Raw genomic sequence first — 115,343 nt, forward strand, 5'->3', positions numbered from 1 at the left:
CTGACTCCACAAGCACCCACACGAATTGCTTGATTCAGTTGTTAAAGAGCGGTTGGTTAGCTTTCGCTGAACCGAGGCGCGCATTCTACAGCAGCCTCTGTTGCTGTCAAGCGGTTATTTTAAGATGCTTTCAAAGTTTCCTCTGTAACATCAACCACTTGCGCTTTCGATCTCTCGTTAGCGGGAGGTGAATTCTACAGCGTTGCACGCTGCTGTCAACACCTCATTTCCTGCTTCGATGACTTGAAGCTGACACCACCGAAAACCAATCCAACTCATTGAAACTCAAGGAGTTTTTCGTTTCGACTGCGCCGGAAGTGGGCGAATTATAGGCCGTTACAGATCTGAGTCAAGGGTTAATTTTCACTCTTGATACCGATATCGGTTTCTTCTTATATAGACGCGGAATTCGACTCATTACCACGGGTATTCGCAGCATCAGCAGGCACACACCTATAAAGGCATAAATCGACCATTCCTTGAGGTCCGCCCGCACAATCCACAGCATATGCAGCAACCCCAATCCTACAACCACATACACCAGACGATGGAGTTTCTTCCAGCGCGCACCCAGCCGCCGCTGACTGTATCGATTTGAAGTCACTGCCAAGGCCAGCAAACACAGAAAACCCAGAGCACCCACAATAATGTAGGGCCGCTTGCGCAACTCCACACCCAGCTGCGACCAGTCAAACCCAAGCACGAAAGTCAGGTATGAACACACATGCAGCACCACATAGGCAAAACACCACAAGCCTATCTGGCGACGCACTGCAATCCATCCAGGCCACCCCGTAAGCTTTTGCATCGGCGTCATACTCAGTGTTACCAGCAGCAGAATAAGCGCCCCCAACCCCAGCCTATCAACCAGCACCTTTCCCGGATCCGGGCCCAAGGCAAAGATCCAGGCTTCATAAAGCCAGTACAAAGGCCACACAGCCGCTGCTGCAAAGACCCCAATACGCCAAGAAAGGAACTTCATCAGTAGTTCTTCCGTAAATCGAGACCCGCATATAAAGAAGCCACTTCATCCGCGTACCCGTTAAACATCTGGGTATCACGCACATTAGGACTGAACAGGCCGCTCGGCAGACGCCGCTCACGGGCCTGCGTCCATCGCGGATGATCGACCTGCGGATTCACATTTGCGTAGAAGCCGTACTCATCCGCAGCGATGCTCTGCCAAGTGGTTTTCGGCTGTTCCTCCACCAGGCTGATTCTCACAATGGATTTCACACTTTTAAACCCGTACTTCCAAGGCACGACCAAACGTAGCGGCGCTCCATTCTGATTCGGCAATTCGCGCCCATACATGCCCACTGCCAAAATCGCCAGCGGGTTCATCGCTTCATCCAGACGCAACCCCTCAACATAGGGCCAGTCAATCAAGGCGAAACCCGAGCGCTGCCCCGGCATGACCTTCGGGTCCTGCAAGGTTTCAAAGCGTATGTATTTGGCTTTCGACGTCGGCTCCACCTGCTTGAGCAATGCCGATATGGGAAAGCCCATCCATGGAATAACCATTGACCAGGCCTCTACGCAACGCAAACGATAGATCCGCTCCTCCAACTGATAAGGCTTCATGAAGTCTTCAAGGGCATAGCGACCCGGCTTGCCCACTTCCCCATCCACTACCACCGTCCAAGGCTCGGTTTTCAAGGCACCAGCATTCTGCGCCGGATCCCCCTTGTCGGTCCCGAACTCATAGAAGTTGTTGTAGTGCGTTGCGTCCTTGAAAGGCGTGATCGCCTCACCGCTAACCGTGACAGCCTGCCATTTGGTCTGCGGGAGCTTATCGGCAAACCAGGCCGGCGCCCTGCCCGGCTCGACATCCGCGTAACGCACCGCATCTTCGGCGCTGGCCCAACGCGGTAGCGCGCCCACAGCCAATCCGGCAAGCGAGCTGCCAAGTAATGCACGACGGGAAAAATAGAAGGATTCAGGCGTAACGTCCGACTCTTTGCAGTCGGACGCCTTAGGAAGCTTGATAAGCATGACAACTCCGCAGTATTGGAGGACTGATGCACCAATAGACTACGGAGTATGGGAGAAATTACATCACTCGGCGTTTTTGTTACGGCGCAAACGCAACAAGTACTGGATAGGTCCCGATGCCGCATACGCCAGGAATGCCAACAACAGGATGCGCGGCGGGTCGCTGAACACAACAGCAAACACCAACACTACCGCCAGGATGGCTACGAAAGGAACGCGCCCTTTCAAATCCAGCTCTTTAAAGCTGTTGTACTTGATATTACTGACCATCAGCATACCGGCTGCAGCCACCAGCAACGCAACCAGGAACGACATTTTCGAACCCTGGATTCCGTAATCACTGAACGCCCAAACGATACCCGCCACTACGCCAGCAGCAGCCGGACTGGCCAGACCTATGAAGTAACGCTTATCCGCTTTACCTACCTGGGTGTTAAAACGCGCCAGACGCAATGCGGCCCCGGCGACATAGATGAAAGCCACCATCCAGCCCACCTTGCCCATATCACCCAGGGCCCAGCCAAAGGCCAGCAATGCAGGCGCAACGCCAAAGGCAACCATGTCCGACAAGGAATCGTACTCGGCGCCAAAAGCACTTTCAGTATTGGTCATACGGGCTACGCGGCCATCGAGACCGTCCAGCACCATTGCGACAAAGATCGCGATAGCAGCAAACGCAAAATACTTGCTTGCTCCTGCAGCATCACCCGCACTCATCGCGCTTTGCGCACTCATGGAGCTGATGATCGAATAAAAACCGGCGAACAGGTTCGCGGTGGTGAACAGGTTCGGCAGCAGATAGATACCACGATGCCGGACTTTACGGCCTTCGGCGTCATGCCCTTCTTCGACATGCTCATCGATAGGCAGCAGGCTATCGGCGTCTGAAGCCGCTTTTGGCTCTTCGGGACGTTCGCTCATGGACATTACCTTGCAACGATATGGAAAGTTTCGGTGGAAGCTTGGGGCCAGCACACACCCGCAAACGATCCTGCTTTATACCAGAAGCTGTCGCGTAAACGAAAAAACGCGGCCTAGGCCGCGTTTTCTCTACAGGCTAAAACTTAGTTCTTTGTTTGATCGACGATTTTATTCGCGCCGATCCAAGGCATCATCGAGCGCAATTGCCCGCCGATGACTTCGATACCGTGAGCGGCGTTGTTACGACGCTTGGCGGTCATCGATGGGTAGCCAGTAGCACCTTCGGTGATGAACATCTTCGCGTATTCACCATCCTGAATGCGCTTCAGAGCATTACGCATTGCCTGACGGGACTCTGCGTTGATCACTTCAGGACCGGTTACATACTCACCGTACTCGGCGTTGTTGGAGATCGAGTAGTTCATGTTGGCGATACCGCCTTCGTACATGAGGTCAACGATCAACTTCAACTCGTGCAAGCACTCGAAGTAAGCCATTTCTGGCGCATAACCTGCTTCAACCAGGGTCTCGAAACCGGCTTTAACCAGCTCGACAGTACCGCCACACAGAACAGCCTGCTCGCCGAACAGGTCGGTTTCGGTTTCGTCCTTGAACGTGGTTTCGATGATGCCGGTACGACCGCCACCAACGCCAGCAGCGTATGACAAGGCTACGTTTTTGGCGTTGCCCGACGCGTCCTGATAGATCGCGATCAGGTCAGGGATGCCACCGCCTTTTACGAACTCGGAGCGCACGGTGTGACCCGGTGCTTTTGGCGCGATCATGATCACGTCAAGGTCAGCGCGCGGTACAACCTGGTTGTAGTGGATAGCGAAGCCGTGGGAGAAAGCCAGTGTGGCTCCCTTCTTGATGTTCGGCTCGATTTCGTCTTTGTATAGCGCCGACTGGAATTCGTCCGGGGTCAGAATCATGACCAGATCTGCAGCGGCAACAGCGCTGGCAACGTCAGTCACTTTCAGGCCGTGAGCCTCAGCCTTGGCGACAGTGGCCGAACCTTTGCGCAGACCAACAGTAACGTCAACGCCGGAGTCTTTCAGGTTGCAGGCTTGGGCGTGACCCTGGGAGCCGTAACCGATAATGGCTACTTTTTTGCCCTGGATGATCGAAAGGTCGCAGTCTTTGTCGTAATAAACTTTCATGATTTTCCCTTATATCCAGGCCATTCAGGCCAATTAGCATTTGTTAGTTTTAGATGCTGAGTACTTTGTCGCCACGGGCAATCCCGGTGACGCCACTGCGAACTGTTTCAAGGATCGAGGCGGTACCAATCGACTGAATGAAACTGTCGAGCTTCTCACTGGTTCCTGTCAACTGCACGGTGTACACACTGGCGCTGACATCAACGATCTGCCCACGAAATATGTCCGTGGTGCGTTTGATTTCTGCGCGCTGTGCACCCGTTGCCTTGACCTTGACCAACATCAGTTCACGCTCGATATGAGCACTTTCCGACAGGTCAACCAGCTTGACCACTTCGATCAGCTTGTTCAGGTTTTTAGTGATCTGCTCGATCACTTCATCATGGCCCACCGTGGTCAGCGTCAGACGCGACAAAGTCGGGTCTTCGGTTGGCGCTACAGTCAGGCTTTCGATGTTGTAGTTACGTTGCGAGAAAAGCCCAACAACGCGAGACAAGGCGCCCGGTTCGTTTTCAAGAAGCAAGGAAATAATGTGCCGCATGATTAAGTACGCTCCGTCTTGCTCAGCCACATGTCGCGCATGGAGCCATCTTTGATCTGCATCGGATAAACGTGCTCACTGGTATCAACCTGAATATCCAGGAACACCAGGCGATCCTTCATGGCAAAAGCTTCTTCCATCTTTGGCTTCAGGTCTTTCAGATCAGTGATCCGGATACCTACATGCCCATAAGCCTCAGCCAGCTTGACGAAATCAGGCAGCGACTCCATGTACGAATGCGAATGACGACTGCCGTAGTTCATGTCCTGCCACTGACGCACCATTCCCAGCACGCCGTTGTTGAGGCTGATGATTTTTACTGGCAAGCCATACTGCAAACACGTCGACAGTTCCTGAATGTTCATCTGAATACTGCCCTCGCCTGTTACACAGGCAACGTCAGCCTCAGGGAAACTCAGTTTTACGCCCATCGCCGCCGGGAAGCCGAACCCCATCGTGCCCAGGCCGCCAGAGTTGATCCAGCGATTAGGCTTGTTGAAGCGGTAATACTGGGCCGCAAACATTTGGTGCTGACCCACATCGGATGTTACGTACGCATCACCCTTGGTCACTTCGCAAAGCATCTCGATAACAGCCTGAGGCTTGATCTTGCTGCCGTCACCCTTGTCATAAGGGAACAGGCCGCGATCGCCACGCCATTCGTCGATCTGCTTCCACCAACTGGCAACTGCCTCAGGATTTGGCTTCTCGCCAATGTCCTTGAGGATTGCGACCATCTCGGTGAGTACACTCTCCACCGGACCCACGATCGGTACATCGGCCTTGATGGTTTTGGAAATGGACGCCGGGTCGATATCGATATGGATGATCTTGGCGTTCGGGCAGAACTTGGACGGACCGTTGATTACGCGGTCATCAAAACGTGCGCCTACAGCCAGAATCACATCAGCATTGTGCATGGTCATGTTGGCAGTGAAGCTGCCATGCATGCCGAGCATCCCGACGAACTGACGGTCAGTGCCAGGGTAGGCACCCAAGCCCATAAGCGTATTGGTTACAGGCACGTTGAGCATTTTTGCCAGCTCGGTCAGCGGTGCCGAACCGCCGCCCAAAATAACGCCGCCGCCTGCATAAAGCACAGGGCGCTTGGCTGCCAGAAGCATCTCTGCCGCCTTGCGAATCTGGCCTGAGTGGCCACGCAAGGCCGGGCTGTAAGAACGCAGCTTGGCTTTTTTCGGGAAAACGTATTCGAACTTCTCGGCCGGGTTGGTCATGTCTTTCGGGATATCGACCACAACCGGACCAGGACGGCCGGATTGAGCGAGGTAGAACGCCTTTTTCATGACCTCAGGGATTTCCGAAGCATGCTTGATCATAAAGCTGTGCTTCACGATGGGCCGGGAGATACCGATCATGTCGGTTTCCTGGAAAGCATCAGTCCCGACCATGGTGCTAGGCACCTGACCAGAAATGATCACCATCGGAATGGAGTCCATGTAGGCAGTGGCAATCCCGGTAATGGCGTTGGTAGCTCCCGGTCCGGAAGTGACCAGAACTACACCGGCCTTCCCCGTTGCACGGGCATAGCCGTCAGCCATGTGGGTAGCCGCTTGTTCGTGGCGAACCAGGATGTGGGTAACTTCCGGTTCTTTGAACAAAGCGTCGTAGACATGCAGCAGAGCACCACCAGGGTACCCGTAGATATATTTGACACCTTCGTCGCGCAAAAAGCGCACGAGCATCTCACCGCCAGATAAAAGCTCCACGTTGTTCACCTCTAAAACGCCAGAATACCGTTCACAAAAATACGAACGGGTCTTAATAGGTTTACTTTTCAGCAGAGCATGAGCGACGGTGGTCGCCGACTACGTCAGCACTGACTGAGCAAGTATTGGGAGCTCCCCAAGTGTTGCGGGGGTTTCCCACCCAGCGCGAGGTAACGCGTTGCGGGTGTAGCAGGTCGGCGCGGGTGTGCGCCTCATGATCTGCTGAGAGGGTCTGCTTCTGGCAGTCCCTCTACAGCGGGACTTCGATTCTTGTCATTAGGCCTGCCCAAGTCAAGCCATCTATGAGATTTATTTTCATAAATTGACAGGAACGCACAAAAAAACGCGCGAAATGACAGAAACTGACAAGAAAATGGATGGCTGACAGTAAAAACTGGCAGCCATGACCTCAGGCGGAGGGGCTAATCAGCAGATCAAAACCTTCGAAGTGCTTGAGCAGTGGCTTCCAGTTTCCGCGACGCTGAGCAAAAACCTGATCAGCCATATGCCGAATACCCGAAACATTTGGCAGTGGCAGGCCCTGCTCAACAATGACTTTCATCTTCGGCAGGAAGATCCACTGCACCCACAGTTCAAAATCGAGCCGGTCGACGCTGAACGGCTCCTGGCTGGACAAGTCGTGCTCCGTAGGAACCTTGTCGCTCCACAACCCCTGCATGCGCATTTCCTGCTCGATGAGCAACAAGAACCCGGCGACTTCAGGAGTACGGGAATCCATGACCATCAGAGGCTGACCTTGGCTTTTTGACGGGCCAGTGCAGCGCCTGCAGCATCGCCCTGTTTCTCACGCGCCTGGGCAATCAAGCCCCACAGGCTGGCTTGCAGGTCCGGACGACCATTGGCGAATGTCAAACCGCGACGGGCAAACTGCTCCGCCTGAGCGGCGTCACCTTGTGCCATCCGCACTTGCGCCAAGCGATAGAGTACTTGCGGCTCACGAGGCGCCACGCGCTGAGCACGCTCAAGACTCGACGAAGCGCCATTCAAGTCACCGCTCGACTGTTGCTGCTGAGCCGTGGTGAGCAACGCCAGCACTGGACCATCCAGCTGCTCGTCGGCAGCCAGAACGCCGCTACTGCTCGATGGAATACCGCTTGGCGTAATCGGTGCCGGGGCGCTGTACGTATTACCCGGTGTATAGCTGCCCGTGCTGATCGGCGCTGCCGCCGGGCCAGGCGTAATCGGTCCGGGCGTGAACGGCTGAGTGCTGATCGGCGTAGATACGCTTGCAGCGCCACCCGGGATCATCACGACAACGCCCGAGTCCTCGGTAATCGTGCGCGCCTGAGCGGCACGCGGCGCGGTGGCCTGTGGATAATTTCCAGCCGTACGCTGGGCCGAAACTCGTTCGTTATTCGACACCGCCACACCAGAATCGACCACAGGGATCGAACCCTGAGGCACGCTGGCACAACCATTGAGCAAAGCCAGGGCTGAAACAGCCGCAATCCACAACTTATTCACGTAAAACCCTCTTTGCTTAATTCAACCAGCCCTTGACCCAATCCATCACGGCCTCACCTGAAGCAGGCGCCTGCCCGCCACAACTGGTCCCCGCTGGCGGCTCACTGCCGCGAATATACGGCATCTGTACCGCGCCAGGGCAGCTGGCGTCAGATCCTTGACCCGTATGCGGATCAATCCAGGCCTGAACAATGTTATCGGGCTGAGGCATATCGAGCGGCAGCGGGTCAGCTTTCTTCATAAAGCTGGTCCACACCTGCAGAGCACCGGTTGCGCCGGTAAACGGCGTTTTGCCGTTGTCGTCGCGACCCAGCCAGACCACTGCCAGCAAGTCCTGGCTAAAACCTGCGAACCAGCTGTCACGCGAATCGTTACTGGTACCGGTCTTGCCTGCCAACGCAAGATTCCTGGGCAGTACGTTATAAACCGAACGCCCCGTACCTTCGCGCATTACATGCTGCATCGCATTCTGGATCAGGAAGATAGAGCCCGGATCGAAGCGTTGCTGGATCTGGAACGGATAGCGCTTGAGTGGCTCGCCTTCTGCTGTCAGTACACTGCGAATCCCGCGCATCGGCGTATTAAAGCCGCCGTTGGCCAAGGTCTGATACATGGTCGCCACTTCCATCGGGCTCAATGCACCGGCACCCAGCAACATGGACGGGAACGCCGGGAACTGACGCTCAACCCCCAGTCGCGCCAAGGTCTTGAGCACATTAGGCACGCCGACTTCCTGCCCCAGTCTTACAGTACCCAGGTTGTAGGAGTTCATCATCGACTGGTAGAGGAAAACTGTGCCATGAGAACGCCGATCATAGTTCTGAGGCTTCCAGACCTGACCGTCCGCGCCTTTGATCGACAACGGATCATCTGACAGCCAACTGGTCAGCGTGTACTGACTCGGCCGCTCAAGCGCCGTGAGATACACCGCAGGCTTGATCAACGAACCGATAGGCCGTACCGCATCCAGGGCACGGTTAAAACCTGCAAAGCGCGGTGCACGGCTGCCGATCAGGGCCTGAACCTCACCGGTTTCGGGATTCGTGACCACCATTGCGGCTTCCACTTCATCCGAACCCTTACGCCCGGTCAGACGCTTGAAGGTCTCACCCATTGCGGCTTCAGACTTCATCTGCAGGATCGGGTCGAAGCTGGTAAAAATCCTCAACCCCTCTTCGGTCAAGTCTTCGTCTCGATAATCTTCACGTAACTGACGCTTTACCAGATCCAGAAAACCCGGGAACGAGCTGTCTGCCAGGCTGCCACGTGTGGTCACGCCCAGTGGCATTTTCTTGGCAGCAGCCACTTGCTCAGGCGTTGCAACACCTTGCTGCTCCAGCAAGTCGAGTACCAGATTACGGCGAACAAGCGCTCGCTCAGGGTAGCGTCGCGGATTGTAGGCAGATGGCCCTTTGACCATGCCTACCAACAGCGCCACTTGATGCAACTTGAGCTCGGCCAGCGGCTGGCTGAAGAAGAACTGACTGGCCAGGCCAAAGCCGTGAACAGCCCGTTGACCGTCTTGACCTACAAACACTTCGTTGAGATACGCCTCAAGGATTTCGCGCTTGTCGTAATGCATCTCAAGCAACAAGGCCATCATCGCTTCAGTCAACTTGCGGCTCAGACTGCGCTCGTTGGTCAGGTAGAAGTTCTTGACCAACTGCTGGGTCAATGTGCTGCCGCCCTGACGCATTTGCCCGGCCGAGGTATTGACCCACATGGCACGTGCGATCGACTTCGGCGACACGCCAAAGTGATGATAAAAATCGCGATCCTCTACCGTTACCAGCGTCTCAAGCAGAAACGGCGGCACTTGATCGATATTGATCAGGATCCGGTCTTCGAGGTTTTTCGGATAGAGGCCACCGATCAGCAACGGCTCAAGGCGCACTACAGGCAGCTTGGAACCATTGGTCGATGACAGCTCTGCTACATAGTCACCAGAAAAACGTACACGTACCGGCTGTGCCTGTTCAGCACCTTCATAAAACTGGAAGCCACGGGTATTGAGGTCGACCGTGTTGCCATTGACTGCTGCGGCACCAGGGCCATTGGCCACGCTTTCACGGCGGTAGCCCAGCGCATCGAGCTCCGTGAGGAAGTCATTCTTGCTCAGCTTCTGGCCGACGAACAGCTCCAGCGGTCGGGCATACACCTTGGCCGGGATGGTCCAGCGCTTGCCGGAGAACTTCTCCTGCACGATGGCATCCAGATAGACGGCAAAACCTGCCAGCACCACCAGACCGACCAGACTGAGCTTGATTGCCCAGCCCAGCCAGGGCCGAAGGCCGCCAGAAGGACGTTTGGAACGAGAACGAGGAGATCGGGTACGAGTCATGGCGCGAGATTATACGCACTTTATTCATGTTCATCATGCGCAGCCCGGCGGTTTGCACTCCCGCTATCAGCCGCCATAATGGCGCATCGAATTTTCCAGACCTTGAAGGATCAACCGTGAGCCAGAACCTGATTGCCGCCCTGCAAAACCCGGACCTCTACCCCCATGAAGTCGATGGGTTTCAGGTTATCGAGACGCACATCTCCTGGGTCATCCTTACGGGGCCGTACGCCTACAAACTTAAGAAGCCCGTCAACTTTGGCTTTCTGGACTTCACCGAGCTCAGCGGTCGCGAGCACTTCTGCAATGAAGAGCTGCGCCTGAACCAGCGCCTGACCGAAGGGCTGTACCTCGACGTATTGCCGATCACCGGTACTGCCGAAGCGCCAGCACTGGGCGGCGAAGGCCCGGCCATCGAATATGTGCTGAAAATGCGTCAGTTCCCGCAAAGCCAGCTGCTGAGCACCTTGCAAGCCAACGGCGAACTCAATGCCGCCCATGTCGACGAAATGGCCCAGCAGATCGCCCAGTTCCACACTCAGGCGCCCCACGTTCCTGCTGAACACTACCAAGGTACTCCAGAAGCCGTGATGGATCCTGTCCGTCAGAACTTCGATCAGATTCGCCCATTTCTTTCGGACAAAGCTGACCTGCTGCAACTGGACGCGCTCCAGGCCTGGGCAGAAGCAAGCTTTACCCGCCTCAAGCCGTTGTTCGAGCAGCGCAAGGCACAGGGATTCATCCGCGAATGCCACGGTGACATTCACTTGGGCAACGCCACCATCATTGATGGCAAGGTAGTGATTTTCGACTGCATTGAATTCAACGAGCCTTTCCGCTTTACCGATGTGTATGCCGACACCGCTTTTCTGGCGATGGACCTTGAAGACCGTGGCCTGAAGTCGCTGGCTCGACGGTTTGTCAGCCAGTACCTGGAACTGACAGGCGATTATCAGGGCCTGGAGCTGCTGAATTTCTACAAAGCCTACCGTGCACTGGTTCGCGCCAAAATCAGCCTGTTCAGCATGCCAGCAGAAGCCAGCCCTGTTCAGCGCGCGGCCACACTGCGTCAGTACCGCAATTACGCCAATCTGGCGGAAAGCTACAGCACTATCCCTTCACGCTTCCTGACGATCACCCACGGTGTTTCGGCTGTAGGCAAAAGCTCAGTCGCCATGCGCCTTGTCGAGGCACTGGGGGCGATTCGTCTGCGCTCAGACGTTATCCGCAAGCAGTTGTTCGGACAGCAGACCACTGAAAACGCGGTAGGCGATGGCATTTACAATGCCGACGCCAGCACTGCTACCTACAACAAGCTGCATGAACTGGCTGGCATCGTGCTGCGTGCGGGTTTCCCCGTGGTGATCGACGCTACCTACCTCAAGCGTGAACAGCGCGATGCCGCCGCTCAAGTAGCAGAAGCCACCGGCGTGCCTTGCCTGATCCTTGACTGCACAGCGCCAGACGCCGTGATCGAAGGCTGGCTGGCCCATCGCAAGTCCATTGGCACCGACCCTTCTGACGCCACTCTGGAAGTAGTCAAGGCACAGCAAGCCAGTCGCGAAGCCCTGGGCGCCGATGAAATCCTGCGCAGCAAATGTGTTGAAACCCACAACAGCAAAAGCCTCGACACCCTGATCGCTGATATTCGCCAGCGCTTGCCAGGCCTGTAAGGATTCGCGCCAGCCGTGAAACCGCAATGGTTTCACGGCTCACTTAAGCACCGGTGAAATTGAGTTGCCTTCAGTGTTCGTACTCACCAGCACTGCCGGCAATACAATTACGACACCCGATCCAGCACACATGCAGTGCAAGGGATCATGCAGGGTTGCACCACCTCAGACGCTCTATCCCCTACGCCTCCGCCATCTTCTGACAAAATCCTTGTTGTTTAGAGCCAATCCTTTGTTCCAAAACCGACTAACGGACTGCGGTTTTCCTACTGAGCGCTACACTTCGTAGAATCAAAATGCCCCATAAACGCTGAGCTCACGCCGTCGCAAGGAGAGCTGATGAATGATGAACTCCAGCATTTGAAAAATCTTGGGAAGACCTCAGCGCAATGGCTTCACGCTGTTGGTATTCACAGCGCCTCGGACTTGAGACGTCTGGGGGCTGTTGATGCATATCGAGCAGTAAAGGCCCGGGGCTTCAGGGCTTCTAAAGTATTGCTGTATGCGATTGAAGGAGCCTTGCTGGATGTTCACTGGAACGATATCCCCGCGCAGCGCAAAGAAGAGCTGAACCAGCAGGTGGATCACCTGGCCACGTTGAAAAAAGCCTGAAGTGACTCATTCCCAACTCGCACGATGAACGGTAAAAATCAGTTGTTGACATGGTAATGAGAATTGTTATGATTACGCCATCTGGTCGCGAGACCAGTCGATCTTCTGAAAGGCCCTTGGTTCGGACTCTCAGAAAATCTCCTCATCAGGCTAATCACGGTTATTTGACCCGGCTCTTGCCGGGTCTTTTTTTGCCTGCCGAAAAGCGCCAGCCAAATGACTGACGCTACCTGCTCAGCGGGCAATCACCATCGGGCAGCCCAGCTCCGGGTGGGGCTGCACTAAAACGTCCAGACCAAAAACGGCTTTTAGCGCGTCCGGCTGCAGCACCTTTTGCGGACAATCCAGGGCACGGGGACGTCCCTCCTCAAGCAACAACAGACGATCGCAGTAACGCGCGGCAAGATTCAGGTCATGGAGGATGATCAGTACCGCCGCTCCGCGGTCCGCGAACGCACGAATGGCCTTGAGCGTCGTGTGCTGATGCAAAGGGTCAAGCATGGAGGTCGGCTCATCGAGCAACAGGGTTTGCCCGCTTTGACCTGGCCATAATTGCGCCAGCACCCTCGCCAGATGCACCCGTTGCCGCTCACCACCCGACAACGCCAGATAGCTGCGCCCCGCCAAGTGCTCAACGTCAGCCGCCTGCAACGCTGCGTGAATGATTTCTGAATCGCGGGTCCGACCTGTCTGATGTGGCAGTCGCCCCATACCCACTACTTCTTCAACACGAAAGGCGAAATCCAGGGTAGAGGTTTGCGGCAAGACCGCAAGACGCTGGGCCCGTTGCGCGCCCTTGAAGTTGCCCAGGACTCGCTGGTCCAGCCAGACCTGCCCCCCACTCGGAGCCAAGTCCCCGCACAACGCGGCCAGCAGTGTGCTTTTACCCGCGCCATTGGGGCCCAGCACGCCCAGCACTTCACCCGGACGTACATCAAGAGTGACATCCGCCAGCACGATTTTCCGGTCACGACGGATCTGCAGATTCTCCGCACGCAGCATCAGTGGCGACCTCGCAACAGTAAGTAAAGGAAGAACGGCGCCCCAAGGAATGCGGTAACAATCCCGATGGGCAGCTCTGCCGGTGCCAGGGCCAGTCGTGCAATCAAGTCGGCAAACAGCAGTAACGCTGCACCTGCCAGCACGGAAGCAGGTAACAGCACGCGGTGATCAGGCCCTGCCAGCAGCCGTACCAGATGCGGCACCACCAGCCCGATAAAACCAATCATGCCTGCCGCCGCCACAGCAGCGCCCACACCCAAGGCCGTGCAAAAGACCAGCTCGCGCTTAAGGCCTTCGACGTCGATCCCAAGATGATTGGCCTCCGACTCTCCCAACAACAGCGCATTGAGCGCACTTGCTCGCCGAGGCAACCACAAGGCAACACCCGCAGTAACAATCAACAAGGGCCACAACCGCGCGTAACTGGCGCCATTAAGACTACCCAGATTCCAGAAAGTCAGGGTGCGCAATGTCGCGTCATCTGCCAGATAGGTAAACAATCCGACCGCCGAACCGGCCAAAGCTGTAAGCGCGATCCCCGCAAGCAACATGACGGCGACATTGGTCTGACCGTTGCGCCGCCCCAGCCGATACACCAGTGCCGTTACACCCAACCCCCCGAGGAATGCGCATAGCGACAGCAAATAGGGTCCAATAAACTCTGGCAGCCCGCCAAACGCAGATCCGCCCACAATCGCAATCGCCGCACCCAAGGCTGCGCCGCTGGACACACCGACCAACCCGGGGTCGGCCAACGGGTTACGGAACAACCCCTGCATGGCTACACCTGACAACGCCAGCACACCGCCAACTGCCAACCCCAGCAATGTCCGAGGCAAACGAATCTGCCCCAGGATCAGTTCGGCCTGCTCCAGACCTTCGCCCTGTATCGGTATGCCCAGCAACCTCAGTGCAGCGCGCAGAGTGTCAAACAACGGCAAGCTCACAGGCCCCAGCGCCAGCGACAACCACGTCGCCAACAGGCACAGGGCACTCAGGCCTATAAACAATGACCGGGGTTTAACCAGGGTCCTCATGGGTTAGCCGGGGCCGCGGGATAAAAGTCTGCTGTCAGTCGCTTCAAGCTGGCTGGCAATCGTGGCCCCAGCCCACCCACCAGCAGTGTTGGGTCCAGCTCGTACACGCGGCCATTTTTAGCCGCACGGATAGACGCCAATACCGGGTTTTCCTTGAACAGTGCCGTGCGAGCCGCCTCACCTGTCAAACTGCGATCCGCAAACACCAAAACTTCAGGATTGAGCCCTGCCAGCGCCTCCACAGAAAACGGCTTGTAGCCGGTGTGGGTGGCCAGGTTATGTCCGCCAGCTTGAGTCAGCAGCCAGTCTGCCGCCGTCTCCTTGCCGGCAATCAGCGGTTTGCCCCCCGCGTGCCCCAATAACAACAGCACCCCAGGCTTCTTGTGATCGGCTTGTGCCGCCTTTACCTGCTGCTGATGACGAACAAGTTGTTGCTGGTAGTCATTGAACAGTTGCCCCGCTTGCGCCTCGTTACCCAGCAATCGCCCCAAATGCTTCAAGGTGGCTTCAAGGCTTGCAAGATCGGCCTTGGCCGAAAACATCTCTACCGGCACACCTGCACCGCGAATCTGTGCCAAAACCGGCGGTGGTCCCATCTCGTCAGTGCCGATCAGGACATCCGGTTTCAGGCTCAGGATCCCTTCTGCCGAAAGCTGGCGCTGATAACCGATGCTGGGCAGCGACTTGAGTGATTCAGGATGTTGGCTGGTGGTATCGACCCCAACCAATTTAGACTCCGCGCCCAGCGCGCTGACCCACTCCGAAAGCGCTCCACCCGCGCTGACCCAGCGTTGTGGCAACTCGCCAGCCAGGCTGGCATGACTGATCATAAGGCCTGCACAGAGCGAAATCAGGCGGGTACTCAGGCGCATACAGGGGCATTCCTTGAAAAAGAGGGCTCAACGGGACAAGGGGATTGTCACGCCGTGAAAACAGCACATCGCAGAGCAAGCCGCCATTTGATAATTGTTTGCATTTGCACGTCAACCTCTTAACCCACGCTGAAACACGTCAACCACACAGCCGTTTGGCTGCTATTAAGGATTGCCATGAAGTTTTTATGCCCCTCACAGGCACTAAGCGAAGGCGCCAGCCGTGGCTTCGAGCTGGATGAGCTGAGCCTGCTCGTCATTCGTCGTGAAGGCCAGGTGTATGCCTACAAAAACCGCTGCCCCCATCGCGGGGTAACACTGGAATGGCAACCGGATCAGTTTCTCGACTCAAGCGCCAGCCTGATCCAGTGCGCGACTCACTCGGCACTGTTTCTGATCGAAAGCGGTGAATGCGTTGCCGGGCCTTGCGCCGGGCAGTTTCTGACAGCCCTTGACTGCCGTGAAGACAGTCAAGGGATCTGGATTACGCCACAAGTGTCAGAGGATGACGTCTAGTCGGCGATCAACCACCACTCCATCAGGCGTCAGGCTTACGCCATACGCCAGTACTTGCACCCCGGCAGCGACCGCCTCGCGCAACGCTGCCGCGTAACCAGGGTCGATCTCCTGAGCCGGACGCACCGCATCGATACCCGTAAGGTTGACGCAATACAGCTGAACGGCACGCACCCCTTCACGCGCCAGGGTGGCAAGCTCGCGTAAATGCTTGGCACCACGCTGCGTAACAGCATCCGGAAATGCAGCGACACGAGAATCGTCAAAACCCAGGGTCACACTCTTGACCTCTACAAAGGCAAAGCCTTGGGGGTATTCCAGGCGGAAATCAATCCGGCTTTTTTCCTGGCCGTAAGGGACTTCACGCTTGAGTGCAGTGAAGCCATCAAGCTCAGTAATCACCCCTGCCAACAACGCCTCCTCGATCAAGTGATTGGCTCGCGCGGTATTCACGCACGCCAACCGCCCTTGCGGGGTTTGGCTGATTTCCCAGGTGCCCGGCAATTTGCGCTTGGGATCATTGGAGCGGCTGAACCAGACCTGACCACCTTCGACCATGCAATTGAGCATGGAGCCCGTATTCGGGCAGTGGATGGTCATCAATTCGCCAGTGGTGGTTTCGATATCCGCCAGGAAACGCTTGTAGCGCTTGATCAGCCGCCCTTCTTCCAGTTCAGGTGAAAAGCGCATCAGCCTTTCCAGCTCTTGAGGCCAAGGGCGATCCGCTCAACGGCCTCCTGCAGACGCGGCAAACTTTGAGTGTAGGCAAATCGTACATGGTGCCCTGACTTGAAGCGCCCAAAATCCAGGCCCGGCGTAAAGGCTATGTGCTGGGTTTCAAGAAAGTGCTGGCAAAATGCAAACGCATCGCCGCCAAACGCGCTGATATCGGCGTACAGGTAAAACGCACCCTCTGGCTCTACCGCAATACCAAAGCCAAGCTCACGCAAGGCCGGCAACAGAAAGTCACGACGCCGCCCGAATTCGGCCCGACGCTCTTCCAGAATGGCCAGTGTCTGCGGCTCAAAACAGGCCAGGGCCGCGTACTGAGCCATGCTTGGCGCGCTGATATAGAGGTTCTGTGCGAGCTTCTCCAGATCAGCCACGGCTTCAGGCGGCGCCACCAGCCAGCCCAAACGCCACCCGGTCATGCCGAAATACTTGGAAAAGCTGTTGAGCACAAACGCGCTGTCATCGACTTCAAGCACGCTCGTCGCATCGCAGCCATAGGTCAGGCCATGGTAAATCTCATCCACTACCAGATGCCCGTTGCGGGCCTTGATCGCCGTAGACAGTGCCGCCAGCTCATCACGGTTCAAGATCGTACCGGTAGGGTTGGCCGGGGATGCCACCAGCGCACCTACACTGTCTTGATTCCAGTAGCGCTCGACCAGATCCGACGTCAGTTGATAGCGCACCTCCGGGCCAACCGGCACCAATTGCGCTGCTCCCTCTACCAGACGTAGGAAATGTCGATTACAGGGGTAGCCAGGATCTGCAAGTAGCCAGTGTTTTCCGGGATCGACCAGCAGGCTGGATGCAAGCAACAAGGCGCCAGAACCACCTGGAGTGACAAGAATCCGTGAAGGATCGATGTTCAATCCATAACGCTGCTGATAGAACCCGGAGATCGCCTCGCGCAGCTCCGGCAGGCCACGGGCTGCGGTGTAGCGGGTTTTTCCGGCAGCCAGGGCGGCCTGCCCCGCGGCAATGATCGGCTCAGCCGTGGTGAAGTCCGGCTCCCCGATTTCCAGGTGAATCACATCGTGCCCCGCAGCCTGAAGCTCGTTGGCACGCGCCAACAAGGCCATCACGTGGAACGGTTCGATTGCGCGGCTGCGCGCACTGTAAGACTGAGCCATGAGCCTGCCTTCCTGGGTAAGCAAAAGCCTGATTCTACCCAAGCAGTGCCACAAGGGAGAGCTAATTACTGTCTTAGGCAAGCGTCCTATAGAACCAAACAACCCAGCCTTTGGTCATAGCTCGACTAAAATTAATATTCAGGCACTAATCTCAAGCACCACAGGCTCTGTACACAACCACTGACAACGGGCTAGACATGCGGGAGTAGCGCAGCCCGATTTGATCTGGTAAGTTCGCCCGCTTGCAGCCGCAGGGCCGGCAGGTGCCGGTGATGTTGCAATCCTGCGCAATGGATTAGAAGAATGAGAGGCGGTCCATTTCATGCCCACACAAGCAAAGCAACAGAATACTCAACTTAGCGGCTTCGAACCCTACGTTGAAAAGAAGGGCGAAGAGTACATGGGCGAGCCCATGCGCAAGCACTTCACCAAGATTCTGCAAAAGTGGAAACAGGACTTGATGCAGGAAGTCGACCGCACCGTTGATCATATGAAAGACGAAGCGGCAAACTTTCCTGACCCATCCGACCGCGCTAGCCAGGAAGAAGAGTTCAGCCTGGAACTGCGCGCCCGTGATCGCGAGCGCAAGCTGATCAAGAAAATCGACAAGACCCTCCAACTGATCGAAGACGAGGAATACGGCTGGTGCGAATCCTGTGGTGTCGAGATCGGTATTCGTCGACTCGAGGCCCGTCCTACTGCCGACATGTGCGTAGACTGCAAGACCTTGGCTGAAATCAAGGAAAAACAAGTCGGCAAGTAATCGCTGGCTTGACTGAATGGGGCGTGCGAACGCCCCATTTTTGTTTTTGGACTTTCTGTGTCCTGCGTGGGAGCGGGCTTGCTCGCGATAGCATTACCGCGCCAATCGCTCTAAACCGGGTAGCCCCATCGCGAGCACGCCCGTTCCCACACAAAACCGGCCCACGTCCATGACCGCTCCCTCCTACATCGGGCGCTTCGCCCCAACGCCCAGTGGCCACCTGCACTTTGGCTCGCTGGTCGCCGCCCTCGCTTCTTATCTCGACGCCCGCTCTGTGGGTGGCCGCTGGCTGTTGCGCATGGAAGACCTCGACCCTCCCCGCGAAATGCCCGGTGCACAAGCCGCCATTCTGGATGCCCTTGAACGCTACGGTTTTGAATGGGACGGCGAACTGGTTCGCCAAAGCGACCGTCACGAGGCATACGCCCAAGTGCTGAACCGACTGTTCAGCATGGGCCTGGCTTACGCCTGCACCTGTTCGCGCAAACAGCTTGAAAGCTATAACGGCATTTACCCGGGGCTGTGCCGCAATGCGGGCCACTCGATGGAAAACGCCGCTATCCGCATACGCGTCCCCGAGCTCGAATACCGTTTTGAGGATCGGGTTCAGGGCTTGTTTGGTCAGCATCTGGGACGGGATGTGGGGGACTTTGTGATTCGGCGCCGGGACGGCCTGTATGCCTACCAACTGGCCGTGGTGCTCGATGACGCCGCCCAGGGTGTGACGGATATCGTGCGTGGCGCCGACCTGCTGGACTCCACACCGCGCCAGCTCTACCTGCAAGAGCTGCTGGGCTTGTCACAACCGCGCTACCTGCATGTGCCGCTGATCGTGCAACCCGATGGCCACAAGCTCGGCAAATCGTACCGCTCGCCGCCCCTGACGCCCGAGCAGGCAACACCATTGCTGCTTCGCGCCTTGCGCGCCCTGGGTCAGACGCCTGACGAATGCTTGAACGACGCCACCCCGCGTGAAGTCCTGGATTGGGGCATCGCTCACTGGAGCCCAGCCAAAATCCCGCGCACACTGACCCTCCCCGAAGCGCAATTACGCTGACAACCCTTGCAGGTTGCCAGCCATCCGTTACCATCGCCGCACGTTTTTGGGCATGCGGCCTGTAAAAGTGAGGGCGGGATGTATATCTATCGATTGGTCCTGTTGCTGGTTGTCGGGATCTACCTGTTTTCTCCCGCCATCATGGATTGGTGGATCGATGCGACAGGTGCCTGGTACAGGCCCTATCTGCTCTGGCTGATTCTGATCGTTGTGACCTTTATTCTTCAGAGCCAAAAAGATGCCGATGAGCTTTAGCCTGACCCAGATGATCCTGATCAGCGCCGCCTACCTGGGGGTACTGTTTGGTGTGGCCTGGATCAGTGAACGCGGCATGATCCCGCGCGCAATCATTCGCCACCCGCTGACCTACACACTGTCGCTGGGCGTCTATGCCAGTGCCTGGGCGTTTTACGGCACCGTGGGCCTGGCCTACGAATACGGCTATGGATTTCTATCCAGCTACCTGGGGGTTTCCGGGGCCTTTTTGCTGGCGCCCGTGCTGCTCTACCCCATCCTGAAAATTACCCGCACTTATCAGCTTTCATCCCTGGCTGACTTGTTCGCTTTCCGTTTTCGCAGCACATGGGCCGGTGCGCTGACCACGATTTTCATGCTCATAGGCGTGTTACCGCTGCTGGCCCTGCAGATCCAGGCCGTGGCCGACTCCATCAGCATCCTCACACGCGAACCCGTGCAACACCGCGTCGCCCTGAGCTTCTGTGCGCTGATTACCCTGTTTACGATCTTCTTCGGCTCGCGGCACATCGCCACCCGTGAAAAACACGAAGGTTTGGTCTTCGCGATCGCCTTTGAGTCGGTGATCAAACTGATCGCCATTGGCGGGGTGGGCCTCTACGCGCTTTATGGTGTGTTCGACGGCCCGCAACAGCTTGAAGTCTGGCTGCTGCAAAACCAGACCGCCCTCGCCGCTCTGCATACGCCATTGCAAGAAGGCCCGTGGCGTACCTTGCTGCTGGTGTTTTTCGCCTCGGCCATCGTGATGCCGCACATGTATCACATGACCTTTACCGAGAACCTCAACCCACGCGGACTGGTCAGCGCCAGCTGGGGCCTGCCGCTGTTCCTGCTGCTGATGAGCCTGGCCGTGCCGCTGATTCTATGGGCTGGCCTCAAGCTGGGCGCCACCACCAATCCCGAGTACTTCACCCTCGGTATCGGCATCGCCGCCAACAGCAAACCCCTTGCATTGCTGGCCTATGTCGGCGGGCTATCTGCCTCTAGCGGGCTGATTATCGTCACCACCCTGGCACTGTCCGGCATGGCCCTGAACCATCTGGTGCTGCCGCTTTATCAGCCACCCGCCGAGGGCAACATCTACCGCTGGCTGAAGTGGACCCGCCGGGCACTGATCGTAGCCATCATCATGGCTGGCTATGGCTTTTACCTGCTGCTGGGCGCCGAACAGGATCTGGCCAACCTCGGCATCGTCGCATTCGTCGCGACCTTGCAGTTCCTGCCGGGCGTGCTCTCGGTGCTGTACTGGCCGACCGCCAACCGACGCGGCTTTATTGCCGGATTGCTGGCAGGGATTCTGGTGTGGATGGCGAGCATGCTGTTCCCGCTGATCGGCAACTTCCAGGGGTTCTACATCCCGTGGCTGAACATGATCTATGTGCTGGACGACACCAGCTGGCACATGGCGGCAATCGCCTCACTGGCAGCCAACGTCCTGATGTTCACCCTGATTTCGCTGTTCACCAACGCCAGCCCCGAAGAGGCCAGCGCCGCCGAAGCTTGCGCCGTCGACAACGTACGCCGTCCACAACGGCGCGAGCTGCACGCCGCCTCACCGCAAGAGTTCGCCACCCAGCTGGCCAAGCCATTGGGCGCCAAGGCGGCACAAAAAGAAGTCGAGCAAGCACTGCGTGACCTGTTCTTACCGTTCGACGAGCGCCGCCCCTACGCCTTGCGCCGTTTGCGCGACCGTATCGAGGCCAACCTTTCGGGCTTGATGGGCCCCAGCGTTGCCCAGGACATGGTCGAAACCTTTTTGCCCTACAAGTCGGGCGGCGAAAACTACGTCACCGAAGACATCCACTTCATTGAAAGCCGGCTTGAGGACTACCACTCACGCCTGACGGGGCTGGCAGCCGAACTCGACGCCTTGCGCCGTTATCACCGCCAAACCTTGCAAGAGCTGCCCATGGGCGTTTGTTCGCTGGCCAAGGACCAAGAGATCCTGATGTGGAACAAGGCGATGGAAGAATTGACCGGTATCCCGGCCCAGCGTGTGGTGGGTTCGCGCCTGAGCACCCTGGGAGATCCGTGGCGAGAGTTGCTGCAAGGCTTTATCGACCTGCCTGACGAACACTTGCACAAGCAGCACCTGGCCCTGGATGGCCAGACTCGCTGGCTCAACCTGCACAAAGCCGCGATCGATGAACCTCTGGCCCCAGGTAACAGCGGCCTGGTGTTACTGGTCGAAGACCTTACCGAAACCCAGATGCTCGAAGACAAGCTGGTGCACTCCGAGCGACTGGCCAGCATCGGACGCCTGGCGGCGGGTGTCGCTCACGAAATTGGCAACCCTGTCACCGGGATTGCCTGCCTGGCGCAAAACCTGCGCGAGGAACGCGAAGACGACAGCGAGCTGACTGAAATCAGCAGCCAGATTCTTGAGCAGACCAAACGTATCTCGCGCATCGTCCAGTCCTTGATGAGCTTCGCCCATGCCGGCAGCCACCAGCACAATGACGAGCCCGTCTGTCTGGCCGAAGTGGCACAGGATGCCATTGGCCTGCTGGCCCTGAACCGACGCAATTTCGAGGTGCAGTTCTATAACCTCTGCGACCCTGATCATTGGGTCGACGGCGACCCGCAACGACTCGCCCAGGTATTGATCAACCTGCTCTCCAACGCCCGCGACGCCTCTCCTGCCGGGAGTGCAGTGAGGGTCAAGAGCGAAGCCAGCGAGCACACCGTCGACCTCATCGTGGAAGACGAAGGCACAGGCATCCCCAAGAACATCATGGATCGATTGTTCGAACCGTTTTTCACCACCAAGGACCCTGGCGAAGGCACCGGTCTGGGCCTTGCACTGGTCTATTCCATCGTTGAAGAGCATTATGGACAAATCACCATCGACAGCCCGGCTGACATTCACAGCCAACGCGGAACCCGTATCCGGGTGACACTACCGCGTCATGTCGAAGCGACGTCCGCTGTGAACTGAGACCGTCGAGAGAACCGAATCAATGCCGCATATTTTGATCGTCGAAGATGAAACCATCATCCGCTCCGCGTTACGCCGTTTACTGGAGCGTAACCAGTACCAGGTCAGCGAGGCTGGCTCGGTGCAAGAAGCACAGGAGCGTTTCAGCATCCCCTCGTTCGACTTGATTGTCAGCGACCTGCGCCTGCCAGGCGCTCCGGGCACCGAGCTGATCAAGCTCGGCCAAGGTAAGCCGGTGCTGATCATGACCAGCTATGCCAGCCTGCGCTCGGCTGTTGACTCGATGAAAATGGGCGCTGTCGACTACATCGCCAAACCCTTTGATCACGACGAAATGCTGCAAGCAGTGGCGCGTATTCTGCGTGACCGGCAAAACGTCCAGAGCGCACCTGTCGAGCGCCCAGCCAAACCGGGTGTTACCGACAAAAGTGCTGTGGATAACAGCAACGGTGAAATCGGCATCATCGGCTCCTGCCCACCCATGCTGGACATGTACAGCAAGATCCGCAAAGTCGCGCCAACCGACTCCAATGTCTTGATCCAGGGCGAGTCCGGCACCGGTAAAGAACTGGTTGCACGCGCCCTGCACAATCTTTCCCGGCGTGCCAAGGCACCGATGATTTCGGTGAACTGTGCAGCCATTCCTGAATCTCTGATCGAATCCGAACTGTTCGGCCACGAAAAAGGCGCGTTTACCGGCGCCAGCGCTGGCCGTGCAGGCCTGGTTGAAGCGGCCGACGGCGGAACACTGTTCCTTGATGAAATCGGCGAACTGCCGCTTGAGGCCCAAGCCCGTCTGCTTCGCGTGCTGCAAGAGGGCGAGATTCGCCGCGTAGGTTCCGTGCAGTCGCAAAAGGTCGATGTACGCTTGATTGCCGCGACGCACCGCGACCTGAAAAGCCTGGCCAAGGTCGGTCAGTTCCGCGAAGACTTGTACTACCGCCTGCACGTCATCGCACTCAAGCTGCCCGCATTGCGCGAGCGTGGCGCTGACGTGAACGAAATCGCCAACGCTTTTCTTGCACGCCAAAGTGCCCGCATTGGCCGCACTGACCTGAAATTCGCCCCCGATGCCGAGCGGGCAATCAGTCATTACTCCTGGCCGGGTAACGTGCGTGAACTGGAAAACGCAGTAGAGCGAGCGGTGATCCTGTGTGAAAGCCCGGAAATTTCGGCTGAACTGCTGGGTATCGATATTGAACTGAGCGATCTGCAAGACGATGATTTTATCGGCCTGGCCCCGCAGCAGAGCATCGTCAACGGTAACACCAGCCTTGATCCGACCGAAGATCTGTCACTGGAAGACTACTTCCAGCACTTCGTACTTGAGCACCAGGACCACATGACCGAGACAGAACTGGCCCGCAAACTGGGGGTCAGCCGCAAGTGCTTGTGGGAACGGCGCCAGCGTCTGGGCATTCCTCGGCGCAAAACCGGCGTGCCAAGCGAGGGCTAGGTAACACGTTCAAATGTAAAAAAACTGTTACCTCAGTCAAATCACGTAACAAAAGCCGGGTCTTAAGGTAACGATGACCCGGCTTTTTTTTGCCCTGAAAAAAGCAAAAACACTAGAAACCCCTTATTTTGCTGGCCCGTGTAAAAGTTGGCACGACCCCTGCTATATGTATTCGTACAAGAACAATAAGAATCACAGCAACACACAATAAAAATAAGACGTATCGGCTCACGCATAACAAGAACAACACGGCGGAGGCGCAGCTAACTGATTGTTTTGGAGAGGCGTTGTAAATGGGGCTTGCCCCACGACTAGGCAGAGAACAACAAAAACTGCACTTAAAGCAGAGCCTGAACTAGTTGGATCATGGATCACATCAACACAGCGACCAAAGCAATCCGTTTGCTCTTATCTCCCGATTGGGAGGGTTACTCAGGCAAGACCTCTGTAACCAGGGCGATTAACAAAAACAAAAAGCCCGCAATCAATAATAAAAATAGAGCATGCAATTCATTCTGGGGGAGCTTTGGCTCCCCTTGTGCTTCCTGCGATTCAGAAAAAACTCCCACGGCTCTACCTCAACGCTCTTGCAGCTATTTTTGCCTATTGCCTGCAGCTTCGCTCACAAGAGCGACTCAGTGTCCTACACCATCCCCTGACTAAATGCTAGAATCCCCGCCCATCATGCGGTCATTCTTCGTTTTGGCCGAACATTCCTTCAAACAGTGCATCCCATGCTGAAGAAGCTGTTCCAGTCATTCCGTTCCCCCAAGCGTCGTACGCAACAACTGCGCAGCACCCCTGAAGTGCTCAACAGCAGCCAACACTCGCTGCAACGTGCCCAGTTCAGCCGCTACGCGGTCAACATCGTCGAGCGCCTGCAGAACGCCGGTTACCAGGCCTATCTGGTAGGCGGTTGCGTACGCGACATGCTGCTCAACATCACGCCAAAAGACTTTGACGTCGCTACCAGCGCCACGCCTGAACAAGTGCGCGCCGAGTTTCGCAATGCGCGAATCATCGGTCGACGCTTCAAACTGGTGCATATCCACTTTGGTCGCGAAATCATTGAAGTCGCAACCTTCCGTGCCAATCACCCGCAAAACGACGAAGAGGAAGACAGCAACCAGTCCTCACGTAACGAGAGCGGGCGCATCTTGCGCGACAACGTTTACGGCACCCTTGAAGAAGACGCCCAGCGTCGTGACTTCACGATCAACGCCCTGTACTACGACCCGGTCAGCGAACGCATCCTCGACTACGCCAATGGCGTACACGACATACGTAACCGCTTGCTGCGCCTGATTGGTGACCCGCAACAGCGCTACCAGGAAGACCCGGTGCGCATGCTGCGCGCAGTGCGTTTTGCCGCCAAGCTCAACTTTGGCATCGAAAAACACACCGCCGAGCCGATTCGCGAACTGGCCCCCATGCTGCGCGAAATCCCGTCGGCACGGTTGTTCGAAGAAGTCCTCAAGTTGTTCCTCTCGGGTAACGCTTCAGACACCTTCGAAATGCTGGTTGACCTCGAGTTGTTCGACCCATTGTTCCCGGCCAGCGCCGAAGCACTGGAACACAATCCGACATACACCCACACCCTGATCAGCGAAGCCTTGCGCAACACCGATCTGCGGATCAAGCAGGGCAAACCGGTAACGCCGGCCTTCCTGTTTGCTGCCCTGCTCTGGCCTGCCCTGCCGGCCCGTGTACTGCGCCTGCAAGATCAAGGCATGCCGCCCATTCCTGCCATGCAGGAAGCCGCGCACGAACTGATCGCCGAACAGTGCCAGCGAATTGCTATTCCCAAGCGTTTCACCATGCCGATTCGCGAGATCTGGGACATGCAGGAGCGCCTGCCACGGCGCAGCGGCAAACGTGCCGACATGTTGCTCGACAACCCGCGCTTCCGTGCCGGCTACGACTTCTTGCTGCTGCGTGAAAGCGCAGGCGAGCAGACCAATGGACTGGGCGAGTGGTGGACGGACTATCAGGACGCCAATGACAGCGGTCGCCGCGACATGATTCGTGACCTGAGCAACGCCAAGGATGACGGCGCCGGGCCTGCACCGCGTAAACGTCGCCGCACCAGTGGTGCCAAGCGCAAACGCAGCGCCGCAGCGGACGAGTAAGCGATGGAGCGCGTCTACATTGGAATGGGCAGCAACTTGGCCGCCCCTGAAGAGCAATTGCACAGTGCCGTCCAGGCACTGGCGCAATTGCCTGACTCCCGACTCGTCGGGGTGTCGGCGTTCTATCAAAGCGATTCATTGCTGCCCGGTCAGCCGCGCTACACCAATGCCGTGGCCGCCATCGACAGCACGCTGCCACCTCTGGATCTGCTCGACGCACTGCAAGCCATCGAGCTAGATCAAGGTCGCGAACGCCACGAACGCTGGGGCCCACGCACCCTGGATCTCGACATTTTGCTGTTTGGCGATCGCCTGATCGACGAACCCCGCCTCAAAGTCCCCCACTACCACATGCACGCCCGGCCTTTTGTGCTCTACCCCCTGGCCGAAGTGGCACCCGCATCCCTGAAACTCGCCGATGGCCGTAGCCTGTCGCAATTGCTGGCCGACTGCCCTTTCATCGGGCTTGAGCGCATCACCGCTTAAGCTGAAACGAATCAATAACCGGGTAACACCTTTGCGGTAACACCCGGAATTGACTTCCTGTGAGCTCGTCACGACTATAGGCATCCCGCTGCCATCCGCTGGATGGCGCAATGTGAAAAGCAGGCTTTATAAGCGCCCTCTATAAAGGTGTGCCTGTTCATAACGATGAATCACACGCGTTACTCGCAGTGGTTATCACACTGCCTGACGAGGATCCTTTTCATGCCAGCTATTACCCTGACCACCCTGCAAAGCCTTAAGCAAAAAGGTGAAAAAATCACCATGCTGACGTGCTATGACGCCACCTTTGCCCATGCCTGCAATCAGGCCGGTGTTGAAGTGTTACTGGTAGGCGACTCCCTGGGCATGGTTCTACAAGGGCATGACAGCACATTGCCTGTGACGACCGCCGACATGGCTTACCACGTGGCTTGCGTCAAACGCGGTAACCAGGACGCCCTGATTCTCGCAGACATGGCCTTCATGGCGAATGCGACCCTGGAACAAAGCCTGAACAACAGCGCGCTGCTGATGAAAGCCGGCGCGCACATGGTCAAAGTCGAAGGCGCCGTGTGGCTCGCCGAATCGATTCGCGCCATGACCGAACGAGGCATCCCGGTGTGCGCGCACATGGGTCTGACCCCGCAGACGGTGAACGTACTGGGCGGTTACAAAGTTCAGGGACGCAACGAAAACCAGGCGCGCCAAATGCGTGCCGACGCCATTGCCCTGGAGCAAGCAGGCGCAGCCATGCTGCTGCTTGAGTGCGTACCGAGCGAACTGGCGGCAGAAATCACCCACGCAGTGAAAATCCCGGTGATCGGCATTGGTGCCGGCAGTGACACAGACGGACAGGTCCTGGTGCTGCACGACATGCTCGGCCTGTCGCTGACAGGGCGCGTGCCCAAGTTTGTGAAGAACTTCATGACCGGCCAGCCTGACATCCAGTCCGCCCTGAGTGCCTACGTCACTGAAGTCAAAGCCGTCAGCTTTCCTGCTACCGAACACGGGTTCTCTGCATGAACACAGTTAAAACCGTTCGCGAATTGCGCGCCGTTATCGCCCGTGCACGCCGCGAAGGCAAACAAATAGCCCTGGTTCCGACCATGGGCAATCTGCACAGCGGTCATGGCGCACTGGTCACCACCGCCGCGCAACAGGCTGACTTTGTAGTGGCCAGCATTTTTGTAAACCCGCTGCAGTTTGGTGCCAACGAAGACCTCGCCACCTATCCGCGCACGATGGCGGCCGATCAGGAAAGACTCCTGCAGGCAGGTTGCCATTTGCTGTTTGCCCCAACCGTCGAGGAAATGTACCCCAACGGCATGGAGGGCCTGACCCGTGTTACTGCCGCCAAGTTGAGCAATGAACTGTGCGGCAGCCGTCGCCCGGGGCATTTCGATGGGGTGACCACGGTGGTCAGCAAACTGTTCAATATGGTTCAGCCTGATCTGGCGATCTTTGGCCAAAAGGACTACCAGCAGCTGGCAGTCATTCGTGCAATGGTCAACGACCTCAACTTTCCGATCCAGATCATCAGTGAACCGACCGTACGCGCCGAAGATGGCCTGGCCCTGTCTTCGCGCAATGGTTACCTGAGCGAAGAGCAGCGTGCCCTCGCACCTGCGCTGTACCGTCATTTGAGCGAGATGGCTCACGCCATTGAAGCTGGTGAGCGCGATTACCCGGCATTGGTCAGCCAGCATCTGACGCAGATCGAAGCCATCGGCTTTCGCCCCGACTACCTGGAAGTGCGTCACGGCCAGACTTTGCTCCCGGCCACGGCCACTGATCGTGACCTGGTGATTTTGGTCGCGGCTTTTATGGGCGCCACCCGTTTAATCGACAACGTGCACTTAAACCTCGACAGCGCGCTCTGACAGAGCCGACTGCGCGGACCCGCGGAATGACCCGCACTCCATAAAGAAACACTGAAACGATTCAGCTCGTGTGACACAGCGGTGACAAAAGTTACCGTTTGTTGTCAGACAAAGCCAAGACAGAAGCAGGCGAGAGAGGTACTGTAATCGCCCTGCTTCTAGCTGACGTGCAGAATCAGATCGACCGGGCACCTCGATAATAAAAAGGTGCAGGCGTTTTCAGTGTCCAAAGGCAGTTCAAGCAAAAAGGATATCCGCAGCGATGGCGTACTACCGCACCCCTCATGACGTTACCGCTCTGCCCGCTTGGCAAGCGTTGAAACTCCACCGCGCTGACATGCAAAATTTCAGCATGCGCGACGCGTTTAACAGCAACCCCAAACGTTTTGAAGAATTCACCCTGAGCAGCTGCGGGCTGTTTCTGGACTACTCGAAAAACCTGATCACCAACGAGACCCGCGACCTGTTGGTCAATCTCGCCAACGAGGTCGATCTCAAAGGCGCGATCAAGTCGCTGTTTGGTGGCGAAATCGTCAACGCCTCTGAAGGCCGTCCAGCCTTGCACACCGCGCTGCGCCGCCCGGTTGCCGACAAACTGTCGGTGAACGGCGTGAACATCATGCCCGAGGTGCATAAAGTCCTTAACCAGATGACCGAGCTGGTCGGCAGGATTCACGACGGCCTGTGGCGTGGTTACACCGAAAAGCCGATCACCGATATCGTCAACATTGGCATTGGTGGCTCTTTCCTGGGCCCCGAGCTGGTCTCTGAAGCGCTGTTGTCCTACGCCCAAAAAGGGGTGCGCTGCCACTACCTGGCAAATATCGACGGCAGTGAGTTCCATGAACTGACCGCCAAATTGCGCGCCGAAACCACGCTGTTTATCGTTTCGTCCAAATCCTTCAATACCCTCGAAACCCTGAAAAACGCTCAGGCTGCCCGGGCCTGGTACCTGGCCCAGGGCGGTTCGGAAGCAGAGCTGCATCGCCACTTTATCGCCGTATCGAGCAACAACGCGGCCGCTGTGGCCTTCGGTATTCGCGAAGAGAATATCTTCCCGATGTGGGACTGGGTCGGCGGGCGTTACTCGCTGTGGTCGGCCATCGGCTTGCCAATTGCCCTGGCAATCGGCATGTCCAACTTCAAGGAGCTGCTGTCCGGTGCCTACACCATGGACCAGCACTTCCAGACCGCTCCGTTTGAACAGAACATGCCTGTGCTGATGGCCGCACTGGGTGTCTGGTATGGCAATTTCTGGGGCGCACAAAGCCACGCGATCCTGCCGTACGACCACTACCTGCGCAACATCACCAAGCACTTGCAACAGCTGGACATGGAGTCCAACGGCAAAAGCGTGCGCCAGGACGGTACTCCGGTGTCCACCGACACGGGCCCTGTCATCTGGGGCGGCGTGGGCTGCAACGGTCAGCATGCGTATCACCAGTTACTGCATCAGGGCACCCAACTGATCCCGGCCGATTTCATCGTGCCGATCGTCAGTTTCAACCCTGTGGCCGATCACCATCAGTGGCTGTATGCCAACTGCCTGTCGCAAAGCCAGGCTCTGATGCTGGGTAAAACCCGCGAAGAAGCCGAAACTGAATTGCGCGACAAAGGCATGGCCGAAGAAGAGGTGCAAAAACTCGCACCGCACAAGGTGATTCCAGGCAACCGTCCGAGCAATACCCTGGTGGTTGAACGCATCAGCCCGCGTCGTCTGGGCGCGCTGGTTGCGCTGTACGAGCACAAGGTCTTTGTGCAAAGCGTGATCTGGGGCATCAACGCCTTCGACCAATGGGGTGTCGAGCTGGGCAAGGAACTGGGCAAGGGTGTTTACAACCGCCTGGTCGGCAGCCAGGAAGAGCCGGCCGACGATGCTTCGACCCAAGGTCTGATCAACTACTTCCGCGGTCGCCATCGCGGTTGATTGATAGCCAGCCAGTCTTCACCGACTGGCTGGCACCATCGAGAAAGGCATCATGGAACTTATCCGCCGCCCCATCGAACGCCAGATCATGAGCCTGACCGGGCTCTCCCTCGGCCAGCTCGACCTCGAAAACCCCAAGGGCGATCCCGGCCTGTTTGGCCCGGACTCCATCAGTTGGCAGGTACATGGTGATTTCACCAGCATGCTGATTGGCGGCATCAGCGCCTTGATGCTGCAAGCCTTGCACCCACTGGCCCTGGCCGGGGTGTGGGACCACTCCAATTTTCGTCAGGACATGATGGGTCGGTTACGCCGCACCGGGCAGTTCATTTCTGGAACCACTTTCGGTGCCACCGGTGATGCCAACTGGCTGATCGACAAGGTGCGTACCATCCACCTGCAAGTCACCGGCACCGGCCTCGATGGTCGCCCCTATGCCGCCAGCGACCCCGAATTGTTGACCTGGGTGCATGTGGCAGAGGTCAGCAATTTCCTTGCCGCCCACTTGCGCTATCGCAACCCCCATTTATCCGGTGCAGATCAGGATCGTTACTACGACGAAATCGCCATGATCGCTGAACGCCTGGGCGCTACAAACGTTCCGCGCTCACGCCAGCAAGTGACCGACTACCTCGAGGCAATCCGCCCACAATTGCTGTGTGATGAGCGTAGCCACGAGGTGATTCGCCTGCTGCTCAATGCGCCCGCCCCCAGCCTGCTGGCCAAACCCTTTGGCGCGCTGATGATGAAGGCCGGGATTGATTTGCTGCCCGACTGGGCCAGCGATCAACTGGGACTGCACCAGCGTCCTCTGGTTCGCAAGCTGGTGCGGGCCGAAGTGAACAGTACGGCGCCGATCCTTCGCTGGGCCGTGCGCAATGGCTCCGTGCAACGAGCACGGCGGCGGATGGGGCTGAGCAACAAAAGCCTGTAGTCGCTGCCGAGGAACGCAGGCTGCGATACAACTGCAACGACCACTCTGACGGACTGTACCGATGCAATCGCAGCCTGCGGCAGCGACTACACCCATGGGTGACATTTATGCCACCATGCCCGCCTGATTCCGAGCACAACACTCCAAGAATAAAGAGGACTCTAGCAATGCAAGATGTCGTAATCGTTGCCGCTACCCGCACTGCCGTAGGTAGTTTTCAAGGCTCCCTGGCCCATGTCCCCGCCGTGGAACTGGGCGCTGCGGTCATCCGCCAGTTACTGGTGCAAACCGGGCTGGATGGCACTCAGGTCGACGAAGTAATCATGGGCCAGGTACTGACCGCCGGGGCCGGGCAAAACCCTGCTCGCCAGGCTGCAATCAAGGCCGGGCTACCCTTCGCGGTTCCTGCCTTGACCCTCAACAAAGTCTGCGGCTCGGGCCTCAAGGCCCTGCACCTGGCCGCCCAGGCGATTCGTTGCGGCGATGCAGAGGTGATCATTGCCGGCGGCCAGGAAAACATGAGCCTGTCCAACTACATCATGCCCGGTGCCCGCACCGGCCTGCGCATGGGCCACGGCCAGATCGTCGACACCATGATCAGCGATGGCCTGTGGGATGCGTTCAACGACTACCACATGGGCATCACTGCAGAGAACCTTGTGGATAAGTACGACATCAGCCGTGAAGCGCAAGACGCCTTTGCCGCCGCCTCGCAACAAAAAGCCACGGCAGCTATTGAAGCCGGGCGCTTTGTCGATGAGATCACCCCCATCCTGATCCCGCAGCGCAAAGGCGATCCGATCGCTTTCGCCACCGACGAACAGCCTCGCGCAGGCACCACTGCCGAGTCGCTGGCCAAGCTGCGTCCAGCCTTCAAGAAGGACGGCTCCGTGACCGCGGGCAATGCATCCTCACTCAATGACGGCGCAGCCGCAGTGATGCTGATGAGTGCCACCAAGGCCAAAGCCCTTGGCTTGCCGGTGCTGGCCAGGATTGCCGCCTACGCCAACGCTGGCGTAGACCCGGCCATCATGGGTATCGGTCCTGTGAGCGCCACTCAGCGCTGCCTGAGCAAGGCAGGCTGGAGCCTTGAGCAACTGGACCTGATCGAAGCCAACGAAGCGTTCGCGGCACAAGCGCTGGCAGTGGGCAAAGAGTTGAACTGGGACGCGAGCAAGGTCAACGTCAATGGAGGGGCTATTGCCATTGGCCACCCGATTGGAGCGTCGGGCTGCCGTATCCTCGTCACCCTGCTCCACGAAATGATCAAGCGCGACGGGAAAAAAGGCCTGGCAACCCTGTGCATTGGCGGTGGCCAGGGCGTGGCGCTGGCGATCGAGCGGGAGTAACCCCACACCCTGTGGGAGCGGACTTGCTCGCGATGCAGACTACTCGGTCTGTCGGTCAAGCCGCGCGGATACGATCGTGAGCAGGCCCGCTCCCACACTGAAGTTTCGTACACCCTATTCTGCTAAACTGCCGCGCCTTATCTATCCCCCAAGGCGCATGGCATGTCTTCCTTGAATCAGGCGCTGCGCGCCGCCCTCGATAACCGTCACGACCTGTTGGCCGAGCTGCATGCTCAGGGCACTGACTGCTATCGCCTGTTCCACGGCAGCCAGGAAGGCGCTGGCGGACTGACCATCGACCGCTACGGCCCGCAACTGCTGGTGCAAAGCTTTCATCAGCGTCTTGAGCGCGATGATTTGCTGCAACTGCATGACGCGATCAATCGTCACTTGGGCCTCGACCTGTTGCTGGTTTACAACGACCGCTCCCAGGGCAATTCACGCATTGATCGCGAAGACACCGTGTACCGCGCTGAAGATGCCGCACTCGAAGACACCGTCGGCCACGAATGGGGGCTGAAGTACCGCGTGCGCGGGCGCCATGCCGGGCAAGACCCTCTGTTGTTTCTCGACCTGCGCAACGCTCGCGGCTGGGTCAAACAACACAGTGCCGGCAAAAGCGTACTCAACCTCTTCTCCTACACTTGCGGCGTGGGCCTGAGTGCGGCTGCGGGTGGCGCCCGTGAAGTCTGCAATCTCGATTTCGCCGAGGGTAACCTCGCGGTGGGCCGGGAAAACGGCCTGCTGAACCCTCAATTGCCCAAGATGAAGTTCGTGCAGTCCGACTATTTTGCAGCCATCCGCCAACTGGCCGGCTTGCCGATTATTCAACGCCGCCACAAGCTGCCCGCCTACCCGCGACTGGATCAACGTGAATATGATCTGGTGTTGCTTGACCCCCCTGCATGGGCCAAAAGCGCATTCGGTACAGTCGATCTGCTGCGCGATTACCAAAGCCTGCTCAAGCCTGCGGTATTGACTACCGCCCCGGACGGCGTGCTGATTTGTTGCAACAACCTGGCGAAGGTCAGCATGGACGACTGGCGCGAACAGGTTTTGCGCTGTGCCGAGAAGGCAGGCCGCCCGGTTCGCGACTGGCAAGTATTGACCCCGGCCAGTGACTTCCCGTCCCAGGATCAGCAGCCACCGTTGAAAACTTTGATCCTTCAGTTTTAAAACATCCTCTGAGTACAGCGTTCGTCTCGGAACCAGAAACGCGTGCCATACTCAAAGGCACTCCGACTGCTATAGACGACGCCCTACATGCTCAAAGGATTGATCCGCGCCATCGGCGCCGTGCTGATTGCTATCGCGCTGTACAGCGTGCTTGGCTTCCTGATTCTGCCGGGCATTGGCCTGCGCATCATCAACCAGCAGCTTGCCAACTACGCCACGGTGCCCGCCAAACTCGACCGGCTGGAATTCAACCCTTTCAGCCTGGAGCTGACACTGTGGGGGTTCAGGACCGGCGAACCAGGCAAGGAACAGATCGGTTTTGAACGGCTGTACGTCAATCTTCAGCTCGACAGCCTGTGGACAAAAGCGTTGCACCTGGCTGAAGTCCAACTGGACAAGCCCAAGACCGAGGTGCTGTTCAACAAGGATGGCTCACTCAATCTGACCCAACTGTTCAAGTTGCCGGCCAGCGAACCTGCCCCGAGCGAACCCGACAGCAAACCGTTCCCTGTGCGCCTCGACAGCATCAAGCTGGCTGACGGCTACCTGCACTTCACCGATATGCGTCCCGGCGAACCCATTGAATTTTTGTACGACTCAATGGACCTGGAGCTGAAAAACCTCAGCACCCTGCCCGATGACAACGCCGACATGACCCTGGTGGCTGTCGGTCCGGCGGGCGGGCGTATTGACTGGAGCGGCACGCTAAGCCTTGTGCCGATAGCCTCCACCGGCAAACTGAAAGTCACCGATGGCCAGATGAAAGTCTGGTGGCCTTATGTACGCGATGCCCTGCCACTGGTACTGGAAGATGGCGTGCTGAATTTCAGCACCGATTACAGCCTGAACCTGTCCAAAGAAACCGAGATGGTGCTGACCAATGCCTCGGCCAGCATTGCTCCGTTCAAGATCAACGCTCCAGACGGGCGCCCCCTGGTACGACTGGAGCGCCTGGATGTCAGTGACACCCGTGTGGATCTGGCCAAGCAGCAAGTCGTCGTCGGCAAGATCAACAGCCGCAACCTCGAAACCTGGGCCACCCGCGAGAAGGATGGCCAGCTTGATTGGCAAACACTGTTTGCCACTCCAGCCACAAAGGCACCGTCCAAAAAAGAACAAGTCGTCACGGTTGAAGCACCAAAATCAGCACCCGTAGCACCGGGCAAGCCGTGGGAAGTGCTGCTTAAGGATGTTGAATTACGCGACTATCGCGTACACCTCGCCGATAAAGAGCCCAAAACCCCGGTAGCGCTGGATATCGGTCCGCTTAACTTGAACCTGCAAAACTTCGACAGCCTGAACCGCTCGCCCTTCACCCTCAAGCTGGATACCGGTGTGGGCAAGCAAGGCAAGCTTGACGCCAGTGGCGACGTCAACCTGAGCCCGGTGAGTGCCAGGCTCAAGGTTACGACCAAGGACATCGACCTGCGTATCGCCCAGGCCTACATCGACCCGTTCATACGACTTGAACTGCGCAGCGGCATGCTCGGCAGCGACCTGGCGGTCAATCTCAAAAGCACCGAGCCACTGGCCTTTACCGTAGAGGGTCGTGCACAGGTCGATCAACTGCACACGCTGGACACACTCAAAGACCGCGACTTCCTCAAGTGGCAAAAACTGGTGCTGGAGGACGTGAAATACCAGCACGGCGATAGCTTGTCGGTGACCAGGGTCAACTTCGAGAAGCCGTACGTGCGCTTCATGATCAACGACGACCGCACCACCAATATCGATGATCTGCTGATCCCCCAACCCGCAGGCAGCACCGCCAAGAGCACCGCCAGCAAGGACAAGCCGCTGGGCATTCACATAGGCGCGATTGCGATCAACGACGGCTCGGCCAACTTCGCCGACTTCAGCCTGACACCCAACTTCCAGACAGCCGTTCAACAACTCAACGGACAGATCGGCACCATCGATAGCCGCAATGCCAAGCCCGCCCCGGTGAATATAGCGGGTAAGGTCGACCGTTATGCCCCGGTGACCATCAAGGGCAGCGTCAACCCGTTTGACCCGATGGCAAGCCTGGATATCGCCACCAGCTTCAAGCGTGTCGAACTGACGACATTGACGCCCTACTCCGGCAAATTTGCCGGCTACCGTATCCGCAAGGGTCGTCTGAACCTTGATCTGCACTACATGATCACCAAGGGTCAGCTCAAGGCCGAGAACAAACTGGTGGTCGAGCAATTGCAGCTCGGGGAGAAAGTCGACAGCCCCGATGCGGTTGATCTGCCGATCAAACTGGCAATCGCTTTGCTCAAAGACACGGACGGCAAGATCTCCATCGAACTGCCGATCAGCGGCGACCTTAACAACCCGCAATTCAGTGTGATGCCCATTATCTGGCAGACCGTACGCAATCTAGTGCTGCGTGCCGCCCAAGCCCCCTTCAAGTTCATTGGCGGCCTGATCAATGGTGGCGGCGCCGAAGACCTGGGCACGGTTTCATTCGCGCCAGGATCAAGCGAGCTGAGCCCTGAGGCGCAAAAAGCGCTGACCACCCTGGCCCAGGCGTTGAAAGAACGCCCCGCCTTGCGCCTGGAGATCGAAGGGACTGCAGCACAGAGCAGTGATGGCCCTTTTATTGCGAAAGAACGTCTTGAGCGCGAGTTCCAGTACAACTACTACAAGATCCTCCAGCGCCGCGGTGACAAAGTCCCGGCCAAGGCGGGTTTGCTGACCGTGCCGGATGATGAGAAAGGACCGTTGCTCGAAGGCATCTACCGCACCCGTCTCAAACAGCAGCCGCCTGCAGAATGGAAAGACCTGAGCCGTGACGAGCGCGCTGCCAAAATGACCGATGCATTGATCGACTTCTGGAGCAAAAGCGAAGTGCTGTTGCGTCAACTCGGCCAGGACCGCGCAAGCAGCATCAAGGACTTCCTGGTGGACAAAGGCCAGTTGGCTGATGAGCGCGTGTACTTTATCGATGCCACGCTGGGTGAAGCAGAGAGTGATGGCCGGGTGATTTCGCCTCTGCATCTGGATAGCGAGTAAGCGTGCCGGCAAAACCTGTAGTCGCTGACGAGGTACGAGGCTGCGATTAAGGGCACCACCACAAGGTCGGGGCTGCTACGCACCCCATCACAGCCTCGTGCCTCGTCAGCGACTACATATTCAGCAGAAATAGAACAGCCCCCGACGCAAGCGCCGAGGGCTGTAATGGCCACATCCATATGGCCGTCGCATGAACCTTGTTTCAAAGCCTGCAGGCGTACTGCTCAAATCACCCGCTGTGGCTTTGTTTCCCCCGGTCCTACGATATGAGGGGTGTTTATTCGGCTTTCAGGCCATCAGCCGAGACAGCTTTAACGCCTTTGATCTTTTTGGCGATGGCAACAGCGATGTCTTTTTGAGCTTCGGTCACTGGAACCATCGAGGAAAGGGAAACAACACCTTTGTTTGTCTCAACTTTGATATCGGTACCCGGAATGCCTTTTTCAGTCACCAGGTCAGCTTTCACTTTGGTGGTGATCCAGGTGTCAGAAGTGGCTTCCTTGGCTTTAGTTACTTCGCCAGCAGCGACGACCATCGGTGCCTGTGTAGTCGCTTGAGCAGCAAATGCAGCGTTGGCCATGGTCAGGGTCAGAGCGGTGGCAGTTGCAGCAGCGATAGCGAACTTCTTCATACGAGTAACTCCTGTCTTCTTTAAAATCTGCGCCGTCTTATGGCAGCAGGGTTATCTGTACTATTGCAGGGCCTGTGCCAACTTTTTCAGATAAATTAATCCTTATAAATCAATGACTTACGATTTCTCGTCATAATGGCGATCGTGCAGAATGCATGACGCGCTGCAAATTTGCATGCAAGTTGCGGGTTTCCACTCATGGCCTATCGCCCATTGGCGCCGACTTTTCGTCGCCCATAAAAAAAGGATCCCGAAGGATCCTTTTTTGTAACGCGGGTATCGGGGGCTATTACGCTTCCGATGCCTTGGCAGCAGCTACGTCCTTGATGGACAGCTTGATACGGCCGCGGTTATCCACGTCCAGTACCAGTACTTCAACTTCCTGACCTTCTTTAAGAATGTCAGTCACTTTCTCAACGCGAGCGTCGCTCAGCATGGAGATGTGAACCAGGCCGTCCTTGCCAGGCAGGATGTTGACGAATGCGCCGAAGTCGACGATACGCTCAACCTTGCCCACGTAGATCTTGCCGATCTCGGCTTCAGCGGTGATGCCCAGAACGCGCTGACGCGCTGCTTCTGCAGCTTCTTTGGTTTCGCCGAAGATCTTGATCGAACCGTCGTCTTCGATATCGATCGAAGCTTTGGTTTCTTCACAGATTGCACGGATGGTCGCGCCGCCTTTACCGATGACATCACGGATTTTGTCGGTGTCGATCTTCATCGCAATCATGGTCGGAGCGTTGGCCGACAGTTCGTTGCGCGATACGGCAATGATCTGGTTCATCTGACCCAAGATGTTCAGGCGAGCGTCCAGGGCTTGGCCCAGTGCGATCTCCATGATTTCTTCGGTGATGCCCTTGATCTTGATGTCCATCTGCAGCGCGGTAACACCTTTGGCGGTACCGGCTACTTTGAAGTCCATGTCGCCCAAGTGATCTTCGTCACCCAGGATGTCGGTCAGGACAGCGAATTTCTCGCCTTCTTTAACCAGACCCATGGCGATACCGGCAACCGGTGCCTTCATCGGAACACCAGCGTCCATCAGTGCCAGGGAAGCACCACACACCGATGCCATCGAGCTGGAACCGTTGGACTCGGTGATTTCCGATACAACACGGATGGTGTACGGGAACACGTCGGCAGCAGGCAGCATGGCCTGAACCGAACGGCGGGCCAGACGGCCGTGACCGATTTCGCGACGACCGGCGCCACCCATACGACCACACTCACCTACCGAGAACGGAGGGAAGTTGTAGTGCAGCATGAACGGGTCTTTTTTCTCGCCTTCCAGGGTGTCCAGCAGTTGTGCGTCACGGGCAGTACCCAGCGTTGCAACAACCAGAGCCTGAGTTTCGCCACGGGTGAACAAAGCAGAACCGTGGGTCTTCGGCAGAACACCTACTTCGATGTTCAGAGGACGAACAGTCTTGGTGTCACGGCCATCGATACGCGGCTTGCCGTTTACGATGTTTTCGCGAACGGTGCGGTATTCGATTTCGCCGAAAGCAGCTTTGACTTCGCTGGCAGAAGGCTGGCCTTCTTCACCGGACAGCTTGGCTACAACCTGATCCTTCAACTCGCCCAGACGTGCGTAACGGTCTGCCTTGACGGTGATGGTGTAAGCCTGGGAGATCGCTTCGCCGAACTCGGCACGGATAGCGCCCAGCAGTGCGGTAGCTTCCGGGGCAGCAGCCCAGTCCCACGTTGGTTTTGCAGCTTCGGCAGCCAGCTCTTTGACAGCCTGGATCACAACCTGGAATTCGTCGTGGGCAAACAGTACTGCGCCCAGCATCTGGTCTTCGGTCAGCTCTTTGGCTTCCGATTCAACCATCAATACGGCTTCCGAAGTACCGGCAACGACCATGTCCAGGCTCGAAGCAGCCAGTTGCTCGTAAGTCGGGTTCAGCAGGTAGCCGGTGCTTTCGTGGTAAGCAACGCGGGCAGCGCCGATCGGACCATCAAAAGGAATACCGGAGATAGCCAGGGCTGCCGAAGTACCGATCATCGCAGCGACGTCCGGATCGGTTTTCTTGCTGGTGGACAGAACGGTGCAGACAACCTGCACTTCGTTCATGAAACCTTCTGGGAACAGCGGACGGATCGGACGGTCGATCAGACGCGACGTCAGGGTTTCTTTCTCGGAAGGGCGACCTTCACGCTTGAAGAAACCGCCTGGGATTTTACCCGCGGCGTAGGTTTTTTCTTGGTAGTGAACAGACAGAGGGAAGAAGCCCTTGCCTGGATCAGCTTGCTTGGAGCCGACAACAGTCACCAACACGCTGACGTCGTCGTCAACGGTGACCAATACTGCGCCGGAGGCCTGACGGGCGATACGGCCAGTCTCTAGAGTAACGGTCGACTGACCGAACTGAAATTTTTTGATAACCGGGTTCACGGTGTCCTACCTTCTTTGTGGCTCTTGGGGAACGGGTTTCTTGCGAAAGTCATGCGCAACATCGGGTATTGACCCGACTCAAGATGCTTACGAAAACAGCCCGCGCGGCAAGCTTTCGTAAGAATCCGGCTAGTCCAGATAAAACTTGAGGCTGGAAGCCTGCCGTACGCCTGCGGAAAATCCGCAAACGCACGACAGACAACCAGCCTCTAGCAACATCGCTATTAGCGACGCAGACCCAGGCGAGCGATCAGCGTTTTGTAACGCTCAACGTTTTTGCCTTTGAGGTAGTCCAGCAGCTTACGACGCTGGTTAACCATACGGATCAGACCACGACGGGAGTGGTGATCCTTGATGTTTGCCTTGAAGTGACCTTGCAGCGTGTTGATGTTAAAGGTCAGCAGTGCAACCTGCACTTCTGGAGAACCTGTATCACCTGGAGCTTGCTGGTAGTCAGCTACGATTTCTGCTTTGTGTTCAACTGTAAGTGCCATTTGGCTTTCCTTTCAATTAGGGCCTGCTTGCGAACAAGACAGATCCAATAGGCCGAGGACAAATCCTCGTATTTAAAAGTGAGATGTGACCGTGCCTAATAACAGCCACCCTCATTCCAGTCTGCCCCAAGAGTATTACATCCCGATGCAGCCTGGTTTCGGTCATTCCGACCGAATCAGTCGACGCGGCGCGATACGCCCGTCTTCGCTCACTTCACCGATACCGATAAAGCGACCGTTGTGATCTTGTACTCGTACCATACCGAACTTCGGGGCATCAGGAGCACGAACCGGTTGGCCATTGAGCCAATAGAACGCACTGTGTTCCGAGAAGTGCAGTAATGGCCAGTCCAGCAAGCCACTGTCCGATGGCATCAGGAAGCGATCAACCGCTTCGTTGCCGCCTTCGGCATGCACAGCTTCCAACTCTTCCAGCGTCACCGTTTGGGCCAGGCTGAAAGGTCCAGCGTGTGTACGACGCAGCTCTGCAACGTATGCACCGCAACCCAATTGCTCACCGATATCTTCCACGAGGGTACGGATATAGGTGCCTTTGGTGCAGTCGACGGCCAAGCGCGCAGTGTCACCTTCGCTGGCCAGCAATTCGAGGCGGGTAATAGTAACAGAACGTGGTTCACGCTCCACCACTTCGCCTGCACGGGCCAACTTGTAAAGCGGCTGTCCGTCTCGCTTGAGTGCAGAGTACATCGGCGGTATCTGACTGATTTTCCCACGAAAACTAGGCAAAACAGCTTCGATATCGGCGCGACCAACGGTCACTGGACGTGTCAGCAAAACATCGCCTTCAGCATCTGCAGTCGTGGTGGTCTTGCCCAATTGCATCAGGGTTTCATAACCCTTGTCGGAATCGAGCAGGTATTGCGAAAACTTGGTGGCTTCGCCAAAGCACAACGGCAAGACACCGCTGGCCAATGGATCGAGGCTACCGGTGTGCCCTGCCTTCTCGGCATTGAGCAGCCAGCGAACTTTCTGCAGGGCCGCGTTGGAAGTGAATCCAAGCGGCTTGTCGAGCAGGATGATGCCGCTGACGTTACGACGGATACGCTTGACCTGAGCCACCGGTTACTCCTTGGTGTCTTCGGGAGCAGTGGCTTCAGGGTGCTGATTGTCTTCAGCCACTGCACGCTCGATCAAAGCGGACAGGTGAGCGCCACGCACGACACTTTCATCGTAGTGGAAGTGCAGCTGTGGAACGCTGCGCAGTTTCATTTCACGCGCCAGTTGCATGCGCAGGAAACCCGCTGCCGAGTTCAGCACCTTGATGCTTTGAGCGATCTCTTCAGCGCTGTCCTCGCCCATCACGGTGATGAAGATCTTCGCGTGACCGACGTCACGGCTGACTTCAACAGCAGTAATGGTGACCAGACCCACGCGCGGGTCTTTGACTTCACGGCGGATCAGCTGTGCCAGCTCGCGCTGCATCTGATCGCCAATACGTTGGGTACGGCTATATTCTTTTGCCATGTATTGTTACCTGTTACTCACCCATGGGAAACCCATGCGGTCTGAAAGCGGCAAACGCCCGGCACGACAGAAGCCGGACCGGGCGTTGCGTTTAGAGTCCAGGCCGAGCACTGCGCATTTGCATGCGCGGGCTCGTCCTCGCTCTTGAGGCTCGCGAGTTAGAGGCTGCGAGCAACCTGGACCTTCTCGAACACTTCGATCTTGTCACCGACTTTAACGTCGTTGTAGCTCTTGACGCCGATACCGCATTCCATGCCGGCACGCACTTCGGACATGTCATCTTTAAAGCGGCGCAGGGATTCCAGCTCGCCTTCGTAGATAACGATGTCTTCACGCAGTACGCGGATTGGACGGTTACGGTGAACAACACCTTCAAGCACCATGCAACCTGCAACCGCGCCAAACTTAGGCGAACGGAACACGTCACGGACTTCAGCGATACCCAGGATGTTCTCCCGAACGTCGCTGCCAAGCATGCCGGTAAGGGCTTTCTTGACGTCTTCGATGATGTCGTAGATGACGTTGTAGTAACGCATGTCCAGACCTTCCTGCTCGACAATCTTGCGAGCGCCGGCATCGGCACGCACGTTGAAGCCAAACAGAACAGCATTGGAGGCCAGTGCCAGGTTAGCGTCGCTCTCGGTGATACCACCAACACCGCCGCCAACTACGCGCACTTGCACTTCGTCGTTACCCAGGCCGCTCAACGCGCCCTGCAGAGCTTCCAACGAACCACGGACGTCAGATTTGAGGACGATGTTAAGCGTCTTCTTCTCTTCCTGGCCCATGTTCTCGAAGATGTTTTCCAGCTTGCCTGCGTGAGCACGCGCCAGTTTCACTTCGCGGAACTTGCCTTGACGGAACAGGGCAACTTCACGCGCCTTCTTCTCGTCAGTCATTACGCTCATCTCGTCGCCAGCATCTGGCGTTCCGTCCAGGCCGAGGATCTCGACAGGGATGGATGGACCGGCTTCCTTGATAGGCTTGCCGTTCTCATCGAGCATGGCACGGATGCGACCGTAGTTGGAGCCGACCAGAACCATGTCGCCTTGGCGCAGGGTACCGTCTTGAACCAGAACAGTTGCAACAGGGCCACGGCCTTTGTCCAGACGGGACTCAACAACTACACCACGGCCAGGAGCCGATGGAGTGGCCTTGAGTTCCAGAACTTCAGCTTGCAGCAATACGGCTTCGAGCAATTCGTCAACGCCGGTACCCATTTTCGCCGAGACCGAAACAAACGGAGTGTCACCACCCCACTCTTCCGAGGTCACGCCGTGAACGGACAATTCGCTGCGGATGCGATCGAGATCAGCACCTGGCTTGTCGATCTTGTTCACTGCAACAACCAGAGGCACGCCAGCGGCTTTCGCATGCTGAACAGCTTCGATGGTTTGCGGCATTACGCCGTCGTCTGCAGCAACAACCAGAATCACGATGTCAGTCGCCTTGGCACCACGTGCACGCATTGCGGTAAACGCAGCGTGACCCGGGGTATCGAGGAAAGTGACCATGCCGCGTTCGGTTTCAACGTGGTACGCACCGATGTGCTGAGTAATACCACCGGCTTCGCCAGCAGCTACCTTGGCACGACGGATATAGTCGAGCAGGGAAGTTTTACCGTGGTCAACGTGGCCCATTACGGTCACAACCGGAGCACGGGAGAACGACTCGCCTTCGAATTTCAGGGACTCGGCCAGGGAATCTTCCAGGGCGTTGTCGCTTACCAGAGTCACTTTGTGGCCCAGTTCTTCAGCTACCAGTTGAGCAGTTTCCTGATCAAGTACCTGGTTGATGGTCGCTGGAGTACCCAGCTTGAACATGAACTTGATGACTTCGGCAGCCTTGACCGACATCTGTGCAGCCAAATCGCCGACAGTGATGGTCTCGCCAATCTGCACGTCACGAACTACAGGGCCGGTTGGGCTCTGGAAACCGTGAGCGTTACGCTTCTTCAGCTTGCCCTTGCCACGACCACCGCGACGGAAGCTGTCGCTTTCTTCGTCGGAAGTGCGTGGAGCAACACGTGGAGTCGGTGCTTTTTCTTTGACCGAGGCACGATGCGGAGCGTTTTTACGATCGCCGTCACCACTACCGCGACGATTGTTATCGTCTGCACGTGGTTTGTCCGGGCGACGCTGTTCGTCACGCTTGCGTGCATCAGCAGCCGGAGCAGGCGCTGCTGCCGGTGCGGTTTGCACAGGTGCAGGTGCCGCTACGGCTGGAGCTGGCGCAGGAGTAGATGCAGGCTGACGGCGCGCTTCTTCTTCGGCGCGACGCTTGGACTCTTCTTCAGCCTTCTGACGTGCGGCACTTTCTACTGCACGACGTTCATCCATCTCACGTTTGCGCTCGGCTTCGATTTCTTCCGGGCTTTGCTGTACGAAGACTTTCTTCTTGCGTACTTCAACGCTAATGCTTTTGCTGCCAGCAACACGCAGGGTACTGGTGGTTTTACGCTGCAAAGTGATCTTGCGCGGTTCTTCCACTTTAGCCTTGTGGCTGCTTTTCAGGTGAGTCAGCAGAGCTTGCTTCTCACTGTCGGTCACATTCTGCTCGGCGGCGTTGTGCGGCAGACCTGCCTCACGCATCTGCTGCAACAGGCGCTCAACCGGTGTTTTGACCTCATCGGCCAGTTGTTTCACCGTGACTTGCGTCATGCATTTCTCTCCTCAGGCCGCGCCTAATTACTCGAACCAATGGGCTCGGGCGGCCATGATCAACTTGCCGGCACGATCATCGTCAATGCCGTCGATGTCGAGCAGGTCGTCAATAGACTGCTCGGCCAGGTCTTCGCGGGTAATTACGCCGCGCACCGCCAGTTCCATCGCCAAATCCTTGTCCATACCCTCAAGTGAGAGCAGGTCTTCGGCCGGATGGGCGTCTGCCAGCTTTTCCTCAGTAGCGATGGCTTTAGTCAACAGTCGATCCTTGGCCCGAGCGCGAAGCTCGTTGACGGTATCTTCGTCAAAGCCATCGATGTTGAGCATTTCCTCCACCGGTACGTAGGCAATCTCTTCCAGGCTAGTAAAGCCTTCATCAACCAGTACCTGCGCCAGGTCTTCATCGACTTCCAGCTCTTCGATGAAGTTGCGCAGGATGTCGCCGGTTTCTGCTTGCTGCTTAGCCTGGATGTCCGATTCGGTCATCACGTTCAAGGTCCAGCCGGTCAACTGGCTGGCCAAACGTACGTTCTGACCGCCGCGACCAATCGCCTGGGCCAGATTGTCTGCGCCAACGGCGATGTCCATTGCATGGGCATCTTCGTCGACGATAATTGCCGCCACTTCTGCTGGCGACATTGCGTTGATCACGAACTGCGCCGGGTTGTCATCCCAAAGGACGATATCCACTCGCTCTCCGCCCAATTCGCCGGACACTGCCTGGACACGCGAACCGCGCATACCAATGCAGGCACCTTGCGGATCAATGCGTTTGTCTTTGGAGCGAACGGCTATTTTAGCGCGCGATCCAGGATCGCGGGAGGCCGCCATCACTTCGATCAGGCCTTCGGAGATCTCTGGCACTTCAATGCGGAACAGCTCGATCAGCATCTCTGGCGCGGTACGCGACAGGATCAGCTGAGGGCCGCGGTTCTCTGTGCGGATTTCCTTGAGCAGCGCGCGAAGGCGTACGCCAACACGGAAAGTTTCACGGGAAATGATGTCTTCACGGGCCAGCAACGCTTCAGCGTTATTGCCCAGATCAACGATCACGTTGTCACGTGTCACTTTTTTAACGGTACCCGAAATGATCTCGCCCAGACGCTCGCGATAAGCATCGACTACTTGAGCACGCTCGGCTTCGCGGACTTTTTGCACAATGACCTGTTTGGCCGTTTGTGCAGCAATCCGACCGAATTCGATAGAATCGATTTTCTCTTCGATAATATCGCCGGCTACAGCGCCTGGCTGTTTCGCCTGGGCCTGGTCAACCGCCAACTCGTATGCTGGATCATCCAGATCTTCGTCTTCGACCACAGTCCAGCGACGGAAAGTCTCGTAGTTACCGGTGTGGCGATTGATTTCCACACGCAGTTCGACTTCGTCCTCAAAACGCTTTTTGGTCGCGGTGGCCAGAGCCAGCTCCAGCGCTTCAAAAATAACGTTTGCCGGTACGCCCTTTTCATTGGACACCGACTCAACAACCAGCAGTACTTCTTTGCTCATCGTACGCCTCGCCTTTCGCAAGCCATTGGATCCGCGGGATCCGCGTCTCAGTCAAAACTGGGAATAATGTTGGCCTTGTCGATCATATCGATCGGCAACAGGAATTCATGGTCTTCAACTTGCACCACAATGTCCTGCTCTTCTACGCCGCGCAGAAGGCCCTGAAAGTTACGTCGCCCTTCGAAAGGCGAGCGCAGCTTGATCCTCACTTGCTCACCGGCAAATTTCGCAAACTGCTCAATGGTGAACAGTGGGCGTTCCATGCCAGGAGAAGAAACTTCAAGGGTGTATTCAACAGCGATAGGATCTTCGACATCCAAAACGCCGCTGATCTGACGACTCACGATTGCGCAGTCATCCACCAGTACGCCGCCTTCCTTGTCGATATACACACGCAACATTGAATGGCGGCCTTGAGCCGAAAATTCAATACCCCAGCATTCATAGCCAAGGGCCACGATCACCGGGGCCAACAAGTCCTGCAACTGTTCTAGCTTGCTCGACACCTGAACCCCCTAGTGCATGTTTGTGCATGCTGTGCAAAATGAAAAAATGGGCGAAGCGCCCATCTCTGAAACGTCGTTGAATACCGACGCTATAAAGTGTCCAGTTAACAAAAAGCCCCTAATAAGGGGCTCCGCTAAAACTGGTTGCGGGAGCCGGATTTGAACCGACGACCTTCGGGTTATGAGCCCGACGAGCTACCAGACTGCTCCATCCCGCGACAAAGCTGGAGCGGAAGTATACGGTTGATCCTTTTCAGGGTCAATCTAACCTTCCACATACAAGAAAGCCCGCTACTGCGGGCATTCTTGATAATTGGTACCGAGAAGGGGACTCGAACCCCTACACCCTATGGGCACAACCACCTCAAGGTTGCGTGTCTACCAATTCCACCACCTCGGCAATACTACGTTACATCATGAAACCCGTTTTACTTTTGCTCTTGAGCTGGAGGTACGTCAGTCGCAGGAGTTGCCGACTTTTGCTCTTGAAGCACCGGAACATCATCTGAAGCCGGCTTTTGCACTGGAACTTCCAACACCGCTGGATTTGGCAAACCTACTTGAGTCAGCTGTTCAGCTTTCTCTTTAGCAAAGTAACCTAACCCTAAGCTGGTTATGAAAAAACCTGCGGCAAGTATAGCAGTAAACTTACTAAGAAAGGTAGAGGAACCTTGGCTTCCGAACACAGTATTTGATGCACCTGCACCAAAAGATGCTCCAGCATCCGCTCCCTTACCCTGTTGCAGCAAAACCAGGGCAATTACACCCAATGCTGTCAGCAGATGAAACACAGTTACGACGTTATCCAGCATTTTCAGTTTCCTGCGGCACGAATGATCGCACCGAACTCATCTGCATTCAGGGAAGCCCCGCCAATGAGTCCCCCATCGATATCCGGCATGCTGAACAGTTCGACCGCATTGGCCGCCTTCACGCTGCCGCCGTATAGAAGCCGCACACCTTGTGCCACTTCAGAATTCTTTTGCGCCAGCTGTGCGCGAATGGCCGCATGCACATCTTGCGCCTGCTGCGGTGATGCGGTCAGTCCGGTACCAATGGCCCAAACTGGCTCGTATGCAATCACAGCATTTACAAATGCATCAATACCAAACTCGTCAATCACGACATTCAGCTGACGCGCTACCACTTCAAGCGTTTGCCCCGCTTCGCGCTGCTCCAGGGTTTCCCCTATGCACAACACGGGCGTCAAGCCAGAGGCTTGAGCCGCTGCAAACTTGCGATTGAGCGTCTCGTCCCGCTCACCCAAAATCAGGCGGCGCTCCGAGTGACCCACAAGCACCAGCTTGCAACCTGCGTCCACTAACTGGCTCGATGAAATCTCGCCAGTCAGTGCGCCCTGCCCCGACTCCACCGCAGCATCCTGAGCACCGACCGAAATCGGTGCGCCTTGCAAGCCATTGATCACTCGATCAATAAACAGCTGAGGCGGGAATACTGCAACATCAACATCGTTTGGCAAGACCAGACCACGCAGACCGTCGATCAGCTCAGCGACGCTGGCGCGGGTACCGTGCATCTTCCAGTTACCAGCTACCATAGTGCGACGCATGCTTTACCTCGTCGGTCAAAGTGGGCGCAGATGTTACCCAACCAAATCCGCGCTGGCAAGCCGAATTCAGGCACAAACTTCACTTACCAGCTTTGCCAGCTCGTCGGCGTAGCCGCGAACCATGTTTTCGTCATCGCCTTCGACCATTACACGCACCAAAGGCTCTGTTCCCGACTTGCGCAGCAGCACGCGACCACGACCCTTCATGGCCTCAGTCACACGCGCACACGCTTCCTTGACCGCCGGGTGCTCAACAGGATTCACGCCGCCAGCAAAACGCACGTTCACCAGAATCTGCGGGCACTTGCGCAAAGCCTGACGCGACTGGGCCAGACTTTCATCGCGACGACGCAAAGACAGCAAAACCTGAAGCGCTGCGATGATCGCGTCGCCCGTCGTGGTGTGCTGGAAGCAGACGATGTGCCCGGAGTTCTCGCCACCCACCAGCCAATCGCGCTCTTGCAGGCCAGCGATGACGTAACGGTCACCCACATTGGCGCGCACAAACGGGATACCCAGGTCAGCCAGCGCCAGTTCAAGCCCAAGGTTGCTCATCAGCGTACCGACGACGCCACCTTGCAACTTGCCACGCTCGTGCAAATCACGGGCGATGATGAACAGCAATTCATCGCCATCAACTACGGCACCCGTATGATCGACCATGAGAACCCGATCACCATCGCCATCAAAAGCGATGCCCAGGTCTGCACCTTCAGCCACAACGGCAGCCTGCAACTGCCCCATATGGGTCGAACCGCAGTTTTCGTTGATGTTCAGTCCATCAGGCTGGGCCGACAGCACGACGACCTGAGCTCCCAGCTCTTTGAAAACACTAGGCGCAACCTTGTAGGTGGCACCGTGGGCGCAATCGAGAACAATCTTGAGGCCGCTGAAATTGGTACTGCTTGGCACACTGCTTTTGCAGAACTCGATATAGCGACCCGGGGCATCATTGATACGCGACACTTTCCCCAACTTGTCAGACTCGACAACTGTCATGGGTGCGTCCAACAACTCTTCAATCATCAACTCAACATCATCAGGGAGCTTGGTGCCGTCCCCGGAAAAGAACTTGATGCCGTTATCATCATGAGGATTGTGCGAAGCGCTGATCACGATGCCTGCTTCGGCATGGAAGGTGCGCGTCAGGTAGGCAATAGCGGGCGTGGGCATAGGGCCCAGCAGCATCACATCAGCCCCGGCAGCAGACAGGCCTGCCTCCAGTGCGGATTCGAACATATAACCCGATATGCGAGTGTCCTTGCCTACCAGGATCCGGCAAGCACCCTTGCTACGAAACGCCATGCCCGCCGCCCAACCCAACTTGAGCATAAAGTCAGGGGTAATCGGGTAAACGCCGACCCGACCACGAATACCGTCGGTGCCAAAATACTTCTTTGTCATAAGTGCTCCATCATTCTTAGTCGGCGGAATCTACCGCTGCGATCATCCGTACCACATCAACTGTTTCGGCAACGTCATGGACACGCAGAATGCGCGCGCCCTTGGTCATCGCCAATGCTGCAAGAGCCAGGCTGCCAAAGAGCCTCTCTGCAACCGGCCGGTTCAGTGTTTGCCCGACCATGCTTTTACGTGACACGCCCACCAGCAAAGGTCGACCCAGCGCATGCAGGGCCTCCATATGCTTGAACAGGCTCAAATTGTGCTGCAAGGTTTTGGCAAAACCAAAACCCGGGTCCAGCACGATGCGCTCAGGCCCGATACCTGCCGCCGCACACCGCGCCATGCTGTCAGCCAGAAACGCCGACACCTCGCCTACCAGATCTTCGTAGTGCGGATTGTCCTGCATGTCGCCGGGCTCACCGAGCATGTGCATCAGACACACCGGCAAACCGGTGGCCGCAGCGGCCTGCAAGGCACCCTCACGACGCAGCGAACGCACATCATTGATGAGCCCCGCCCCTAGACGCGCAACCTCAGTCATGACGATTGGCGCGGAGGTATCGACCGAAATAATGACATCCAGTTCCCGGCTTATACGCTCGACAACAGGAGCAACCCGATCGAGCTCTTCCTGAGACGACACGACAGGCGCTCCGGGACGCGTTGACTCGCCGCCAACATCAATCAGAGTTGCACCCGCCTCAACCATCGCCTGCGTATGGCGCAGAGCCGCATCCACAGCAGCAAAGCGGCCGCCGTCGGAAAAGGAATCAGGGGTGACATTGAGAATGCCCATAACATGCGTATGGGCCAAATCAAGAACCCGGTTGCCGCAAGGCAACCGGGTTGAGGACTGAACAGAAGTCATTTCAAGCCTTATTGATCAGCAGCAGGGCCGCCGATAGGTGTTTCCGGGCGCTCGGTTTTATCCAGCGTCGGGGCAGTCGGGGTACCCGAACTACCGTCTTCCCAGTCACGCGGCTCGCGTGGCGGACGACCCGCCATGATGTCGTCGATCTGATCGGCATCGATCGTTTCGTACTTCATCAACGCGTCTGCCATAGCATCGAGCTTGTCACGGTTTTCGGTCAGGATCTGCTTGGCCGTGTTGTAGCACTGATCAATGATGCTGCGTACTTCGGAGTCGATCAGCTTGGCTGTTTCGCCCGACACGCTTGCAGACTGACCACCGCCACGACCCAGGTAAGACTCTTCGTCCTCGGCATACATCAGAGGGCCAAGCTTCTCGGACAAGCCCCACTTGGTCACCATGTTCCGCGCAATCTGGCTGGCACGCATGATGTCGTTGGAAGCGCCGGTGGTAACACCGTCGAAACCCAGGGTCATCTCTTCAGCGATACGGCCACCATAAAGCGAGCAGATCTGGCTGATCAGCGCACGCTTGGACAGGCTGTAACGATCTTCTTCCGGCAGGAACATGGTTACGCCCAAGGCGCGACCACGAGGGATGATCGAAACCTTGTAGACCGGATCATGCTCAGGCACTACGCGACCGACGATAGCGTGACCCGCCTCGTGATAAGCCGTGTTGCGCTTTTCTTTGTCCGACATGACCATCGATTTGCGCTCGGCGCCCATCATGATCTTGTCTTTAGCCAGCTCAAACTCTTTCATTTCAACAACACGCTTACCGGTGCGCGCTGCGAACAGGGAAGCTTCGTTCACCAGGTTTGCCAGATCGGCACCCGAGAAGCCCGGAGTACCACGCGCAATCACGCCCGGCTGGACATCATCGCCCATTGGCACTTTACGCATGTGCACCTTGAGGATCTGCTCGCGACCACGAATGTCCGGCAAGCCAACCACAACCTGACGGTCAAAACGACCTGGACGCAACAGCGCAGGGTCGAGCACATCAGGGCGGTTGGTGGCAGCAATCACAATGATGCCGTCATTCATCTCAAAGCCGTCCATCTCAACCAGCAACTGGTTAAGCGTCTGCTCGCGCTCATCATGACCGCCGCCCATGCCGTTACCACGGTGACGGCCGACCGCATCGATTTCATCGATGAAGATGATGCAGGGTGCGTGTTTCTTGGCTTGTTCAAACATGTCACGAACACGGCTTGCGCCGACGCCCACGAACATTTCAACAAAGTCGGAACCGGAAATCGTGAAGAACGGCACCTTGGCTTCGCCCGCGATTGCCTTGGCAATCAGGGTTTTACCGGTACCCGGTGGGCCAACCATCAGCACACCACGAGGAATACGACCACCCAGACGCTGGAACTTGCCCGGATCTCGCAGGAATTCGACCAGTTCGCCGACTTCTTCCTTCGCCTCATCACAACCCGCTACGTCAGCCAGAGTCGTTTTGACCTGGTCTTCCGACAGCAGCCGCGCCTTGCTCTTGCCAAAGCTCATCGGGCCGCCTTTGCCGCCGGCACCGCCCTGCATCTGGCGCATCATGAACATGAAGACAGCAATGATCACCAGAATCGGGAAGCTTGCAACCAGCAGCTGAGTCCAGATGCTTTGTTGCTCTGGCAGTTTGCCCTCAACGGTCACATGGTTATCCACCAGGTCACCGATCAAACCGTTGTCCTGAATAGCCGGACGGATGGTTTTGAAGGAATCGCCATCGCTGCGTTTGCCGGTAATCACGTAGCCATCCACGGCAACGCGCTCGACCTTGCCATCCTTAACTTGCTGGATGAAGTCGGAATAGTTGAGGGTTTGTGGCTCGTTTGGACTGGAGAAGTTGTTCATCACTGTCACCAGGACAGCGGCGATGATCAACCACAGGATCAGATTCTTTGCCATATCGTTCAATTAGCTACCCTCTGAAGCAAGCCCCGCTACTGAAGCGTGCTTCGCATGATATTCACCGGCATAACTTACTACATTGCCTACAACCCTTGCAGGCTCCGTCTGTAACCCTTTGTGAAACTTTGACTACACAATATTCGTTATGCCAGATCTGTAAAGCGATTCAAAAAAAACTATCGCCCTTGTCAGAGACGCTCATCACTGGCGGAACCATCGATACCGCGGAAGCCGCGCCCCAGCAAATACTGCTCGCGGGACCTGTCTCGAGACGACGACGGCTTGCGCATCTGCACCTTGTCGAAAAGCTTGCGAATGTCTTTGTGGTACTGATCGAAGCCTTCGCCTTGGAAAACTTTAATCAGAAAATCACCACCAGGACGTAGGACGCGACCAGCAAGGTCCAGTGCCAATTCGCACAGGAACATCGCCCGGGGCATATCCACAGCGGCCAATCCACTCATATTGGGGGCCATATCAGAAATCACAAGGTCTACTTGCGTATTTCCTACTGCTTCGAGGATCTGTGCCAGTACGGCGTCCTCGGTAAAGTCGCCCTTGATGAAGGTCACATCAGGAATGCTGTCCATGTCCAGGATGTCGGAAGCAATCAAACGCCCCTGACCACCGATCAGACGACTGGTCACCTGTGACCAGCCACCCGGGGCAGCACCCAGGTCAATCACTGTCATGCCGGGACGAATGAGTCGATCGCGCTCTTGAATCTCCAGCAATTTGTAGCTGGCGCGCGAGCGATACCCGTCTTTTTGCGCCATTTTGACGTACGGGTCGTTGAAATGCTCTTTCAGCCAGTTAAGGCTAGTCTTGGAACGGGCCACGGGCCACCTCAAAAATTTTAAACGGGTCGTGATTAACTGGGCGGTCTGGGACTCGCTCGGGTAAACTGGCCGCCGCTTTTTACAAGATCAGACACAGGGGTCAGATTATGCCGCTCACTCAAGAGCAGAAGAAACAGTACAAATCCATTGGCCACCATCTGAAACCAGTTTTGACTGTGGCTGATAATGGTTTGACTGAAGGTGTTTTAGCCGAACTCGAACGCGCATTGGGCGATCACGAGCTGATTAAAATCAAAGTCAACATTCTGGATCGTGAATCCCGCCTGGAAGCCGTCGCACAAATGTGCAAGGCCGGCAAAGCGGAACTGGTACAGGTTATCGGCAAAATGGCGCTTCTGTACCGCAAGAACGTCAATGTAAACAAGCAACTGTCGAACATCCATCGCTTCAAGTGATGTCGACAAGGGTCAAGGGTGCGCCTGGCGCGCCCTGAAACTCTTCCAGGGATAAACCCGAGAGTCATGCAAGAACTGCCCGCGCAACGCATCAGGCAGCCAGAGACGCCCAACGCAACCCTTCCCGCACCTGCTACTCGCCTTTTCAACTTGCAACGCTGCCAACCGGGTTCAGGCCAGCACCGTTAAAAATTCTGTGTGCAACAACCACAAGCTGCCGACCCGGAACACCCGGGCCAGCCGCCAAAGAAGTGCGCCCGCACAAGGCGGGCGCCATTCCTAGATGTGACGTACTTCAATGATCTCGTATTCAATAACACCGCCAGGTGTTTTCACCGCGACTACGTCACCCTCTTCCTTGGCAATCAAGGCACGAGCAAGTGGCGAACCCACGGAGATTTTTCCGAGTTTGAAGTCAGCTTCATCTTCACCAACGATCTGATAGACAACGCGCTCGTCAGTTTCAACGTTCGCGATCTCAACCGTGGTGCCGAAAATCACCTTGCCGGTGTGAGGAATCGCTGCCACATCAATAACCACTGCGTTTTGCAGACGGCCTTCAATGTCACGGATACGAGCCTCAGACATACCTTGGAGCTCACGAGCTGCATGGTATTCAGCATTTTCTTTCAAATCGCCCAACTCACGCGCCGTACCGATTTCCTTGCTCAGCTTCGGCCGAACAACCTTGGTCAGGTGTGCGAGTTCTTCCTCCAGGGCCTTGTGGCCCTGGACGGTCATTGGATACTTGATCATGACTTCAATCCTGCGTGTAGATCCTGCAAGCGGCGCACGGTTTTTTCAGGACCGAACTTGAGCGCTTCGCAGATCGCTTCGCCAGCAGCAATGGTCGTGGTGCAGTAGATCTTGTGCTGCAGCGCGTTGCGGCGAATGGAGTAGGAGTCAGCAATCGACTGACGACCCTCGGTGGTGTTGATGATCAAGGTAACTTCGTCGTTCTTGATCATATCGACAACGTGCGGACGACCTTCGGTCACCTTATTCACGCGACGTACTTTCAAGCCGGCAGCTTCGATGAACTTGGCTGTGCCCGCCGTTGAAACGATCTCGAAGCCCAGGCTGATCAGGTCGCGAGCAACACCAGCCACCAGAGGCTTGTCGTCGTCACGAACGCTGATGAAGGCAGTACCGCCAGTCGGCAGCACTTCGCTTGCACCCATCTGGGCCTTGGCAAAAGCTTCGCCGAAGGTATCGCCCACACCCATCACTTCACCGGTGGACTTCATCTCAGGGCCGAGAATCGGGTCAACACCCGGGAATTTGGCGAACGGGAAGACCGCCTCTTTCACGCTGTAGAAGTTAGGAATGATTTCTTTGGTGAAGCCGATTTCTTTCAGGGTTTTACCGGCCATCACGCGAGCTGCGATCATCGCCAGGGAAACACCGATGCACTTGGACACGAAAGGAACGGTACGCGAAGCACGCGGGTTCACTTCAATCACGTAGATATCTTCGCCCTGCAGAGCCAACTGCACATTCATCAGACCGACAACGCCCAATTCCAGAGCCATCTTCTTGACCTGCTCGCGCATCTCGTCCTGGATGTGCAGCGGCAGCGAGTACGGCGGCAGCGAACATGCAGAGTCACCAGAGTGAACACCCGCCTGCTCGATGTGCTGCATGATCGCGCCGATCACTACATCAGTACCGTCGCAGACAGCATCCACGTCCATTTCGATGGCGCAGTTGAGGAAGTGGTCCAGCAGCACAGGGCTGTCGTTGGACACTTTCACCGCGTCACGCAGGTAGCGCTTGAGTTCTTCTTCTTCGTAAACGATTTCCATCGCACGGCCGCCCAATACGTAGGACGGACGAACAACCAGCGGGTAACCGATCTTGCCAGCGGCGCGAATCGCTTCGTCTTCACTGCGCACAGTGGCGTTTGGCGGCTGACGCAGGTTCAGGCGCTCAACCATCTGCTGGAAACGCTCGCGGTCTTCAGCACGGTCGATGGCGTCAGGGCTGGTACCGATGATCGGTACGCCGGCTTCTTCCAGGGCGCGGGCCAGTTTCAGCGGGGTTTGGCCGCCGTACTGGACGATCACGCCTTTTGGCTTCTCGACCCGCACGATTTCCAGGACGTCTTCGAGGGTTACGGATTCAAAGTACAGACGATCCGAAGTGTCGTAGTCAGTGGAAACGGTTTCCGGGTTGCAGTTGACCATGATGGTCTCGTAACCGTCTGCACGCAGCGCCAGAGCGGCGTGAACGCAGCAATAGTCGAACTCGATACCTTGGCCGATACGGTTCGGGCCACCGCCCAGGATCATGATCTTGTCACGATCCGAAGGGTTGGCTTCGCACTCTTCCTCGTAGGTGGAGTACATGTAGGCGGTGTCGGTGGCGAACTCGGCGGCGCAGGTGTCAACGCGCTTGTAGACCGGGAACACTTCCAGCTTGTGACGGTGGCGACGCAGGTTTTTCTCGGTGACACCCAGCAGTACAGCCAGGCGCGCATCGGAGAAGCCCTTGCGCTTGAGGCGATACATGGCATCACGGTCAATCGAGGACAGCGCCATGGTCTTGATCTTTTCTTCGTCCTTGATCAGATCTTCGATCTGCACCAGGAACCAAGGGTCAATCATGTTCATGCCGAAGATATCTTCGACGGTCATGCCTGCGCGGAACGCGTCAGCCACGTACCAGATACGCTCGGCGCCCGGCACGGTCAGTTCGCGCTTGAGCACGGCCATGCTTTCCGGGTTGCTCAGGTCCAGCTTTGGATCAAGACCGCTTACACCCACTTCCAGACCGCGAAGGGCCTTTTGCAGGGATTCCTGGAAAGTCCGGCCGATAGCCATGACTTCACCCACAGATTTCATCTGCGTGGTCAAACGAGCGTCAGCCTTGGCGAACTTCTCGAAAGCAAAGCGCGGCAGCTTGGTCACAACGTAGTCGATGGACGGCTCGAAGGACGCAGGAGTAGCGCCGCCGGTGATTTCGTTTTGCAGTTCGTCCAGGGTGTAGCCGATCGCCAACTTGGCAGCGATACGTGCAATCGGGAAACCGGTCGCTTTCGATGCCAGGGCCGAGGAACGCGATACACGCGGGTTCATCTCGATCACGACCATACGACCGGTGTCCGGGCAAATACCAAACTGAACGTTGGAGCCGCCGGTTTCAACGCCGATCTCACGCAGTACCGCCAGGGAGGCGTTACGCATGATCTGGTATTCCTTGTCCGTCAGGGTTTGTGCCGGAGCAACGGTGATCGAGTCACCGGTGTGCACGCCCATCGGGTCAAAGTTTTCAATCGAGCACACGATGATGCAGTTGTCCTTCTTATCGCGGACAACCTCCATCTCGTACTCTTTCCAGCCGATCAGGGATTCGTCGATCAGCAGCTCTTTGGTTGGCGACAGGTCCAGGCCGCGAGCGCAGATTTCTTCGAACTCTTCACGGTTGTAAGCAATACCGCCACCGGTGCCGCCCATGGTGAAGGACGGACGGATGATGCACGGGAAGCCCAGCTTTTCGAGAACCGCATTGGCCTCTTCCATGCTGTGAGCGATACCGGAACGCGGGCAGTCAAGACCGATGGACTTCATCGCCTTGTCGAAACGCGAGCGGTCTTCAGCCTTGTCGATGGTGTCGGCATTGGCGCCGATCATCTCTACGCCGAACTTCTCCAGAACGCCTTCGCGCTCCAGATCCAGTGCGCAGTTCAGAGCAGTCTGGCCGCCCATGGTTGGGAGCAGTGCGTCCGGACGCTCTTTTTCGATGATCTTGGCAACGGTCTGCCATTTGATCGGCTCGATGTAGGTGGCGTCGGCCATGTCCGGGTCGGTCATGATGGTGGCCGGGTTGGAGTTCACCAGGATGACGCGATAACCCTCTTCGCGCAGGGCTTTACAGGCCTGGGCGCCGGAGTAGTCGAATTCACAGGCCTGGCCGATAACAATCGGGCCAGCGCCGAGAATCAGGATGCTTTTTATGTCTGTACGTTTTGGCATGGGTTTGTCACTCAAATCCGCAGGTCAGTCGGCAAGCTGTCAATCAGGCTTCTGAAGCGCCCTGGGGGCCACCGAAGGTCGGGGCCGCCACAGGGCGCTGCAGCAGGGAGCTGATCAGCGGCGCTTGGCCATCTCATTGATGAAGCGATCGAACAGCGGCGCAACGTCGTTCGGGCCAGGGCTTGCTTCAGGGTGACCCTGAAAGCTGAAAGCGCTCTTGTCGGTCAGCTCGATACCTTGCAGCGTGCCGTCGAACAGCGACTTGTGAATGGCGCGCACGTTGGCTGGCAAGGTTGCTTCGTCTACCGCAAAACCGTGGTTCTGGCTGGTGATCATCACAACACCGGTGTCCAGATCCTGGACCGGGTGGTTAGCACCGTGGTGGCCATGACCCATTTTCACGGTCTTGGCGCCCGAGGCCAGAGCCAGCAGCTGGTGACCGAGGCAGATACCGAACACCGGAATTTCGGTATTCAGAACTTCCTTGATGGCCGTGATCGCGTAGTCGCAAGGCTCAGGATCGCCAGGACCGTTGGACAGGAACACACCATCAGGATTGAGTGCCAGTACATCGCTGGCCGGGGTCTGAGCAGGAACCACCGTAACGCGGCAGCCGCGCTCAACCAGCATGCGCAGGATGTTCCATTTTACGCCGTAGTCGTACGCGACCACGTGGTAAGGCAGCTCGCTGGCTTCGATAGTCGGGTGACTGTCAGTGGCCAGGTTCCAGACGCTGGAGCGCCACTCGTAGGCTTTTTCGGTGCTGACGACTTTCGCCAGATCCATGCCTTTCAGGCCCGGGAAGCCGCGAGCAGCTGCGATTGCAGCCTCGTCAGAAATGTTGTCGCCCGCCATGATGCAACCGTTCTGCGCGCCTTTCTCACGCAGGATGCGCGTCAGGCGGCGAGTGTCGATACCGGCGATGGCCACAACATTGTTGGCTTTCAGGTAGTCGGCCAGCGACATGGTGTTGCGCCAGTTGCTTGCAACCAGCGGCAGATCACGGATTACCAGACCTGCGGACCAGACACGATCAGACTCGGCGTCTTCCGGGGTAGTACCGGTATTGCCAACATGCGGGTAAGTCAGGGTCACGATTTGCTGAGCGTAGGAAGGATCCGTCAGGATCTCCTGGTAGCCAGTCATTGCGGTGTTAAACACCACCTCACCAACGGTTTGACCGTCGGCCCCAATGGCTTCGCCGCGAAAAATGCTGCCATCAGCGAGGGCGAGTATGGCTTGCTTAGTCAAGAAGACCTCCCGTAAATAAAGCCTGAAAGGGCGATCGCAGGTTGTAAAAAAGCGGAGTGACGTATGGACACGTCACCCCGCTTCTTCATCGAATTATCTGCGCGCTTTTAGTGGACACACTAAAGCTGTAGCTTACAGAAAAAGGCTTTTTTGGTCTACCGCTAAAGAGTCTAAAAGACAGGAGAATGCGACAGGAAATCGCTTAGCGGTTAAAAATCGGGCTGCTGGCGCGCCAACAGCCCGATTTTACAGAGATAACTCAACGCAGGTCGAGCACATCCTGCATGTCATACACGCCGGGCTCTCGCCCTTCCAGCCACAAGGCAGCACGAACGGCACCCTTGGCAAAGGTCATGCGACTGGATGCCTTGTGGGTAATCTCAAGCCGCTCACCTTCAGTGGCAAACAGCACCGTATGATCACCCACCACATCACCGCCGCGCACAGTGGCAAAACCGATGGTTTCACGGTCACGAGCACCGGTATGGCCTTCACGACCATATACCGCAACCTTTTGCAGATCGCGGCCCAGCGCATCGGCAATCACCTCACCCATGCGCATCGCCGTTCCCGAAGGAGCGTCGACCTTGTGCCGATGGTGCGCCTCGATGATTTCGATATCCGCCTCATCACCCATCACCCGCGCCGCCATATCCAGCAACTTGAATGACAGATTGACCCCGACACTGAAGTTGGAAGCAAAGACAATCGCAATGTCCTGACCCGCTTCGACCAACAGCTGTTTTTGCGCCGCACTCAAGCCCGTGGTGCCAATCACCATGGCCTTGCCCAGCTTGCGACACACCGCCAGATTGCCCAGCATCACTTCAGGCAAAGTGAAATCGATGAGCACATCAAAATCAGCAGCGACCTCCTGCAGGCTAGCCGACAACGGCACATCAATTCGCCCGATAGAAGCCAGCTCGCCAGCATCAGCCCCCACCAGGGAACTGCCCGGACGAACGATTGCCGCCGTCAGCCCGCACAGTGGCGAGCGCTGCTGCACCGCATCGATCAATGTCTTGCCCATGCGCCCGGCAGCGCCCATCACAGCTATACGTCGCATCTACCGCTCCTTACAGGTCGCCGAAAAAACGCTTCACGCCTTCAAACCAGCCCGTGGCGTTTGGGGAATGGCAGCTATCGCCTTCCAGCGTGGTACGGAACTCTTCCATCAGTTCACGCTGACGACGACTCAACTTGACCGGAGTTTCAACTACAACGCGGCACATCAGATCGCCTGCACCACCGCCACGCACCGGAGCAACGCCCTTGCCACGCAAGCGGAACTGCTTGCCAGTCTGAGTACCTTCAGGGACTTTCAACTTGACCCGACCATCCAGCGTTGGCACTTCAAGCTCTGCGCCCAATGCGGCATCAGCCACGCTGATCGGCACTTCACAGAACAAATGCTTGCCGTCGCGCTGGAAAATCGCGTGCTCGCGCACATCGATCACTACATACAGATCGCCAGTCGGCCCACCCTGTACGCCCGCCTCGCCTTCGCCCGACAGACGAATGCGATCGCCGGTATCAACGCCCGCAGGGACTTTGACGGAAAGGGTTTTGTATTCTTCTACACGGCCTTCGCCACGGCAGCTGTCGCACGGATCAGAGATGACCTTGCCTTGACCATGGCAACGCGGGCAAGTCTGCTGAACAGCGAAGAAACCCTGCTGCATGCGCACCTGACCAATACCGCCACAGGTTGTACAGGTCACAGGCGAAGAGCCCTTCTTGGCGCCCGAGCCGTCACATGGTTTGCAGTTGACCAGCGTCGGAACGCGGATATTGACCGTGGTACCGCGCACGGCTTCTTCCAGATCCAGCTCCAGCGTGTAGCGCAAATCACTACCACGCTGAGCGCCACCCCGGGAGCCGCCACGGCCACCACCAAAGAAATCGCTGAACACATCGCCAAAAATATCGGAGAAGTTCTGGCCGCCAAAACCAGCGCCGCCGCCACCCATTTGCGGATCAACACCGGCATGGCCGTATTGATCGTAGGCCGCACGCTTGCTGGAGTCCGACAGAACTTCGTAAGCTTCGTTAGCTTCCTTGAACAGTTCTTCCGAGGCCTTGTCATCCGGATTGCGGTCCGGGTGATGCTTCATCGCCAGTCGGCGATAAGCTTTTTTCAGTTCGATCTCAGTCGTAGTGCGTTCAACACCCAATATTTCGTAATAGTCGCGCTTTGCCATAATTCTTTGCACTCTCAAGGACGTTCGACAAAACCCTCCCGAGCCTCGCCAAACCCGCCAAGCCCGAAAAGGATCAGACCCGACTCACGTCTTTTCAACGATATTGGTTTCTGTTTAACAGCCAATGCATTGGCCGACAGGAGCGGTTACCTCTGGCCGGAAAACAAGAAAGATCCAGACCAAACCGCCAGCATTCGACCTTGTCGCATGCTGTAAAAATTCCTTTACTCCAGACACGCCAACGCGGGAGCAAGCTCCCGCGCGGCGACATCCTACCAGTCACCGCTAAAGCGCGGTCAACTGGCCGACAAACAAGCTGATTACTTGTTGTCTTTTACTTCTTCGAACTCAGCGTCGACAACGTCGTCCGCTTTTTCAGCCGAATCAGCTGGCTTGGCCGCTGCGTCTGCCGGGTTCGCTTGCTCGGCGTACATTTTCTGTGCAACCGGAGCAGACACCTTGGACAGCTCTTCAACCTTGGCTTCGATAGCAGCCTTGTCGTCGCCTTTAACAGCGGCTTCAAGTGCAACTACAGCAGCTTCGATTGCAGCTTTCTCTTCCTCGGTTACTTTGTCGCCAGCATCGACGATCATTTTGCGAGTCGAGTGAACCAGTGCGTCGCCCTGGTTACGTGCAGCTGCCAGCTCTTCGAACTTGCGGTCTTCCTCAGCATTGATCTCGGCATCACGAACCATCTGAGCGATTTCTTCCTCGGACAGACCCGAGTTAGCCTTGATCACGATGGACTGAGACTTGCCAGTCGCCTTGTCTTTTGCACTTACGTGCAGGATGCCGTTGGCATCGATGTCGAAGGTTACTTCGATCTGAGGCACGCCACGTGGAGCTGGTGGAATGTCGGCCAGGTCGAACTTGCCCAACGACTTGTTCTGTGCGGCTTGCTTACGCTCACCTTGCAGTACGTGAATGGTCACAGCGCCCTGGTTATCGTCAGCAGTCGAGAACACTTGCGATTTCTTGGTAGGAATCGTGGTGTTTTTCTCGATCAGAGCAGTCATTACACCGCCCATGGTTTCGATACCCAGAGTCAGCGGGCTCACGTCCAGCAACAGAACGTCTTTAACATCACCGGCCAATACCGCGCCCTGGATGGCAGCACCCATTGCAACAGCTTCGTCCGGGTTCACGTCTTTACGTGCTTCCTTGCCGAAGAACTCGGTTACCAGCTTCTGTACCAGCGGCATACGAGTCTGACCACCGACCAAGATCACGTCGTTGATCGCGCCAACGTCGATACCAGCGTCTTTCAGAGCAATGCGGCAAGGCTCGATGGTGCGCTGAACCAGGTCTTCAACCAACGATTCCAGCTTGGCGCGGGAAATCTTCACGTTCAAGTGCTTAGGACCGGTGGCATCTGCAGTGATGTAAGGCAGATTCACGTCAGTCGACTGGCTCGAAGACAGTTCGATCTTGGCTTTTTCAGCAGCTTCTTTCAGACGCTGCATCGCCAGCGGGTCACCTTTGAGGTTCATGCCGCTTTCTTTCTTGAACTCGTCAACCAGGTAGTCGATCAGACGGATGTCAAAGTCTTCACCACCCAGGAACGTGTCACCGTTGGTTGCCAGCACTTCAAACTGGTGCTCGCCATCAACTTCGGCAATTTCAATGACCGACACGTCGAAAGTACCGCCACCCAAGTCATAAACGATGACAGTGTGGTCGCCCTTCGCTTTATCCATACCGTAAGCCAGAGCAGCTGCGGTTGGTTCGTTGATGATGCGTTTAACGTCCAGACCCGCGATACGGCCGGCGTCTTTGGTTGCCTGACGCTGGCTGTCGTTGAAGTAGGCCGGAACGGTAATGACCGCTTCAGTCACTGGCTCGCCGAGGTAGTCTTCGGCGGTTTTCTTCATTTTCTTCAGAATTTCAGCCGAGATCTGTGGCGGAGCCATTTTCTGGCCGTTCACTTCAACCCAAGCGTCGCCGTTGTCAGCCTTGGCGATCTTGTACGGAACCATCTGAATGTCTTTCTGTACAACTTCTTCGTCAAAGCGACGACCGATCAGACGCTTCACCGCGTACAGGGTGTTATGCGGATTGGTCACTGCCTGACGCTTGGCCGATTGGCCAACCAGAATTTCGCCATCATTGGCGTACGCAACGATCGACGGCGTAGTACGCGCGCCTTCTGCGTTTTCGATAACTTTTGCTTTACCGTTTTCCAGAACCGAAACACACGAGTTGGTGGTCCCGAGGTCAATACCGATAATTCTGCCCATGTTTACTCTCCCTAAATTTGAATTTTGTTGCCGCAGCAGTAATGACCAACTGCGGCATTGCTTAACGCTTGACTTCTAAATGGGGGCCTTGCGGCCGATTTCAAGCCTTTTCGTCAATCGATGGCGAAACCGGCGCTGGCGCCTTGCTGACTACGACCATAGCCGGGCGCAGCAAGCGACCATTGAGCTGATAACCCTTTTGAAACACCTTGAGCACACTGTTTGGCTCCAGGTCAGCACTTTCCTGCATTGCCATCGCCTGATGATGCTCGGCATTGAAGGGCTCGCCGTGCGGGTCGATCGCTTCCAGCTGATAACGCTTCAGGGTGTCCTGGAACATTTTCAGGGTCAGTTCGATCCCTTCGCGCATCGGACGAATGTTTTCATCGTCCGGGCTGGACAGCTCAAGACCGCGCTCCAGACTGTCGATCACCGGCAACAGGTCGCCAGCGAACTTCTCCAGCGCAAACTTGTGAGCCTTCTCAACATCCTGCTCAGCGCGGCGGCGAACGTTCTGCAGATCGGCAGCTACGCGCAGAGCCTGATCATTAGCGGCTGCCAGCTGCTCTTCAAGCACCTGCACACGGGCTACCAAATCTTCACCTGCTACATCGGCGGCCTGGTTGGCGTCCTGGTTCTGCGTATCCATAGTCTGTTCGTCTGCCATAGATTTCTCCTTTCAAACTTCGTCCGCGAGCTCGACTCGCGCTTCTGCCAAGGTATATGGGGTCGCAATTCTCAGGTTCAAGAGCCTGAAAACCAGAAAATAGATGTTAGAGCCCCCTGGCGTTACCTGCAAAAAAACAAAATCGAGCTAAAAAACCCAAAAAAACAAGCAAATCGAACTAAGTACAGCCATTGTCAGCACGAAACAAAACACTGTATAAATAACCAGACATTACGTTTTGGAGCAGCTCCTATGCTGGTGCACCTGTCCGTACACAACTACGCCATCGTTGAACATCTCGATCTCGAACTGGATCGCGGGATGAGTGTAATCACTGGCGAGACCGGTGCCGGCAAATCGATCATGCTCGACGCCCTGGGCCTCACACTAGGGGACCGCGCAGACAGCGGTGTTGTCCGCCCGGGAGCCGACAAGGCCGATATCCTGGCCACGTTCGACCTGCAAGACATACCAGAAGCCCGGGCCTGGCTTGCCGAGCGCGACCTGGAAGGCGAAGGCCCGTGCATCTTGCGCAGAGTCATTACTGCCGAAGGCCGCTCGCGCAGCTACATCAACGGCACCCCCTGCCCCCAAGGCGACCTCAAGGCCCTGGGCGAGCTGCTGATTGATATCCACAGCCAGCACGAGCACCAGTCGCTGCTCAAACCCGACACCCACCGCCGCCTGCTCGACGAGTTTGCCGGCGCCACCGACCTTGCCCGCCAGGTGCAATTGGCCGCGCAACGCTGGCGCCAGACCAGGCAAGAGCTTGAACACCTGTCCAACTCCGGCGATGAACAGCGCTCGCGCCATCAACTGCTCAGCTACCAGCTCGAAGAACTTGAAACCCTTTCCCTGGGCGAGAACGAACTGGAAGAACTGGAACAGGAACACAAAAACCTGACCAACGCCGAAACCTTGCTGACCATATGCCGCCAGGTGGTGGAGCAATGCAGCGAAAGCGACTCAGGCAACGTGCTCAATGCCCTGACGGTGAGCCTCAATCGCCTTTCAAGCATCAACAACAACTCGGGCTCACTGGGCGAAGCCACCGATCTGCTGGCCAGCGCACAAATTCAAGTCGAAGAAGCCGTGGGCGAACTCAATCGCTTTATCGACCATTTTGATGCTGATCCAGGCCGACTGCAGTACCTGGAAGAAAGGCTCGACACCATCTATACACTGGCGCGCAAACACCGCGTGCAACCCACCGAAGTGGCTGCCTTGCAGCAAAAACTGCTGGATGAACTCGAAACCCTCAACGCCAACGACGAGAACATCGAACGCCTGGCCAATGAGCTGACGTCCTATTCCCGCCACTATAATGAGTGCGCACGCGAACTCAGCAACTTGCGCAGCCAGGCTGCAACGCGCCTGAGCAGTGCCGTTGAAGAAGAAATACAGCGCCTTGGCATGCCCGGTGGCCGTTTCGTGATTGAACTGCGCCCACAGAGCAGCAATGACCCTATGCCTCAAGGCCTGGAGCAGGTCGAACTGCTCGTAAGTGCCAACCCCGGCCAGCCACTCAAGGCATTGGCCAAAGTTGCCTCTGGCGGTGAGCTGTCACGTATCAGCCTGGCCATCCAGGTAATTACCGCTCAAACATCCCGCGTACCCACTCTGGTATTCGACGAAGTGGATGTCGGGATTGGCGGCCCGACGGCCGAAATCGTGGGGCAACTGCTACGCCGCCTTGGCGAGCGAGGCCAAGTACTGACAGTCACTCACTTGCCGCAAGTGGCTGCCCAATGTCATCAACACCTTTTTGTACACAAGGTCCGTGAGAGCGATACCACCCGTACTGCCGTGGCCAAACTGAGTAAAAAAGAGCGCGTAGAAGAAGTTGCACGCATGCTCGGCGGTGTCGACCTGACCAAAGAATCCTTGGCCCACGCCAAAAAAATGGTCGTCACTGCAAAGAATCTGGCGGCTTAACGACGAACGGTTATCAAAAGACCGATATCAGAAAGCACGAAGGCGGCCCTTGGGCCGCCTTCGATCGTTTCGCGAACCGTAGCTCGCGTGACATGCTTACTTGGACTTCTTGCGCACGTACAGCACCAAGTTGTGATCCACCAACTCAACACCGTGCTTGGCTGCAATGGCGTGCTGCAGTTTTTCGATGTCTTCGTCGAAAAACTCGATCACTTCACCGCTGTCCACGTTGACCATATGGTCGTGGTGGCCGCCGTCAGCATCAGCCAATTCAAAGACCGCATGACCGCCATCAAAGTTATGGCGAATCACCAGCCCGGCTGACTCGAACTGGGTCAGTACACGGTAAACCGTGGCCAGCCCGACGTCCTCGCCTGCTTGCATAAGTGCCTTGTAAACGTCCTCGGCGCTCATGTGACGCTGCTCTGCAGAGTCAAGCATCTGTAGAATTTTGACTCGTGGCAGAGTCACCTTAAGTCCGGCCTTACGTAGTTCGCTATTTTCAACCATGGTTAGCTTTCTCGCGGAAGCGGCTTCGCAGCTTCTCTTAATACGGGTATGATCGGCGTTTACGTTGTCCCAGCCAAGATAGTGGAAGTCGCCCACCGATGCAAAACACCAAGCTCTTGCTAACCAGTTTCACCTTTGTGGGACTGCTCGCACTCGCCGGTTGTTCATTCCCCGGGGTTTACAAAATCGACATCCAACAGGGCAATGTCGTCACGCAGGACATGATAAACCAGTTACGCCCGGGAATGACCCGTCGGCAAGTGCGGTTTATCATGGGCAACGCCCTGCTGACCGATACATTCCACCCTGATCGCTGGGATTACCTGTATAGCCTGCAGCCCGGCGGCGGTGAACGCCAACAGGAACGCGTCAGCGTGTTCTTCAACCAAAATGACCAGCTCGTAAGCTTGTCAGGCGACTTCAAGCCTGGCGTAAGCCGCGACGAAGCCATTCTCGGCAAAACCGGCGGCACAAACGTGACCGAGCCGGCCACTGAAGCTCCAGTCGAGAAGAGCGAAGTTCCAGCCAAGCCTGGTTCGTTGCTTGATCAAATCCAGAAGGACGTAGACGGTGTTGAAACCGTACCGGTTCCTACGCCAGAACCTCTGGACACAACCGAACAATAAGCGTTCGGCACAAAAAAGCCCGGCATGCCGGGCTTTTTGTTGTCTGCAATAAAGTGCTCACTGCTGACTCAGGCGCTTGGCCTCGGCAGCTTTAGCCGCACGCTGACGCCGAATTTCTTTAGGGTCGGCCAGCAGCGGGCGATACATCTCAATGCGATCGCCCGCCTGCAACACCCGGGTTTCAGGCTCTGCGACCTGTTTGCCGAAGATCCCCACCGGGCAATTCGCCAGATCGAGTTCGGGAAACTCACGCCCCATGCCCGACGCCAAAACCGCAGCCCGTAAAGTCGTACCCTGGGGTACAACCACAGTCAGCAGGCACTGACGATCAACAGCGGCATACACCACCTCAACGTCAATCATGAGCTCAGCCATACAACTGCTTGGCACGCTGACAGAATGCATCCACCAGCGTGTTGGCCGCCTGATTGAACAAAGGCCCCAGGGTCGCCTTGACGATAGCCCCGGCGTAATCGAAGGTCATGTCCAGGCTGATCTTGCAGGCCTTCTCACCCAACGGTTTGAACACCCACATACCGTGCAGCTTGGTAAACGGGCCTTCTTCCAGGTTCATTTCAATGGATTGACCCGGCACCAGCGTATTGCAGGTCACGAAGTGCTGGCTCAGGCCGCCCTTCGCCACACCCAGGCTGGCGCGCATCAGCACCTCAGTGCTTTCCAGGATTTCGGCAGACGAACACCACGGCAAAAATTGCGGGTAACTCGCAACATCATTCACCAGGTCATAAAGAGCCTGGGCTGGATAAGGCAACAAAGCGGAGCGTTGGATATGGGTAGTCATGTCAGCGTTACTTCCACAGCTGGGCGGCAAACACAATCAGAATGCCGAGTGGCGCCACATAGCGCATCAGAAAAAGAGTCAGGGCGAACAACGCCGGGCTACGCATCGACAACTCGTCGCGAACCGCACCGCGCCCCATGATCCAGCCTGCAAAGACCACAAAGCACAGCCCGCCCAAAGGCAACATGATACGCGAGGTGAAGAAATCGACGACACCAAAGAAGTCCAGGCCGCTTGCAGCGCCCCATTGATAGAGGTGAAAACCCGAGTCTTCACTCACGAAAAACTTGGCCTGTTTCCAGATATTGAACGAAAACACCGTGCCCAGCCCAACAAACCAACAACTGAACGCCAGCCAGAACGTGACCCACAAGCGTCGAACCTTGGTCCGCTCCACCAGATAAGCCACCATCGGCTCAAGCAATGAAATGGCTGAGCTCCAGGCGGCCACCGCCACCAGAACGAAAAACACCACGCCCATCAACTGACCAAACGCCACATTGCCGAAGGCAAAAGGCAAGGTCACAAACATCAACCCCGGCCCTTCGCCAGGGTTAAGTCCCGACGCGAAGACAATTGGAAACAATGCCAGCCCGGCGAGCAATGAGACAAACGTGTCGATCAGGGCGACCCCCACGACCGTTCCGGAAATCGATACGTTCTTCGGCATATACGCGCCGTAAATCATAATCGAGCCCACGCCCACACTCAGCGAAAAGAAGGCATGTCCCATCGCCGCCAGCAAACCATCGAGCACGCGATCAGGGTTGAAGTCGAACATGAAATGCACGCCCTGCATAAAGTGCCCTGTGGTCATGCTGTAACCCAGCAACACCAGCAGCAGCACAAACAGCAACGGCATCATGATCTTCAGGCTGCGCTCAAGCCCCGCCACCACGCCTTTGGCAATCACATACGCCGACAACAACATAAACGCGGTGTGCCAGAAAGTGAGCCTCCAGGGGTTGGAAATCACGCCACCAAAGTACTCTCCGACCTGAGCAGCCGTCGCGCCCTGAAAATCACCCTTGCCCATATTAATGATGTAATCCAGCGACCAACCGCCCACCACGCTATAGAAAGATAAAATCAGCAGCGCCGTAATCATCCCGGCAAAAGCCCCCCACGACCAACGCCCCGAGTGCCCGGCCTCTACCGCCAACACCTTCAAGGCATTCGCCGGACTAAGCCGCGCACGCCGCCCGATCAGGGTTTCAGCCAACATGACAGGCACACCAATCAGCGCGATGCAGGCCAAAAACACCAATACAAATGCGCCGCCGCCATAGACGCCAACCATATAAGGAAATTTCCAGATACTGCCCAAACCCACGGCAGAACCGGTCGCAGCGAAAATAAAGACCCAACGGCTTGCCCAACTGCCGTGGACAGAAACCTTGTCTGTCGACATCGTTACTACGCCCAACCACTAAAAAAAGAGGGCGCATTGTCCGGGAATCAACCTACGTGCTCAAGCACGCAGGTGCCCGTAGCCGACACGCTCGCAACTGCCTATAATGCCGGCCCTATGGCTAAACAGAAGAAACACCCTACAGGGACCATCGCGCAGAATAAAAAAGCGCGACACGATTACTTCATCGAACATCGGTTCGAGGCTGGTCTGGTCCTGGCCGGCTGGGAAGTAAAAAGTCTGCGTGCAGGCAAGGCACAACTGGTCGACAGTTATGTGCTGCTCAAGGATGGTGAAGCATGGTTGCTCGGCAGCCATATTTCACCCCTGACGACTGCCAGCACCCACGTCATCGCCGACCCGACGCGCAGCCGCAAACTGCTGCTTAACCAGCGCGAGCTGGAAAAGCTGTTTGCCGCAGTGCAGCAGAAGGGTTACGCCTGCGTCTGCCTCTCGCTTTACTGGAGCAAGCACTTGATCAAGTGCGAAATTGCCCTGGGTAAAGGCAAGAAGGAATACGACAAGCGTCATACCGAGCGCGAGCGTGATTCTGACCGCGAGTTGCAGCGCGCAGTGCGCAACAAGGGCAAGGAAGACTAGTTCTTTCACCCTTGCTCTTGTGGGAGCGGGCTTGCTCGCGATGCAGGCGATACGGTCTTTCAGTAGAACCGCATCGATGCAATCGCGATCAAGCCCGCTCCCACAAGTTTTGCCTTAACCTTTACAACCCATTACGCCGCTCGGCCCGCGCCATGCGCTGCACTTCCTGACGCACTTCTTCCAGTACCTCCTGCACGTACACCAAATGGCGGCTCGCCACTTCCCGGGCGTCCTCCGCCCTGCCCTCGATAATCGCCAGGTACAATTCGCGGTGCTGACTGATCAGCATGTCGCGCGTTTCGCTGCGCTGCTTGTACATGCCGCCAATGTTAGTCACCACGTTGCGCTTGAGCAGATCGAACAGCCCGCGAATCGTGTGCAACAACACCGCGTTATGGCTCGCCTCAGCGATAGCCAGATGGAAGCTCGCATCCGCCTCTCCCTCTTCCGAGCGACTGACCTCATCAACCCGCGCATAACAATCCTGCAATCGTTCAAACGCCAGCCGTAGTCGCTCGCGATCCATCTCGGTGGCTCTGGATGCGGCGTAAAAAGCGCACGAAGCCTCAAGGGTGTGACGAAACTCAAGCAGATCGCGCTGTGCTTCGGGGTTGCTTTCGAGCAGTTGCAGCAAGGGATCGCTGAACGTCGAGCCCAGCGATGTCGCCACATAATTGCCGCCACCCTGACGACTGACCAGCAGCCCCTTGGCCGACAATTTCTGGATCGCCTCACGCAACGACGGGCGCGACACGCCAAACTGTTCCGCCAGCGCACGTTCGGCGGGCAAACGCTCACCCGACTTCAGCGTGCCCTCAAGGATCATCCCCTCAAGTTGCTCGACAATATCGTCCGACAAACGGCGCTGACGAATCTGATCAAACCCCATAACTGCTCTCCACCCTCCCGACCACGCGCCGGGGGCCGCTATTCTCGCTGATTCGCGCCACTCACACACCCACCAGAACACCGCCTGAAACCCCGGGCAGATGCCCCGACGACGAGCGCCTCGACTAAAGATTGTGAGGCGGCAAATTGACACATGCCACATAAGGCTTTTAACCTAGCCAACAGCGACTGTAAATTGGTAATACCAATATACCAAATGCAATCGTAGCATCAACCAATAACAATTAGGGGCCACCCCATATGCAAACCTGGCAACAGCTCTACAGTCCGCTCGGCAGCCTCGGCCTGTCCGCTCTCGCGGCCGTTATCCCGATCGTATTCTTCTTCCTGGCCCTGGCCGTGTTCCGCCTCAAAGGTCACGTCGCAGGCAGCATTACCCTGGGCCTGTCGATTCTGGTGGCCATCTTTGCCTTCCAGATGCCTGTCGACATGGCCTTCGCAGCAGCGGGCTATGGATTTGCCTATGGCCTTTGGCCGATTGCCTGGATCATCGTTGCCGCGGTGTTCCTCTACAAATTGACCGTCAAGAGCGGCCAGTTTGAAATCATCCGCAGTTCCGTACTGTCGATCACTGACGATCAGCGCCTGCAAGTGCTGCTGATCGGCTTCTGCTTCGGTGCATTCCTTGAAGGTGCAGCCGGTTTCGGTGCCCCGGTAGCGATTACTGCCGCACTGCTCGTAGGCCTGGGCTTCAACCCTCTGTACGCAGCAGGCCTGTGCCTGATCGCCAACACCGCGCCGGTGGCCTTTGGCGCCCTGGGCATCCCGATCATCGTTGCAGGCCAGGTGACTGGCATCGACGCCTTCAAGATCGGCGCCATGGCTGGCCGTCAGTTGCCATTGCTGTCGCTGTTCGTACCGTTCTGGCTGGTCTTCATGATGGATGGCCTGCGCGGCGTGCGTGAAACCTGGCCCGCAGCCCTGGTGGCCGGCTTGAGCTTCGCCATCACCCAGTACTACACCTCGAACTACATTGGCCCGGAACTGCCGGACATCACCTCGGCGCTCGCCAGCCTGGTCAGCCTGACGCTGTTCCTCAAAGTGTGGCAACCAAAACGCACCGCAGGCGCTCAGATCGCTGGCGTTTCGTCGGACGTAACCGTCACCGCCAGTGCAGGTGGTTTCGGCAAGCCGACCAACCTGATGGCTTCGCCTTACAGCCTGATGCAGATCCTCAAGGCGTGGTCGCCGTTCCTGATCCTGACCGTGCTGGTCACCATCTGGACCCTCAAACCGTTCAAGGCCATGTTCTCCGCCGGTGGTTCGATGTACGGCTGGGTATTCAACTTCGCGATCCCGCACCTTGATCAACTGGTGATCAAGACTGCACCGATCGTCAACGCACCGACAGCCATTGCAGCCGTATTCAAACTTGACCCGATTTCAGCCACCGGCACCGCGATCTTCTTCTCCGCGCTGATCTCGATGCTGATCCTGAAAATCGACATCAAGACTGGTCTTACCACTTTAAAAGAGACCCTCTACGAGCTCCGCTGGCCGATCCTGTCCATCGGTATGGTGCTGGCCTTTGCCTTCGTTACCAACTACTCGGGCATGTCTTCCACTATGGCCCTGGTGCTGGCAGGTACGGGCGCGGCATTCCCGTTCTTCTCGCCATTCCTTGGCTGGCTGGGTGTGTTCCTGACCGGTTCCGACACCTCGTCCAACGCCCTGTTCAGCTCGCTGCAAGCCACTACCGCACACCAGATCGGCGTCAGCGACACCCTGATGGTTGCCGCCAATACCAGCGGTGGCGTGACCGGAAAAATGATTTCCCCGCAATCGATCGCAGTGGCATGTGCCGCGACCGGTCTGGTGGGTAAAGAGTCTGACCTGTTCCGCTTCACCCTCAAGCACAGCCTGTTCTTCGCCACCATCGTTGGCCTGATCACGCTGGCCCAGGCGTACTGGCTCACCGGCATGCTGGTGCACTAATACACGCTATGGTTACTGCACATTAATGGCGCCGGGGCACAGCCCCGGCGTCAGTAATTCACTACCCGGTCCACCTCGGTGGACACATAACCGGGACCACCCGGAGACGCCTGATGAGCGAGCTTTTCTACAATGCCGTGCCGAATGCGACCCGCGTCGCCCCACCCCTGCCAACTCCTCGCCAATACCCTGCGCATAAACCGCGCAAGGTCTATCTGTTCGGCACCTGCGTAGTCGATCTGTTCTTCCCCGAAGCCGGGATGGACGCCATCCATCTGATCGAGCGCGAAGGTATCGAAGTCGATTACCCGCAAGGTCAAAGCTGCTGCGGACAACCGGCCTACACCTCGGGCTACACCGACCAGGCACGGGAGGTGGCACGTTCACAGCTGGCCCTGTTTGCTGAAGATTACCCGGTGGTCGTGCCGTCCGGCTCCTGCGCCGGCATGCTGCGCGAGCACTACGAAGACCTGTTCAAAGACGAGCCCGAAACCTTGAAAAAGGTTCACGCACTGGCTGATCGCACCTTTGAACTCACTGAATTTTTGCTGTTTGTGTGCAAGGTCCAATTCCAGGACCACGGCGCCCCGGTCAAGGTCGCGCTGCACACCTCATGCTCCGCACGCCGCGAAATGAACACCCACCTGCACGGCCGCGAAATGCTCGCGCAACTGAGCAATGTGGAACGCATCGACCACAGCCACGAAAGTGAATGCTGCGGTTTTGGTGGGACATTCAGCGTACGCATGCCGGATATTTCCGGCGCAATGGTCGCCGACAAGACCCGCTCCCTGATTGAAACCGGCGCGCATCAAGTGCTCACCGCCGACTGCGGCTGCCTGATGAACATCAACGGCTCGCTGGAAAAACAGAAACAAGCCCTGCGCGGCCAGCATCTGGCCAGTTTTCTGTGGCAGCGCACTGGAGGTGAGCAATGAACGCCAGCACCCTGATTCCCACCGTCGCGGTTGAAGAAGACTTCCGCGAGCGCGCTCACGAAGCCCTGGGTGACAAGCAACTGCGAAACAACTTTCGCAGTGCAATGGATTCCCTGATGACAAAACGCGCCGTGGCCTTCAGCGACGCCCACGAGCGCGAACACTTGCGCGCACTGGGCAACGCCATCCGCGCCCGCGCCCTCTCCAAACTGCCCGACCTGCTGGAACGACTGGAAGCCAACCTGACCCGCAACGGGGTGCAGGTGCATTGGGCCGAAACCGTCGAGCAGGCTAACGAAATCGTCATGTCCATCGCTCGCCGCCGCGCCGCCAAACAGGTGATCAAAGGCAAGTCGATGGTCAGCGAAGAGATGGAAATGAACCACGTGCTCGGCGCCCAGGGGATTGAATGCCTTGAGTCCGACATGGGTGAGTACATCGTTCAACTGGACAACGAAAAACCGTCCCACATCATCATGCCCGCGATCCACAAAAACGCAGGGCAAGTGGCCGACCTGTTTCACGAAAAGCTCGGCGTGGAATACACCAAAGACGTCGACCAACTGATCCAGATCGGTCGACGGGTACTGCGGCAAAAATTCTTCGAAGCTGATATCGGCGTGTCGGGGGTCAACTTCGCCGTCGCCGAAACCGGCACCTTGCTGCTGGTGGAAAACGAAGGCAACGGCCGTATGTCGACCACCGTGCCCCCCGTACACATTGCCGTCACCGGTATCGAGAAAGTCGTCGAAAACCTGCGCGACGTTGTACCACTGGTGTCGCTGTTGACCCGTTCTGCACTGGGCCAGCCGATCACCACCTACGTCAACATGATCTCCGGCCCGCGCAAACCCGGCGAGTTGGACGGCCCTGAAGAAGTGCACCTGGTACTGCTCGACAACGGCCGCAGCCAGGCGTTTGCCGACAGTGAACTGCGCCAGACCCTGAACTGCATTCGCTGCGGTGCCTGCATGAACCACTGCCCGGTTTACACCCGCATTGGCGGCCATGCCTACGGAGAGGTCTACCCGGGTCCTATAGGCGCAATCATCACCCCGCATATGGTTGGCCTGGCCAAAGTTCCAGACCACCCGAGCGCATCGTCGCTGTGCGGTGCCTGTGGGGAAGTGTGTCCGGTAAAAATTCCGATCCCGGCATTGCTGCGACGCCTGCGCGAAGAGAACGTCAAAGCGCCCGATACCTCTCCCCGCATCATGCGCGGCCAGGGCAGCAAGTATTCACGCAAGGAACGTCTGATCTGGAACATGTGGGCCAAGCTCAACAGCTCACCCGCCCTGTACCGCGTATTCCTCAAGGCCGCCACCCGCCTGCGCGGGCTTACGCCGAGCAATGTCGGCCCGTGGACGCAAAACCACAGCGCCCCCAAACCCGCTGCCCGTTCGCTGCACGACATGGCCCGCGAACATTTGGTGAAAAAGTCGGGAGACCAGTGATGAGCGCTAAACAGAATATTCTCAACAAACTGCGCAAAAGTCTGACTGGCACCACACCGGTGCCTGACAACTTCGACGAAGTGCTGGTGACAGAGCCCTGGACCTATACCCCGGAGCAACGCATCCCACAGCTGCGCAAATTGATGGAAGCCGTACACACCGAAATCCACCTCAGCACTGAGCAAGACTGGCCAGCGCTGCTGGCGCAATTGGTCACCGACCGTCAATTGCCCAGTTTGCTGATTGCGCCGACTACACCCCACGGGCAGAAAGTAACCGCGCACTGGGCACAAAACCCTGCGTTGCCAACGCTCAAGGCCTACGATCGCCCAGTGGAAGAGTGGAAGGCCGAACTGTTCAACGACACCCCGGCCAGTTTCACCACCACCCTGGGGGCGATTGCCGCCACCGGCAGCCTGATCATGTGGCCTACCCCTGAAGAACCTCGGCTGATGAGCCTTGTACCACCGGTGCATTTTGCATTGCTCAAGGCCAGTGAAATCCGTGACAACTTCTATCAGGTGCAGCACGAGATGAACTGGTCAGCGGGCATGCCGACCAATGCATTGCTGGTGTCCGGTCCGTCGAAAACCGCCGATATCGAACAAATCCTCGCCTACGGCGCCCACGGTCCGAAAGACCTGATCGTGTTGATTCTGGAGGATGCATGAGTCTGCCCGCCGCATTTGTGCGTGATGCCGAACGGCTGATACCGCAAGACCGCCGCTTCAACGATCCACTCTCCACCCTGGCTTTTGGCACTGACGCGAGCTTTTATCGGCTGATTCCCAAGCTGGTGATTCGGGTTGAGTCCGAAGACGAAGTCGTCGAACTGCTGAATCTTGCCCGGCGCGATCAAGTGTCGGTGACCTTCCGCGCCGCGGGCACCAGCTTGTCAGGCCAGGCCATCAGCGACTCGGTGCTGATCGTGCTGGGGGATAACTGGAACGCCAGGGAAATTCGCGACCAGGGCATGCAAATCCGCCTGCAACCCGGCGTCATCGGCGCGCAGGCCAACGCCTGGCTGGCCCCGTTCGGACGCAAGATCGGCCCCGACCCGGCCTCGATCAACGCCTGCAAAATTGGCGGCATCGTCGCCAATAACGCCAGCGGCATGTGCTGCGGCACCGCGCAAAACACCTACCACACACTGGCTGGCCTGCGCGTGGTATTGGCCGACGGCACCCGGGTCGACACCGAAGATGCGAGCAACATCGCCGCCTTTCGCCAAAGCCACGCCCCCCTGCTCGAACAACTTGGGACTTTAGCTCGCGAGACCCGCGCCAACACTGAACTGGCTGCCAAAATCCGGCATAAATACCGTCTGAAAAACACCACAGGGCTGTCGCTTAACGCCCTGGTAGATTTCGACGACCCGCTGGATATCCTTAGCCACCTGCTGGTGGGCAGCGAAGGCACCCTGGGCTTTATCAGCGCAGTGACCTACGACACCGTGATCGACCACCCGAGCAAGGCTTCGGCGCTGATCGTGTTCCCGGACGTTGAAACCTGCTGCAACGCTGTCACCGTGCTCAAGAGCCAGCCCGTCTCCGCCGTAGAACTGCTGGACCGCCGCAGCTTGCGCTCGGTACAGGACAAGCCGGGCATGCCCGCTTTCGTACAACAGCTGTCGGCCAATGCCTGCGCCCTACTGATCGAGTCTCGCGCAGCAACTCAGACGCTGCTGCACGAGCAACTGGGGCAAATCATGGCCTCGCTGTCGACCTTCCCGGTCGAGAAACAAATCGACTTCACCGAAGACCCCGCCGAGAACGCCAAGCTGTGGGCCATCCGCAAGGACACCTTCCCGGCAGTCGGTGCGGTGCGTAAAACCGGCACCACGGTCATCATCGAAGACGTGACCTTTCCGGTCGAACAACTGGCCATCGGCGTCAACCGCCTGATCGAACTGTTCGACAAGCACCACTACGACGAAGCGATCCTCTTCGGCCACGCGCTTGAGGGCAACCTGCACTTCGTCTTCACCCAGGGCTTCAACAATCCTGAAGAAGTGGCGCGTTACCAGGCCTTTATGGATGACGTGGCGCAACTGGTAGCCGTGGAGTTCGGCGGCTCGCTCAAGGCCGAACACGGTACGGGCCGCAACATGGCACCCTTTGTCGAGCTGGAATGGGGCAGCGACGCTTACCAGTTGATGTGGGCACTCAAGCGATTGCTCGACCCGCAGGGCATTCTCAACCCGGACGTGGTGCTCAGCGAAGACCCGCACATCCACCTCAAACACCTCAAGCCGATGCCCGCCGCAGACGAGATTGTGGATAAGTGCATCGAATGCGGTTTCTGCGAGCCGGTGTGCCCGTCCAAGGGACTGACCCTCAGCCCGCGCCAGCGAATTGTCATCTGGCGTGACATCCAGGCTAAAAAACGCGCAGGCATCGACACCACCGAACTGGAAAAAGCCTACGCCTATCAGGGCATTGATACCTGCGCAGCGACAGGGTTGTGCGCGCAACGTTGCCCGGTTGGCATCAACACCGGCGAACTGGTGAAAAAACTGCGTGCCCGCACAGCCCACAGCGTGAAAACCGCCGACTGGCTGGGCAATCATTTTGCAACCACGTTGCAAGGCGCACGCTTCACCCTGCATGTGGCCAATGGCGCACGCATGATGCTGGGGGCGCCACGCCTGGGGAAAATTTCGGCAGCACTGACCAAAGCCAGCAAGGGCCGCGTACCGTTGTGGACCAACGCCATGCCCCAGCCGGAGCGCGCAATCCGCTTTAGTCCGCCAGTCAATGATGAGCGGCCACGGGTCGTGTATCTGGCCGCCTGCGTCTCTCGGGTCATGGGCCCGGCAGCAGGCGACAGCGAACAAATGTCGCTGCTGGACAAAACCCGCGGCCTGCTGGAAAAGGCTGGTTACCAGGTGGTATTCCCCGACAACATGGACAGCCTGTGCTGCGGCCAGCCGTTTGCATCCAAGGGATACAACGAACAAGCCGAGCACAAGCGTCAGGAACTGATCGGTGCATTGCTGCACGCCAGCCGTGGCGGGCTTGATCCGATCTACTGCGACACCAGCCCGTGCACCTTGCGTCTGGTGCAGGATCTGGGCGAAACCCGCCTGGACCTGTACGACCCCGTTCGATTTATTCGCACCCACCTTGTGGATAAGTTGAGTTTCACCCCGCAGACCGCACCTATAGCCGTGCATGTCACCTGCAGCACCCAGCACCTTGGCGAAGGCCAGGCACTGATCGACATTGCACGCCTGTGCAGCACCCACGTAGTGATCCCGGAAGGCATTCACTGCTGCGGCTTTGCTGGCGACAAAGGCTTCACCACACCGGAGCTGAACGCTTACTCGCTGCGCACCTTGAAAGACGCAGTGCAGCAGTGCAGCGAAGGGATTTCGACCAGCCGCACCTGTGAAATTGGCCTGAGCCAGCATGGCGGGATTGATTACCACGGCCTGGTTTATCTGGTGGACCGCGTCACCAGCGCCCAGGCCTGAAAATGTGGGAGCGGGCTTGCTCGCGATGGCATCTGCGCGATCAGGCAGAATCACCGCGCCATCTGCATCGCGAGCAAGCTCACTCCCACCAAAAACAATCGACACCTGCGCCCGTTTTCGAACGCAAAAAAACTCGCCAAATACAGGCAGAACTCCCGAGCGTGGCTATAGTCAATTGGCTTAAGGCCCCAATCTTTGGGGCATATAACCGAGCCTGGAAACACCGGGCCTACCCTGTGCACAAGGAGTTTTCCCCATGAAGCGTACCGCTCTTGCTGGTCTGTTTATTTCCGCTGTGATGTTGGCTTCCCCGGTGTTTGCGGCAGATGACCTTTGCCAGATCAACTTGCAAAAGATCAATGATGCTGTAGCCAGCTCTGGAGAAATCAGCTCCGACTTACAAGACAACATCGACAGCACCGTAGCCCAGGCCAAGGAAGAACAATCCAAAGGCACGAAAGAAGGCACTCAAGCCTGCATTTCACTGACTACCCAAGTGCTCCAGGACATCTCCAACAACAACAAAGGTGGTGAGTAACCCCTTTGGGTTGGCCTTCTGCGCCAGAAAGGCGTAGACTCCGCAGGCTTGCTGGATACACAGCAAGCATCGGGGCCGTTTAGGATTCGACGCCGGTTGCGAAACTCTAGGTGCATGCCGAGTTGGTAACAGAACTCGTAAATCCACTGTTGCAACTACTTATAGTTGCCAATGACGAAACCTACGAGGGTCAAGCTCTCGCAGCGTAAGCTGCCTTAGCCATCCTCCTGGTACCTTCGGGTCCAGCAATCACTAGGGGATGCCTGTAAACCTGAAGTGATTGTCATATAGAACAGGATCGCCGTGCAGTACGTTGTGGACGAATCGGCTAAAACTTACACAACTCGCCCAAAGCACCCTGCCCTTCGGGTCGCTGAGGGTTAACTTAATAGATACGGCTAAGCATGTAGTACCGACAGCGGAGTACTGGCGGACGGGGGTTCAAATCCCCCCGGCTCCACCAAATAGCTGTCCAGACCTGTATCAGACAGTCTGCGAAACACCCAAGAAGCCCGCCCCGTGCGGGCTTTCTTGTTTCTGGCTATCCGTCCCTGTCTCCCCCTATCCAGACCCACCATGTATCCTCTCCTGTACCACGCCCGAAAATTGAAACTGAGGGGTACAAGGAAATGAAGCGCACTGAAATCAAGCGTCGCCCCTTGGCTGACACCGTATTGGCAACACTCGAACCTGATACCAAGGAATACCGTGAGCACGATGGAAACAGCCTCTACCTGAGGGTCCGTCCTGACGGCAACAAGTCCTGGCAGCTGCGGTACAAGAAGCCCGATGGCAAATGGTCATGGTTGGGACTTGGGAGTTATCCAGAAGTAGGCGGGGCCCTTGCTCGTCAAAAAGCTGCAGAGCTGCGAGCAGACTCAGCACAAGGGAGTAATCCCCTTGCCACCAAACGAGCCAGAAAAGCAGCAGAGATGGAAGCTGCCAGCAATACGTTCGAGCGGCTGGCTCGCGAGTGGTATGCCTCCAAACGTAAAAACTGGTCGTCAGGTACCGCAGTCAGAACCATCGGTGCCTTGGAGCTCCACGTTTTCCCTGTCTTCGGGAACCGCATCTATCAAGAAATACTTCCAATGGAATGGATGGAGTTTCTGCGGTCAATGGAGCTAAAGGGAATCATCGAGCAGACCAGCCGTGTTCGAGGCATGTGTCGAGAGATTTATGATCTCGCTCGCGTCACGGGAAGAGCGACCCACAATCCGCTGGAGGGCTTGCATAAGTTTTTGCAAACCAAGCCTGTGGAAAACTATGCGCATGTATCCCAAGAAGAATTGCCACCACTGCTGAGGGCCATCCGAGCGTACCCAAGCGCCCCCGATATCCGCATTGGCCTTCACCTACTCTCGATGCTCGCATGCCGCCCCTCCGCGCTTGGTGCGGTCATGGCGATCGACCGATAACGCACTGGAGTCCATCGCTGCCGCGCACTCGGACGGCCTCCTCGTACTCGACGAAATCGGCATGTGCGACCCCCGCATCATTGGCGAAACCGTTTACATGCTCGGCAACGGCACCGGTAAAGCCCGCGCTAATGATCGTGGCCAAGCGGGCCGACAGGTTCAAGAGTGGCGCCTGCTATTTCTATCCACAGGCGAAAAGACCTTGGCACAACACATGGCCGAGGCCAACAAAGAGCTCAAAACAGGCATGGAAGTACGCATGCTCGCGGTGCCTGCAGATGCCAGTAAAGGACTCGGCATGTTCGATGTATTGAATGGTTTCGAGGACGCTGCTGCGCTTTCTGACGCACTCAAGGCCCGAGTGGCCAAGTTCTATGGCACACCTCTCACAGCCTTTCTATCAGCGTTGTGCGAGCCCGGAAAAATGCACGGCTGGGCGATCATCTTGCGCCGCACCCTTGAAGGGTTTATTGCCAAGTCCCTGCCCGCCTCTGCTAGCGGTCAGGCACATCGTGCAGCCCTACGCTTTGGCCTTGCGGCTGCAGCTGGTGAGCTCGCTACTGCACTGGGTATAACCGGTTGGCCAGACGGCACGGCAACCACGGCTGCCCGTGTCTGCCTCAACGCGTGGCTGAATGAACGCGGCGGCGCCGGTAACTATGAAGGTGACGCGATCGTTGCTCGCCTGCGCCAAGTCATCGAGCGCTTTGGTGAAAGCCGCTTCACTCGCTGGGAGTCTGCCGCCGCCAAGATCGACGAGCACGGTCCGCGCACCATCGACCGGCTGGGCTTTCGTAAATCGTTGGAGCATGGCATGGGCGACGAGCTGCATACCACCAACACCTACTACGTGCTGCCCGAGGCGTGGCGCTCCGAAGTATTCAAAGGCATGAACATCAATGCCGTGAACAAGGAGCTGCTACGTCGCGGCGTGCTCGAGCCGGGAAGCGATGGTAAGGCGTCCAGCCTCGTCCGACTTCCCGGGCTAGGGCCACAACGCTGCTACATCGTCAAAACGATTCCGGGGACGGATGAGGGCGAGGCCAGGGCTGCCTGACGGTTGCCCATTGATCGAGGTAGTGCCGGCTCATTCCCGGCCTCGCCAGCCATTCAGCCAAACCCTAATCGAATTACATTGAGATAGAGCAAATGAACGAGATTCAAGAACTGAAAGACCTCCGCGAACAAACAATCCTCGAGAAGGAAACACTTGAGCGCGAACTGGTCCCCTATGCGGCTGCACTGGAAGACTATGAAGTGCTGCAAAGTTTGGAAAGCAACTTGAGGTATGAAATCACCGATAAAAAAAGAGAGGTCGGCTACCGTGAGCGGGACATCGAGACGCTCGATAAGAAGATCCATCGCAGAGAAACACTGGCCAATCACCAGAACCTGATGGCTGGCTATATCGAAGCCATCACTACATGGAAAGCTGACGAAGAAGAGCTAAACCAAAAACGTAATAGCATCAGCACGCGCTTGGAGCAGGTTCGTCAGCAAGCCCATGAAGATATGGCAAAAGCTCGGCAAGCCGAGACAGAGGCAGCTACTGCATATGCACAAGCAGTCGCTTGGGGCGATGTGGAGGGGGAGAAAAAAGCTAATGACGACGCTCAAAAAGCTGCGAAACATCTCACCTCCGCCGCTGAGCATCATCGTCGCCAACAGCTGATTATTACTGCGCTGGAGCAAGAAATCGTCACTATTGATCGGCACATCTCAGAAGCACAGAAAACGCGCGCAGACATTGAAAACCAAGCGTCACGCTTGGCAAACACAGTGCTTGAAGAAAAGTGGAATGCTGCTGCAATAGCTCTGCTCGAAGTAGGCGGCAAGCTATGGGCCGCTCGACGCCTAATAGATCGCGACCCAATAGCGCTGACGAATCTGAAAATCCCTGAGCTGGGCGAAAACTACGGGCCTTGGGGCTGGAGTGATCTTTCAGAACGCTCTTATCAGCATAGCTTCGAAGACGTACTCGCTATGTGATATAGCTTTCTCCTGAGACGGCTTGGAAGCAAGGCCGTCTCGGTCACCCAAGAGGCCCACCATGATCGCTGCCACACAAAGCAAAATCAGCTATTCGGATTCCCTGAAAGCCAGGAAAACGCACCTGAACGGACTGATAAACCTCGTAAAGCCAAGGATAGAGAAAGCTACAAAAATAGAGACAATGACGATTGCAGCAATCAATGCAGAGATTAGGGTCATAGAACAACAGCTCGCAAAACGGAGCTAATGCCTAGACGGAAGCCCGCTAGGCTTCCGCCTTAGCCTGAACTTCAAATTTCTACTAACAGCACTACAACCCCACACCAAAAAATCATATATTCCCTACCTTTTTTGAAACGACGTATTTAACCGATCAAAGGCCTGGGCGATAGGCCTCTATCAGCCAAAAGCAGTCGCCCATGAACGAACATTTCCGATCTGAAGCTGCCGTTCGCGAAAGGCAGCAATTAGCTATAGCGGACGGCCATACTCCCCAGGATTCTTCAATTATTTTCCAGAAAATAAATCTCTGAGCATGGGCTGTCGAAAGCTCGGTAAGTTGGAGCTTCCAGCAGTATCGCGACCGGTCACCTCAGCCGCGGTGATTTTGTGGCAGCCAATGATTTTCAGCCTCTTGCACATCCTCTTCATAAGAATTGCGCATGTGATTTCGCCGCAAGAATATGCAGGCCTTGCATGCCGTCACTAATGAGGCATGCCGCCCTCACTAGGGTGATCGGACGGTCGCCTCAAGGAAATAGATAGATTGAATATCTGTGCCACTCAAGGACAAGGCAGATCATTGCTCCGCAAACGAGCCATTCTGAAAGTAGAGTTTGCGACCTTCCTGCACCTCGACCTCATCACCGAATCCAGCCCCAAGAAGTGCGAGAGTGCGCTTCACCATCTGTATGCCTTCCTGTTCTAGGTAGCTATAGAAGGCGTGATGATAAGTGAGTCCTTCACGGAAGTAGTAAGGGCTTTCTTGTGTTCCTTCTCCAAAAACATCTCGTCCGCGCTTGAGTTTATTGCCTTTGAGAATTCGCATTGACCTGATGCTTTTGTCAAGCGGGTCCGGTTTGTATTGAAGAGTATCAAGACGTGAACCGATGATCATCGATTCTGACTGTCGCTCCATCATTGCATCGAAGCTGCAAAACTCAGAGAGAATAATTGTCAGTTGAGCAGCCAGTTTTTTGTGGCCGTTTCTCCATCCTTCTCCTCCGGCACCCAGCAGATCGCCCCCGGTGGCGACCGTGCCATGCATTATGTGTGACAAAAGGCCATAAAGCTGCAGGGTGCCGGCTTGTTTGGAGTTCAGCGCTTGAACAGGTATCAGGACGTTGTAGTGCTTAATGACGATTTTCTGCCATAGCCCCCGCCAGCCTGAAGGAATTCCGGAAGGATCCGAAGTTCCGGCCAACACTCTGGCCAAATGTTTTTCCGCACGAGCAAACTCTTCAGTGACGTTTGTATCACAAGAAGCCCTCTTCTCTGCCTCACTCCATAAGCGTTGTAACTTGCTACTCAGCTCAACTGCTAGGGCATGATGCTCAAGTATTGATCGCACAACCAATGCGGCTCCAAGCACATTCCGCACATTGATCAGATGCGCAGCCTGATGAGCCATTGAGGTCAACTTATACTCAGTCAAGTGGATACTAAAGCAAAGACTTGAAACCAATACCGGGAGGCGAGTTTTACCATCCGATGAATCTGCGCTGACAGACAGTGAATTGGCCTTCACAGCAAGCTGATTTTCCAGCATCACGAGGTTCGAATATCTATTTATCCCTGATACAGTCCGGAAGGCCAGCGGCCAGTACTTAGGATCAACCGAGCGTTCTTTCAGCGCTTGGATCGCTTCAACATCAGTTGGCCAGTCCGCTTTAAAATTCCAGTTGTTCTCACACTTGCCAAGATGACGAAAATGCTCGATGGATGTTTCTAGTGCCTGTGGCCAACCATCCTCGAGCACGCACCCACGCAGGGCCAGAATCGTGTCGTCCGCTAAGATAAAAAAGGCATTCTGTGGTTTTTCAACAGGGGCTTCGTTTGCCCAAGGCAACGAGAGGAAGCATTCATAAATCGTTACAAAAGCTTCGACCAAAACCTTGGCGGCCACGAGGCTATGTGGGCGCACAGACAGAACATGGCTGCCATAATTCGGATGGACGTATTCGCTGAGCCGGTCGAAGGCTTCCTGGAGTGCATCGGAACGCTGCCAAAAGTCTTTATCTGAAGCCTTCTCCTCCAGTTGTTCTTTATCTTTGGCTGTAGATCGGGGGAAAATACGCGTCTGCAGTGTGCGGACTGCATCGCCGATTAAGTGCTCGTCCCAAACGTCCCCCTTCTGATGCAACAGAACTTTCGCTGCAACTTGCAGCACATCAAGCTCCTCGATCTGAGTTCGCAAAGCCAACGCGCTCAAATGTAAATCACCTGAGCTCGCCGCATGATCGAGCAACTCCTCAAGAAGCAGCCAGCGGGGCCAGACGCAAGCTTTGAGTAGCGGCTTTAGGTTCTCTACAAACTCCGGAGTGAATACCTGCGCGCCTGCAGCCTGTGCAGCGGCAGGGAACAGTACCAAATCGCCAAGATCAGCTAGCGATGGTGGTGCTTGGTACCCACTATGTCGCAACGTTGCAAGCTCATCGACTCTGGACGTCAAATCTCCGAGTTGAGTATCCCAAAGAGGACGCCACGGTCGAAATACGGGAGTTGTCAGCATTGCTCGCTCACTGTTCTGAGGGTGAATCTGTTAGGCCTGGCACTATCTGCCAATGTTGAGATCATTTAACCATGCGGAACCACTGTCAGCAGTTGATTCTGGTTAGCACATGAGAAAATTCGAATGGATCGCCTCGACTCTAACAAGGTACTGGAAGCCCGATCCTGGCAGATAGCAGTCCTTCACAAACGGCGGCTATCGGTCAAAGGCGGACTGTGACTTTGGCCGGGCGTAGTCTGACAAAAAAGTGAGCTGAACTTCGTTTAGATTAAGATTTAGATTTAAATGAATCTGCAAATATGGACCATTCGAACGATATGAAAATAACACGGCTTTTCGGTACAAGTGTTCCTGACTACATATTACGCTAAAAACATTACTTACCCCCTTGCGATTTCCGCCCGAAATAAGGGCACAAGCTTCCGCGCACTCGCACGGAATTTAGCATTGTTATGTAAAGCTTCGCGGAAGCTAGGATTAACTTCGAAGGGATTTTTTTGGAAAAGTCCGTAACACATCGACTTTAGTTTTGACAAGCCGAAATCTTTTCGGGCAATAATATTTACCGCTATAGTCAAATTAGCGGCAACTACAATATCTATCACCATCCACTCTTTGCGCAATTTGAGTTCATTGACCTGCAATTGAACAAATAACATGACTCTATCGCCGACTTCGCTAGATTCTAGGGAGTTGAACCTGCGACTGAACTCAAGCGCTTTTCTGCCCCTATCTTCTCCAGAGATAAGGGCAATCCCGCCCCCCAATCGACATTCCCATTACAAAGCCATATTAACCGATAACAGAAGTATAGTCGGAGCAAGAAAAAGCAGACCTAGCAATTTTTTGCCCGTGATAATTTTTTTGTCCGAACTTACCCTAAATACTTATGACATTGCGATGATAAGTACTTTCTCAACCTCTAGCACCCGCTTTGGGTCGAAAGTGAATGGTCGTAAATAACTGCTATTTACAGAGGCTGTGTGGAAACCCAAATAGTTCTTTGAGAAGGGCGAGCGTACGTGAAAGCGGTAGAAACGTGGTTGTTAGCTAACGCAAAATTTGCGTAGAAGCGCGAAACCTGTTTATTTTCTAACCAGTGGGATCGCGCCGCAGGTTTTTCACATAGCTAGGGCCCAAGACGGACGGCAGAATCTAGTGGTACAGGCTTCGTCGTTACTACCTTAGGCTAGCATGGTTGCCTAAGGTACGGAAAAGGCTGGTCAGGGAGCGAACATTTAATCTGGGATAATTTCGTGACAATGGAAGTATAATGCATTAATTGTTTTCATTTTTGAAGTTTAATAAGCATTGAATATCTTGCAGGAGGCAGCTTTGGGAACGAGCATGATTACGCATATGGTAATTGTCCCGGAAGACACACGGTCGCGTCGAACGACTTTCTTCCAGGGCTTTTCAAATTTTTGGTTTCCTGAGTATACTCAGATTCTTCGTGCGCTGACTTTCTTCCCTCTTGACTTAATTGATCCGTTGCTGCCAGCAGAACAATATATTATTGCAAGAACGCTTAGTGGCAGTTCCAAAATTCAATTTTTGAGAGCTGATTTGCTCGCCCAGTATTTGAAGATATCGTCAGACAAAAACTTGATACTTTGGAGTAGCGAACTCACTGCATCGCAGGTTAGCGATGCGATAAAAGAAGAAAAATATAAGCCGCTTCATATTTCAATGGCGCGAATTGATGGTGCTATATGCATCTATGATCTGGATGAAAAAGTTGCTCGCGACCTAGCTCTTGGCATGCTTTCAGATTCCGCTGTACATAATGATGACCTTCGCCAAGCCAAGGAGCATCTTGAAAAAATTGAATCTGCTTCAACCCTTAGCCGTGTTATTGAGGCTAGAGGGCATAACTGCACTGATCCAATGATGAGTGTGCTTGCGAATTGCGGGTATCAAATCAACATAACTCCAATAAAACCATCAGACTCCATAGAGAATCACATTCTCGGCATGTTGGAATTATCAAAAGAAATTGATACCTTGAGGCCCGAGCAGTGGCGAGATTCTCCACTTAGAAATAATGACTCGTTAGTGTACTGTCCGTCAGCTTATACGTTCCTTTATCGGGTTGAGGGGGTTTTATGGAAAAAACTCAATAGAGAGCTCGATAACACTAAGAGGAATTTCTTAAAAAATTCGATTATACGCAATCGAGGCTATGGGAATAGCGTTACGCAACTCGATGACCAAGCAATGTTTAACCCATACACTGATAAGGTATTAGGGCCTCTTCTGCGCGAAAAACAGGGAGAGCTAAAATTGTTTACGACGGTAATTGGGCTGTTTTCAGTAATTCAGTGCATACCGGCTTTTCGGCTGCCTAACTCAGTGATGCTTCACCACGCAAAACTGCGGGCAATAGGTCAACTTATCAATTCAAACAATAGGAAGCGTCGCGAAAAACTTAACTTGCAGTTTGAAGAGTATAGCAGGGCTATAAAGAGTGATATTGGTGAAGAGCTAATGCACGCGAGCTTTATTGGCAGAGATAAAATTGTTTGCGTATGTGACCTACCAGTGGAATGGATCACCCTGAATCATCTTCCCATAATGTACTCTCATGAAGTATCAAGAGTCCCATCAACACCTGGCAATGTTGCAATAAGCACGCTTTTGTCTCACACTAAAAAAATATACCCATATTCTTCTCTGTGCGACATATTAATTGTGCGATCTTTTGCTAAAGGTGATCCTATTGCGGACCATCTAGTTTCGTCCGTTAATTTTATGATTGAATCGGGACGTTTAAAGGGTCTAAAGGTTAGGGTGGTCGATATAGTCTGCCGTGTTGATTTGGTTAGCGCGCTGAATGATTTCAAGGGTCTAATGGTGATTTTTGACTGTCATGGAAATCATGGTGGTGAAAATGATAGTGCTTGGCTGGAAGTAGGCGGAGAGCGCTTAAGTGTCTGGCATATCTATCAAGAAGCTAGGGTCCCGCCAATTGTTCTATTGGCTGCATGCAGTACGCATCCTGTGGAGGGATCACATGCTTCGGTTGCAAATGGTTTCCTTGAGTCGGGAGCCCAAAGTGTAATCGGAACCTTCGCCCCTGTAGACTCCGCACATGCAACGGTATTCGTAATCAGACTTCTTCAGCGCGTAGCAGTATATCTTCCTCTAGTTCTATCTAAGCGCAATTATAACTGGCGAGAGGTCGTGACTGGTTTGCTGCGAATGTCTTATGTAAGCGATGTGTTGGATTTATTAAAGGACGAAATGAAAATATTGACCAATGAAGACTATAACAGAATTCATATCGAGGCCAATATGTCAATCAATGCACGTGAGGACAAACACTGGTTTGAGGAATTCAAGGGCTCTGTCTGCGAAGCCTTAAAGTACGAAAAAGAGCAAGGTGATTTATTTTGGAAGACCAATTTCCAATTTTTGGATTCAATGTTGTTCGTACAGCTTGGAAGACCTGAAAATATAATCATAGGTCAGTTGAGTAAGTAACCGCTTCGGGGTGAATAGGTACTGTCTGGCCTTTACCACTCGCAGTGGAGGGCCAGACTTCTGTCTGCCATGCCATTTCAAGAGCATCTTCGACCTCGATACCAAGTACCTGACAGTGCTTTACAGCTTCGTATGACCAAGTAAGAGTTGGATCACTCAAGATACATCATCCTTCATACTTGCTCAGCCATCCAAGACACGGCTGTTGCTAGTTGGGTTCAAGCATGCGACCAGCTAGTCGTTCGTCGATAGGAAGAATCATCCGTGGCACCTCTAGTAGGACACTATGCAATGGAAATTCTATCGGCAGGTCGGCCAAGGTGGGAACGTCCTTCCAAGTCTTGGGTGCACCAAAACGCGGTTAATAATAGCCGTGAAAGGGGAGTAAATCTCCCCTGGTTTTGTAGACGCAGGATGACCGCTGCTAGCCGACTGCTGCCTGTCACGAAAGGCTGCAATCGGCCAATGGCGGACGTTGTACTCGGTCCGATTTCAACCTACAGCTGCCAGCCACACCTGCCACACCTGCCACACCTGCCACACCTGCCACAAGGGCATACTTGTCGAACTGTTTGGATCATTCCACTTATGCGCATGCCTATATCATCAGCGCAGCCTTGGCCCTGTGTCTTCTCAATTGCTGGAATCAAGGGGAATGGCTCCCAATTGATTACAGACCCTTTTCAAGGTTCTCATCGGCGGAGTGTAACCGTCTGCATAGACCTCATAGCTGATCTCGTTTTTGCGGTTCAGCTGCCCAAACCGGGAAGCGCAAGCCTTCGGCCTTCTTGTCCTGCACAATGAATCCAAGACTGAATCGCGCGCGCGTGATGGCGACGTACATCTTGTTCTGAGCTGTTTCGTCCTTCGCCGGAAACGGCTTTTGGCCGTCAAGGACGAAGTGCAGTTGGCTTTCCGCGGGAAGCACCAACACCCGTTCAAAACCCAGACCTTTACTCGCTCCAAAGTTGTAGCATCGCGCTTGGGCAGGAAGTAGCTTCGTCCCGGACGTTACGCTCCAGCGCAGCACCATAGGGTCAAACACTTTGATGTATTCAGCGACGTCCGACTCCTTGACGATGAAAGTGCCGAGGTGATGGGCAAATTCAGGTGGGGTCTCTTTAACCGCTGATTCCGTCGCTTCATATGCGCCCTTGTGGACCGCGTCAGCGACGTCACAAATCGGCTGAATGCACCTCCGGTTGAGCACCAATGCCTCCTCCACAAAGCCCATAGACTTGAAGGCAGCGATCTTGTCAGCTGCCGTTTTAGGTGCTTTTTGGCCAAACGTCGTCTCGTACACCGTCTGCCGGAAATCTCCCACGCACGTGATGGGTGTCAGCATCGCTTTGCTCAGCCCCTTTAGCACCTCGTAGTCCCACCCAATCAGATCTTGGACCTCATCAAAGAACACCTGAGTGTAAATCTCCCCTAGTCGTACTGCAGCAGCGTTTTTCGTGGCCTTCATGATCCTGCTCGCCAATTTTGCGAGAAATCCAGTGTGAGCCTTGGTCTCGCATGACGTCAGAAAGTGTTTTGGGTTGTAACTCTTATCGTCCAGCTGCTCCGCGCGCCCCGGAAGCATAAACGTTGAATCTGGCTTCAGATGAGGATTGCGCTGGTTGAAACAAATGCCATCGATCCGCCGTGAGAACAATGCCTGCTGATACGGCCTCACCATGTCTTCTAGGTAAAAAGAGAACAGACCTTTGACCACGAACCGATCACTGTGCGTACCAAATACCTCCAGAAAACGACGTCTCAGTTCCTGCTGGTTACTGGTCGTGTAGGTCACAACCAGAACCCTTCCCCCGCGCTCGATTTCGGCGATTGATTCGATAATGACCTTGTGAGTCTTGCCTGAACCGGCACCCGCCATGCAGAGGTTATTAGGCAAAGTTCAGTACCTCAGCGAGGAAGGCAGGATATTTGAACGGCTTATCAGTCTCGAAAACGCTGATGGCAGAATCGACTTTCTTTTTGCCTTTGCCGTCTCCGTCACTGCTTCTAAACCACTCCACGATAAACTCAAGCTTTTCAGCAAAGGTAAGTTTGGCAGCTAACAGTTTGAAGGTTTGGGCGGAGAGGACAATTTCTGCAAATGCCAGCAAGTCTTTTTCCGATGCGGCATTTGCTGAAATCATCGCTGGCTCCAGCGAAAACTCATTGTTGTTTTCTGAAGAGACCAGCTTTATGTTTGGGAAAGCCTTGTATTCCTTACGTGCTTCAACGACGTTCTTTTCGTAATTGCCATCGTTATCCCGTAAGACATTAATTGCGGTACCGATTTCTTTGCCAATAGCAATGAACGTCTTAAAGCCGACGCCACGTACCACAATAATATCGATCCCGTCCTGCTCTGGCAGTCGCCCCTTGTGAGTGTCTTTGTAGATCTTTTTGAGGATCAACTCATCAGAGGGACCTTCGACCAATACCACCTTCTTCGAGAGCGCGACACGCAGGGTGTCGTAGCCTGGTAGCCGCTTCAGCGTCTTGACCACTCCCTTATCCAAGAGATGAAGTCTCTTGTATGCGTCATGCAGCAAGCAGATTTTATTGACGCTCAGTTTGTTCAGAACATACGAGCTGTGGGTGGTTAAGAACAGCTGCTTGCCGTCTCGTTGATCCTCGATGTCTTGCACCAACTTACTCAGCTCGACATGCGAAAGGTGATTTTCCGGCTCCTCCATCATCACTAGATCGATGTCTTTTGACTTGTTGTGCAGGGCCAGCTTGATTTGCACCTTGCTCTGCTCACCCTTGCCGATCATGTGGAACGGCACGGCATTTACTTCAAGTTGCAGAGCGTTCTGTAGGGCGCCAGCGGGCATGGTGTTGGCGGCTATGGTTAGCTTCTTTTCAGTGATCCTGTTATCGGAATCCAAGTCCTTGTTGACGGTGGTGACCTCATCTGTGTTGTTGAAGGACTGGAGGGTTTCACGGTAGTTCAGGCTCAGACGGTACTCTTCGTCCTTCCTGAGTGCGGTGCTCAGCACATTCGAGATGTACTGGTTTTTGCCGTAGGTGGGATGAATGCGAGTGGGGTCGATGTAGAGCGCTCTAAATTTCTTAGTCATCGGTTTGATAACATTCCAAGCAAAATCCATCCATTCAACTTGGTAGAATTCCACTGGGATACTGGTTATCGCGGCACCGGAGGCTAGGTAATCGTTATAGGCATCAGTAAAATCTGGATCAAAGCTGGCTCTGATCTGAACTCCCTGAGCATCTTTCTTCAAACTGTTGTTCGCACCGCGGTAGTCGGGCACGTTCTTCATGTACGCCTCAATCACGAGGATCGGTAAGTCTGCAGGCGTTTTTGGCGATGCTCGGAACGCAGCGACTGTCTCTGCGTTGAATAGATCAGGGGAAAATTCGCTGTTGAATGGCCGACCGCGATACTGAAAATTGAGCACGATCTCCAAAGCTTCCAGGATCGTGCTTTTGCCTGCATTGTTATCACCTACGAAAATATTTACATCTTCGTTGAAGTCAAAAGTCTGATCCTTGAACTTTTTAAAGTTGATCAGGCGTAGCGATTCTATGAACACGATTTCAAATCCTTATGAGACAGCGACGAACAACATGGCGTTAGGCCATCAACCTCACGCTATATTGCCGTGGACACCTTGTCTAGTACACCCACTAAGCAGGCACTGCGTTTAGTGTCAGAATGTGTTGACGCCTGAAGTAAGCAGTAAAGAAGGGCTATTCGATTGGAGGTATGCGTTGCGTTTGCCATCTGCATTTTGATTGATAAGTCAAAGCAGGAGGCTGCAATTGGCCTAAGTCGCATTGCGACCGTAGGAGCCCACTCAATTAAAACCCAACAGGTTTAACGTCCAAGCACCATGACATGCGTATGGGGAACAACACCCCTTCTGGCCGATTGCTGCATCAGGCCAACTCCAAGCTTGGGATCAAAAATTACCATTCCGAGAGAACATTACATGTAACACCCGCCGCTCTTGTAACACTTAACTACGAGTACTATTTAAAGCGATGTAACTAGCAAAAATCCTTTAAAATCATATACCTAAATTCATCTGTAACATGTGTAACACTCGTAACATAGCTTTCGAGCGACTATCCCCTAGCCCCCAATCGGTGGTGCCTTCCGCGATATGAGCAGAGGCACTTCCCGGCGCGTCAAAAGTCCCTAGGGCCACAGGGACTTATTGCAAGGTACGGGGCAGGAAACCCGCGCGATTGTGTTAGAGGAAAAGTGCACAGCTTAGTGAACAGGTGAACCGGGTGAACTGATGGTTCACCAGTGCATTTGCACTATGGCTCAGGAGCCGCTGGGGACCCTGGGCATTTCGAGGAGACACGGGGCAGGAAACCCGCACGAAATCGTTAGTGGCTGGGTTTCAAAGTTTGTTGACCACACTTGACCGGTTGACCCAGTTGACTCACCTAGGTGTTCACTATCAGCAACACATCCGGTGCCGTGCGGTGTGCCAAGTCCCCCTCTCCTCTTTTCTTCAATACCTTTCAATTTCAACGATTGAAATTTCAATAAGCTGGGTGCCCTGCTGCTAAAAAAATTCCGCGGGTTTCCTGCCCCGTACCGGCATAAATCTCTCAGGGTCCCCAGCAGGATTTTGAAACCCTCCCCCTACGAAATGACCTGATGACGGGGAAACTCATCCGACCTAGTATCAAGCGCAGAGCTAACAGCCCGGTTAGCTATGGAGAAAAGGAATCCTCATGGAAATGAAGCGAGTGAACTCATCAGCGATCAATGCGGTTGGTTACGATCCCGCTACTCGTCGTATGAAGATCACATTCAAGCAAGGGCATACTTACGATTTCTGTGGCGTACCGGCAGACATCCATAGCGGGCTGATGAATTCTGGGTCGAAAGGGGTGTACTACGATCGAGTAATACGTGACCGTTATCAGTGCTGAAAATCGAGTTGTAAGGTGCCAGGCGGCCCCCAGCAAACGGGGGCGTGTATCCCCACATGTATCCCTAACAAAACCGAACCCACCACAACCCAATGAATACAGGCACTTTAGCATTTAGTTCAAATGACCCCGGCCCACCAAATCCACAAAAAAAGACGTCCAAGGACGTCTTTTTTTGTGCCTGAAATTCAGCAAAACCCGGGCTCTACACCCAGGCCACCTCAGGCAATCGGAATCAATGGATCCGCCGCCGCCCACGCCGCGTCACGGTTTGCGGCTGGCGGGTAGATCCACACGGTGTTGATCTGGGTCTTCAGCGATTTGCCTTCCTCGCGGGTCAGCTTGACCTGGCGATCCCAGCCTTCGGTGTAGACCGCGCCCCAGCCTCCCAGGTCCAGGCACGTGACGTACTTGGGCTGGCTGTACGCAATCGGTGCCACGCCCAGGATCTGGGCTGCAACGTTGTTGCCTGCGTGACGCCCCAAAACAATGGCGTGCTGACATGTCATCAGTGCATGGTTGCCCAGGTCATCGGTTGCGGCGTAGGCAACATCACCGGTGGCAAAGATGTCTTTCTGGCCAATGACTTTAAGGTGGGCATCCACATGCAGACGCCCAAGGGAATCACGCTCTCCCGGGATCTGCGCTGTCAGCGAGCAAGCCCGCACACCTGTGGTCCAGACCACGGTCTTAGCGTCGATTCGCTGGCCATCTCCAAGGGTCACGCCCTGTTCATCAACGGCCACCACCGACGATTTCAAGCGCCATGTCACTCCCAGTTCATCGCTGGCCTCGGCAATCGACTGGCTGATTTCAGCCCCCATTGACGCCCCGACTTTTTCACCACGGTCCACGATGATCACTTCAACGTCGGCGTGATCACCCAGTATGGCCCGCAGACGAGCTGGCATTTCGGTCGCTGTTTCAATGCCGGTAAAACCGCCACCCGCCACGACCACTGTGTTGCGGCCACGGCTTTCTGGAAGGTCTGCCAGTGACTTGAGGTGATTTTCCAGGCGCACGGCTTGCTCGATCTGGTCCACATCGAAAGCGTATTGCGCCACGCCTTGGGTCTCGGGGATCGCAAGCCGGCTGCCGGTGGCCAGAACAAGTTTGTCGTAGCTGAGTACGTGTTTCGTGCCGGCGGCATCGATGTAACCGACCGTTTTTTGCTGGGCGTCGATGGTCTCTGCCGCCCCCTGGATGAACGTTACACCTACTGCATCGAACAATTCGCCAATCGGTGCGAACAGCTGGTGCGCGTCCGGCTCGTAAAAACGCGGGCGTATGCGCAGCTCGGCCTGAGGGGCCAATACGGTCACTTCAACTTCGTCGTGGCCATGAATGTCGAACAACCGCGTTGCACTCAAAGCGGTCCACATGCCACCGAAGCCTGCGCCAATAATCAGAATCTGCTGTTTCATTTTTTATCCCCTGATGAGAAGCCCGAGCAAAGCAACCCCGAATGACGATCACCACCGAACCTCAATAACGGCGACTATATTAGTCGTAGTTATGTAGAGCAATCTTTATTTTTTGCCCATGACCCTGCCGTCACGCCCAAGGAGCGTTGCTCGCCTGACTGATCGCTGCTAAAATATGCGACTAATTCAGTCGGAGATCTTGATGTCTCTTTACAGCGCGGGCGTTGAGTACGGCATTCACTGCCTGCTTTTTTTAGTAGGTGATGGCGGCGAAAGCCGTGAAGCGAGCGTGCGTGATCTTGCAGAGTTGCAAGGCGTACCTCAGGACTACCTGGCAAAGATTTTCACCAAGCTGGCCAAGTCCCGACTGGTCGTGGCCACCGAAGGCGTGCGCGGCGGATTCAAGCTGGCCAGGCCTGCTGACGAAATCAGCATTCTCGATATCGTCAACGCTATCGACGGCCAGAAGCTTATTTTCGATTGCCGGGAAATTCGTGGCCGCTGCGCACTCTTCGAAGGCTCGCCGCCTGCCTGGGCGCTGGACGGCCACTGTTCGGTTCACGCGGCGATGATGACGGCACAAAAGCGCATGGAAGAGGCCCTGGCTCAACAAACCATTCTTGATCTTGCCCGAAAGGTCGGCCGAAAATCCCCCGCCGAGTTCCCGGCACAGGTCGGCAAATGGATCAACGATCGTCGAGAGAAGAAAAGCGCCGCGCAGCCTTCTGACGACCAGGCCATCCCGGTAACTGACATCTCGGACTAAGCCCCGGCCCTTTTACAAACCCCACCGCAAGCGCCGACAAAATCAGCACAATCGATACCCCCTCACTGACATCCACCGAGTGTCCAAGCATCAGCACCGACCCTGCGACCCCGAATACCGGAATCAGCAAGGACAGCGGCGCCACCTCGGACACCGGGTATTCGCGCAGCAATAAATTCCAGCCCCAGTAGCAGAAATGCGTCGCTGCGTAGACCTGAAACAAAAGCGAGAACACCGCTACCCACTCAACGTGTTCGACCAATGCGGTAAACGGCGCAGATCCGTGGGCCAGCCAGGTGAGCAGCAACAAGGGAATCGGCGGGAACACGCTGGCCCAGACCACAAAGGCGAACATCTCCCGGACCCTGGACTGCTTGATGATGACGTTGCCCACACTCCAGCTGAATGCACTGATCAGCAACAAGCCATAGCCCACGGTCGTGCCGTGGCCGGGACTGGCGAGAATAATGCTGACCAGACCCAGCACCGCAAGCCCTACCCCCAGCATCTGACCCAGGCTCAGATGCTCGCGAAACAGCAACACCCCCCAGCCCAGGGTGAAAAAAGCACTGAACTGAACCAACAGGGCAGCAGTTCCGGGCGGGACTCCCAATTCGATGCCCAGGTTAATCAGCGCCCACATCGCAACACCAAAGATCAGTCCATAAGCCGCCAGCCACTGCAGGGCTATCGGGGGACGCTTGATAAAAAACACCCACGGCAACGCCGCGAGGGTAAATCTGAGCGCAGTCAGCAACAACGGATCAATGGCAGCCAGGCCCAATTTGGTAATGGGAAAATTAAACCCCCAGACGGCCGTCACCATGACGGCCAGGGCCACGTGTTTCTTTTGCATAGCGTTCTGCTTCCAGTAGGCAGGGCTGGCGAGCGTGCGCACCAACCGAGGCGTCACTATGAACACTTGCTACCAAGGCCCGCTTGCACTATCAGGTCATAGATCATTAAATTCGGGCCATGCGCGAAACTGACATCGATACCTACGAGAACATCCCCCGTGACGCAGTGGTCACGGCCAATAACTATGCAGACGGCCAGCACTTTGCGCTGCACACCCATCGTCGCGGGCAATTTGCCTATGCCGCCAGCGGTGTCATCACCGTACTTACCGACCAGGGCAATTGGGTCGTACCCCCGCAAAGGGCTATCTGGGTTCCAGCGGGGGTGCCTCATGAAATGAGCATGGCCGGGCCGGTGACCATGCTGAACACTTATATCCGCAGTCCCGCCTGCAGCCGGCTTGGCCTGCCCGCACAGTGCCAGGTCTTCGGTATCTCGCCCCTGCTCCACCAGCTGCTGATCCAGGCCGTGGATATCCCGGCGCTGTATGACGAGACCCGTCGGGAGGGTCTTGTGATGGGCTTGCTGCTTCACGAAATAGCCGGCATGCCGCCCCTGTCACTCAATGCACCGTTGCCGGGTGAGCCAAGGCTGGCACAGGCCTGTCGTACGTTGCTGGAACAGCCGTCACTGGATATCGGGATTGATGAGATGGCCCGCCAGGTCGGCATGAGCCGCCGCACCTTCACCCGGCTATTTCGCCAGCAAACCGGAATCAGCTTTGTCGAATGGCGCCAGCAAGCATGCCTGTTGGCAGCCGTGGTGCGCCTGAGTAACGGCGAAGCCATTACGCGAGTGGCGACTGACCTGGGCTATAGCAGCCCGAGCGCCTTTACCAGTGTGTTTCGCAGAGTGCTGGGCGCGGCACCCAGCCGGTATTTTCCGAAAGGACTGCCTTGAACCGGTCACGGCCAAAGCTAATACCCATAAAAAAACCTCGGCCCTTTCACAAGGGCCGAGGTTGTTTATGACGCGAGCTCAAGCCGCGCTTGTCGACTGCCCGCCACGCACGTCAGGCTGCTTCCAGGACTCTGCCGCCGACTCATCGATGGCTTGCTGGATAGCCTTTTTACGATGCTCTTCAGCACGACGGCCGAAGAACCACACCATGAAGGTCATCAGCGACACCGCCAGCAGGATCAGGCTGGCCACGGCGTTGATCTCGGGTTTGACCCCCAGGCGCACCGCCGAGAACACTTCCATCGGCAAGGTCGTGGAGCCCGGCCCCGACACGAAGCTGGCCAGTACCAGATCGTCCAGCGACAGGGCAAAAGACATCATGCCCCCGGCAGCCAGTGACGGCGCGATCATCGGGATGGTGATCAGAAAGAACACCTTCCACGGCTTGGCACCCAGGTCCATCGCCGCCTCTTCGATCGACATGTCCAGCTCGCGCAGACGTGACGACACCACCACCGCCACATAGGCCGAACAGAATGTGGTGTGGGCGATCCAGATAGTGACCAGGCCACGCTCTTGCGGCCAGCCGATCATCTGCGCCATGGCCACGAACAGCAGCAACAGCGACAGACCCGTGATCACCTCAGGCATCACCAGCGGCGCCGTTACCAGGCCACCAAACAGCGTACGGCCCTTGAAGTGCGAGATTCTGGTCAGCACGAACGCCGCCAGGGTGCCCAGCGCGACGGCTGCAATCGCCGTGTAACAGGCAATCTCCAGCGAGCGCATCACCGAGCCCATCAGTTGCGTGTTGTCCAGCAACCCCGCGTACCACTTCAGCGACCAGCCGCCCCATACCGTGACCAGCTTGGAGGCGTTGAACGAGTAGATCACCAGGATCAGCATCGGCAGGTAGATGAACACCAACCCCGCGACCAACATAAAACTAGAAAAACGGATGCGATTCATATCTTGCCCTCCAGCTCTTTAGCCTGGCTGCGGTTGAACAGAATGATGGGCACGATCAGGATCGCCAGCATGACGACAGCCAGCGCGGACGCTACGGGCCAGTCACGGTTGTTGAAGAATTCCTGCCACAACACTTTACCGATCATCAGGGTTTCAGGACCGCCGAGCAGTTCCGGAATCACGAACTCGCCCACCACCGGGATAAACACCAGCATGCAGCCGGCGATGATGCCGTTTTTCGACAACGGGACCGTGATTTTCCAGAAGCTGTTGAACGTGCTCGAACCCAGGTCAGACGCGGCTTCCAGCAGGCTGGTGTCGTGCTTCACAAGGTTGGCGTACAGCGGCAGGATCATGAACGGCAGATACGAATACACAATGCCGATGTACACCGCGATGTTGGTGTTGAGGATCTGCAAAGGTTCGCTGATCCAGCCCATCGACATCAGGAAACCATTGAGCAGGCCGTTGTTGCTGAGGATGCCCATCCAGGCATACACCCGGATCAGAATCGCGGTCCAGGTCGGCATCATGATCAGCAGCACCAGCACGGTCTGCATCTCTTTGCGCGCATTGGCGATGGCATAGGCCATCGGATAACCGATCAGCAGGCACAACAGGGTGCTGAAAAAGGCCATCTTCAGCGAGCCCAGGTAGGCGGCGATGTACAGCTCGTCGTCACCCAGCATGGAATAGTTGCTCAGGTTCAGCAGCAGCTGAATTTTCTGGTCAACGTAACCGTAGATCTCGGTGTAGGGCGGAATGGCGACGTCGGCTTCGGCAAAGCTGATCTTAAGAACGATGAAGAACGGCAGCATGAAGAACAAAAACAGCCACAGGAATGGAATCCCGATGACCAACTGACGGCCACCGGGGGTTATTCGTTGCAGTCGGCGCTTGAGTTTTCGCATGTTCATGAGCGCAGTACCACGCCGCTGTCGTCTTCCCACCACACGTAGACCGCGTCGTCCCAGGTAGGGCGCGCGCCACGGCGTTCGGCGTTGGCCATGAACGACTGGACGATCTTGCCCCCGGGCAGTTCCACATAAAACACCGAGTGACCACCCAGGTAGGCGATGTCATGCACCTTGCCGTGGGACCAGTTGTAGGCCGACTCGGGCTTGAGGGTGCTGACCAGCATTTTTTCCGGGCGGATGGCGTAGGTAATCGATTTGTCCTGCAAGGACGTCGTCACGCCGTGGCCCACGTAGATCTTTTGATCCAGTTCCGGGCTGTGGATGATCGCGTAGCCCTCCTCGTCATCAATGACCGAACCGTCAAAGGAGTTCACGTTGCCGATGAATTCGCACACCATCCGGCTGACAGGCGCTTCATAGATGTCGACCGGGCTACCGATTTGAGCAATCCAGCCCAGGTGCATGATGGCGATACGCTCAGCCATGGTCATGGCTTCTTCCTGGTCATGGGTCACCATCACACAGGTCACGCCAACCCGCTCGATGATCTCCACCAGTTCCAATTGCATCTGCGAGCGCAGTTTTTTGTCCAGCGCGCCCATCGGCTCATCGAGCAGCAGCAGTTTCGGGCGCTTGGCCAGCGAGCGGGCCAGGGCCACGCGCTGACGCTGACCACCGGACAATTGGTGCGGCTTGCGTTTGGCGTACTGGGTCATGTGCACCAGTCGCAGCATTTCCTCAACGCGGGCCTCAATGTCACTGGCGGACAAGCGGTCCTGCTTCAAGCCAAAGGCGATGTTCTGCGCCACGGTCATGTGCGGGAACAGCGCGTATGACTGAAACATCATATTGATCGGCCGCTCGTAGGGCGGCATGTCAGTGATGTCTACACCGTCGAGAAAAATACGGCCCTCTGTTGGGCGCTCGAAGCCTGCCAGCATGCGCAGGAGGGTCGACTTTCCGGAGCCGGAGCCTCCGAGCAGGGCGAAGATTTCACCTTGATGGATCTCCAGGGACACATCGTCAACAGCGATGGTTTCGTCGAACTTCTTGGTAACACGGTCGACTTTTACCAACACTTTCTTCGGTGCCTGGTGACCTTCAAGAGCCTTCCTATAGGTACTGGAGGCGTTTGCCATATGAAACTCCCAACAGGTTTCAGTCGCCAGGCCAACGCGGCCCGACTTAGTAGTGGATAACCCGCAGCGAACGGGCTCATTCGGCGCCGCATTTGCGGTTGCCTGGTTGTACTTGTTGTTATCGCGGTGTGTTGCCGTGAGGGACTGACACGCAAAGAAACGCCCACCTGCTTACGCAGACAGCCCAATCCATAAGCGAAGATGAAAACCGTCAGTCAGCTTGAATCACGAAGAGATGCTCGTTGCCGGCATGCATCGCCAAACGCCTGGAAAATACTCAAGTAGACAGGGTTGTTCTGAACCTGCCATTCCGGATGCCATTGCACACCCACGGCAAAAGCCTGGCTGAACTCGACAGAAACTGCCTCGATCAGACCGTCCGGTGCAACGGCTTCGGCACGCAGGCCGGGGGCCAGGCGATCAATGCCCTGGCTGTGAATCGAATTGACCTGGAACGTGCGAGGCAAGCCCAGCGCGTCGAAGACACCACCCGGCTGCACCTCGACGTCATGAGCCGGTGCGTACTGCACGGCCAGGTCCGGGTGATCCGCTTCGCGGTGATCGAGAAAGCCGGGGAGCTCGTGGACTTTCTGGTGCAGGCTGCCACCGAATGCCACGTTCATTTCCTGGAAACCCCGGCAAATGCCGAGCACCGGAACGCCCGCAGCAATGGCCGCACGCAACAGAGGAAGGGTCGTGGCGTCACGCGCCGGATCGTGATCCGTGCCCGGCGTGCTGGGGGCACCTTGATAGTGGAATGGCTCCACATTCGAAGGCGAACCCGTGAACAACACACCATCCAGATGGGCGAGCAGCTCATCTGTTTCGGTCAGTTGCCCCAGGGAAGGAATGATCACCGGCAACCCCAGAGACGCGACGCTGACAGCACGCAAGTACTTGTCGCCGCTGACGTGGTAAGGGTGCAGGCCAATCTGTTTGACGCATGCAGTAACGCCGATCAATGGCTTGAGTGCCATTTTTATCACCTCGAAGTTTCACACTTGAACGAGCTTTTCCGGAGCTTAGTCTTGTTGATTTTAATTAACAACTCCAATGTAAAAAATCTAAAACACTTCAAGGCAAATCATCAGCCTTCTCAGGCTAGAAATGGCTTATCAGAGACCAAAAAGCCCTCATCCGCCCTAAAAAATAACGATTTAAGACAGGGTGTTCGCTATTGACTTCACTAAACCTTTCGGATTGACTGAGCTCGTGAAAGGGCAGTGAACATAATAATTAACATAATAGGTGCATCATGTCGGTTCCCCTGCGCGCAGTTCAGCTCAATGAAGCGAACGCATTCCTTAAGAAATATCCTGAGGTTTTGTACGTCGACCTTCTCATTGCGGATATGAACGGCGTGGTGCGCGGCAAGCGCATCGAGCGCACCAGTCTTCACAAGGTTTACGAGAAAGGCATCAACCTGCCCGCCTCCTTATTTGCACTCGATATCAACGGCTCTACGGTGGAAAGCACCGGCCTGGGTCTGGATATCGGTGACTCGGACCGGATCTGCTACCCCATCCCCAACACCCTGTGCATCGAGCCGTGGCAGAAACGTCCGACGGCACAACTGTTAATGACCATGCACGAACTGGAAGGCCAGCCGTTCTTCGCTGACCCGCGGGAAGTGCTGCGTCAGGTCGTCTCCAAATTCGATGACATGGGCCTGACGATTTGTGCAGCCTTTGAACTCGAGTTCTACCTGATCGATCAGGACAACGTGAACGGCCGCCCGCAATCGCCACGGTCGCCGGTGTCAGGCAAGCGTCCAATGTCGACCCAGGTGTATTTGATCGACGACCTGGACGAGTACGTTGACTGCCTGCAAGACATTCTTGAAGGCGCTAAAGAGCAAGGCATTCCGGCTGACGCCATCGTCAAGGAAAGCGCCCCGGCCCAGTTCGAAGTCAACCTGCATCACGTGTCCGACCCCATCAAGGCCTGCGACTACGCGGTACTGCTCAAGCGTCTGGTGAAAAACATCGCCTACGACCATGAGATGGACACCACCTTCATGGCCAAGCCGTATCCGGGCCAGGCGGGCAACGGGCTGCACGTGCACATTTCGATTCTCGACAAAGGAGGCAACAACATCTTTGCCAGCGAGGATCCCGAGCAGAACGCCCCATTGCGTCACGCGATCGGCGGTGTGCTGGAGACCCTGCCCGCGCAGATGGCCTTCCTTTGTCCGAACGTCAACTCATACCGCCGTTTCGGTGCACAGTTCTATGTACCGAACTCGCCAAGCTGGGGCATCGATAACCGCACCGTGGCAGTGCGTGTGCCAACCGGTTCTGCCGATTCCGTGCGCATCGAACACCGCGTCGCCGGCGCCGATGCCAACCCGTATCTGTTGATGGCCTCTGTACTGGCCGGTATTCACCACGGCCTGACCAACGAAATCGAGCCAGGCCCACCGGTAGAAGGCAACAGCTACGAGCAAAACGAACAGAGCCTGCCGAACAACCTGCGTGACGCTTTGCGCGAACTGGACGACAGCGAAGTCATGGCCAAGTACATCGACCCGCTGTACATCGACGTATTCGTCGCCTGCAAGGAAAGCGAACTCGCCGAGTTCGAGAACTCCATCTCGGACCTTGAGTACAACTGGTACTTGCACACCGTGTGATGGACCAATCCGCTGTGGGACCCGGGCCTGCCCGCGATGTCGTCGGCACATCCAGCATGGATGTCGCCTGACACACCGCTTGCGCGGGCAAGCCCCCTCCCCGGCGCCTGTGTTTTCTCCACTCGTCAATGGGTCGCCTGCACGTCCGGCGACCCCTTTTCCCCTGCATCGAGTCACTCCAATGGCAAACACTCGCAGTGACTGGGAGCAACGCTTTCAGTCTTTGACACTAGAAGGCCGGGCATTCATTGATGGTCAATACCGTCCGGCACTCAGCGGCGAAACCTTCGAATGCATGAGCCCGGTGGACGGTCGCTTTCTGGCGAACGTCGCCAGCACCGACGAAGCCGACGCCAATGCGGCGGTGATCGTTGCTCGCAAGGCGTTTGAATCCGGCGTCTGGGCCAGGCTCGCCCCGGCTGAGCGCAAGCGCATCCTGATTCGTTTTTCCGATTTGATTCTGGCAAACCAGGAAGAACTGGCGCTGCTGGAAACCCTGGACATGGGCAAGCCCATCAGCGACTCCATGACCATCGATATCCCGGCGACCGCCAACGCGATTCGCTGGAACGCCGAAGCCATCGACAAAATCTACGACGAAGTCGCGCCCACCCCCCACGATCAACTAGGCCTCATCACCCGTGAACCTGCTGGTGTTGTGGCGGCCATCGTGCCGTGGAATTTCCCGCTGATCATGGCCAGCTGGAAGTTCGCCCCGGCCTTGGCGGCAGGCAACTCGTTCATCCTCAAGCCTTCGGAGAAATCGCCACTGACGGCGATCCGCATCGCGCAACTGGCACTGGACGCCGGTATCCCGAAAGGGGTGTTCAACGTCCTGCCGGGCTTCGGGCACACCGTCGGCAAAGCGCTTGCGTTGCACATGGACGTCGACGTCCTGGCCTTCACCGGCTCGACAGCCATTGCCAAGCAACTCCTGATCTACTCGGGCCAGAGCAACATGAAGCGGGTGTGGCTCGAGGCGGGCGGCAAGAGCCCTAACGTGGTGTTTGCCGACGCGCCGGATTTGCCCGCCGCCGCGCAAGCAGCCGCCAGCGCCATTGCCTTTAACCAGGGCGAAGTCTGCACCGCAGGTTCGCGCCTGCTGGTGGAACGCTCGATTCGCGAGCAGTTCATTCCCCTGCTGGTCCAGGCCATGCAAGCCTGGAAACCGGGCCATGCCCTGGACCCGGCAACCACCGTGGGTGCCGTCGTCGATCAGCGCCAAATGGAAGCGGTCCTGCGCTACATCCAGATCGGCAAGGACCAGGGCGCACGCCTGCTCACAGGCGGCAATCGCACCCTCGAAGACACCGGAGGCCTGTACGTGGAACCGGCCATCTTCGACGGTGTGACCAACGCCATGACCATCGCCCGGGAAGAAATCTTCGGTTCGGTGCTGTCGCTGATCACCTTCGACACCGAGCAAGAAGCGCTGGCGATAGCCAATGACTGCATCTACGGCCTGGCCGCAGGCGTATGGACCAGCAACCTGAGCAAGGCCCACACCTTTGCTCGCGGTTTGCGCGCCGGCAGCGTATGGGTCAACCAGTACGACGGCGGCGACATGACTGCGCCGTTTGGCGGGTTCAAGCAGTCGGGTAACGGTCGGGACAAATCCCTGCATGCGTTCGACAAATACACCGAGCTCAAGGCCACCTGGATCAAGCTCTGACACCTTTGCGACGGCTGTCGCCAGCACGTGTCGACAGCCATCGGAGAAACTTATGAAACAGACACACATCAACAGCTACTACGCCGCGACCCGCAACCACACGGGCGACTTCCCGACGCTTGAAGAGCTGGTGGAATGCGATGTCTGCGTGATCGGCGCGGGCTACACCGGCCTGTCTTCAGCCCTGTTCCTCGCCGAAGCAGGCTACAGCGTCACCGTGCTCGAAGCCGCCAAAGTCGGCTTCGGGGCCAGCGGTCGCAACGGCGGTCAACTGGTCAACTCCTACAGCCGCGACGTGGACGTCATCGAAGCGCGCTACGGTGACAAGACTGCCGAAGTGCTTGGCAGCATGATTTTTGAAGGCGCCGACATCATCCGTCAGCGCATCCAGCACTACGACATCCAGTGTGATTACCGTCCCGGCGGGATCTTTGCGGCGCTGAACAAAAAGCAGCTCAAAGGCCTGACCGAGCAGAAAAACAGCTGGGAACGCTACGGCAACCAAAACCTGACACTGCTCGATGCACACGACATCAAGCGTGAAGTGGGTTGCGACAACTACGTGGGCGGCCTGCTGGATATGCAGGGCGGACACATCCACCCGCTGAACCTGGCACTCGGCGAAGCGTCGGCAATCATCGGCCTGGGCGGCAAGATCTTCGAGCAGTCGGCTGCAGTGGAAATCACCTACGGCGAGCCGATCACCGTGCGCACCGCCAAAGGGGTGGTTCGGGCCAAGTACCTGCTGATCGCGGGCAACGCCTACCTGCCGCAGAACCTGGACAGTCGCGTGACCAGCAAAAGCATGCCCTGCGGTTCGCAAATTGTCGTGACAGAGCCGCTGGCGGAAAACGTCGCCCGTAGCCTGATCACCCACAACTACTGTGTTGAAGACTGCAACTACCTGCTCGACTACTACCGCCTGACGGCCGACAACCGCCTGCTGTACGGCGGCGGCGTGGTCTACGGTGCCCGCGAGCCGGACGACATCGAGCAACTGATCAAGCCGAAAATCCTCAAGACCTTCCCGCAATTGAAGGACGTGAAGATCGATTACCGCTGGACCGGCAACTTCCTGCTGACCATGTCACGCATGCCCCAATTCGGGCGTATCGAGAAAAACGCCTACTACATGCAAGGCTACAGCGGTCACGGCGTCACCTGCTCGCACCTGGCGGGCAAACTGATTTCTGAAATGATCCGCGGTGACGCCGAGCGTTTCGATGCGTTTGCCTCGTTGCCGCACATGCCCATGCTCGGTGGCCGGACCTTCCAGGTCCCGCTGACTGCCATGGGCGCTGCGTACTACGCAATGCGCGACCGTTTCGGGATCTAGCTGCGCCCCTGTGGGAGCGGGCTTGCCCGCTCCCACTCCGGCAATCAGGGTTGGCCTGCGCTATTTACCGAACCTGCTGAGCAACACGAACAAACGTGATTTAATAGTCGCCTTTCACGTTTCTGGGACAGGGGTACGGTGCGATTTGCAGCATCCGTCGACCGCCATCTCCCCCATCACCCTTAAGTAGTTCTCACATAAGGCTGTCATGGACACGGGCTCACGACTCAAATTAGTACGCGAAAGCTACAAAATGTCCCAGCGCGAGCTGGCCCGGCGTAGCGGCGTCACCAATGCCACCATTTCCCTGATCGAACAGAATCGCGTCAGTCCTTCTGTCAGCTCCCTTAAAAAGTTGCTGGAAGGCATCCCCATGTCTCTGGCCGACTTTTTCACCTTCGACCAGCCCCCCCGCGAACACCAATACGTCTTCCGCGCCAATGAACAGCCGGACCTGGGGCGTGATGGTTTGCGGTTGCTGCTGATAGGCGCTTCGGTGCCGGGTCGGCAAATGCGGTTATTGCGCGAGCAATACGCGCCGGGTGCAAGCTCCGGGGAAGAGCCGATCGTGCACGCCGAAGGGGAAGAATGCGGGCTGGTTGCCCGCGGCACGGTAGAACTCACCGTGGACGGGCAAATCAGCATATTGAATGCCGGGGACGGCTATTACTTCCCGACCACCCTGCCCCACCGTTTTCGCAATATTGGCGCGGATGAGGCAGAGATCATCAGCGCCAACACACCGGCCAACTTCTGATCCTGACGACCCCGTCTGCCAGGTAACTCGCGGTGATGCCATCGCGAGCAAGCCCGCTCCCACAGACACACCAACATTTGTGTTCAACACAGGACCTGTAGGAGCTGGCTTGCCTGCGATGCAGACGACGCGGCCTGCCAGGTATCCCACAGACACACCAACATTTGTGTTCAACACAGAACCTGTGGGAGCTGGCTTGCCTGCGATGCAGGCGACGCGATCGCTCATTTACACCCGCGACCGGCGCCCAAAGAATGGATGGCTCGGGTCGTTGTAGCCCGGTGTCGATGAGTGCCCCGTCACCACCAGATCATTGATGAACGCTTCGTCCTGCGCAGTGAACCTGTAGTTCAGCGCCGGTACGTAGTCTTCCCATTGCTGTTCGGTACGCGGACCGGCAATGGCCGAGGTGATCAGAGCGTTGTTCAGCACCCATGAAAGGGCGAACTGGCCTGCGGTGATGCCTTGCCCCTCGGCGTATTCACGTATGCGCTGGGCCAGGTTCAGAGATTCGGGACGCCACTCGGTCTGTTGCAGGCGCGGGTCGTTACGCCCGGCGCGAGTGTCCTGGCCCGGTGCCTGATCAGGGTCGTATTTGCCCGTCAGCACGCCACGGGCCAACGGGCTGTAAGAGATCACGCCAATGCCGTAATGCTCGGCCGCAGGCAGGTGCTCGACTTCGATCTGGCGGTTGGCCAGGTTGTACAGCGGCTGGCTCACGCTCGGCCGCTGGATGCCCAGCAGGTCAGCGCTGCGGCTGAATTCGGCCAGCTTCCAGCCTCGATGGTTGGACAGCCCGTAACCGCGGATCTTGCCCGCCCGGATCAGGTCATCAAGGGCTCGAAGCGTTTCGTCCACCGGCGTGTCATGGTCTTCGCGGTGCAGGTAAAACAGGTCGATATAGTCGGTGTTCAGGCGCTTGAGGCTGGCTTCGGCCGAGGCGATGACGTTCTGGCGCGAGGCGCCACTGTTGTTCGGCCCGCTACCGCCCGGGTCGGGATTGACGAACTTGGTCGCCAGCACCCATTGCTGGCGGCGCTCGCCGATCAAGCGACCGACCACCTCTTCCGAAGCCCCCCCGTTGTAGCCATTGGCGGTGTCGATGGAGTTGATGCCCTGCTCAAACGCGCGGTCGGTGATACGCCGGGCGACGTCGTCCGGGGTCTGCCCGCCGAACATCATGGTCCCCAGGGTGATGGGCGAAACCTTCACACCGTTGCGGCCCAGGTTGCGGTACTGAATGTCGCTCATGATGACTCCCTGCGTGGTGATCGTGAAATCAAGTGGCGCAAACAGTAGTCAGCGGGGCTGAAGCGGTCAACGCCCAACGAAGCATAACCATAGAGCCGTTTTGCCAAGATTTCGCTTATACATAAATGGCATTTAAACGGCTTAATTAATTATTTATGGATCTAAAAAACCCTCGGTAATCTCATGACTTTTCGGACCGCATGAAAAGGAATCATCATGAGCCGTCGCCCCCATGGCCCTGACTATTCACCTGCACTCACTCCCGCTGCAGGTTCGCGCCCATGAATATCCCAACCGGTTTTCTCGACAGCAGCGGCAGTGTTCCCTTCAGCCTGCCCGAGCGCGATCAACAGGGCGACGACCCTATCGCCAAACGTATCAGCCTCAACCTGCGGCGCCTGCGCGACAAGCGCCAGCTGACCCTGGAAGGGCTGGCCCATGCCAGCGGCGTGAGGCGGGCAATGATTGCGCAGATAGAAGCCGGCAGCAGTTTTCCCTCGGTCAAAGTGCTGTGCAAGGTGGCAGGCGCACTTCAGGTGTCGATCGCCGAATTTCTCGACCCCGGCACCGTTATCCGCCGCGCCTTGCCCCCCGAGCACGGTGAACCGACGGTGGCGTTCCATGAGCTGCGCCTGAGCCCCCAGGCCAGGCAGAACCTGCCGGGCAACCCCAACAGCGGGCAAAAAAACCTGGTGGTCGCCCAAGGCACTTTGGAGCTGACCCTCAATGACGAACTCATCGTCCTGAACACTGGCGACTCAATCCTGTTCAGCACCGAACAACCCCACACCTGCCACAACCCGAGAGACAGCGAAGCCGTCGCCTATCTGGTGACCAGCCCTGCGCAAGTGCAGGAATAGCCCGCTTTTGCCTACCCACTGCCTGGAGCCTTCGCCTTGTCACGTCAGCTATCCCCACTGGATTTCCCTGAAAGCCCGCTGTCCCGCGCCTTCGAGCAACCGCTGTTTCTGGGCCTGTTCCTGCCTGTGCAATCGGGCGGCTGGAGCCCATCGGCACTGCCTCGCAGCACCACCTGGACCTTCGACTACAACCGCCAGTTGACCCTGCGCGCCGAAGCGCTGGGCTTCGATCTGGTGTTCGCTCTGGCCGAATGGCTGGGCAAGGGCGGCTACGGTGGCGATATCCGCTACCACGACGAGTCCCTGGATGCCTTCATCACCCAGGCGGCACTGGCGTCGGTGACAGAGCGGATCTTGCTGATTTCCACCCTGCACGTGCTCTACGGCCCCTGGCATCCGCTGCATCTGGCCAAGTTCGGCGCCACCCTGGATCACATCAGCAAAGGCCGCTGGGGCCTGAACCTGGTCACTGGCCATCGCCACCGCGAGCACCGGCGCTTTGGGCAGGCGCCCATCGAGCATGATCAGCGTTACCGCCAGGCCGACGAATTTATCCGCGTGGTGCAGGAGCTGTGGCACAGCCAGGAAAACGTCGATTTCAGCGGTGATCATTACAAACTCGAAGAGGCCTATGTCAGCGTCAAACCGTCCTTTGGCCGCCCGGTACTGGTCAACGCCACCGGCTCACCCGCAGGCATCGACTTCGCCGCCCGCCACTCCGACATCGTGTTCACCACCAGCCCCGGCAGTGCCGAAATCGAAAGCGCGCTGGACAAGCTGCCCGAGCATTTGCAGCGGATCAAACACGCCGCCCACGGCTATGGCCGTCAGGTACGGACCCTGATCAACCCGCTGGTGATTTGCCGCGACAGCGATGCCGAAGCCTGGGAAGTCCACGCCGCCATCACCGCCGCAGGCGACCCCGGTGCGCTGGAGGGTCATGCCCGCGAAGCCAGCGATGCCCATGCCTGGCGCGGCCACCAACCGGCCGAGCGTTACGTGGGCGGCAATATCCAGCTGGTCGGCAGCCCCGAGACCGTGGTGCGCGACATCATCCGCCTGAAAGAGGCCGGTATCGACGGCCTGCAACTGAGTTTCTTCGATTTCGCCCCCGACCTTGAACAGTTTGGCGAGCGCGTTTTGCCGCTTTTGCGCCAGGCCGGCTTACGCCGCTAACCCACCCCAGGATGACCGCCATGCCCTTTACCCGTCGTCAATTTGTTGTTGGCCTGTCTGCCCTGTCCGCACTCGGCGCCAGCATTCCGTTCCTGCCCTCAGCCCTGGCCGATGCGACGGGCGAAGCCGTCAGCGGGCGGCGGGTGTTCAACCTGTTGATCAACCCCGAACCACCGTCGCTGAGTTCGTTCAACACCACGGCGGGCACCAGTGTCACGGCCAGCAGCAAGGTGCTGGAAGGTTTGCTCACCTATGACGAAAACCTCAACGCCCGCCCTGCACTGGCGACCGCCTGGGAGGCCGCACCCGATGGCCTGAGCTACCGCTTCACCCTGCGCGAAGGGGTCAAGTGGCATGACGGCGAGCCCTTCACCTCGGCTGACGTGGCCTTCTCCCTGGACCTGATCAAGCGCTTCCACCCCCGAGGCTCCAGCACCTTCGCCAACCTTGAGCGCGTCGATACCCCCGACGACCACACCGCCATCGTCCACTTGAGCAAGCCTGCGCCGTACCTGATTCGCGGCTTTGCCGGAGGTGAAACGCCCATCGTGCCCAAGCACCTGTATGCCTCGGGCGACCCATTGAGCAACCTGCACAACAATGCCCCGGTGGGCACCGGTCCCTTCCGCTTCAAGCGCTGGGAACGTGGCAGCTTTATCGAATACGAACGCAACCCGCAGTACTGGGATCCGGCGGCAACCGTGGTCGACACCCTGATCCTCAAAGTCATCCCGGACGGCGCCGCCCGCATGGCCGCGTTCGAAAACGGCACGCTGGATGCCGGCGGGCAAAGCCCGGTGCCCCTCAGCGAGCTTGACCGCCTGACCAAATCCGGCCGATTGAAGGCCACAACCCGGGGCTACCGCTACACCATTACCCCGACCATTCTTGAGTTCAACCTTGACCACCCGCTGCTGTCACGCCTCGAAGTCCGCCAGGCGATTGCCCATGCCCTGGACCGCGAAGTCATCCGCAAAGTGGTGTACTACGGCTACGCCGAAGCCAGCTATTCGCCCATTCCCAAAAGCTTTGCCAACTACGTCTACGAAGGCCCCAACCCGTACCCCTTCGACACAGAGGCCGCCAACGCGCTGCTGGACAAGGCGGGGCTTGAGAAAAAAGGCCCCTGGCGTTTCAGCCTGACCCTCGACCCGCTGCCCTACGGCGACAGCTACAGCCGCACCGCCACCTATGTGCGCAGCGCACTGGCACGCATTGGCATCGAAGTGAAGCTGCGCGCCCAGGACTTCCCCACCTACATCAAGCGGATCTACACCGACCGCGACTTTGATTTCGCGGTGGTCGGCATGGGCACCCTGTACGACCCCACCGTCGGTGTTCAACGCCTGTACTGGTCGAAGAACTTTCGCAAGGGTGTGCCCTTCTCCAACGGCACCCACTACAACAACCCCGAGGTGGACCGCCTGCTGGAAAGCGCCGCCGTGGAGACCGACGAGCAAAAACGCGGCGATCTGTTCAAGGCATTCCAGAAAATCGTGATCGAAGAAGTGCCCTCCATCACCCTGGTGATGCAGCAACAGGTCTCGGTCTACAACACGCGGGTCAGCGGCTTCGAAGACGACGCCAACGGCCTGGACAGCAGCCTGGCCAATATCAGCCTGGCCGCCGCAGGGGGCGAGCATGCTTGAACGGCGCAGAATGTGGCGCCTGTCGAGGCGCACCTTATGGCAAGCCATCCCCACCGTGATCGGCATCCTGGTACTTAATTTTCTGCTGCTGCGGCTGATCCCCGGCGACGCGGTAGACGTGCTGGCCGGTGAATCCGGGGGCGCCAGCGCCGAGACGCTGATCCAGTGGCGCAGCCATTTCGGCCTGGACTTGAGCCTGGTGGACCAACTGCAGCGCTACCTCGGCCAACTGGCCCATCTGGACCTGGGCCTGTCGCCACGCTTCAACCTGCCGGTCAGCCAACTGGTGCTGGACCGACTGCCCAACACCCTGCTGCTGATGGTCGGCGCACTGGGACTGGCACTGGCCATCGGGATTGCTGCCGGGACCGTCATGGCGACCTGGGTCGGGCGCTGGCCTGACCGCGTGTTGTCACTGGCGGTGTTGTTGCTCTACTCCACCCCGGGATTCTGGATCGGCCTCATGGCGGTGCTGCTGTTCTCGGTCAAACTGGGCTGGCTGCCCAGCAACGGTTTCCAGACCCTGGGCCTGAACCTCAATGGCCCGGCCTGGCTGCTCGACCGGCTGCAACACGCCGTGCTGCCCGTACTGGCCCTGGCCACGTTTTATATCGCCCTGTATGCCCGCCTGACCCGCGCCGCGATGCTTGAAGTGCAACGCCAGGACTATGTGCGCACCGCTCGCGCCAAGGGGCTCGCGCCCTGGCGAGTGGTGTCGCGGCACGTGCTGCGCAATGCCCTGCTGCCCGTATCGACCCTGGCCGGGCTGCATTTTGCCGCCCTGCTCGGTGGCGCGGCCGTCACCGAAACCCTGTTCGGCTGGCCGGGCCTGGGCCGCCTCACCCTGGAGGCGGTGATGTCCCGCGACTACAACCTGCTGCTGGGCATCCTGCTGCTGTCATCGATGCTGGTCGTGGTGATCAACATCGCCGTGGACCTGCTGCAAGCCTGGCTCGACCCCCGTATCCAGGCCGACTGAAAAGGAGCTGCCCCATGACCACTGCCGTGCTGCAAAGCGCCCCGACCGGCTACAGCGAAAGCGTCTGGACGGCCCTGTTGCGTAACCCTTCGGCACTGATCGGCGCGACGATGCTGGCGCTGGTACTCACCCTGGCGCTGTTGGCCGGAACGCTCTATCCCGGTGATCCGCTGGACATGGTGGCCATGCCGATGCTCTGGCCCGGCGACGACCCGGGTTTCGTTCTGGGCAGCGACTCACTGGGCCGCGACGTGGCTGCCGGCATCGCCCACGGCGCCCGGGGCTCCTTATTGATTGCCGCCAGCGCCACCCTCATCAGCGTATTGATCGGCGGGCTGGTCGGTGCCTTGGCCGGCTACCACGGCGGCAAGCTGGGGGATGTGCTGATGCGCATCTGCGAAGTGTTCCAGACCGTGCCGTCGTTTTTGCTGGTGATCGTCATCGTGGCCATCGGCAACCCCACGCTGGGGATCATCGCGCTGGCGATCGGCATCTCCTCATGGCCAACGGTCGCGCGGCTGGTGCGCGCCGAATTCCGTACCCTGCGCGAAGCCGACTTCGTCACCGCCGCCCGCAGCCTAGGCTTCAGCAACAGCTCGATCATCCTGCGCGAAATCCTGCCCAACGCCCTTGCGCCACTGGTGGTCACCACCTCGATCCTGATCGCCCAGGCGATTCTGGTGGAAGCCGGGCTGGCCTTTCTGGGCATGAGCGACCCGAATCAAGCCAGCTGGGGCGCCATGCTCGGCAGCGGTCGTGAACAGATCGCCAGCGGCTGGTACCTGACCGCCCTGCCGGGGCTGGCAATCATCTTCGTGGTGCTGGCCCTCAACCTTCTGGGCGACGGTCTCAACGACGCCCTCAACCCTCGCCTGCGACGGTATATCCCATGAGCCTTCTGGACGTACGCGGTTTGCGCGTGAGCTACGACAACGCCGATGCGGTAAAAGACCTGAGCTTCACGTTGCAGGCAGGCGAGACCCTGGCACTGGTGGGTGAATCCGGCTGCGGCAAATCCACCACGGCCCTGGCGCTGATGGGCCTGCTGCCGGACAACGCCCGGCTGGGCGGCCAGGTCTTGTTTGAAGGCCAGGACCTGCTGAGCATCGCGCCCCGGCAGATGCGCCAGTTGCAAGGCAACGCGCTGGGGATGATTTTCCAGGACCCGCTGTCCAGCCTCAACCCGGTATTGACCCTGGGCGAACAGGTGGCCGAAAACCTGCTGGCGCACACCGACCTCACCCGTCGCCAGGCCTGGAAACGCGCCGAAGAACTGTTCGCGCTGGTGCAACTGCCCCGCCCCGCGGCCCACCTGCACGAGTACCCGCAACATTTATCTGGCGGTCAGCGCCAGCGGGTGGTGATCGCCATGGCGATTGCCTGCCAGCCGCGCCTGTTGATCGCCGACGAGCCGACCACCGCGCTGGATGTGAGCGTGCAGGCGCAGATTCTCGAATTGCTCGCCCGTTTGCGCGGCGAACTGGGCATGGGGCTGCTGTTGATCACCCATGACCTGGGAGTGGTTGGCCAGCACGCCGACCGGGTGATCGTGATGCACGACGGTCACGCGCTGGAGAGCCAGCCGACCCGTGCCCTGATCGATCGCCCGCAACACCCCTACAGTCGCGGCCTGCTTCAGGCTTCGTTGGGAGCGGAACATGACCAGCACTACCTGAACAACCGCCTGGCCGAAATCAACATCGAGCGCCAGCCCGGCCAGGCCACGCGCTACAGCGTCAACAGCAGCCACTACGGGCCGGGGCGCAAGCCACGGGCACCCGCCGGCAACCCGGCGCTGCTCAAGGTCAGCGACCTGACCACCGGCTACGGCGACAGCACTGTGCTCAACCGCATCAGCCTGGAAGTGGGCGAGCGCGAGAGCGTGGGACTGGTAGGCGAATCGGGCTGCGGCAAGTCGACCCTCAGCCGCACCCTGCTGCGTTTGCTGCCTGCCCGCAGCGGCACAGTCGAGTTCGACGGGCGCGACATCGCCAGCCTCGCCGGTGAGGAGTTGCTGGGCTGGCGACGCCAGGTGCAAATGATTTTCCAGGACCCCTATGCCGCACTCAATCCGCGCCACAGCGTGGAGACCATTCTCGACCGCGTGCAGCGCCTGCACGGACAGAACGATCCGGGGCAGCGCCAACAGGCACGCCTGGCAATGCTCGACGCCGTCGGTCTTGCGCGCAGCAGTCTGGCGCGTCTGCCCCATCAGTTCTCCGGTGGCCAGCGCCAGCGCATCGGCATCGCCCGGGCGCTGATCCTCAAGC

General features: G+C 56.8%; 92 protein-coding genes, 2 tRNA genes, 1 other RNA gene and 3 pseudogenes (1 of these 98 running past the window's edge). 45 read left to right on the forward strand and 53 right to left on the reverse strand.

Translation table 11 applies throughout. The annotated features are described in order from the left end of the window. Window positions 1–349: 349 nt before the first annotated feature. The 9 genes from msrQ to mrcB form a co-directional block, all read right to left on the reverse strand. Window positions 350–982, reverse strand: coding sequence for a protein-methionine-sulfoxide reductase heme-binding subunit MsrQ (gene msrQ, locus AACY07_RS17925; RefSeq protein ID WP_339476532.1), 633 nt, complete (start codon window positions 980–982; stop codon window positions 350–352). Beyond that, the gene (msrP, locus tag AACY07_RS17930) at window positions 982–1,995 is read right to left on the reverse strand and encodes a protein-methionine-sulfoxide reductase catalytic subunit MsrP (RefSeq protein WP_339476534.1); all 1,014 of its coding nucleotides are present in this window, start codon (window positions 1,993–1,995) and stop codon (window positions 982–984) included. Before msrP ends, msrQ begins: the two co-directional genes overlap by 1 nt. Window positions 1,996–2,058: 63 nt before the next feature. Then, complete coding sequence (gene pssA / locus AACY07_RS17935; RefSeq protein WP_019825985.1) at window positions 2,059–2,916, reverse strand: CDP-diacylglycerol--serine O-phosphatidyltransferase; 858 nt, start codon at window positions 2,914–2,916, stop codon at window positions 2,059–2,061. Window positions 2,917–3,059: 143 nt separating this feature from the next. Continuing rightward, on the reverse strand, window positions 3,060–4,076 hold the full coding sequence (gene ilvC / locus AACY07_RS17940) for a ketol-acid reductoisomerase (protein WP_133078273.1): 1,017 nt from the start codon (window positions 4,074–4,076) through the stop codon (window positions 3,060–3,062). A 49-nt stretch (window positions 4,077–4,125) separates the two neighbouring features. Then, entirely contained in the window at window positions 4,126–4,617 is a 492-nt protein-coding gene (gene ilvN / locus AACY07_RS17945) for an acetolactate synthase small subunit (protein WP_016783407.1), read from the reverse strand. A 2-nt stretch (window positions 4,618–4,619) separates the two neighbouring features. Next, a complete protein-coding gene (locus AACY07_RS17950) occupies window positions 4,620–6,344 on the reverse strand; it encodes an acetolactate synthase 3 large subunit (RefSeq protein WP_339476539.1) in 1,725 nt (574 codons plus the stop codon). Window positions 6,345–6,753: 409 nt separating this feature from the next. Beyond that, window positions 6,754–7,083: a YqcC family protein gene (locus tag AACY07_RS17955; RefSeq protein WP_133078330.1), complete on the reverse strand. Its 330-nt coding sequence runs from the start codon at window positions 7,081–7,083 to the stop codon at window positions 6,754–6,756. A 5-nt stretch (window positions 7,084–7,088) separates the two neighbouring features. Next, the gene (locus AACY07_RS17960) at window positions 7,089–7,829 is read right to left on the reverse strand and encodes a tetratricopeptide repeat protein (RefSeq protein WP_339476542.1); all 741 of its coding nucleotides are present in this window, start codon (window positions 7,827–7,829) and stop codon (window positions 7,089–7,091) included. Between the two features lie 16 nt (window positions 7,830–7,845). Further along, window positions 7,846–10,170 (reverse strand): penicillin-binding protein 1B, encoded by a 2,325-nt coding sequence (gene mrcB, locus AACY07_RS17965; protein ID WP_219262448.1) that lies wholly within the window; start codon window positions 10,168–10,170, stop codon window positions 7,846–7,848. Between the two features lie 116 nt (window positions 10,171–10,286). Here mrcB and AACY07_RS17970 point away from each other — a divergent pair, with 116 nt between their 5' ends. Together AACY07_RS17970 and AACY07_RS17975 are read left to right on the forward strand one after the other, a co-directional pair. Next, complete coding sequence (locus tag AACY07_RS17970; protein ID WP_339476545.1) at window positions 10,287–11,843, forward strand: bifunctional aminoglycoside phosphotransferase/ATP-binding protein; 1,557 nt, start codon at window positions 10,287–10,289, stop codon at window positions 11,841–11,843. A gap of 339 nt (window positions 11,844–12,182) precedes the next feature. Beyond that, on the forward strand, window positions 12,183–12,455 hold the full coding sequence (locus tag AACY07_RS17975; RefSeq protein ID WP_133078278.1) for a TfoX/Sxy family protein: 273 nt from the start codon (window positions 12,183–12,185) through the stop codon (window positions 12,453–12,455). A gap of 234 nt (window positions 12,456–12,689) precedes the next feature. Here the strand turns inward: AACY07_RS17975 and AACY07_RS17980 are convergent. From AACY07_RS17980 to AACY07_RS17990, 3 genes and pseudogenes are all read right to left on the reverse strand, one after another. Then, window positions 12,690–13,409: pseudogene (locus AACY07_RS17980) on the reverse strand (heme ABC transporter ATP-binding protein); the annotation flags it as partial. 47 nt (window positions 13,410–13,456) lie between these two features. Further along, a complete protein-coding gene (locus tag AACY07_RS17985) occupies window positions 13,457–14,440 on the reverse strand; it encodes a FecCD family ABC transporter permease (protein ID WP_339476706.1) in 984 nt (327 codons plus the stop codon). 50 nt (window positions 14,441–14,490) lie between these two features. Then, window positions 14,491–15,366: a heme/hemin ABC transporter substrate-binding protein gene (locus AACY07_RS17990; RefSeq protein ID WP_339476551.1), complete on the reverse strand. Its 876-nt coding sequence runs from the start codon at window positions 15,364–15,366 to the stop codon at window positions 14,491–14,493. A 177-nt stretch (window positions 15,367–15,543) separates the two neighbouring features. On the opposite strand from AACY07_RS17990, the gene AACY07_RS17995 reads away from it, so the two are divergent. Beyond that, on the forward strand, window positions 15,544–15,882 hold the full coding sequence (locus tag AACY07_RS17995; RefSeq protein ID WP_133078282.1) for a Rieske (2Fe-2S) protein: 339 nt from the start codon (window positions 15,544–15,546) through the stop codon (window positions 15,880–15,882). Here AACY07_RS17995 and sfsA read toward each other — a convergent pair. Together sfsA and AACY07_RS18005 are read right to left on the reverse strand one after the other, a co-directional pair. After that, window positions 15,865–16,572: a DNA/RNA nuclease SfsA gene (sfsA, locus tag AACY07_RS18000; protein ID WP_133078283.1), complete on the reverse strand. Its 708-nt coding sequence runs from the start codon at window positions 16,570–16,572 to the stop codon at window positions 15,865–15,867. The two genes, AACY07_RS17995 and sfsA, sit on opposite strands and share 18 nt — an antisense overlap. Beyond that, entirely contained in the window at window positions 16,572–17,744 is a 1,173-nt protein-coding gene (locus AACY07_RS18005; RefSeq protein ID WP_339476554.1) for a pyridoxal phosphate-dependent aminotransferase, read from the reverse strand. Before AACY07_RS18005 ends, sfsA begins: the two co-directional genes overlap by 1 nt. A 322-nt stretch (window positions 17,745–18,066) precedes the next feature. Here AACY07_RS18005 and dksA point away from each other — a divergent pair, with 322 nt between their 5' ends. The 14 genes from dksA to AACY07_RS18075 all read left to right on the forward strand — a co-directional run bounded on the left by dksA (window position 18,067) and on the right by AACY07_RS18075 (window position 37,094). Beyond that, window positions 18,067–18,507, forward strand: coding sequence for an RNA polymerase-binding protein DksA (dksA, locus tag AACY07_RS18010; protein WP_016783419.1), 441 nt, complete (start codon window positions 18,067–18,069; stop codon window positions 18,505–18,507). Window positions 18,508–18,676: 169 nt separating this feature from the next. After that, complete coding sequence (gene gluQRS / locus AACY07_RS18015) at window positions 18,677–19,564, forward strand: tRNA glutamyl-Q(34) synthetase GluQRS (protein WP_339476556.1); 888 nt, start codon at window positions 18,677–18,679, stop codon at window positions 19,562–19,564. A 78-nt stretch (window positions 19,565–19,642) separates the two neighbouring features. Beyond that, window positions 19,643–19,819, forward strand: a complete 177-nt coding sequence (locus AACY07_RS18020) for a hypothetical protein (RefSeq protein WP_003176118.1) — start codon at window positions 19,643–19,645, stop codon at window positions 19,817–19,819. Next, entirely contained in the window at window positions 19,803–22,757 is a 2,955-nt protein-coding gene (locus tag AACY07_RS18025; RefSeq protein ID WP_219262445.1) for a sensor histidine kinase, read from the forward strand. Before AACY07_RS18020 ends, AACY07_RS18025 begins: the two co-directional genes overlap by 17 nt. Window positions 22,758–22,779: 22 nt before the next feature. Continuing rightward, on the forward strand, window positions 22,780–24,213 hold the full coding sequence (locus tag AACY07_RS18030; protein WP_339476558.1) for a sigma-54-dependent transcriptional regulator: 1,434 nt from the start codon (window positions 22,780–22,782) through the stop codon (window positions 24,211–24,213). A 734-nt stretch (window positions 24,214–24,947) separates the two neighbouring features. Next, window positions 24,948–26,342, forward strand: coding sequence for a polynucleotide adenylyltransferase PcnB (locus AACY07_RS18035; protein ID WP_339476560.1), 1,395 nt, complete (start codon window positions 24,948–24,950; stop codon window positions 26,340–26,342). Window positions 26,343–26,345: 3 nt separating this feature from the next. Next, window positions 26,346–26,828, forward strand: a complete 483-nt coding sequence (folK, locus tag AACY07_RS18040) for a 2-amino-4-hydroxy-6-hydroxymethyldihydropteridine diphosphokinase (RefSeq protein WP_339476562.1) — start codon at window positions 26,346–26,348, stop codon at window positions 26,826–26,828. A gap of 222 nt (window positions 26,829–27,050) precedes the next feature. After that, on the forward strand, window positions 27,051–27,851 hold the full coding sequence (gene panB, locus AACY07_RS18045) for a 3-methyl-2-oxobutanoate hydroxymethyltransferase (protein ID WP_133078292.1): 801 nt from the start codon (window positions 27,051–27,053) through the stop codon (window positions 27,849–27,851). Then, entirely contained in the window at window positions 27,848–28,708 is an 861-nt protein-coding gene (gene panC, locus AACY07_RS18050; RefSeq protein WP_339476564.1) for a pantoate--beta-alanine ligase, read from the forward strand. Before panB ends, panC begins: the two co-directional genes overlap by 4 nt. 262 nt (window positions 28,709–28,970) lie before the next feature. Next, the gene (pgi, locus tag AACY07_RS18055) at window positions 28,971–30,635 is read left to right on the forward strand and encodes a glucose-6-phosphate isomerase (RefSeq protein WP_133078294.1); all 1,665 of its coding nucleotides are present in this window, start codon (window positions 28,971–28,973) and stop codon (window positions 30,633–30,635) included. A gap of 52 nt (window positions 30,636–30,687) precedes the next feature. Beyond that, a complete protein-coding gene (locus AACY07_RS18060) occupies window positions 30,688–31,569 on the forward strand; it encodes an oxygenase MpaB family protein (RefSeq protein ID WP_339476566.1) in 882 nt (293 codons plus the stop codon). 167 nt (window positions 31,570–31,736) lie between these two features. Further along, a complete protein-coding gene (locus AACY07_RS18065) occupies window positions 31,737–32,918 on the forward strand; it encodes an acetyl-CoA C-acetyltransferase (RefSeq protein ID WP_219262443.1) in 1,182 nt (393 codons plus the stop codon). A gap of 162 nt (window positions 32,919–33,080) precedes the next feature. Next, window positions 33,081–34,094: a class I SAM-dependent rRNA methyltransferase gene (locus AACY07_RS18070; protein ID WP_133078297.1), complete on the forward strand. Its 1,014-nt coding sequence runs from the start codon at window positions 33,081–33,083 to the stop codon at window positions 34,092–34,094. Between the two features lie 87 nt (window positions 34,095–34,181). Next, entirely contained in the window at window positions 34,182–37,094 is a 2,913-nt protein-coding gene (locus tag AACY07_RS18075) for a DUF748 domain-containing protein (protein WP_339476568.1), read from the forward strand. Between the two features lie 277 nt (window positions 37,095–37,371). Here AACY07_RS18075 and AACY07_RS18080 read toward each other — a convergent pair whose 3' ends face one another. From AACY07_RS18080 to rlmE, 16 genes are all read right to left on the reverse strand, one after another. Beyond that, window positions 37,372–37,725 (reverse strand): BON domain-containing protein, encoded by a 354-nt coding sequence (locus AACY07_RS18080; RefSeq protein ID WP_019825930.1) that lies wholly within the window; start codon window positions 37,723–37,725, stop codon window positions 37,372–37,374. 289 nt (window positions 37,726–38,014) lie between these two features. Further along, window positions 38,015–40,120: a polyribonucleotide nucleotidyltransferase gene (gene pnp, locus AACY07_RS18085; RefSeq protein ID WP_133078299.1), complete on the reverse strand. Its 2,106-nt coding sequence runs from the start codon at window positions 40,118–40,120 to the stop codon at window positions 38,015–38,017. A 224-nt stretch (window positions 40,121–40,344) separates the two neighbouring features. Beyond that, a complete protein-coding gene (gene rpsO, locus AACY07_RS18090) occupies window positions 40,345–40,614 on the reverse strand; it encodes a 30S ribosomal protein S15 (protein WP_019825926.1) in 270 nt (89 codons plus the stop codon). Between the two features lie 162 nt (window positions 40,615–40,776). Then, complete coding sequence (gene truB, locus AACY07_RS18095; protein ID WP_133078300.1) at window positions 40,777–41,694, reverse strand: tRNA pseudouridine(55) synthase TruB; 918 nt, start codon at window positions 41,692–41,694, stop codon at window positions 40,777–40,779. Window positions 41,695–41,697: 3 nt separating this feature from the next. Then, window positions 41,698–42,099: a 30S ribosome-binding factor RbfA gene (gene rbfA / locus AACY07_RS18100; RefSeq protein WP_019825923.1), complete on the reverse strand. Its 402-nt coding sequence runs from the start codon at window positions 42,097–42,099 to the stop codon at window positions 41,698–41,700. A gap of 158 nt (window positions 42,100–42,257) precedes the next feature. Continuing rightward, on the reverse strand, window positions 42,258–44,759 hold the full coding sequence (gene infB, locus AACY07_RS18105; RefSeq protein ID WP_133078301.1) for a translation initiation factor IF-2: 2,502 nt from the start codon (window positions 44,757–44,759) through the stop codon (window positions 42,258–42,260). 27 nt (window positions 44,760–44,786) lie between these two features. Then, complete coding sequence (gene nusA / locus AACY07_RS18110) at window positions 44,787–46,268, reverse strand: transcription termination factor NusA (RefSeq protein ID WP_019825920.1); 1,482 nt, start codon at window positions 46,266–46,268, stop codon at window positions 44,787–44,789. 47 nt (window positions 46,269–46,315) lie between these two features. Continuing rightward, entirely contained in the window at window positions 46,316–46,774 is a 459-nt protein-coding gene (gene rimP / locus AACY07_RS18115) for a ribosome maturation factor RimP (protein ID WP_019825918.1), read from the reverse strand. Between the two features lie 141 nt (window positions 46,775–46,915). Then, a tRNA-Met gene (locus AACY07_RS18120) sits at window positions 46,916–46,992 on the reverse strand. A 96-nt stretch (window positions 46,993–47,088) separates the two neighbouring features. Further along, a tRNA-Leu gene (locus AACY07_RS18125) sits at window positions 47,089–47,174 on the reverse strand. Window positions 47,175–47,202: 28 nt separating this feature from the next. Beyond that, window positions 47,203–47,586, reverse strand: coding sequence for a preprotein translocase subunit SecG (secG, locus tag AACY07_RS18130; RefSeq protein ID WP_003439612.1), 384 nt, complete (start codon window positions 47,584–47,586; stop codon window positions 47,203–47,205). A 2-nt stretch (window positions 47,587–47,588) separates the two neighbouring features. Next, window positions 47,589–48,344 (reverse strand): triose-phosphate isomerase, encoded by a 756-nt coding sequence (gene tpiA, locus AACY07_RS18135; RefSeq protein WP_339476575.1) that lies wholly within the window; start codon window positions 48,342–48,344, stop codon window positions 47,589–47,591. A 66-nt stretch (window positions 48,345–48,410) separates the two neighbouring features. Next, window positions 48,411–49,748: a phosphoglucosamine mutase gene (gene glmM, locus AACY07_RS18140; RefSeq protein ID WP_133078303.1), complete on the reverse strand. Its 1,338-nt coding sequence runs from the start codon at window positions 49,746–49,748 to the stop codon at window positions 48,411–48,413. 16 nt (window positions 49,749–49,764) lie between these two features. Further along, window positions 49,765–50,616, reverse strand: a complete 852-nt coding sequence (folP, locus tag AACY07_RS18145) for a dihydropteroate synthase (RefSeq protein WP_339476578.1) — start codon at window positions 50,614–50,616, stop codon at window positions 49,765–49,767. An 8-nt stretch (window positions 50,617–50,624) separates the two neighbouring features. After that, window positions 50,625–52,532, reverse strand: a complete 1,908-nt coding sequence (gene ftsH, locus AACY07_RS18150) for an ATP-dependent zinc metalloprotease FtsH (RefSeq protein WP_133078305.1) — start codon at window positions 52,530–52,532, stop codon at window positions 50,625–50,627. A 191-nt stretch (window positions 52,533–52,723) separates the two neighbouring features. Next, window positions 52,724–53,374 carry a 23S rRNA (uridine(2552)-2'-O)-methyltransferase RlmE gene (gene rlmE / locus AACY07_RS18155; protein WP_019825907.1) on the reverse strand — a complete coding sequence of 217 codons (651 nt, stop codon included), beginning with the start codon at window positions 53,372–53,374 and terminating at the stop codon, window positions 52,724–52,726. Window positions 53,375–53,481: 107 nt separating this feature from the next. On the opposite strand from rlmE, the gene yhbY reads away from it, so the two are divergent. Then, on the forward strand, window positions 53,482–53,790 hold the full coding sequence (gene yhbY / locus AACY07_RS18160) for a ribosome assembly RNA-binding protein YhbY (protein WP_019825905.1): 309 nt from the start codon (window positions 53,482–53,484) through the stop codon (window positions 53,788–53,790). Between the two features lie 279 nt (window positions 53,791–54,069). On the opposite strand, the gene greA is transcribed toward yhbY, so the two are convergent. The 7 genes from greA to grpE form a co-directional block, all read right to left on the reverse strand. Further along, on the reverse strand, window positions 54,070–54,546 hold the full coding sequence (gene greA / locus AACY07_RS18165; RefSeq protein WP_019825904.1) for a transcription elongation factor GreA: 477 nt from the start codon (window positions 54,544–54,546) through the stop codon (window positions 54,070–54,072). Further along, window positions 54,543–57,764: a carbamoyl-phosphate synthase large subunit gene (carB, locus tag AACY07_RS18170; RefSeq protein ID WP_019825902.1), complete on the reverse strand. Its 3,222-nt coding sequence runs from the start codon at window positions 57,762–57,764 to the stop codon at window positions 54,543–54,545. Before carB ends, greA begins: the two co-directional genes overlap by 4 nt. A 114-nt stretch (window positions 57,765–57,878) precedes the next feature. Then, window positions 57,879–59,015 (reverse strand): glutamine-hydrolyzing carbamoyl-phosphate synthase small subunit, encoded by a 1,137-nt coding sequence (gene carA, locus AACY07_RS18175; protein ID WP_133078306.1) that lies wholly within the window; start codon window positions 59,013–59,015, stop codon window positions 57,879–57,881. Between the two features lie 259 nt (window positions 59,016–59,274). After that, window positions 59,275–60,081: a 4-hydroxy-tetrahydrodipicolinate reductase gene (gene dapB, locus AACY07_RS18180; protein WP_133078307.1), complete on the reverse strand. Its 807-nt coding sequence runs from the start codon at window positions 60,079–60,081 to the stop codon at window positions 59,275–59,277. Between the two features lie 10 nt (window positions 60,082–60,091). Then, window positions 60,092–61,216 carry a molecular chaperone DnaJ gene (gene dnaJ, locus AACY07_RS18185; protein ID WP_019825896.1) on the reverse strand — a complete coding sequence of 375 codons (1,125 nt, stop codon included), beginning with the start codon at window positions 61,214–61,216 and terminating at the stop codon, window positions 60,092–60,094. Between the two features lie 320 nt (window positions 61,217–61,536). Beyond that, the gene (dnaK, locus tag AACY07_RS18190) at window positions 61,537–63,453 is read right to left on the reverse strand and encodes a molecular chaperone DnaK (RefSeq protein ID WP_019825894.1); all 1,917 of its coding nucleotides are present in this window, start codon (window positions 63,451–63,453) and stop codon (window positions 61,537–61,539) included. A gap of 100 nt (window positions 63,454–63,553) precedes the next feature. Further along, a complete protein-coding gene (gene grpE / locus AACY07_RS18195; RefSeq protein ID WP_339476581.1) occupies window positions 63,554–64,120 on the reverse strand; it encodes a nucleotide exchange factor GrpE in 567 nt (188 codons plus the stop codon). 252 nt (window positions 64,121–64,372) lie between these two features. Between grpE and recN the strand changes: the two genes are divergently transcribed. Then, a complete protein-coding gene (recN, locus tag AACY07_RS18200; RefSeq protein WP_339476584.1) occupies window positions 64,373–66,055 on the forward strand; it encodes a DNA repair protein RecN in 1,683 nt (560 codons plus the stop codon). 96 nt (window positions 66,056–66,151) lie between these two features. Here the strand turns inward: recN and fur are convergent, their stop codons facing one another. Next, window positions 66,152–66,565, reverse strand: coding sequence for a ferric iron uptake transcriptional regulator (gene fur, locus AACY07_RS18205; RefSeq protein WP_019825889.1), 414 nt, complete (start codon window positions 66,563–66,565; stop codon window positions 66,152–66,154). Window positions 66,566–66,663: 98 nt separating this feature from the next. Between fur and AACY07_RS18210 the strand changes: the two genes are divergently transcribed. Continuing rightward, window positions 66,664–67,191 carry an outer membrane protein assembly factor BamE gene (locus AACY07_RS18210; protein WP_048352541.1) on the forward strand — a complete coding sequence of 176 codons (528 nt, stop codon included), beginning with the start codon at window positions 66,664–66,666 and terminating at the stop codon, window positions 67,189–67,191. Between the two features lie 57 nt (window positions 67,192–67,248). Here AACY07_RS18210 and AACY07_RS18215 read toward each other — a convergent pair whose 3' ends face one another. From AACY07_RS18215 to AACY07_RS18225, 3 genes are read right to left on the reverse strand one after another with little or no spacing between them, the layout of a single operon-like run. After that, the gene (locus AACY07_RS18215; RefSeq protein ID WP_219262434.1) at window positions 67,249–67,566 is read right to left on the reverse strand and encodes an RnfH family protein; all 318 of its coding nucleotides are present in this window, start codon (window positions 67,564–67,566) and stop codon (window positions 67,249–67,251) included. Continuing rightward, complete coding sequence (locus tag AACY07_RS18220) at window positions 67,559–67,993, reverse strand: type II toxin-antitoxin system RatA family toxin (protein ID WP_019825884.1); 435 nt, start codon at window positions 67,991–67,993, stop codon at window positions 67,559–67,561. The genes AACY07_RS18215 and AACY07_RS18220 overlap by 8 nt, the downstream gene beginning before the upstream one ends. Window positions 67,994–68,000: 7 nt before the next feature. Beyond that, a complete protein-coding gene (locus AACY07_RS18225; RefSeq protein ID WP_339476588.1) occupies window positions 68,001–69,404 on the reverse strand; it encodes a sodium-dependent transporter in 1,404 nt (467 codons plus the stop codon). A 117-nt stretch (window positions 69,405–69,521) separates the two neighbouring features. Between AACY07_RS18225 and smpB the strand changes: the two genes are divergently transcribed. Further along, the gene (gene smpB / locus AACY07_RS18230) at window positions 69,522–70,004 is read left to right on the forward strand and encodes an SsrA-binding protein SmpB (RefSeq protein WP_048362119.1); all 483 of its coding nucleotides are present in this window, start codon (window positions 69,522–69,524) and stop codon (window positions 70,002–70,004) included. Window positions 70,005–70,125: 121 nt separating this feature from the next. Here smpB and AACY07_RS18235 read toward each other — a convergent pair whose 3' ends face one another. Then, on the reverse strand, window positions 70,126–70,893 hold the full coding sequence (locus AACY07_RS18235; RefSeq protein WP_133078313.1) for a GntR family transcriptional regulator: 768 nt from the start codon (window positions 70,891–70,893) through the stop codon (window positions 70,126–70,128). A gap of 260 nt (window positions 70,894–71,153) precedes the next feature. Here AACY07_RS18235 and AACY07_RS18240 point away from each other — a divergent pair, with 260 nt between their 5' ends. From AACY07_RS18240 to AACY07_RS18285, 10 genes and pseudogenes are all read left to right on the forward strand, one after another. Further along, the gene (locus AACY07_RS18240; protein WP_133078314.1) at window positions 71,154–72,848 is read left to right on the forward strand and encodes a lactate permease LctP family transporter; all 1,695 of its coding nucleotides are present in this window, start codon (window positions 71,154–71,156) and stop codon (window positions 72,846–72,848) included. A gap of 113 nt (window positions 72,849–72,961) precedes the next feature. Beyond that, window positions 72,962–73,786 carry a heterodisulfide reductase-related iron-sulfur binding cluster gene (locus AACY07_RS18245; protein ID WP_133078315.1) on the forward strand — a complete coding sequence of 275 codons (825 nt, stop codon included), beginning with the start codon at window positions 72,962–72,964 and terminating at the stop codon, window positions 73,784–73,786. After that, entirely contained in the window at window positions 73,783–75,240 is a 1,458-nt protein-coding gene (locus AACY07_RS18250; protein ID WP_339476592.1) for a LutB/LldF family L-lactate oxidation iron-sulfur protein, read from the forward strand. The genes AACY07_RS18245 and AACY07_RS18250 overlap by 4 nt, the downstream gene beginning before the upstream one ends. Continuing rightward, on the forward strand, window positions 75,240–75,911 hold the full coding sequence (locus AACY07_RS18255) for a LutC/YkgG family protein (protein ID WP_339476594.1): 672 nt from the start codon (window positions 75,240–75,242) through the stop codon (window positions 75,909–75,911). Before AACY07_RS18250 ends, AACY07_RS18255 begins: the two co-directional genes overlap by 1 nt. Further along, a complete protein-coding gene (locus tag AACY07_RS18260) occupies window positions 75,908–78,715 on the forward strand; it encodes an FAD-binding and (Fe-S)-binding domain-containing protein (protein ID WP_339476596.1) in 2,808 nt (935 codons plus the stop codon). Before AACY07_RS18255 ends, AACY07_RS18260 begins: the two co-directional genes overlap by 4 nt. A 256-nt stretch (window positions 78,716–78,971) precedes the next feature. Continuing rightward, entirely contained in the window at window positions 78,972–79,253 is a 282-nt protein-coding gene (locus AACY07_RS18265; protein ID WP_133078319.1) for a hypothetical protein, read from the forward strand. A gap of 71 nt (window positions 79,254–79,324) precedes the next feature. Then, window positions 79,325–79,716, forward strand: a transfer-messenger RNA (tmRNA) gene (gene ssrA, locus AACY07_RS18270). A gap of 166 nt (window positions 79,717–79,882) precedes the next feature. Next, window positions 79,883–80,638 (forward strand): annotated as a pseudogene (locus AACY07_RS18275) (tyrosine-type recombinase/integrase); the annotation flags it as partial. Next, window positions 80,637–81,728, forward strand: a pseudogene (locus AACY07_RS18280) (DUF927 domain-containing protein); the annotation flags it as partial. The pseudogenes AACY07_RS18275 and AACY07_RS18280, both read left to right, overlap by 2 nt. Window positions 81,729–81,820: 92 nt before the next feature. Continuing rightward, the gene (locus AACY07_RS18285; protein ID WP_339476600.1) at window positions 81,821–82,660 is read left to right on the forward strand and encodes a chromosome segregation protein SMC; all 840 of its coding nucleotides are present in this window, start codon (window positions 81,821–81,823) and stop codon (window positions 82,658–82,660) included. 802 nt (window positions 82,661–83,462) lie between these two features. On the opposite strand, the gene AACY07_RS18290 is transcribed toward AACY07_RS18285, so the two are convergent. Beyond that, window positions 83,463–85,394 (reverse strand): hypothetical protein, encoded by a 1,932-nt coding sequence (locus tag AACY07_RS18290; protein WP_339476601.1) that lies wholly within the window; start codon window positions 85,392–85,394, stop codon window positions 83,463–83,465. A gap of 380 nt (window positions 85,395–85,774) precedes the next feature. Further along, window positions 85,775–86,053 (reverse strand): hypothetical protein, encoded by a 279-nt coding sequence (locus AACY07_RS18295; protein ID WP_339476602.1) that lies wholly within the window; start codon window positions 86,051–86,053, stop codon window positions 85,775–85,777. Between the two features lie 688 nt (window positions 86,054–86,741). Here AACY07_RS18295 and AACY07_RS18300 point away from each other — a divergent pair. Next, window positions 86,742–88,877, forward strand: a complete 2,136-nt coding sequence (locus AACY07_RS18300; RefSeq protein ID WP_339476603.1) for a hypothetical protein — start codon at window positions 86,742–86,744, stop codon at window positions 88,875–88,877. 724 nt (window positions 88,878–89,601) lie between these two features. Here AACY07_RS18300 and AACY07_RS18305 read toward each other — a convergent pair. After that, window positions 89,602–90,774 (reverse strand): UvrD-helicase domain-containing protein, encoded by a 1,173-nt coding sequence (locus tag AACY07_RS18305; RefSeq protein WP_339476605.1) that lies wholly within the window; start codon window positions 90,772–90,774, stop codon window positions 89,602–89,604. After that, on the reverse strand, window positions 90,767–92,428 hold the full coding sequence (locus AACY07_RS18310; RefSeq protein WP_339476606.1) for an ATP-dependent nuclease: 1,662 nt from the start codon (window positions 92,426–92,428) through the stop codon (window positions 90,767–90,769). The genes AACY07_RS18305 and AACY07_RS18310 overlap by 8 nt, the downstream gene beginning before the upstream one ends. 1,165 nt (window positions 92,429–93,593) lie before the next feature. Between AACY07_RS18310 and AACY07_RS18315 the strand changes: the two genes are divergently transcribed. Next, window positions 93,594–93,788 (forward strand): KTSC domain-containing protein, encoded by a 195-nt coding sequence (locus AACY07_RS18315; RefSeq protein ID WP_339476709.1) that lies wholly within the window; start codon window positions 93,594–93,596, stop codon window positions 93,786–93,788. Between the two features lie 221 nt (window positions 93,789–94,009). Here the strand turns inward: AACY07_RS18315 and AACY07_RS18320 are convergent, their stop codons facing one another. After that, window positions 94,010–95,212, reverse strand: a complete 1,203-nt coding sequence (locus AACY07_RS18320) for an NAD(P)/FAD-dependent oxidoreductase (RefSeq protein WP_339476607.1) — start codon at window positions 95,210–95,212, stop codon at window positions 94,010–94,012. Between the two features lie 202 nt (window positions 95,213–95,414). Between AACY07_RS18320 and AACY07_RS18325 the strand changes: the two genes are divergently transcribed. Next, window positions 95,415–95,978 (forward strand): RrF2 family transcriptional regulator, encoded by a 564-nt coding sequence (locus tag AACY07_RS18325; protein ID WP_133078321.1) that lies wholly within the window; start codon window positions 95,415–95,417, stop codon window positions 95,976–95,978. On the opposite strand, the gene AACY07_RS18330 is transcribed toward AACY07_RS18325, so the two are convergent. Then, window positions 95,899–96,834, reverse strand: a complete 936-nt coding sequence (locus AACY07_RS18330) for an EamA family transporter (protein WP_339476608.1) — start codon at window positions 96,832–96,834, stop codon at window positions 95,899–95,901. The genes AACY07_RS18325 and AACY07_RS18330 overlap by 80 nt on opposite strands. Window positions 96,835–96,953: 119 nt before the next feature. Between AACY07_RS18330 and AACY07_RS18335 the strand changes: the two genes are divergently transcribed. Then, on the forward strand, window positions 96,954–97,736 hold the full coding sequence (locus AACY07_RS18335) for an AraC family transcriptional regulator (protein WP_339476609.1): 783 nt from the start codon (window positions 96,954–96,956) through the stop codon (window positions 97,734–97,736). A 78-nt stretch (window positions 97,737–97,814) separates the two neighbouring features. Here the strand turns inward: AACY07_RS18335 and AACY07_RS18340 are convergent, their stop codons facing one another. The 4 genes from AACY07_RS18340 to AACY07_RS18355 all read right to left on the reverse strand — a co-directional run bounded on the left by AACY07_RS18340 (window position 97,815) and on the right by AACY07_RS18355 (window position 101,738). Beyond that, window positions 97,815–98,705, reverse strand: a complete 891-nt coding sequence (locus tag AACY07_RS18340; protein WP_133078324.1) for an ABC transporter permease subunit — start codon at window positions 98,703–98,705, stop codon at window positions 97,815–97,817. Next, window positions 98,702–99,622, reverse strand: coding sequence for an ABC transporter permease subunit (locus AACY07_RS18345; RefSeq protein ID WP_133078325.1), 921 nt, complete (start codon window positions 99,620–99,622; stop codon window positions 98,702–98,704). The genes AACY07_RS18340 and AACY07_RS18345 overlap by 4 nt, the downstream gene beginning before the upstream one ends. Next, entirely contained in the window at window positions 99,619–100,761 is a 1,143-nt protein-coding gene (locus tag AACY07_RS18350; RefSeq protein WP_133078326.1) for an ABC transporter ATP-binding protein, read from the reverse strand. The genes AACY07_RS18345 and AACY07_RS18350 overlap by 4 nt, the downstream gene beginning before the upstream one ends. Before the next feature lie 215 nt (window positions 100,762–100,976). After that, a complete protein-coding gene (locus tag AACY07_RS18355) occupies window positions 100,977–101,738 on the reverse strand; it encodes a gamma-glutamyl-gamma-aminobutyrate hydrolase family protein (RefSeq protein ID WP_339476611.1) in 762 nt (253 codons plus the stop codon). A gap of 278 nt (window positions 101,739–102,016) precedes the next feature. Here AACY07_RS18355 and AACY07_RS18360 point away from each other — a divergent pair, with 278 nt between their 5' ends. The 4 genes from AACY07_RS18360 (at window position 102,017) to AACY07_RS18375 (ending at window position 107,158) form a co-directional block, all read left to right on the forward strand. Continuing rightward, window positions 102,017–103,393, forward strand: a complete 1,377-nt coding sequence (locus tag AACY07_RS18360) for a glutamine synthetase family protein (protein WP_339476613.1) — start codon at window positions 102,017–102,019, stop codon at window positions 103,391–103,393. A gap of 181 nt (window positions 103,394–103,574) precedes the next feature. Continuing rightward, entirely contained in the window at window positions 103,575–105,065 is a 1,491-nt protein-coding gene (locus tag AACY07_RS18365) for an aldehyde dehydrogenase (RefSeq protein WP_338648829.1), read from the forward strand. 52 nt (window positions 105,066–105,117) lie between these two features. Next, window positions 105,118–106,401 carry an NAD(P)/FAD-dependent oxidoreductase gene (locus tag AACY07_RS18370; protein ID WP_133078329.1) on the forward strand — a complete coding sequence of 428 codons (1,284 nt, stop codon included), beginning with the start codon at window positions 105,118–105,120 and terminating at the stop codon, window positions 106,399–106,401. 208 nt (window positions 106,402–106,609) lie between these two features. Further along, window positions 106,610–107,158, forward strand: coding sequence for a cupin domain-containing protein (locus AACY07_RS18375; RefSeq protein WP_046810696.1), 549 nt, complete (start codon window positions 106,610–106,612; stop codon window positions 107,156–107,158). Between the two features lie 228 nt (window positions 107,159–107,386). Here the strand turns inward: AACY07_RS18375 and AACY07_RS18380 are convergent, their stop codons facing one another. Next, a complete protein-coding gene (locus tag AACY07_RS18380) occupies window positions 107,387–108,409 on the reverse strand; it encodes an aldo/keto reductase (RefSeq protein ID WP_219262400.1) in 1,023 nt (340 codons plus the stop codon). A 281-nt stretch (window positions 108,410–108,690) separates the two neighbouring features. On the opposite strand from AACY07_RS18380, the gene AACY07_RS18385 reads away from it, so the two are divergent. The 6 genes in view from AACY07_RS18385 to AACY07_RS18410 are tightly spaced (at most 36 nt apart) and all read left to right on the forward strand, a layout consistent with a single transcriptional unit that may run on beyond the window. Further along, complete coding sequence (locus tag AACY07_RS18385) at window positions 108,691–109,269, forward strand: helix-turn-helix domain-containing protein (protein ID WP_339476616.1); 579 nt, start codon at window positions 108,691–108,693, stop codon at window positions 109,267–109,269. Between the two features lie 36 nt (window positions 109,270–109,305). Beyond that, window positions 109,306–110,445, forward strand: coding sequence for an LLM class flavin-dependent oxidoreductase (locus AACY07_RS18390; protein WP_326427401.1), 1,140 nt, complete (start codon window positions 109,306–109,308; stop codon window positions 110,443–110,445). A 20-nt stretch (window positions 110,446–110,465) separates the two neighbouring features. Beyond that, on the forward strand, window positions 110,466–112,094 hold the full coding sequence (locus AACY07_RS18395; RefSeq protein WP_133078865.1) for an ABC transporter substrate-binding protein: 1,629 nt from the start codon (window positions 110,466–110,468) through the stop codon (window positions 112,092–112,094). Next, window positions 112,087–113,073, forward strand: coding sequence for an ABC transporter permease (locus AACY07_RS18400; RefSeq protein WP_133078864.1), 987 nt, complete (start codon window positions 112,087–112,089; stop codon window positions 113,071–113,073). The genes AACY07_RS18395 and AACY07_RS18400 overlap by 8 nt, the downstream gene beginning before the upstream one ends. Before the next feature lie 14 nt (window positions 113,074–113,087). After that, entirely contained in the window at window positions 113,088–113,966 is an 879-nt protein-coding gene (locus tag AACY07_RS18405) for an ABC transporter permease (RefSeq protein WP_133078863.1), read from the forward strand. After that, window positions 113,963–115,343, forward strand: partial view of an ABC transporter ATP-binding protein gene (locus AACY07_RS18410; RefSeq protein WP_339476621.1) — the 5' portion only. Its footprint extends 326 nt past the window's final position; the window shows 1,381 of its 1,707 coding nt (coding positions 1–1,381); the start codon lies at window positions 113,963–113,965; the stop codon falls past the right edge of the window. Before AACY07_RS18405 ends, AACY07_RS18410 begins: the two co-directional genes overlap by 4 nt.

Source organism: Pseudomonas sp. RL_5y_Pfl2_69, assembly GCF_963970465.1.
Classification (GTDB): Bacteria; Pseudomonadota; Gammaproteobacteria; order Pseudomonadales; family Pseudomonadaceae; genus Aquipseudomonas.

Excerpts from the sequence above, each read along its gene's own strand:
- AACY07_RS18335 (WP_339476609.1), top strand. The coding sequence starts at position 96,954 with ATGCGCGAAACTGACATCGATACCTACGAGAACATCCCCCGTGACGCA.
- mrcB (WP_219262448.1), bottom strand. The coding sequence starts at position 10,170 with ATGACTCGTACCCGATCTCCTCGTTCTCGTTCCAAACGTCCTTCTGGC.
- AACY07_RS18260 (WP_339476596.1), top strand. The coding sequence starts at position 75,908 with ATGAGTCTGCCCGCCGCATTTGTGCGTGATGCCGAACGGCTGATACCG.
- folK (WP_339476562.1), top strand. The coding sequence starts at position 26,346 with ATGGAGCGCGTCTACATTGGAATGGGCAGCAACTTGGCCGCCCCTGAA.
- AACY07_RS18340 (WP_133078324.1), bottom strand. The coding sequence starts at position 98,705 with ATGAATCGCATCCGTTTTTCTAGTTTTATGTTGGTCGCGGGGTTGGTG.
- ilvN (WP_016783407.1), bottom strand. The coding sequence starts at position 4,617 with ATGCGGCACATTATTTCCTTGCTTCTTGAAAACGAACCGGGCGCCTTG.
- AACY07_RS18030 (WP_339476558.1), top strand. The coding sequence starts at position 22,780 with ATGCCGCATATTTTGATCGTCGAAGATGAAACCATCATCCGCTCCGCG.
- carB (WP_019825902.1), bottom strand. The coding sequence starts at position 57,764 with ATGCCAAAACGTACAGACATAAAAAGCATCCTGATTCTCGGCGCTGGC.
- AACY07_RS18020 (WP_003176118.1), top strand. The coding sequence starts at position 19,643 with ATGTATATCTATCGATTGGTCCTGTTGCTGGTTGTCGGGATCTACCTG.
- AACY07_RS18385 (WP_339476616.1), top strand. The coding sequence starts at position 108,691 with ATGAATATCCCAACCGGTTTTCTCGACAGCAGCGGCAGTGTTCCCTTC.
- greA (WP_019825904.1), bottom strand. The coding sequence starts at position 54,546 with ATGATCAAGTATCCAATGACCGTCCAGGGCCACAAGGCCCTGGAGGAA.
- AACY07_RS18035 (WP_339476560.1), top strand. The coding sequence starts at position 24,948 with ATGCTGAAGAAGCTGTTCCAGTCATTCCGTTCCCCCAAGCGTCGTACG.
- AACY07_RS18025 (WP_219262445.1), top strand. The coding sequence starts at position 19,803 with ATGCCGATGAGCTTTAGCCTGACCCAGATGATCCTGATCAGCGCCGCC.
- ftsH (WP_133078305.1), bottom strand. The coding sequence starts at position 52,532 with ATGGCAAAGAATCTGATCCTGTGGTTGATCATCGCCGCTGTCCTGGTG.
- sfsA (WP_133078283.1), bottom strand. The coding sequence starts at position 16,572 with ATGCGCTTTTCACCTGAACTGGAAGAAGGGCGGCTGATCAAGCGCTAC.
- AACY07_RS18290 (WP_339476601.1), bottom strand. The coding sequence starts at position 85,394 with ATGCTGACAACTCCCGTATTTCGACCGTGGCGTCCTCTTTGGGATACT.
- AACY07_RS18395 (WP_133078865.1), top strand. The coding sequence starts at position 110,466 with ATGCCCTTTACCCGTCGTCAATTTGTTGTTGGCCTGTCTGCCCTGTCC.
- AACY07_RS18300 (WP_339476603.1), top strand. The coding sequence starts at position 86,742 with ATGATTACGCATATGGTAATTGTCCCGGAAGACACACGGTCGCGTCGA.
- AACY07_RS17955 (WP_133078330.1), bottom strand. The coding sequence starts at position 7,083 with ATGGATTCCCGTACTCCTGAAGTCGCCGGGTTCTTGTTGCTCATCGAG.
- AACY07_RS18220 (WP_019825884.1), bottom strand. The coding sequence starts at position 67,993 with ATGACTACCCATATCCAACGCTCCGCTTTGTTGCCTTATCCAGCCCAG.
- AACY07_RS18345 (WP_133078325.1), bottom strand. The coding sequence starts at position 99,622 with ATGAACATGCGAAAACTCAAGCGCCGACTGCAACGAATAACCCCCGGT.
- AACY07_RS18215 (WP_219262434.1), bottom strand. The coding sequence starts at position 67,566 with ATGGCTGAGCTCATGATTGACGTTGAGGTGGTGTATGCCGCTGTTGAT.
- AACY07_RS18210 (WP_048352541.1), top strand. The coding sequence starts at position 66,664 with ATGCAAAACACCAAGCTCTTGCTAACCAGTTTCACCTTTGTGGGACTG.
- dnaK (WP_019825894.1), bottom strand. The coding sequence starts at position 63,453 with ATGGGCAGAATTATCGGTATTGACCTCGGGACCACCAACTCGTGTGTT.
- ilvC (WP_133078273.1), bottom strand. The coding sequence starts at position 4,076 with ATGAAAGTTTATTACGACAAAGACTGCGACCTTTCGATCATCCAGGGC.
- yhbY (WP_019825905.1), top strand. The coding sequence starts at position 53,482 with ATGCCGCTCACTCAAGAGCAGAAGAAACAGTACAAATCCATTGGCCAC.
- AACY07_RS18235 (WP_133078313.1), bottom strand. The coding sequence starts at position 70,893 with ATGGGGTTTGATCAGATTCGTCAGCGCCGTTTGTCGGACGATATTGTC.
- AACY07_RS18225 (WP_339476588.1), bottom strand. The coding sequence starts at position 69,404 with ATGTCGACAGACAAGGTTTCTGTCCACGGCAGTTGGGCAAGCCGTTGG.
- AACY07_RS18285 (WP_339476600.1), top strand. The coding sequence starts at position 81,821 with ATGAACGAGATTCAAGAACTGAAAGACCTCCGCGAACAAACAATCCTC.
- AACY07_RS18320 (WP_339476607.1), bottom strand. The coding sequence starts at position 95,212 with ATGAAACAGCAGATTCTGATTATTGGCGCAGGCTTCGGTGGCATGTGG.
- glmM (WP_133078303.1), bottom strand. The coding sequence starts at position 49,748 with ATGACAAAGAAGTATTTTGGCACCGACGGTATTCGTGGTCGGGTCGGC.
- rbfA (WP_019825923.1), bottom strand. The coding sequence starts at position 42,099 with ATGGCAAAAGAATATAGCCGTACCCAACGTATTGGCGATCAGATGCAG.
- AACY07_RS18405 (WP_133078863.1), top strand. The coding sequence starts at position 113,088 with ATGACCACTGCCGTGCTGCAAAGCGCCCCGACCGGCTACAGCGAAAGC.
- AACY07_RS18065 (WP_219262443.1), top strand. The coding sequence starts at position 31,737 with ATGCAAGATGTCGTAATCGTTGCCGCTACCCGCACTGCCGTAGGTAGT.
- AACY07_RS18080 (WP_019825930.1), bottom strand. The coding sequence starts at position 37,725 with ATGAAGAAGTTCGCTATCGCTGCTGCAACTGCCACCGCTCTGACCCTG.
- msrQ (WP_339476532.1), bottom strand. The coding sequence starts at position 982 with ATGAAGTTCCTTTCTTGGCGTATTGGGGTCTTTGCAGCAGCGGCTGTG.
- rpsO (WP_019825926.1), bottom strand. The coding sequence starts at position 40,614 with ATGGCACTTACAGTTGAACACAAAGCAGAAATCGTAGCTGACTACCAG.
- dnaJ (WP_019825896.1), bottom strand. The coding sequence starts at position 61,216 with ATGGCAAAGCGCGACTATTACGAAATATTGGGTGTTGAACGCACTACG.
- AACY07_RS18005 (WP_339476554.1), bottom strand. The coding sequence starts at position 17,744 with ATGGCTCAGTCTTACAGTGCGCGCAGCCGCGCAATCGAACCGTTCCAC.
- AACY07_RS18375 (WP_046810696.1), top strand. The coding sequence starts at position 106,610 with ATGGACACGGGCTCACGACTCAAATTAGTACGCGAAAGCTACAAAATG.
- AACY07_RS18360 (WP_339476613.1), top strand. The coding sequence starts at position 102,017 with ATGTCGGTTCCCCTGCGCGCAGTTCAGCTCAATGAAGCGAACGCATTC.
- AACY07_RS18315 (WP_339476709.1), top strand. The coding sequence starts at position 93,594 with ATGAAGCGAGTGAACTCATCAGCGATCAATGCGGTTGGTTACGATCCC.
- recN (WP_339476584.1), top strand. The coding sequence starts at position 64,373 with ATGCTGGTGCACCTGTCCGTACACAACTACGCCATCGTTGAACATCTC.
- AACY07_RS18325 (WP_133078321.1), top strand. The coding sequence starts at position 95,415 with ATGTCTCTTTACAGCGCGGGCGTTGAGTACGGCATTCACTGCCTGCTT.
- dksA (WP_016783419.1), top strand. The coding sequence starts at position 18,067 with ATGCCCACACAAGCAAAGCAACAGAATACTCAACTTAGCGGCTTCGAA.
- dapB (WP_133078307.1), bottom strand. The coding sequence starts at position 60,081 with ATGCGACGTATAGCTGTGATGGGCGCTGCCGGGCGCATGGGCAAGACA.
- pssA (WP_019825985.1), bottom strand. The coding sequence starts at position 2,916 with ATGAGCGAACGTCCCGAAGAGCCAAAAGCGGCTTCAGACGCCGATAGC.
- AACY07_RS18250 (WP_339476592.1), top strand. The coding sequence starts at position 73,783 with ATGAACGCCAGCACCCTGATTCCCACCGTCGCGGTTGAAGAAGACTTC.
- gluQRS (WP_339476556.1), top strand. The coding sequence starts at position 18,677 with ATGACCGCTCCCTCCTACATCGGGCGCTTCGCCCCAACGCCCAGTGGC.
- AACY07_RS18380 (WP_219262400.1), bottom strand. The coding sequence starts at position 108,409 with ATGAGCGACATTCAGTACCGCAACCTGGGCCGCAACGGTGTGAAGGTT.
- msrP (WP_339476534.1), bottom strand. The coding sequence starts at position 1,995 with ATGCTTATCAAGCTTCCTAAGGCGTCCGACTGCAAAGAGTCGGACGTT.
- grpE (WP_339476581.1), bottom strand. The coding sequence starts at position 64,120 with ATGGCAGACGAACAGACTATGGATACGCAGAACCAGGACGCCAACCAG.
- tpiA (WP_339476575.1), bottom strand. The coding sequence starts at position 48,344 with ATGCGTCGCACTATGGTAGCTGGTAACTGGAAGATGCACGGTACCCGC.
- panC (WP_339476564.1), top strand. The coding sequence starts at position 27,848 with ATGAACACAGTTAAAACCGTTCGCGAATTGCGCGCCGTTATCGCCCGT.
- pgi (WP_133078294.1), top strand. The coding sequence starts at position 28,971 with ATGGCGTACTACCGCACCCCTCATGACGTTACCGCTCTGCCCGCTTGG.
- AACY07_RS18350 (WP_133078326.1), bottom strand. The coding sequence starts at position 100,761 with ATGGCAAACGCCTCCAGTACCTATAGGAAGGCTCTTGAAGGTCACCAG.
- panB (WP_133078292.1), top strand. The coding sequence starts at position 27,051 with ATGCCAGCTATTACCCTGACCACCCTGCAAAGCCTTAAGCAAAAAGGT.
- AACY07_RS17975 (WP_133078278.1), top strand. The coding sequence starts at position 12,183 with ATGAATGATGAACTCCAGCATTTGAAAAATCTTGGGAAGACCTCAGCG.
- AACY07_RS18295 (WP_339476602.1), bottom strand. The coding sequence starts at position 86,053 with ATGTTATTTGTTCAATTGCAGGTCAATGAACTCAAATTGCGCAAAGAG.
- AACY07_RS18355 (WP_339476611.1), bottom strand. The coding sequence starts at position 101,738 with ATGGCACTCAAGCCATTGATCGGCGTTACTGCATGCGTCAAACAGATT.
- AACY07_RS18240 (WP_133078314.1), top strand. The coding sequence starts at position 71,154 with ATGCAAACCTGGCAACAGCTCTACAGTCCGCTCGGCAGCCTCGGCCTG.
- AACY07_RS18365 (WP_338648829.1), top strand. The coding sequence starts at position 103,575 with ATGGCAAACACTCGCAGTGACTGGGAGCAACGCTTTCAGTCTTTGACA.
- folP (WP_339476578.1), bottom strand. The coding sequence starts at position 50,616 with ATGACTTCTGTTCAGTCCTCAACCCGGTTGCCTTGCGGCAACCGGGTT.
- fur (WP_019825889.1), bottom strand. The coding sequence starts at position 66,565 with ATGGTTGAAAATAGCGAACTACGTAAGGCCGGACTTAAGGTGACTCTG.
- AACY07_RS18400 (WP_133078864.1), top strand. The coding sequence starts at position 112,087 with ATGCTTGAACGGCGCAGAATGTGGCGCCTGTCGAGGCGCACCTTATGG.
- AACY07_RS18370 (WP_133078329.1), top strand. The coding sequence starts at position 105,118 with ATGAAACAGACACACATCAACAGCTACTACGCCGCGACCCGCAACCAC.
- AACY07_RS18075 (WP_339476568.1), top strand. The coding sequence starts at position 34,182 with ATGCTCAAAGGATTGATCCGCGCCATCGGCGCCGTGCTGATTGCTATC.
- AACY07_RS18070 (WP_133078297.1), top strand. The coding sequence starts at position 33,081 with ATGTCTTCCTTGAATCAGGCGCTGCGCGCCGCCCTCGATAACCGTCAC.
- AACY07_RS17995 (WP_133078282.1), top strand. The coding sequence starts at position 15,544 with ATGAAGTTTTTATGCCCCTCACAGGCACTAAGCGAAGGCGCCAGCCGT.
- secG (WP_003439612.1), bottom strand. The coding sequence starts at position 47,586 with ATGCTGGATAACGTCGTAACTGTGTTTCATCTGCTGACAGCATTGGGT.
- AACY07_RS18060 (WP_339476566.1), top strand. The coding sequence starts at position 30,688 with ATGGAACTTATCCGCCGCCCCATCGAACGCCAGATCATGAGCCTGACC.
- nusA (WP_019825920.1), bottom strand. The coding sequence starts at position 46,268 with ATGAGCAAAGAAGTACTGCTGGTTGTTGAGTCGGTGTCCAATGAAAAG.
- AACY07_RS18245 (WP_133078315.1), top strand. The coding sequence starts at position 72,962 with ATGAGCGAGCTTTTCTACAATGCCGTGCCGAATGCGACCCGCGTCGCC.
- AACY07_RS18330 (WP_339476608.1), bottom strand. The coding sequence starts at position 96,834 with ATGCAAAAGAAACACGTGGCCCTGGCCGTCATGGTGACGGCCGTCTGG.
- infB (WP_133078301.1), bottom strand. The coding sequence starts at position 44,759 with ATGACGCAAGTCACGGTGAAACAACTGGCCGATGAGGTCAAAACACCG.
- AACY07_RS18265 (WP_133078319.1), top strand. The coding sequence starts at position 78,972 with ATGAAGCGTACCGCTCTTGCTGGTCTGTTTATTTCCGCTGTGATGTTG.
- AACY07_RS17990 (WP_339476551.1), bottom strand. The coding sequence starts at position 15,366 with ATGCGCCTGAGTACCCGCCTGATTTCGCTCTGTGCAGGCCTTATGATC.
- smpB (WP_048362119.1), top strand. The coding sequence starts at position 69,522 with ATGGCTAAACAGAAGAAACACCCTACAGGGACCATCGCGCAGAATAAA.
- AACY07_RS18255 (WP_339476594.1), top strand. The coding sequence starts at position 75,240 with ATGAGCGCTAAACAGAATATTCTCAACAAACTGCGCAAAAGTCTGACT.